Annotated in this window: 107 protein-coding genes, 1 tRNA gene and 5 pseudogenes (2 of these 113 only partly in view); 58 read left to right on the forward strand and 55 right to left on the reverse strand. The window is 52.9% G+C overall.

The genetic code is table 11. The features are described 5' to 3' along the window. Positions 1 to 729, forward strand: partial view of an inosine/guanosine kinase gene (gene gsk, locus C2U43_RS06330; protein ID WP_003021781.1) — the 3' portion only. 576 nt of this gene lie to the left of the window's left edge; only the last 729 of its 1,305 coding nucleotides appear in the window; the start codon falls outside the window, past its left edge; the stop codon is at positions 727 to 729. A 45-nt stretch (positions 730 to 774) separates the two neighbouring features. Here gsk and ybaL read toward each other — a convergent pair whose 3' ends face one another. Both ybaL and fsr read right to left on the reverse strand, forming a co-directional pair. Then, positions 775 to 2,454 (reverse strand): YbaL family putative K(+) efflux transporter, encoded by a 1,680-nt coding sequence (ybaL, locus tag C2U43_RS06335; protein ID WP_003021783.1) that lies wholly within the window; start codon positions 2,452 to 2,454, stop codon positions 775 to 777. Between the two features lie 225 nt (positions 2,455 to 2,679). Continuing rightward, positions 2,680 to 3,900 (reverse strand): fosmidomycin MFS transporter, encoded by a 1,221-nt coding sequence (fsr, locus tag C2U43_RS06340; RefSeq protein ID WP_003021788.1) that lies wholly within the window; start codon positions 3,898 to 3,900, stop codon positions 2,680 to 2,682. A gap of 174 nt (positions 3,901 to 4,074) precedes the next feature. Between fsr and ushA the strand changes: the two genes are divergently transcribed. After that, entirely contained in the window at positions 4,075 to 5,727 is a 1,653-nt protein-coding gene (gene ushA, locus C2U43_RS06345) for a bifunctional UDP-sugar hydrolase/5'-nucleotidase UshA (protein ID WP_103284819.1), read from the forward strand. A 107-nt stretch (positions 5,728 to 5,834) separates the two neighbouring features. On the opposite strand, the gene ybaK is transcribed toward ushA, so the two are convergent. The 10 genes from ybaK to C2U43_RS06395 form a co-directional block, all read right to left on the reverse strand. Beyond that, positions 5,835 to 6,314, reverse strand: a complete 480-nt coding sequence (gene ybaK / locus C2U43_RS06350; protein WP_003831056.1) for a Cys-tRNA(Pro)/Cys-tRNA(Cys) deacylase YbaK — start codon at positions 6,312 to 6,314, stop codon at positions 5,835 to 5,837. 200 nt (positions 6,315 to 6,514) lie between these two features. Continuing rightward, on the reverse strand, positions 6,515 to 7,309 hold the full coding sequence (locus tag C2U43_RS06355; RefSeq protein WP_060682642.1) for a TraB/GumN family protein: 795 nt from the start codon (positions 7,307 to 7,309) through the stop codon (positions 6,515 to 6,517). A gap of 153 nt (positions 7,310 to 7,462) precedes the next feature. Next, positions 7,463 to 9,964, reverse strand: a complete 2,502-nt coding sequence (copA, locus tag C2U43_RS06360) for a copper-exporting P-type ATPase CopA (RefSeq protein ID WP_032942557.1) — start codon at positions 9,962 to 9,964, stop codon at positions 7,463 to 7,465. 147 nt (positions 9,965 to 10,111) lie between these two features. Beyond that, positions 10,112 to 10,882: a heme ABC transporter ATP-binding protein gene (locus C2U43_RS06365; protein WP_032942558.1), complete on the reverse strand. Its 771-nt coding sequence runs from the start codon at positions 10,880 to 10,882 to the stop codon at positions 10,112 to 10,114. Then, complete coding sequence (locus C2U43_RS06370; RefSeq protein ID WP_103284820.1) at positions 10,879 to 11,871, reverse strand: FecCD family ABC transporter permease; 993 nt, start codon at positions 11,869 to 11,871, stop codon at positions 10,879 to 10,881. The genes C2U43_RS06365 and C2U43_RS06370 overlap by 4 nt, the downstream gene beginning before the upstream one ends. Before the next feature lie 51 nt (positions 11,872 to 11,922). After that, entirely contained in the window at positions 11,923 to 12,546 is a 624-nt protein-coding gene (chuY, locus tag C2U43_RS06375; RefSeq protein ID WP_100272828.1) for an anaerobilin reductase, read from the reverse strand. Then, complete coding sequence (hutX, locus tag C2U43_RS06380) at positions 12,546 to 13,040, reverse strand: heme utilization cystosolic carrier protein HutX (RefSeq protein ID WP_032942563.1); 495 nt, start codon at positions 13,038 to 13,040, stop codon at positions 12,546 to 12,548. The genes chuY and hutX overlap by 1 nt, the downstream gene beginning before the upstream one ends. 12 nt (positions 13,041 to 13,052) lie before the next feature. Further along, the gene (gene hutW / locus C2U43_RS06385) at positions 13,053 to 14,390 is read right to left on the reverse strand and encodes a heme anaerobic degradation radical SAM methyltransferase ChuW/HutW (protein WP_008783980.1); all 1,338 of its coding nucleotides are present in this window, start codon (positions 14,388 to 14,390) and stop codon (positions 13,053 to 13,055) included. An 18-nt stretch (positions 14,391 to 14,408) separates the two neighbouring features. Next, positions 14,409 to 15,233 (reverse strand): heme/hemin ABC transporter substrate-binding protein, encoded by an 825-nt coding sequence (locus tag C2U43_RS06390; RefSeq protein WP_103284821.1) that lies wholly within the window; start codon positions 15,231 to 15,233, stop codon positions 14,409 to 14,411. Between the two features lie 2 nt (positions 15,234 to 15,235). Next, entirely contained in the window at positions 15,236 to 17,380 is a 2,145-nt protein-coding gene (locus tag C2U43_RS06395) for a TonB-dependent receptor plug domain-containing protein (RefSeq protein ID WP_103284822.1), read from the reverse strand. A 290-nt stretch (positions 17,381 to 17,670) separates the two neighbouring features. Between C2U43_RS06395 and cueR the strand changes: the two genes are divergently transcribed. Then, positions 17,671 to 18,081: a Cu(I)-responsive transcriptional regulator gene (gene cueR / locus C2U43_RS06400; RefSeq protein ID WP_008783984.1), complete on the forward strand. Its 411-nt coding sequence runs from the start codon at positions 17,671 to 17,673 to the stop codon at positions 18,079 to 18,081. Here the strand turns inward: cueR and C2U43_RS06405 are convergent. Genes C2U43_RS06405 through C2U43_RS06420 form a run of 4 tightly spaced genes read right to left on the reverse strand, consistent with a single transcriptional unit; the run spans position 18,078 to position 22,300 of the window. Beyond that, a complete protein-coding gene (locus tag C2U43_RS06405; protein WP_103284823.1) occupies positions 18,078 to 18,794 on the reverse strand; it encodes a DUF3142 domain-containing protein in 717 nt (238 codons plus the stop codon). The genes cueR and C2U43_RS06405 overlap by 4 nt on opposite strands. Then, positions 18,764 to 20,908 (reverse strand): hypothetical protein, encoded by a 2,145-nt coding sequence (locus tag C2U43_RS06410; RefSeq protein ID WP_103284824.1) that lies wholly within the window; start codon positions 20,906 to 20,908, stop codon positions 18,764 to 18,766. The genes C2U43_RS06405 and C2U43_RS06410 overlap by 31 nt, the downstream gene beginning before the upstream one ends. Positions 20,909 to 20,927: 19 nt before the next feature. Beyond that, positions 20,928 to 21,386, reverse strand: coding sequence for an NfeD family protein (locus C2U43_RS06415; RefSeq protein WP_048235951.1), 459 nt, complete (start codon positions 21,384 to 21,386; stop codon positions 20,928 to 20,930). Next, positions 21,383 to 22,300, reverse strand: coding sequence for an SPFH domain-containing protein (locus C2U43_RS06420; protein ID WP_003831073.1), 918 nt, complete (start codon positions 22,298 to 22,300; stop codon positions 21,383 to 21,385). The genes C2U43_RS06415 and C2U43_RS06420 overlap by 4 nt, the downstream gene beginning before the upstream one ends. A 133-nt stretch (positions 22,301 to 22,433) precedes the next feature. On the opposite strand from C2U43_RS06420, the gene fetA reads away from it, so the two are divergent. Further along, entirely contained in the window at positions 22,434 to 23,111 is a 678-nt protein-coding gene (gene fetA / locus C2U43_RS06425) for an iron efflux ABC transporter ATP-binding subunit FetA (RefSeq protein WP_008783988.1), read from the forward strand. Then, entirely contained in the window at positions 23,098 to 23,877 is a 780-nt protein-coding gene (gene fetB, locus C2U43_RS06430) for an iron efflux ABC transporter permease subunit FetB (RefSeq protein ID WP_003831075.1), read from the forward strand. Before fetA ends, fetB begins: the two co-directional genes overlap by 14 nt. Positions 23,878 to 23,982: 105 nt before the next feature. Here fetB and C2U43_RS06435 read toward each other — a convergent pair whose 3' ends face one another. The 3 genes from C2U43_RS06435 to tesA form a co-directional block, all read right to left on the reverse strand. Beyond that, positions 23,983 to 24,837, reverse strand: a complete 855-nt coding sequence (locus C2U43_RS06435) for a co-chaperone YbbN (protein ID WP_032942575.1) — start codon at positions 24,835 to 24,837, stop codon at positions 23,983 to 23,985. A gap of 58 nt (positions 24,838 to 24,895) precedes the next feature. Next, complete coding sequence (locus C2U43_RS06440; RefSeq protein ID WP_003835790.1) at positions 24,896 to 25,666, reverse strand: SDR family oxidoreductase; 771 nt, start codon at positions 25,664 to 25,666, stop codon at positions 24,896 to 24,898. Between the two features lie 163 nt (positions 25,667 to 25,829). Continuing rightward, a complete protein-coding gene (gene tesA, locus C2U43_RS06445) occupies positions 25,830 to 26,447 on the reverse strand; it encodes a multifunctional acyl-CoA thioesterase I/protease I/lysophospholipase L1 (protein WP_087051704.1) in 618 nt (205 codons plus the stop codon). Here tesA and ybbA point away from each other — a divergent pair. The 6 genes from ybbA (at position 26,415) to C2U43_RS06475 (ending at position 33,656) form a co-directional block, all read left to right on the forward strand. After that, the gene (gene ybbA, locus C2U43_RS06450; protein WP_008783992.1) at positions 26,415 to 27,101 is read left to right on the forward strand and encodes a putative ABC transporter ATP-binding protein YbbA; all 687 of its coding nucleotides are present in this window, start codon (positions 26,415 to 26,417) and stop codon (positions 27,099 to 27,101) included. The genes tesA and ybbA overlap by 33 nt on opposite strands. Further along, positions 27,098 to 29,512 (forward strand): putative ABC transporter permease subunit YbbP, encoded by a 2,415-nt coding sequence (ybbP, locus tag C2U43_RS06455; RefSeq protein ID WP_103284825.1) that lies wholly within the window; start codon positions 27,098 to 27,100, stop codon positions 29,510 to 29,512. Before ybbA ends, ybbP begins: the two co-directional genes overlap by 4 nt. A 186-nt stretch (positions 29,513 to 29,698) precedes the next feature. Next, on the forward strand, positions 29,699 to 30,832 hold the full coding sequence (locus C2U43_RS06460; protein ID WP_048214766.1) for a porin: 1,134 nt from the start codon (positions 29,699 to 29,701) through the stop codon (positions 30,830 to 30,832). Between the two features lie 261 nt (positions 30,833 to 31,093). Further along, complete coding sequence (locus tag C2U43_RS06465) at positions 31,094 to 31,924, forward strand: MetQ/NlpA family ABC transporter substrate-binding protein (protein WP_103284826.1); 831 nt, start codon at positions 31,094 to 31,096, stop codon at positions 31,922 to 31,924. 63 nt (positions 31,925 to 31,987) lie between these two features. Beyond that, entirely contained in the window at positions 31,988 to 33,004 is a 1,017-nt protein-coding gene (gene sfbB, locus C2U43_RS06470) for a virulence-associated ABC transporter ATP-binding protein SfbB (protein ID WP_032942581.1), read from the forward strand. Then, positions 32,997 to 33,656 carry a methionine ABC transporter permease gene (locus C2U43_RS06475; RefSeq protein ID WP_003831085.1) on the forward strand — a complete coding sequence of 220 codons (660 nt, stop codon included), beginning with the start codon at positions 32,997 to 32,999 and terminating at the stop codon, positions 33,654 to 33,656. The genes sfbB and C2U43_RS06475 overlap by 8 nt, the downstream gene beginning before the upstream one ends. Here C2U43_RS06475 and mnmH read toward each other — a convergent pair whose 3' ends face one another. From mnmH to ppiB, 5 genes are all read right to left on the reverse strand, one after another. Beyond that, positions 33,657 to 34,742: a tRNA 2-selenouridine(34) synthase MnmH gene (gene mnmH / locus C2U43_RS06480; RefSeq protein ID WP_103284827.1), complete on the reverse strand. Its 1,086-nt coding sequence runs from the start codon at positions 34,740 to 34,742 to the stop codon at positions 33,657 to 33,659. Positions 34,743 to 34,838: 96 nt separating this feature from the next. Further along, positions 34,839 to 35,906 carry a 5-(carboxyamino)imidazole ribonucleotide synthase gene (purK, locus tag C2U43_RS06485; RefSeq protein WP_003831106.1) on the reverse strand — a complete coding sequence of 356 codons (1,068 nt, stop codon included), beginning with the start codon at positions 35,904 to 35,906 and terminating at the stop codon, positions 34,839 to 34,841. Then, on the reverse strand, positions 35,903 to 36,412 hold the full coding sequence (gene purE, locus C2U43_RS06490; protein ID WP_003831107.1) for a 5-(carboxyamino)imidazole ribonucleotide mutase: 510 nt from the start codon (positions 36,410 to 36,412) through the stop codon (positions 35,903 to 35,905). Before purE ends, purK begins: the two co-directional genes overlap by 4 nt. A gap of 237 nt (positions 36,413 to 36,649) precedes the next feature. Then, positions 36,650 to 37,372: a UDP-2,3-diacylglucosamine diphosphatase gene (gene lpxH, locus C2U43_RS06500; protein ID WP_060682629.1), complete on the reverse strand. Its 723-nt coding sequence runs from the start codon at positions 37,370 to 37,372 to the stop codon at positions 36,650 to 36,652. 2 nt (positions 37,373 to 37,374) lie between these two features. Next, positions 37,375 to 37,869: a peptidylprolyl isomerase B gene (gene ppiB, locus C2U43_RS06505; RefSeq protein WP_003021875.1), complete on the reverse strand. Its 495-nt coding sequence runs from the start codon at positions 37,867 to 37,869 to the stop codon at positions 37,375 to 37,377. A 173-nt stretch (positions 37,870 to 38,042) separates the two neighbouring features. Here ppiB and cysS point away from each other — a divergent pair, with 173 nt between their 5' ends. Next, positions 38,043 to 39,428: a cysteine--tRNA ligase gene (gene cysS, locus C2U43_RS06510; protein WP_103284828.1), complete on the forward strand. Its 1,386-nt coding sequence runs from the start codon at positions 38,043 to 38,045 to the stop codon at positions 39,426 to 39,428. A gap of 77 nt (positions 39,429 to 39,505) precedes the next feature. Here cysS and C2U43_RS06515 read toward each other — a convergent pair whose 3' ends face one another. From C2U43_RS06515 to C2U43_RS06535, 5 genes are all read right to left on the reverse strand, one after another. Beyond that, complete coding sequence (locus C2U43_RS06515) at positions 39,506 to 40,030, reverse strand: metal-dependent hydrolase (RefSeq protein ID WP_003831110.1); 525 nt, start codon at positions 40,028 to 40,030, stop codon at positions 39,506 to 39,508. A 125-nt stretch (positions 40,031 to 40,155) separates the two neighbouring features. Further along, a complete protein-coding gene (gene ybcJ, locus C2U43_RS06520) occupies positions 40,156 to 40,368 on the reverse strand; it encodes a ribosome-associated protein YbcJ (RefSeq protein WP_103284829.1) in 213 nt (70 codons plus the stop codon). Position 40,369: 1 nt separating this feature from the next. Next, complete coding sequence (folD, locus tag C2U43_RS06525; protein ID WP_003831112.1) at positions 40,370 to 41,236, reverse strand: bifunctional methylenetetrahydrofolate dehydrogenase/methenyltetrahydrofolate cyclohydrolase FolD; 867 nt, start codon at positions 41,234 to 41,236, stop codon at positions 40,370 to 40,372. 406 nt (positions 41,237 to 41,642) lie between these two features. After that, positions 41,643 to 41,828 (reverse strand): hypothetical protein, encoded by a 186-nt coding sequence (locus C2U43_RS30020; protein ID WP_327004145.1) that lies wholly within the window; start codon positions 41,826 to 41,828, stop codon positions 41,643 to 41,645. Continuing rightward, entirely contained in the window at positions 41,810 to 42,790 is a 981-nt protein-coding gene (locus C2U43_RS06535) for an IS5-like element ISKpn26 family transposase (RefSeq protein ID WP_000019450.1), read from the reverse strand. The genes C2U43_RS30020 and C2U43_RS06535 overlap by 19 nt, the downstream gene beginning before the upstream one ends. 65 nt (positions 42,791 to 42,855) lie before the next feature. Between C2U43_RS06535 and C2U43_RS06540 the strand changes: the two are divergent. The 3 genes and pseudogenes from C2U43_RS06540 to sfmF all read left to right on the forward strand — a co-directional run. Next, positions 42,856 to 43,239: pseudogene (locus C2U43_RS06540) on the forward strand (FimD/PapC C-terminal domain-containing protein); the annotation flags it as partial. A 4-nt stretch (positions 43,240 to 43,243) separates the two neighbouring features. Beyond that, on the forward strand, positions 43,244 to 44,251 hold the full coding sequence (fimH, locus tag C2U43_RS06545; RefSeq protein ID WP_103284831.1) for a type 1 fimbria D-mannose specific adhesin FimH: 1,008 nt from the start codon (positions 43,244 to 43,246) through the stop codon (positions 44,249 to 44,251). Positions 44,252 to 44,285: 34 nt separating this feature from the next. Next, on the forward strand, positions 44,286 to 44,780 hold the full coding sequence (gene sfmF / locus C2U43_RS06550; RefSeq protein ID WP_187392937.1) for a fimbria assembly protein: 495 nt from the start codon (positions 44,286 to 44,288) through the stop codon (positions 44,778 to 44,780). Between the two features lie 49 nt (positions 44,781 to 44,829). Here sfmF and fimZ read toward each other — a convergent pair whose 3' ends face one another. The 3 genes from fimZ to fimW all read right to left on the reverse strand — a co-directional run bounded on the left by fimZ (position 44,830) and on the right by fimW (position 47,751). Beyond that, positions 44,830 to 45,462 (reverse strand): fimbria biosynthesis transcriptional regulator FimZ, encoded by a 633-nt coding sequence (gene fimZ / locus C2U43_RS06555; protein ID WP_003831119.1) that lies wholly within the window; start codon positions 45,460 to 45,462, stop codon positions 44,830 to 44,832. A 586-nt stretch (positions 45,463 to 46,048) separates the two neighbouring features. Then, positions 46,049 to 46,771: a fimbria biosynthesis regulator FimY gene (gene fimY / locus C2U43_RS06560; protein ID WP_103284832.1), complete on the reverse strand. Its 723-nt coding sequence runs from the start codon at positions 46,769 to 46,771 to the stop codon at positions 46,049 to 46,051. A gap of 386 nt (positions 46,772 to 47,157) precedes the next feature. After that, positions 47,158 to 47,751: a fimbria biosynthesis transcriptional regulator FimW gene (gene fimW, locus C2U43_RS06565; protein WP_008784010.1), complete on the reverse strand. Its 594-nt coding sequence runs from the start codon at positions 47,749 to 47,751 to the stop codon at positions 47,158 to 47,160. 34 nt (positions 47,752 to 47,785) lie between these two features. Here fimW and C2U43_RS06570 point away from each other — a divergent pair, with 34 nt between their 5' ends. The 20 genes from C2U43_RS06570 (at position 47,786) to C2U43_RS06675 (ending at position 64,747) form a co-directional block, all read left to right on the forward strand. Continuing rightward, positions 47,786 to 47,965: a hypothetical protein gene (locus C2U43_RS06570; protein ID WP_048235938.1), complete on the forward strand. Its 180-nt coding sequence runs from the start codon at positions 47,786 to 47,788 to the stop codon at positions 47,963 to 47,965. A gap of 39 nt (positions 47,966 to 48,004) precedes the next feature. Further along, positions 48,005 to 48,081 (forward strand) — tRNA-Arg (locus C2U43_RS06575). A gap of 164 nt (positions 48,082 to 48,245) precedes the next feature. Then, entirely contained in the window at positions 48,246 to 49,460 is a 1,215-nt protein-coding gene (locus C2U43_RS06580) for a tyrosine-type recombinase/integrase (RefSeq protein WP_080090330.1), read from the forward strand. Between the two features lie 290 nt (positions 49,461 to 49,750). Beyond that, positions 49,751 to 50,731 (forward strand): IS5-like element ISKpn26 family transposase, encoded by a 981-nt coding sequence (locus C2U43_RS06590; protein WP_000019450.1) that lies wholly within the window; start codon positions 49,751 to 49,753, stop codon positions 50,729 to 50,731. 113 nt (positions 50,732 to 50,844) lie between these two features. Further along, a complete protein-coding gene (locus C2U43_RS06600; RefSeq protein WP_103284834.1) occupies positions 50,845 to 51,399 on the forward strand; it encodes a BRO-N domain-containing protein in 555 nt (184 codons plus the stop codon). After that, positions 51,392 to 52,177 carry an ash family protein gene (locus C2U43_RS30175; RefSeq protein WP_442861426.1) on the forward strand — a complete coding sequence of 262 codons (786 nt, stop codon included), beginning with the start codon at positions 51,392 to 51,394 and terminating at the stop codon, positions 52,175 to 52,177. The genes C2U43_RS06600 and C2U43_RS30175 overlap by 8 nt, the downstream gene beginning before the upstream one ends. Further along, entirely contained in the window at positions 52,174 to 52,437 is a 264-nt protein-coding gene (locus tag C2U43_RS06615; RefSeq protein WP_080090335.1) for a nicotinic acetylcholine receptor subunit beta, read from the forward strand. The genes C2U43_RS30175 and C2U43_RS06615 overlap by 4 nt, the downstream gene beginning before the upstream one ends. Then, entirely contained in the window at positions 52,434 to 52,655 is a 222-nt protein-coding gene (locus C2U43_RS06620; RefSeq protein ID WP_103284835.1) for a hypothetical protein, read from the forward strand. The genes C2U43_RS06615 and C2U43_RS06620 overlap by 4 nt, the downstream gene beginning before the upstream one ends. A gap of 89 nt (positions 52,656 to 52,744) precedes the next feature. After that, complete coding sequence (locus C2U43_RS06625) at positions 52,745 to 53,266, forward strand: hypothetical protein (RefSeq protein ID WP_080090352.1); 522 nt, start codon at positions 52,745 to 52,747, stop codon at positions 53,264 to 53,266. 10 nt (positions 53,267 to 53,276) lie between these two features. Further along, positions 53,277 to 53,669 carry a hypothetical protein gene (locus C2U43_RS06630; protein WP_080090337.1) on the forward strand — a complete coding sequence of 131 codons (393 nt, stop codon included), beginning with the start codon at positions 53,277 to 53,279 and terminating at the stop codon, positions 53,667 to 53,669. Next, positions 53,656 to 56,412: a DUF927 domain-containing protein gene (locus C2U43_RS06635; RefSeq protein WP_103284836.1), complete on the forward strand. Its 2,757-nt coding sequence runs from the start codon at positions 53,656 to 53,658 to the stop codon at positions 56,410 to 56,412. The genes C2U43_RS06630 and C2U43_RS06635 overlap by 14 nt, the downstream gene beginning before the upstream one ends. Before the next feature lie 190 nt (positions 56,413 to 56,602). Further along, positions 56,603 to 57,055 (forward strand): single-stranded DNA-binding protein, encoded by a 453-nt coding sequence (locus tag C2U43_RS06640; protein WP_103284837.1) that lies wholly within the window; start codon positions 56,603 to 56,605, stop codon positions 57,053 to 57,055. Positions 57,056 to 57,255: 200 nt separating this feature from the next. After that, the gene (locus C2U43_RS06645; protein ID WP_103284838.1) at positions 57,256 to 57,720 is read left to right on the forward strand and encodes a hypothetical protein; all 465 of its coding nucleotides are present in this window, start codon (positions 57,256 to 57,258) and stop codon (positions 57,718 to 57,720) included. Beyond that, entirely contained in the window at positions 57,717 to 58,184 is a 468-nt protein-coding gene (locus C2U43_RS06650; RefSeq protein WP_103284839.1) for a ProQ/FINO family protein, read from the forward strand. The genes C2U43_RS06645 and C2U43_RS06650 overlap by 4 nt, the downstream gene beginning before the upstream one ends. Beyond that, positions 58,168 to 59,157, forward strand: a complete 990-nt coding sequence (locus tag C2U43_RS06655) for a helix-turn-helix domain-containing protein (protein WP_103284840.1) — start codon at positions 58,168 to 58,170, stop codon at positions 59,155 to 59,157. The genes C2U43_RS06650 and C2U43_RS06655 overlap by 17 nt, the downstream gene beginning before the upstream one ends. Positions 59,158 to 59,418: 261 nt before the next feature. Beyond that, positions 59,419 to 59,580, forward strand: a complete 162-nt coding sequence (locus C2U43_RS29550) for a hypothetical protein (protein WP_049014588.1) — start codon at positions 59,419 to 59,421, stop codon at positions 59,578 to 59,580. A gap of 16 nt (positions 59,581 to 59,596) precedes the next feature. Then, on the forward strand, positions 59,597 to 60,058 hold the full coding sequence (locus C2U43_RS06660) for a DUF2824 family protein (protein WP_103284841.1): 462 nt from the start codon (positions 59,597 to 59,599) through the stop codon (positions 60,056 to 60,058). Next, positions 60,052 to 60,732 carry a DNA transfer protein gene (locus C2U43_RS06665; RefSeq protein ID WP_103284842.1) on the forward strand — a complete coding sequence of 227 codons (681 nt, stop codon included), beginning with the start codon at positions 60,052 to 60,054 and terminating at the stop codon, positions 60,730 to 60,732. The genes C2U43_RS06660 and C2U43_RS06665 overlap by 7 nt, the downstream gene beginning before the upstream one ends. Next, positions 60,732 to 62,051 (forward strand): phage DNA ejection protein, encoded by a 1,320-nt coding sequence (locus tag C2U43_RS06670; RefSeq protein ID WP_103284843.1) that lies wholly within the window; start codon positions 60,732 to 60,734, stop codon positions 62,049 to 62,051. Before C2U43_RS06665 ends, C2U43_RS06670 begins: the two co-directional genes overlap by 1 nt. Next, positions 62,048 to 64,747 (forward strand): lytic transglycosylase domain-containing protein, encoded by a 2,700-nt coding sequence (locus C2U43_RS06675; protein ID WP_103284844.1) that lies wholly within the window; start codon positions 62,048 to 62,050, stop codon positions 64,745 to 64,747. Before C2U43_RS06670 ends, C2U43_RS06675 begins: the two co-directional genes overlap by 4 nt. A gap of 45 nt (positions 64,748 to 64,792) precedes the next feature. On the opposite strand, the gene C2U43_RS06680 is transcribed toward C2U43_RS06675, so the two are convergent. Beyond that, entirely contained in the window at positions 64,793 to 65,017 is a 225-nt protein-coding gene (locus C2U43_RS06680; protein ID WP_075204953.1) for a hypothetical protein, read from the reverse strand. Further along, complete coding sequence (locus C2U43_RS06685; RefSeq protein WP_103284845.1) at positions 65,018 to 65,353, reverse strand: hypothetical protein; 336 nt, start codon at positions 65,351 to 65,353, stop codon at positions 65,018 to 65,020. 931 nt (positions 65,354 to 66,284) lie between these two features. On the opposite strand from C2U43_RS06685, the gene C2U43_RS06690 reads away from it, so the two are divergent. Next, the gene (locus C2U43_RS06690; RefSeq protein WP_103284846.1) at positions 66,285 to 66,854 is read left to right on the forward strand and encodes a hypothetical protein; all 570 of its coding nucleotides are present in this window, start codon (positions 66,285 to 66,287) and stop codon (positions 66,852 to 66,854) included. A 98-nt stretch (positions 66,855 to 66,952) separates the two neighbouring features. On the opposite strand, the gene C2U43_RS06695 is transcribed toward C2U43_RS06690, so the two are convergent. Then, a complete protein-coding gene (locus C2U43_RS06695) occupies positions 66,953 to 67,138 on the reverse strand; it encodes a helix-turn-helix transcriptional regulator (RefSeq protein ID WP_103284847.1) in 186 nt (61 codons plus the stop codon). Positions 67,139 to 67,248: 110 nt separating this feature from the next. On the opposite strand from C2U43_RS06695, the gene xisR reads away from it, so the two are divergent. Then, positions 67,249 to 67,494: an excisionase family protein gene (gene xisR / locus C2U43_RS06700; RefSeq protein ID WP_103284848.1), complete on the forward strand. Its 246-nt coding sequence runs from the start codon at positions 67,249 to 67,251 to the stop codon at positions 67,492 to 67,494. A 252-nt stretch (positions 67,495 to 67,746) separates the two neighbouring features. Here xisR and C2U43_RS06705 read toward each other — a convergent pair whose 3' ends face one another. The 6 genes and pseudogenes from C2U43_RS06705 to C2U43_RS06735 all read right to left on the reverse strand — a co-directional run bounded on the left by C2U43_RS06705 (position 67,747) and on the right by C2U43_RS06735 (position 73,440). Then, positions 67,747 to 68,232: a DUF3368 domain-containing protein gene (locus tag C2U43_RS06705; RefSeq protein WP_103284849.1), complete on the reverse strand. Its 486-nt coding sequence runs from the start codon at positions 68,230 to 68,232 to the stop codon at positions 67,747 to 67,749. Next, the gene (locus C2U43_RS06710; RefSeq protein ID WP_103284850.1) at positions 68,216 to 69,280 is read right to left on the reverse strand and encodes a helix-turn-helix domain-containing protein; all 1,065 of its coding nucleotides are present in this window, start codon (positions 69,278 to 69,280) and stop codon (positions 68,216 to 68,218) included. Before C2U43_RS06710 ends, C2U43_RS06705 begins: the two co-directional genes overlap by 17 nt. A gap of 427 nt (positions 69,281 to 69,707) precedes the next feature. Further along, the gene (locus tag C2U43_RS06715; protein ID WP_000019450.1) at positions 69,708 to 70,688 is read right to left on the reverse strand and encodes an IS5-like element ISKpn26 family transposase; all 981 of its coding nucleotides are present in this window, start codon (positions 70,686 to 70,688) and stop codon (positions 69,708 to 69,710) included. A gap of 69 nt (positions 70,689 to 70,757) precedes the next feature. Continuing rightward, a pseudogene (locus tag C2U43_RS06725) lies at positions 70,758 to 70,871 on the reverse strand (ESPR domain-containing protein); the annotation flags it as partial. A gap of 197 nt (positions 70,872 to 71,068) precedes the next feature. After that, positions 71,069 to 71,647, reverse strand: a complete 579-nt coding sequence (locus C2U43_RS06730; protein WP_008784033.1) for a helix-turn-helix transcriptional regulator — start codon at positions 71,645 to 71,647, stop codon at positions 71,069 to 71,071. 617 nt (positions 71,648 to 72,264) lie between these two features. Beyond that, complete coding sequence (locus C2U43_RS06735) at positions 72,265 to 73,440, reverse strand: DnaJ family molecular chaperone (protein WP_032942620.1); 1,176 nt, start codon at positions 73,438 to 73,440, stop codon at positions 72,265 to 72,267. Positions 73,441 to 73,739: 299 nt separating this feature from the next. Between C2U43_RS06735 and C2U43_RS06740 the strand changes: the two genes are divergently transcribed. The 6 genes from C2U43_RS06740 to C2U43_RS06765 all read left to right on the forward strand — a co-directional run bounded on the left by C2U43_RS06740 (position 73,740) and on the right by C2U43_RS06765 (position 81,038). Beyond that, the gene (locus C2U43_RS06740) at positions 73,740 to 74,825 is read left to right on the forward strand and encodes a YncE family protein (RefSeq protein WP_060682617.1); all 1,086 of its coding nucleotides are present in this window, start codon (positions 73,740 to 73,742) and stop codon (positions 74,823 to 74,825) included. A gap of 146 nt (positions 74,826 to 74,971) precedes the next feature. Then, on the forward strand, positions 74,972 to 76,366 hold the full coding sequence (gene pheP, locus C2U43_RS06745; protein ID WP_008784036.1) for a phenylalanine transporter: 1,395 nt from the start codon (positions 74,972 to 74,974) through the stop codon (positions 76,364 to 76,366). A 180-nt stretch (positions 76,367 to 76,546) separates the two neighbouring features. Continuing rightward, complete coding sequence (locus C2U43_RS06750) at positions 76,547 to 77,788, forward strand: MFS transporter (protein ID WP_003835691.1); 1,242 nt, start codon at positions 76,547 to 76,549, stop codon at positions 77,786 to 77,788. A gap of 15 nt (positions 77,789 to 77,803) precedes the next feature. Then, positions 77,804 to 78,832, forward strand: coding sequence for a sugar phosphate isomerase/epimerase family protein (locus C2U43_RS06755; RefSeq protein ID WP_103284851.1), 1,029 nt, complete (start codon positions 77,804 to 77,806; stop codon positions 78,830 to 78,832). Beyond that, on the forward strand, positions 78,829 to 79,980 hold the full coding sequence (locus C2U43_RS06760) for a Gfo/Idh/MocA family protein (protein ID WP_103284852.1): 1,152 nt from the start codon (positions 78,829 to 78,831) through the stop codon (positions 79,978 to 79,980). Before C2U43_RS06755 ends, C2U43_RS06760 begins: the two co-directional genes overlap by 4 nt. 77 nt (positions 79,981 to 80,057) lie before the next feature. Continuing rightward, positions 80,058 to 81,038 carry a LacI family DNA-binding transcriptional regulator gene (locus C2U43_RS06765; RefSeq protein ID WP_003831159.1) on the forward strand — a complete coding sequence of 327 codons (981 nt, stop codon included), beginning with the start codon at positions 80,058 to 80,060 and terminating at the stop codon, positions 81,036 to 81,038. Between the two features lie 3 nt (positions 81,039 to 81,041). Here C2U43_RS06765 and C2U43_RS06770 read toward each other — a convergent pair whose 3' ends face one another. From C2U43_RS06770 to C2U43_RS06785, 4 genes are all read right to left on the reverse strand, one after another. Continuing rightward, positions 81,042 to 82,286 (reverse strand): mechanosensitive ion channel family protein, encoded by a 1,245-nt coding sequence (locus C2U43_RS06770; RefSeq protein WP_048235920.1) that lies wholly within the window; start codon positions 82,284 to 82,286, stop codon positions 81,042 to 81,044. A gap of 65 nt (positions 82,287 to 82,351) precedes the next feature. Further along, positions 82,352 to 83,005, reverse strand: a complete 654-nt coding sequence (nfsB, locus tag C2U43_RS06775; protein WP_003831162.1) for an oxygen-insensitive NAD(P)H nitroreductase — start codon at positions 83,003 to 83,005, stop codon at positions 82,352 to 82,354. 119 nt (positions 83,006 to 83,124) lie between these two features. Continuing rightward, the gene (locus C2U43_RS06780) at positions 83,125 to 83,493 is read right to left on the reverse strand and encodes an MmcQ/YjbR family DNA-binding protein (RefSeq protein ID WP_008784040.1); all 369 of its coding nucleotides are present in this window, start codon (positions 83,491 to 83,493) and stop codon (positions 83,125 to 83,127) included. Beyond that, positions 83,493 to 84,074 carry a TetR/AcrR family transcriptional regulator gene (locus C2U43_RS06785; RefSeq protein WP_071445801.1) on the reverse strand — a complete coding sequence of 194 codons (582 nt, stop codon included), beginning with the start codon at positions 84,072 to 84,074 and terminating at the stop codon, positions 83,493 to 83,495. The genes C2U43_RS06780 and C2U43_RS06785 overlap by 1 nt, the downstream gene beginning before the upstream one ends. Before the next feature lie 190 nt (positions 84,075 to 84,264). On the opposite strand from C2U43_RS06785, the gene C2U43_RS06790 reads away from it, so the two are divergent. Both C2U43_RS06790 and C2U43_RS06795 read left to right on the forward strand, forming a co-directional pair. Then, positions 84,265 to 85,377: an MBL fold metallo-hydrolase gene (locus C2U43_RS06790; RefSeq protein WP_103284853.1), complete on the forward strand. Its 1,113-nt coding sequence runs from the start codon at positions 84,265 to 84,267 to the stop codon at positions 85,375 to 85,377. A 17-nt stretch (positions 85,378 to 85,394) separates the two neighbouring features. Beyond that, positions 85,395 to 85,736, forward strand: a complete 342-nt coding sequence (locus C2U43_RS06795) for a RamA family antibiotic efflux transcriptional regulator (protein WP_003021996.1) — start codon at positions 85,395 to 85,397, stop codon at positions 85,734 to 85,736. A gap of 21 nt (positions 85,737 to 85,757) precedes the next feature. Here C2U43_RS06795 and C2U43_RS06800 read toward each other — a convergent pair whose 3' ends face one another. Continuing rightward, the gene (locus C2U43_RS06800) at positions 85,758 to 86,006 is read right to left on the reverse strand and encodes a DUF1158 domain-containing protein (RefSeq protein ID WP_008784044.1); all 249 of its coding nucleotides are present in this window, start codon (positions 86,004 to 86,006) and stop codon (positions 85,758 to 85,760) included. 67 nt (positions 86,007 to 86,073) lie between these two features. Next, positions 86,074 to 87,192: a YbdK family carboxylate-amine ligase gene (locus C2U43_RS06805; protein WP_103284854.1), complete on the reverse strand. Its 1,119-nt coding sequence runs from the start codon at positions 87,190 to 87,192 to the stop codon at positions 86,074 to 86,076. A 142-nt stretch (positions 87,193 to 87,334) separates the two neighbouring features. Here C2U43_RS06805 and C2U43_RS29705 point away from each other — a divergent pair. Together C2U43_RS29705 and C2U43_RS29710 are read left to right on the forward strand one after the other, a co-directional pair. Beyond that, positions 87,335 to 88,024 (forward strand): annotated as a pseudogene (locus C2U43_RS29705) (GNAT family N-acetyltransferase); the annotation flags it as partial. 294 nt (positions 88,025 to 88,318) lie between these two features. After that, positions 88,319 to 89,032 (forward strand): annotated as a pseudogene (locus C2U43_RS29710) (alpha/beta hydrolase); the annotation flags it as partial. Here the strand turns inward: C2U43_RS29710 and entD are convergent. Together entD and C2U43_RS06820 are read right to left on the reverse strand one after the other, a co-directional pair. Beyond that, positions 89,022 to 89,675: an enterobactin synthase subunit EntD gene (gene entD, locus C2U43_RS06815; protein WP_103284855.1), complete on the reverse strand. Its 654-nt coding sequence runs from the start codon at positions 89,673 to 89,675 to the stop codon at positions 89,022 to 89,024. The pseudogene C2U43_RS29710 and the gene entD overlap by 11 nt on opposite strands. 48 nt (positions 89,676 to 89,723) lie before the next feature. Next, the gene (locus tag C2U43_RS06820; RefSeq protein ID WP_103284856.1) at positions 89,724 to 91,997 is read right to left on the reverse strand and encodes a TonB-dependent siderophore receptor; all 2,274 of its coding nucleotides are present in this window, start codon (positions 91,995 to 91,997) and stop codon (positions 89,724 to 89,726) included. A gap of 253 nt (positions 91,998 to 92,250) precedes the next feature. Here C2U43_RS06820 and fes point away from each other — a divergent pair, with 253 nt between their 5' ends. The 4 genes from fes (at position 92,251) to C2U43_RS06850 (ending at position 98,906) form a co-directional block, all read left to right on the forward strand. Further along, positions 92,251 to 93,468 (forward strand): enterochelin esterase, encoded by a 1,218-nt coding sequence (gene fes / locus C2U43_RS06830; protein WP_103284858.1) that lies wholly within the window; start codon positions 92,251 to 92,253, stop codon positions 93,466 to 93,468. Positions 93,469 to 93,498: 30 nt separating this feature from the next. Beyond that, complete coding sequence (locus C2U43_RS06835) at positions 93,499 to 93,717, forward strand: MbtH family protein (protein WP_032941816.1); 219 nt, start codon at positions 93,499 to 93,501, stop codon at positions 93,715 to 93,717. After that, positions 93,714 to 97,604, forward strand: a complete 3,891-nt coding sequence (entF, locus tag C2U43_RS06840) for an enterobactin non-ribosomal peptide synthetase EntF (RefSeq protein ID WP_103284859.1) — start codon at positions 93,714 to 93,716, stop codon at positions 97,602 to 97,604. Before C2U43_RS06835 ends, entF begins: the two co-directional genes overlap by 4 nt. 270 nt (positions 97,605 to 97,874) lie before the next feature. Next, the gene (locus tag C2U43_RS06850) at positions 97,875 to 98,906 is read left to right on the forward strand and encodes an IS630-like element ISEc33 family transposase (protein ID WP_001752311.1); all 1,032 of its coding nucleotides are present in this window, start codon (positions 97,875 to 97,877) and stop codon (positions 98,904 to 98,906) included. A 170-nt stretch (positions 98,907 to 99,076) separates the two neighbouring features. Here the strand turns inward: C2U43_RS06850 and C2U43_RS06860 are convergent, their stop codons facing one another. Further along, complete coding sequence (locus C2U43_RS06860; protein ID WP_000019450.1) at positions 99,077 to 100,057, reverse strand: IS5-like element ISKpn26 family transposase; 981 nt, start codon at positions 100,055 to 100,057, stop codon at positions 99,077 to 99,079. A 70-nt stretch (positions 100,058 to 100,127) separates the two neighbouring features. On the opposite strand from C2U43_RS06860, the pseudogene wzz(fepE) reads away from it, so the two are divergent. After that, a pseudogene (gene wzz(fepE), locus C2U43_RS06865) lies at positions 100,128 to 100,790 on the forward strand (LPS O-antigen length regulator Wzz(fepE)); the annotation flags it as partial. Positions 100,791 to 100,836: 46 nt separating this feature from the next. On the opposite strand, the gene fepC reads toward wzz(fepE), so the two are convergent. The 3 genes from fepC to fepD are packed head-to-tail and all read right to left on the reverse strand — an operon-like array spanning position 100,837 to position 103,627. Beyond that, positions 100,837 to 101,634: an iron-enterobactin ABC transporter ATP-binding protein gene (gene fepC / locus C2U43_RS06870; RefSeq protein WP_032941813.1), complete on the reverse strand. Its 798-nt coding sequence runs from the start codon at positions 101,632 to 101,634 to the stop codon at positions 100,837 to 100,839. Beyond that, the gene (fepG, locus tag C2U43_RS06875) at positions 101,631 to 102,623 is read right to left on the reverse strand and encodes an iron-enterobactin ABC transporter permease (RefSeq protein ID WP_008784056.1); all 993 of its coding nucleotides are present in this window, start codon (positions 102,621 to 102,623) and stop codon (positions 101,631 to 101,633) included. The genes fepC and fepG overlap by 4 nt, the downstream gene beginning before the upstream one ends. Continuing rightward, positions 102,620 to 103,627, reverse strand: a complete 1,008-nt coding sequence (fepD, locus tag C2U43_RS06880) for a Fe(3+)-siderophore ABC transporter permease (RefSeq protein ID WP_032942654.1) — start codon at positions 103,625 to 103,627, stop codon at positions 102,620 to 102,622. Before fepD ends, fepG begins: the two co-directional genes overlap by 4 nt. Before the next feature lie 109 nt (positions 103,628 to 103,736). Between fepD and entS the strand changes: the two genes are divergently transcribed. Next, positions 103,737 to 104,972, forward strand: a complete 1,236-nt coding sequence (entS, locus tag C2U43_RS06885) for an enterobactin transporter EntS (protein ID WP_003831193.1) — start codon at positions 103,737 to 103,739, stop codon at positions 104,970 to 104,972. Positions 104,973 to 105,032: 60 nt separating this feature from the next. Here entS and fepB read toward each other — a convergent pair whose 3' ends face one another. Then, on the reverse strand, positions 105,033 to 105,989 hold the full coding sequence (fepB, locus tag C2U43_RS06890) for a Fe2+-enterobactin ABC transporter substrate-binding protein (protein ID WP_079934792.1): 957 nt from the start codon (positions 105,987 to 105,989) through the stop codon (positions 105,033 to 105,035). Between the two features lie 187 nt (positions 105,990 to 106,176). Between fepB and entC the strand changes: the two genes are divergently transcribed. From entC to entH, 5 genes are read left to right on the forward strand one after another with little or no spacing between them, the layout of a single operon-like run. After that, positions 106,177 to 107,352 carry an isochorismate synthase EntC gene (entC, locus tag C2U43_RS06895; RefSeq protein WP_103284861.1) on the forward strand — a complete coding sequence of 392 codons (1,176 nt, stop codon included), beginning with the start codon at positions 106,177 to 106,179 and terminating at the stop codon, positions 107,350 to 107,352. A 31-nt stretch (positions 107,353 to 107,383) separates the two neighbouring features. Then, positions 107,384 to 108,994 (forward strand): (2,3-dihydroxybenzoyl)adenylate synthase EntE, encoded by a 1,611-nt coding sequence (entE, locus tag C2U43_RS06900; protein ID WP_103284862.1) that lies wholly within the window; start codon positions 107,384 to 107,386, stop codon positions 108,992 to 108,994. A 13-nt stretch (positions 108,995 to 109,007) separates the two neighbouring features. Beyond that, a complete protein-coding gene (locus C2U43_RS06905) occupies positions 109,008 to 109,865 on the forward strand; it encodes an isochorismatase (RefSeq protein ID WP_003831197.1) in 858 nt (285 codons plus the stop codon). Beyond that, on the forward strand, positions 109,865 to 110,620 hold the full coding sequence (gene entA, locus C2U43_RS06910; protein ID WP_060682597.1) for a 2,3-dihydro-2,3-dihydroxybenzoate dehydrogenase EntA: 756 nt from the start codon (positions 109,865 to 109,867) through the stop codon (positions 110,618 to 110,620). The genes C2U43_RS06905 and entA overlap by 1 nt, the downstream gene beginning before the upstream one ends. Positions 110,621 to 110,622: 2 nt before the next feature. Further along, a complete protein-coding gene (gene entH, locus C2U43_RS06915; RefSeq protein ID WP_003022055.1) occupies positions 110,623 to 111,036 on the forward strand; it encodes a proofreading thioesterase EntH in 414 nt (137 codons plus the stop codon). A 38-nt stretch (positions 111,037 to 111,074) separates the two neighbouring features. On the opposite strand, the gene C2U43_RS30025 is transcribed toward entH, so the two are convergent. Then, on the reverse strand, positions 111,075 to 115,343 hold the 3' portion of the coding sequence (locus C2U43_RS30025) for an autotransporter outer membrane beta-barrel domain-containing protein (protein WP_103284863.1). It continues 177 nt past the right edge of the window; 4,269 of the gene's 4,446 nt are visible here — the last part of the coding sequence; its start codon lies off the right edge, out of view — the gene reads right to left on this strand; its stop codon occupies positions 111,075 to 111,077.

Here is a 115,343-nt window from a genome sequence, read left to right on the forward strand (position 1 = left end):
ACGTCTTATCTGGTGCGCTGCGAACCGGGTGAGCCGATGCCGGAAGCGACCATGAAGGCGATTGAATACGCCAAAAAGCACAATGTGCCGGTGGTTCTGACCCTGGGCACCAAATTCGTCATTGCCGATAACCCGCAGTGGTGGCAGGCGTTCCTCAAAGAGCATGTCTCTATTCTGGCGATGAATGAAGAAGAGGCCGAAGCGCTGACCGGCGAGAACGATCCGCTGCTGGCGTCCGACAAAGCGCTGGATTGGGTGGATCTGGTGCTGTGCACGGCGGGGCCGGCGGGTCTGTATATGGCAGGCTTTACGGAAGAAGAAGTGAAACGTAAAACCCAGCATCCTCTGCTCCCTGGTGCTATTGCCGAATTTAATCAGTACGAATTCAGCCGCGCCATGCGCCATAAAGACTGTACCAATCCGCTGCGCGTGTATTCGCACATCGCACCGTATATGGGCGGACCTGAAAAGATAATGAACACCAACGGCGCGGGTGACGGCGCGCTGGCGGCATTGCTGCATGATATTACCGCCAACAGCTATCACCGCAGCAACGTGCCTAACTCCAGCAAGCACAAGTTCACCTGGCTGACCTATTCGTCGTTAGCCCAGGTGTGTAAGTATGCTAATCGCGTGAGTTATCAGGTGCTGAACCAGCATTCACCGCGCCTGACGCGCGGTTTGCCGGAACGTGAAGACAGTCTAGAAGAGTCGTACTGGGACCGTTAAATCTTACATAGGCCGGATAAGCGATAACGCTATCCGGCACGGACATTAACTGGCCGTAGCAACTTCACCTGCAGGCGGCGTTTCAATCAGCTCCAGCATGGTGCGGGCGATTTCACGCTCACCCATGACGACCTGGTTGGCGCCGCGTTCGGTAATATATTCCACCTCATCGTCATAATGCGCGCGGGCGATAATCTCAATCGACGGGCATTTCTCACGCGCGGAAGCGACAATTTCACCCGCTTCATAACCATTGGGGATGGTCAACAGCAGCCAGCGCGCGCAATCCAGATGCGCCAGATTCATAATCTCTTCGTTGGCGGCATTTCCCAGTACCGCGCGGATCCCACGCTCGCGCAGTTCATCCACCCGGGTACGCGAGGTTTCGATCACCACCAGCGGGATCCCTGCAGCCATCAATTTCTCACCCAGCAGGCTGCCGACGCGACCAAAGCCAACCAGCAAGGCATGATTGCAGATATCCACCGGAATTTGCTTTTCTTCTTCGATAGCCTCTTCCAGCGTCTGCTCCTCCAGCGTTTCTGTTTTGGCGAGGTATTTTTCTAACACCGCAAACAGCACCGGGTTGAGCATGATGGACAGGATTGCCCCGGCCAGCACCAGATTCTGTCCGGCCTGCGGCAGCAGGTTTAACGCCATTCCCAGACCCGCCAGGATAAAGGCAAATTCACCAATCTGCGCCAGGCTGGTGGCAATGGTGAGCGCCGTGCGTTGGGAGTGACCAAACAGGCGCACCAGGAAATAGGCGGCAAGGGATTTACCAAAGATGATAATCGCCAGCGTGCCCAGTACCGCCAACGGCTGCTGGATCAGAACTAACGGATCGAACAGCATCCCGACGGAAACGAAGAACAGCACGGCGAACGCATCGCGCAGCGGCAGAGTATCATGCGCCGCACGGTGGCTTAGTTCAGATTCATTCAGCACCATACCGGCGAAGAACGCGCCCAGCGCAAAGGAGACATCGAACAGCTCTACTGCGCCAAAGGCGATACCTAAGGCGAGGGCGAGGACTGAGAGGGTAAACAGTTCGCGTGAACCGGTTGCGGCGCTGCGGGCCATAATCCACGGTACCAGACGACGACCCACCAGCATCATAATCGCGATAAACGCCACCACCTTACCGATGGTAATGCCCATATCGACGGCCAGCGAGGCGAAGCCGACATCTTCTTTTTCCAGCATCCCGGCGACGGCTGGCAGGAGAACCAGCGTCAGCACCATCATCAGATCTTCGACAATCAACCAGCCAATGGCGATTTGCCCGCGCTGGCTGTCAATGAGCTGTCGTTCTTCAAGCGCGCGCAGTAGCACCACGGTACTGGCGGTTGAAAGACACAGACCAAACACGATCCCCACCATCAGCGACCAGCCTAATACGGCTGAAAGCGCCATACCCAGCAGCGTTGCCACTGCTATCTGGGCAATCGCGCCGGGAATGGCGATAGACTTTACCGCCATCAAATCCTTCAACGAAAAGTGCAGCCCCACGCCAAACATCAGCAGAATAACGCCAAGCTCGGCCAGCTCAGGCGCGAGCTTAGTATCAGCAACAAAACCAGGTGTAAATGGACCGGCCAGAACGCCCGCTAACAGATATCCCACCAGAGGAGAAATACGCAGTTTATTGGCAATCATGCCTAATATAAAAGCGAGCACAAGGCCGCCGACAATGGTGGTGATAAGCGGGGTGGCGTGATGCATTCCGTCTCCTTTGGTTGCTGTGATGATCCTGAAAACCCAAACTACGAGTAATAGTTTATGACAATTTTAATGTTTATGTTTATGAATAATTATTGAATTTTGAAGAAAACGGGATTTTAAGAGTAAAAAAGCACGGATCGGAAAAGTACGGTGATATGTGAGAGGTAAAGGCTGATGGCTACTGCAAGTAATGACGGCCAAAATTTACTTTTGGCCGTCAGAAAATCAGGCTTTGTGTCGGTTATCAGGTAAGAATATGGTCAGTATCCCCAGAAGTGGCAGGAAAGCACATATTTTGTAGACCAAATCGATGCTGGTATGGTCGGCTATTAGCCCTAGCACCGCGGCTCCCAAGCCGCCCATGCCGAAGGCAAACCCGAAAAATAGCCCAGAAACCATGCCGATACGCCCAGGAAGCAGCTCCTGCGCGTAGACCAAAATAGCAGAAAACGCCGATGCGAGGATAAAACCAATGATCACGGTTAAAATTCCGGTCCATTCCAGCGTTGCGTAGGGTAAAACGAGGGTAAATGGCGCAACGCCGAGGATAGACCCCCAAATAACATATTTTCTGCCAATTTTATCGCCTAATGGTCCGCCAATCACCGTCCCGGCCGCGACGGCAAACAGGAAGGCAAACAGGTGAAACTGGGCGTTTTGTACCGATAATCCGAATTTTTGCATCAGATAAAAGGTGTAATAGCTGCTGATACTCGCCATATAGAAGTATTTGGAGAAAATCAGCACCAGCAGGATGCTTACCGCTAGCACCACTTTATTGCGCGGTAACGGATTAACGATGGCGACTTTCGGTTTTCCTTTACTCATCCGATGCTGCGCGGCATACCAACGGCTGATTTGCGCCAGGACGACAATCGCTAATAACGCAGCCAGAACAAACCAGGCCACATTACCCTTACCATATGGCGCGATGATGACAGCTGCCAGCAAGGGTCCCAGAGAGCTGCCGAAGTTGCCGCCAACCTGGAAAATTGACTGCGCCAGGCCGTGACGACCGCCGGAGGCCATGCGCGCCACGCGGGACGATTCCGGATGAAATACCGAAGAGCCGGTGCCAACCAGCGCCGCGGCGAGCAGCACCATATGGAAACTACCGGCCATGGCCAGCAAAACAAGCCCACTCAGCGTGAAGCACATCCCAATGGGCAGCGACCACGGCATCGGGTATTTGTCCGTCCAGTAACCCACCACCGGTTGCAGCAGCGAGGAAGCAAGCTGGAAGGTTAGGGTGATCATCCCGATCTGCATGAACGTTAGCGAGAACTCTGACTGCAATAGCGGATAAATCGCCAGGATCAGCGACTGAATCATATCGTTTAGCAGATGGGAGAGGCTGATCGCTCCTAAAATGCCAAATGAGGTGCGTGCTTTAGCAACCGACGCTGACGCGCCAGCCACAGGCTGGGTTGGTTCACTTATTGCCATAGAAAGTCACTTCTGTTTGGGTTGCGATTATGAGGGTAATCTATTTTGTTATTATTACCTGACTAACATACCTGCGGAAGGTGTTTGAAGGAAGTCTCATTTCTGAAAACATTTTCGACTATTATTTCATATCATTGTAATTTCAGTCGTTGATTTTGGCTCAGGGAGAGAAATATGAAGTTTTTAAAACGGGGCGTGGCGCTGGCGTTATTAGCCGCATTTACGCTGGCAGGTCAGCCTGCACAAGCGTACGAAAAAGATAAAACCTACAAAATTACCATTTTGCATACCAACGATCATCACGGTCACTTCTGGCGCAGCGAATACGGAGAATACGGACTGGCGGCGCAAAAAACGCTGGTGGACGGTATTCGTAAAGAGGTGGCAGAGGAAGGGGGCAGCGTACTGCTGCTTTCCGGTGGCGACATTAATACCGGCGTACCGGAGTCCGATCTGCAGGATGCGGAACCTGATTTTCGTGGGATGAACCTGATTGGCTATGACGCGATGGCGGTCGGAAACCACGAGTTTGATAATCCCATGACCGTATTGCGTCAGCAGGAAAAATGGTCCAAATTTCCGTTTCTCTCGGCCAATATCTATCAGAAAAGCACCGGCGAGCGTTTATTTAAGCCGTGGGCCATCTTTAAGCGCCAGGATTTAAAAATTGCTGTACTCGGTTTAACCACCGACGATACGGCGAAAATAGGCAACCCCGAGTTCTTTACCGATATTGAGTTCCGTAAACCTGCTGATGAAGCCAAACTGGTTATCCAGGAACTGAATATGGGTGAAAAGCCAGACATCATTATCGCGACCACCCATATGGGACATTATGACAACGGCAACCACGGCTCGAATGCCCCTGGCGATGTCGAAATGGCGCGTAGCCTGCCGGCGGGATCGCTGGCGATGATTGTAGGTGGTCACTCGCAGGATCCGGTGTGTATGGCTTCAGAGAACAAGAAGCAGGTTGATTACGTACCAGGTACGCCGTGTGCGCCAGACAAGCAAAATGGGATCTGGATTGTGCAGGCGCACGAGTGGGGGAAATATGTGGGCCGGGCGGACTTTGAGTTCCGTAACGGCGAAATGAAAATGGTCAACTACCAGCTCATTCCCGTCAACCTGAAGAAAAAAGTGACCTGGGACAACGGTAAAAGTGAGCGCGTACTCTACACCCCGGAAATAGCTGAAAATCAGCAAATGCTTTCGTTGCTGACGCCGTTCCAGAATAAAGGTAAAGCGCAGCTCGACGTGAAAATCGGTAGCGTCAATGCGCGCCTCGAAGGCGACCGAAGCAAAGTCCGTTTCGTGCAGACCAACATGGGACATTTGCTGCTGGCTGCGCAAATGGCGCGAACCAGCGCTGATTTTGGCGTGATGAGCGGCGGTGGCATCCGTGATTCCATCGAAGGCGGCGATATCACTTATAAGAGCGTGCTGAAAGTACAGCCGTTCGGAAACATCGTGGTGTATGCTGACATGAGCGGGAAAGAGGTGATTGACTATCTGACCGCCGTGGCGCAAATGAAGCCGGACTCCGGGGCCTATCCACAGTTTGCCAACGTCAGCTTTGTGGCGAAAGACGGCAAGCTTAACGATTTGAAAATCAAAGGTGAACCCGTTGACCCAGCCAAAACCTATCGCATGGCAACGCTAAGCTTCAACGCGACCGGCGGCGATGGCTATCCGCGCATTGATAACAAGCCTGGCTATGTGAATACCGGGTTTATTGATGCAGAAGTGCTGAAAGAGTTCGTGCAGAAGAACTCACCGCTGGATGCCAGTGTGTATGAGCCGAAGGGGGAAGTTACCTGGCAGTAACAGGGCGGAGTGCCGGATGGCGGTGCGGGCACCTTATCCGGCCTACAGGTCAGTGCGATTTGTAGGCCTTAAAGCTGCGCGCCATCAGGCAATCATTCTATAACCGCTTAATCGCGGCGTGCGATGTCGGCGAATTTCGCATCCAGAATTTTCGCCAGATCGCCCGCTGCCAGTTCGATATCCAGCCCGCGTTTGCCGCCGGAAACATAAATGGTGTCAAACGTCTGGGCAGGGGCATCAATGAGCGTTGGCAATCTCTTTTTCTGTCCTAATGGGCTGATCCCCCCCACCAGATAACCGGTGGTTCGTTGCGCAACCATTGGATCGGCCATATCAACCTTTTTAGCCCCCAGAGCCTTAGCGACCTTTTTGAGATCCAATTGACCGGCTACAGGCGTGACCGCAACTGCCAGATGCTTCATATCGCCATTCACGGCAACCAGCAGCGTTTTGTAGACCTGGTCCGCATTCAGACCTAACTTGCGCACCACTTCATCACCAAAGTTCGTCTCGGACGGATCGTGATCGTAGGTGTGGATCTGGAAAGAAATTTTGTTTTTTTCGAGTAATTTAACGGCGGGTGTCATAGCAATTTTCCTGGACCAGACAAAATACGACTCAAGCATACGCCTGATGTCTGTCTAAAAAATAGTACCATCTTGCGCAATAGTATTGGCAGGATGATGACTTTGAGCGACAATCGAACTACACCGATGCTTTAAGCATTGGGATCATAATAATGATGAAATTCCTCTTTGACGGGCCAATAGAAATATTGGCCATTTTTTTACCGTAACATCTCCGGCAAATTTCCCTCTCCGTACAGATGTAGCGCGCCAACGGCCACGACGTAATGACCAGCAGGCATCGCCCTGAGCCGATCGCGCCAGGCTGTGTTGCGTTGATGCATCAATACGTCATACAACGACTGGCTAAAGGTATTGGGAAGCGCCAGTTCGCTATTGCGTGGCGGTGTTTTAAGCCACCAGCCCATCATCTGTTGCAACAATCTGGCATTGGTATGCCAGTGCGTCAGAGTATCGTCCAACAGAGCCAGTCCGTTATCAGGCAACTGACATAACAGCTCGATTTGACTGGATGCGCCCTCCAGCTCGATAACGGGTTTATGCGCTTGTTTTGCCGCTTTCAGCAATTGGTAATCAATTCCGTATTCCGCCCGTAGCCCCAACTGCTGTGCCTGTGTCGCCTGTAATACCATGGCGATTTGCCACAACGGCTGAGTAGATAACAGCGATGGGGAAATACCCAGTTCGTTGGTGACTTTACGCAGGTTTTCTAACTGCTCCGGGCTGATACGTTCTTCGAGTGCGGCAAATGTAGGAAGGTTAGCAAACGGCGCGTCGTCACCGGAAACATCCGCTTCGACAATCAGCGCGTCGGCATGGTTGAGTTTTTTGAGTAATTTGGCAGGCAGAGGTGCCATATCGCGACTGCCCATGTGAATACTGCCAATCAGATGAAAATGGCGGTTGCCGGGCAATGAAATGTCGATGGCAGGCCAGGTATAGTGGTTGCCGCGTAGCGCGGTGAAAAATGTTTTTACCCGGTATAACAGATCCATACGACCTCCCTAAGTAGACTTTCATGCTAGCGCGTGGTCCAGGAAGGTGCAATGCGCGAATTGCCGGATGGCGACGCGAAATCGTCTTATCCAGCCTACAATGTTACTTGCACTTTGTAGGCCGGATAAGCGTGAGCGCCATGCGGCAGGGGGTTACTCTTTCGGTTTGAAGCGCAGCAGTCGGTTAGCGTTGCTCACCACAGTAATGGAGGAGAGTGCCATCGCCGCTCCTGCAACGACCGGATTCAGCAGTGTTCCGGTGAACGGCCACAGGATCCCTGCGGCAACGGGAATACCGATGCTGTTATAAATAAACGCGCCGACCAGGTTCTGCTTCATATTACGCAAGGTTGCCCGGGAGATAGACAGCGCATCCGCGACGCCCATCAGGCTATGGCGCATCAGCGTAATCGCGGCGGTTTCAATCGCCACATCGCTGCCGCCACCCATGGCAATCCCTACATCGGCCTGAGCCAGCGCAGGTGCATCGTTGATACCGTCACCCACCATGGCAACCTGACGCCCCTGGCTTTGCAGACGTTTAATCGCCTCGGCTTTACCGTCCGGCAGAACACCGGCAATCACCTCATCAATACCGGCTTCTTTGGCAATAGCGTTAGCCGTGGTCGGGTTGTCACCGGTAAGCATCACCAGACGATATCCGTTGCGGTGCAGGCGCTGAAGTGCTGCCACGCTGTCGCTACGCAGCGGATCACGCACCGCTAACAGAGCAGCCGCTTTACCATCAATCGCCAACAGGACCGGGGTTGAACCCTGGGATGCCTGAGCGGTGATTTCAGCTTCCATTTCAGTGGTATCTACCTGTTGCTCATTGAGCAGCGCCTGGTTGCCCAGCAGCAGCGTATGACCTTCCGTTTCACCGCTTACGCCTAAACCGCGCAGCGTACGGAAACCATTGACCTGTGGCAGCGTAACATCACCGGCTTTGTCCAGTATCGCTCTGGCCAGCGGGTGGCTGGACCCCTGTTCAAGGGCTGCTGCCAGACGAATTGCCAGTGCTTCATCGGTGTTGCCAAACGTTTTGATGGCGACAACCTGCGGTTTACCTTCAGTCAATGTCCCGGTTTTATCAAATACGACGGTATCAAGCGTACTGGCGCGCTGAAGCGCATCGGCATCACGTACCAGAACCCCAAACTCAGCGGCACGACCCACACCGGAAATAATCGACATTGGTGTAGCCAGGCCCAGCGCACAAGGGCAGGCAATAATCAGTACGGTAGTGGCAATCACCAGCGTATAAACAATTTGTGGTGCCGGCCCGAAGAAATACCAGATTGCCGCACTCACCAGCGCAATGACGACGACGACCGGAACGAACACTGAGGAGATACGGTCGGCTAGTTTACCAATCTCCGGTTTACTGCTTTGCGCCTGGCGCACCATACGAATAATGCGTGACAGCGTGGTGTGGCTGCCAACGGCACTGGCGCGGAATAGCACGCTGCCATCCTGTACGACCGTACCGGCGTGGACGCTATCGCCTTCGCCTTTTTGTTGCGGAATAGGCTCTCCGGTCAGCATGGCTTCATCCAGCCAGGCTTCGCCCTGAGTGATTTCGCCATCTACCGGAACGCGGTCACCGGTGGTCAGGCGCAGCAACATTCCCGCCTGAACGTCTGCCAGCGGCACGTTCTTTTCACCTTCGTCAGTAACAACACGCGCGGTCGGCGGCGTCAGATCGAGTAATTTTTCCAGTGCTTTGGACGAACGCTGGCGAGCCCGCGCTTCCAGCATGTGCCCGAGGTTAATCAGACCGATAATCATCGCACTGGCTTCATAATAGAGGTGTCGCGCTTCCATCGGGAACCATTGCGGCCAGAGGTTGACGCTCATGGAATAAAGCCATGCCACCCCCGTACCCAGCGCCACCAGCGTATCCATAGTCGCGGTGCCGTTCATCAGGCTTTTCCACGCGTTGCGGTAAAAATGACCGCCCGCGAAAACCATCACGGCAAGCGTTGCCAGACCAATCGTCAGCCACAGGCTGCGGTTGTCGGCAGTGACCATCATGTTTTCGCCAATCATTCCCCATACCATGACAGGGATACCCAGCAGCAGCGCGACGGCCGCCTGCCAGCGAAAACGTTTCATGGTTGCTACGGCGGTTTCTTGCTGACGCTCGCGGCGCTTAACATCATCTTCAATGGCTTCTGCGCCGTAGCCCGCTTTTTCCACCGCTTTCACTAACTGGTCGGCGGACGCACTGCCCATTACCAGCGCAGTACGTTCCGCCAGGTTTACCCGTGCCTGCGTGACACCCGGTACGCTTTGCAGAGCATCTTGTACGCGGATAACACAGCTGGCGCAGCTCATGCCGTTTAACAGCAACTGTTGGCTGTCATCATCAGCCGTAGCTGCCGGAAGCTCGGAAGGGACCGCTGCCAGTGCTTCCGACGGGATTGATGACTCCGTCAGCGGTTTAGCCTTTGGGTGGCTTAACTCCGCGCCGTAACCGGCTTGTTTGATGGTTTCAATCAGCGCTTCAGCACTAGCGCTCCCGGTGATGTGCGCTTCAGTCACAGTGACATCCGCTTGCTCAACGTCCGGGCGTTGCTCCAGACTTTCTTTAACGCGTTTTACGCAGTGACCACAGGACAAGCCGTCCAGGGTTAGATCAATTGTTTGAGACATAACCAACTCCTTTATTGCAGGATTAACTGACTGTGATAAAGGTTAAACCTTCCATCTAGGGGAAGGTCAAGGGAGTTTTTAGAAAAGGTGCAAAAAGGGCGTAAAGGAAGAAAAACGGGAACGTCAGGTCAGCACGTTCCCGGTCTGTTATTGATTGAGAACGATAAGCGGCGTTCGATGCTGCGGTTCATTCATCACCGTGAGATCGGCGCCGTACAGTGCATTTAGTGACGATTGCTGCAGAACATCCTGCGGACGACCGTTATCAACTATCCTGCCGCGTTCCATCAATACAACGCGGTCAGCATAGCGCGCCGCAAGGTTGAGATCGTGCAGGACGCAGCAGACGCTGAACTGTCGTTCACCTACCAGACGACGCAGCAGACGAAAAAGATGCTGTTGGTGGTGAATATCCAGGGCGGAGGTGGGTTCATCGAGAAACAACCATTTTGGCCTGGGTTCGGGCTCCCAAAGTTGAACCAGCAGACGCGCCAGCTGTACCCGCTGTTGTTCTCCTCCCGACAGGTGCCGGTAATCGCGCGCGGCCAGCGCCTGGCAGTCACACAACGTCATGATGTGCTCCGTTTCATCGCCCGTGTTGCGCGTACGATACGGATGCCTGCCCATGCGGATGACCTCCTGCACGCTAAACGGGAAGGCCATATGACTGTTCTGGCGCATCACGGCACGGGTTTTTGCCAGCTCGGTGATTGACCACTCGTTCAGCGGCTTGCCAAACAAGCTACAACGCCCGCTGTGGGGCTGCAGATAGCCCGTAAGCTGGCGCAGCAGCGTCGATTTTCCGGCACCATTCGGGCCAAGAATCGCGATGATTTCTCCATCAGGTAGCGTCAGGGAAACGTCATCGGTCAGTCGTCTGCCCTGAATGTGGTAGACCAGATTTTCAGCGACGATCATGACATCCTCCGGCTACGCAGTATTAACCACAGGAAATACGGTCCACCGATCAGACTGGTTAACAGACCAACAGGCATTTCGGCAGGCTGAACAAGAGTGCGGGCCAGCGTGTCGGCAATCAGAAGTAAACAGGCGCCGGCCAGCGTAGAGCAGGGAATCAACCAGCGATGATCGGCGCCGGTAGTCATTCTGATCAGATGCGGGATCACCAGGCCAATAAAGCCAATCACGCCGCTGACGGAAACGGCAGCGCCAACCAGGAGCGAGCTGAGCAACAGTAACTGCTGGCGCTTACGTTTGACGTTTATGCCGAGGTAATGCGCCTCTTCATCACCCAACTGCAGCAAATTAAGCGTTCCCGCCATACAGACGGTGACTGCAATGGCTGGAAGAACAAACGTGCTGGCAACCAGCAGCGTTGGCCACTGGGCCTGGCCGAGATTCCCCATCATCCACAGCGTAAGTTGACGTAGCTGCTGTTCGTCGCCCACATAGCTCAGCACACCAATAGCCGAACCGCACAGAGCATTGATAGCGATACCTGCTAACAGTAGTTGCATCATTCCGCCGTGGTTATGACGCTGACTTATCAGGAAAATAATCGTGCAGACCACCATGCTGCCCGCGACGGCAAAAATCATCTGCTCATACAACACCAGCACTACGGGGAATGAAAATGGGATAACTATCGCGATGCCGACCATCAGCGCGGAGCCGCTGCTGACGCCAAGCAGGCCGGGATCGGCCATTGGATTGCGAAAAAGTCCCTGCATAATGACCCCTGCCGTAGCCAGCGCAGCACCGACCAAAACGGCCAGCAGTACGCGGGGCAGGCGGATGTTCAACCAGATATCTCGGTATTCGTCGTTGAACAGGGCGCTGAAGCTAATGTTCAACGCCCCCTGGCTGGCACCGAACAGCATCAGAGCGACCAGCAAGAGAGAAAGGCCCGTCAGAATGCTGACGGAAGAAAGCGAGTCCTTAAGCACGCAACGCTCCATAACGTCTTTGCGGCGCGAAGTTTCCGCGCCGCGAGGGGTTTACGCGGGTTTCAGTCCCGGCTCAACTAAACTGTAAATCTGGTTATTGAGTGTCGGCGCCGTGGCCAGTTCGTGAATGTGCCTGGCAACATCCGCGCGCATCACAAAGCCATGACACTCCTCGGCCTGTATGCGTTGCGCCAGACCTGTGGCTTCACCATTCAGCAAACCGCCGGGGCGGAGAATGGCGTAGTCCAGTAGACTGGTTTGTAGCCAGCTTTCAGCCAACGATTTTTCCCGTACGGCCTGGCCAAATGCGGCCCTGGCGCGTGGGGACAAAAAGGGCCAACTGTCGCCACAGCCCAGAGAGGTAACCAGAATCATGCGTTTGATCTCAGCTTTTTCTGCTTCATCAATGACGGTTCTGTGCGCCAGATAATCCTGGGCACCGCCCATGGAGGAGATCACCGTGGCATGCTGACCCGCTGCGCGACAGGCGCAGGCGGTGACCTGGCTGTCGCAGGCGTCGCCAATAAAGACCTGCACACCTTTTTCCTGCAGCCCGGCAGCAACCTGGGGATTGCGAACGACAGCAATCACCGGACGATGCTCCGCCAGTGCGAGCTCCAGCGTTTTCGCGCCGACGCCGCTTCCACCTGCACCAAAAATAAGCCATGGAGCCATCAGGCATGTTCCTTTAAAGATGAAGACAACGTGTGAAAGGCGCTGACCTGTTCGGCCAGCAGCTGTCGATGCTCATCGCGACCGAGGAAAATTTTGAACATAGCGCTACCCGCCTGGTTGAAGAAGAGAATGGACGCAGTGTCCATTCCCATAAATTTGCGTTCAATCAGGGCAATATGCGTGCAGTTTTCTGCCTTGATATGACCGGTCATGCCTTTTTTGCCGCGCAGGTTGAAGTAACCGTGGCGGTGGAATCCGGAAGGTAATTCACCGGTGAATTCCAGAATGACATCAGCAGTATGGACCAGGGTGGTGACTTTGCCCCATTCGCAGACGGTTTCCCAGACGGTATCAAATTGACTGCCGGAAACCAGCGTTGGGGAAGGGAGATTTTTCACCACCTCCAGCAATGTAGTGTTGTACTGGGCTGCGATAGCTTCCAGCGTACCGTCCGGCTCAGTTTTCAAAAAATCCTGTAAAGAGACATGGCTCATTATTCACTCCTTTTATGGTTGCTCTACCGCAATGCGCGGCGCGTTAAGTTCCTGAATCAGTTCATCAAGAGACTGCAAAATATTGCTCGCCCAAAAACGCCCTTCATTGGTCAGGCGTACACAGGTGCTGGCATCTCGCGTCAGTCCTGCGTGATGCCATTGGGTCAGTAGCGGGGCCAGTTTTTGTGCATGAGGCGTCAGCTCATCCAGCGGAATGCGGGCCGTCTCAATACCGGCCTGGAGAGTGTGTCGCCACTGGAAACCACGCTCGGCGGTGCGCATCATCATCATTAGCGGTTTTTTTCCGGCGGCGATAGATTCATGCCATGTATTCAGGTTGCGCTCGACCATCCAGGAATAGCCATTGACTGACCCTCCTGCGCCAGAGCCGAATGCCAGACAGTCTGCACCCTGTTTAATCAGCAGGTTGTACAGATTGCGTTCCCGTGTGGTACGCGCCCAGTGGCTGTTGCTGATGCAGCGCCAGCCCGCGCTGTCCATGAAATCGCAGCCCTGAAGATAGAGATCGCGGCGTTCGGCGGGAGAGGGAACGGTTGTGCGCCCGGTTTCAACCGCTTTGCCAAGCGGTGTATTAGGGATCAGATTCAGCGCATAAAGATCTACGCCGTCGAGGCCGATATCGCGGGCAATCGCCAGATCCTCGCCCCACAGTTTTGCGTCTTGTCCTGGCAGACCAAACAGCAGATCGCACACCACGGCGGCACGATCTCGTTTTACCAGTCCCTGCATAAAGGCCGTCGCGGTCGGGCCGTCCGAAGTACGCGCCATTTTCTTGCGGATTCGGCTGTTAAAAGACTGAATACCGATTGAAAATCTATTGGCGCCAGCGTCAAGGCAGGCATCAATTCGCGCATCGTCAAAATTGAGCACCCGTCCCTCAATGGTGATTTCGCAGTCCGGCGCCAACGGTAGCTTGTCACGCAGCGCGGTAATGATTCTGGCCAGGTCCTGTGCAGACAGCGCAGAAGGCGTACCGCCGCCAAAATAGACGGCGTGAATGGGGGCCGACTGATGTAATGCGCTATCAGCTTCCATCTCTATTTCGCGCAACAGCGCGTTGGTGTAGAGGGCGCAGTTGTCTTCTTCAAATCGGTTTTGATAAAAACCGCAGAAAGTACAATGTGTTGCACAAAAAGGAATATGCAAGTACACCAGCCGTTTACGCGGTGGGGTTGGCTGGTTGATGACCTCCTGCCAGGTCTGTGACAATAGCTCTTTGGCAACCGGGATCGCCCCACGCCAGGGCATCGTGGCGCGGCGATCCTTAAATGGCTGACTTCCCTCGAGCGCAAAATGCGCGGTGAGATCCAGCGAATGTTCAGTTTTCATTCTTCTTAATAAATCCAGTTAGTGAGGCCAGAATTGCTGGTGCAGGGCTTCAACCGCATCGGCGACGCGTGGTCCCATTCCCAGAATCAGCGCCTGGTCTACCGCCACAATGCGCTGGTTTTTCCAGGCCGCAGTGTGGGTAATACCGGCAATCGCGCTCAGGCGAGCCAGACCGCCATCGACCATTTGCGACGTCACCACGATCACCTCCGGGTTGGCGGCGATCAGTGACTCCGCGCTGTAGCTTTTATACTGCGCATGGGTGGCGACATTTTGTGCGCCTGCGAGGGTCATAATGGCATCGGCAACGCTGCCTTTTCCGGCGATCTGAGGTGCGCTGCCGCCAGCAGAGAGAATGAACATGGCTTTGACCGGCGCGTTTTTCGCCGCCACGCTGTGCTTAATACGCTCCAGACGTTGCTGCAGGCGATTGACTAGCGCCTCACCTTGGTCAGGAATGTGCAGTGTTGTAGCCAGTTCTTGAATGTTGGCGTACATCTGTTCGACGGTGGCCGGTACGCGCGGCAACGTCACGACGTTAACCTTTTGCGCCCGCAACTGATCCAACACGATTTGGGGACCTGCATCCTGCCAGGTGATAAAGCTGTCCGGATGGAGCGACAAAATGCCCTCGCTGCTTAACTGCTTCCAGTAGCCGATATGCGGGAGTGCGGCAGTTTCGGGCGGATACGAGGTGGTTTCATCAACGCCAACCACCAGGTTGCCGACGCCCATGGCGTATACCAGTTCACTAAGCGAGCCGCCCGCCACCACCAGGCGGTCGGCGGACTGGGCACTGAAAACGCAGGCGAGGCTCAGTAAGCCAATCATGAGCTTTTTCATCGTCAGAAATTCCACGCAAAGCCAACGGCGGCATTGAAACCAGCATCTGGAATAGATTCATGTGCGGTTCTGTAACGCTTATCGGTCAGGTTGTTGAGCGCGAGGTTGACCTGATACTGGTCCTGCGTACCGAACTCGGTGTTGAATGCGAGGTTAAGTGTGGCCCAGCCTGGGTAGTTGATTTCCGTGGTGCCGGTATTATCTTTAGCGCTGGACGCCGCGCGGATAAAGGCATCGGACGTCACGTTAGCGACATTCATCAACCAGGTATGTTTCAGGCCGACACGCCCGGTCAGCGTGGGTTCGCCGGTATCCCAGGTTTTTAGGGTATTGCCTTCGTACTGACGGCGAATGAGATTACCGCTCAGGTAAGGTGAAACCGCCCAGCCGTTGTATTCTGCGGTGAGTTCCATGCCCCAGGTTTTGGCCCGATCGATGTTTTCGTAGTAGTAATAGCCGCCCCGTGAAGAGGTGGTATTACCGCTGCAAACGGGTTGGCCTGAACAGGCCAGGCTGGCGATATAGTCTTTGGCTTCGGAGTAATAAATGGCGCCGTCAATCAGCCACATATTCCCTTTATACCGTGCGCCCAGCTCATAGTTATTCGAGTGTTCCGCCTTCAGGTTTGGGTTGCCGTAGGTCACGCTTCCGCCTGCGGACGTCTGCATAAACAGCTGAGTCAGCGTGGGGAAAACATAGCCCTGGGCATATGCTGCCCGGAGTTCAAGACCTTTAAAACCGGAATAGCGTAGGCTGGTTGAGGTCACCAGTTCATCATCGTGTACTGAAGTTCCCCCGGTGGAATGCCAGGTGCTGCCGCTGCTTTGCAGGGTTTGCGTATCGTTGCGATTGAGCTTCGAAGACAGCCAGTACTGGCGTGCGCCTACGGTCCAGGTCCAGTCATCGGCAAAGCGCCAGTCGTTTTGCGCGAACAATGAGGTGTTGCTTTGCTCCGCTTCGTTGTATGACAGGGTGCGGGTTTGCGTATCGAAGAAGCCGGTAGCTGCGGTCTGGCGCGTACTGCCGTCCGTGTCCTGTTTGATTTTGTCATGCTGATATTGAGTGCCAATCACCAGCTCGTTGTTCGCGGGAAGGGAGAAATTGCCCTGCAGCGTTACCCCCTGGGTATACTGTTTGTCGTTGGTATTGGTTTGATTGTTTATCGTCAGCGCTTTAATCGCCGGGCTGGGGATTACCTGAGTCGTTTTGACCCGGTTTTCAAATTTGCGCTCTATTGTCTGGGTGTATGCGTCAACATGGATTTTCTTCAGGTAATCCCCGCCAGCCGCGTAGTCGTAGAAAAGACCGATTTTCTCGCGTTCCAGCTTAGGTATTTTGACGCTAAAGTCGTCGAACTGGCCCTCTGGATCGTCAAACCAGGTTTGAGTAGACAGTTTGTAACGATCGATGGAGAGTCCGATTTTATGGCGATCGAAATTGTAGCCAAGCCACACGCCCTGGCCGTTATTACGGAAATTGGTGTCGGGCAATCTCCCGTCAGGCGTATCGCGGTCCCCCTGGTCGGAATAGCTGCCATTGATGCGGTAGTCAAAGTTTCCGATGCTGCCCCAGGCTGCTGCTGATTCTTCCCATCCTGCCGTTGCGGAGTTATAAACGGCCTTAACGCTGCCGCCGAGAGGCTTATCGCCGCCTTTTTTCGTAATAAAGTTTACGACACCGCCAATCGCCTGCGAACCGTAAAGGACAGAGTAGGGGCCTTTTACTACTTCAATCCGTTCCAGCGCGGATTCGTCAATCAGCAAACCGGCCCCGTAGTTTTGCCCGGCGCGCTGGTAGCTGACGACCTGGCCGTCGATCAAAATCAGCACCCGCGAAGAGGCTTCGCCACGGATACGAATTTGTTTCCGGCCAGCGAGGGCGTTATCGGTGACTTCGACGCCGGGAATATCTTGTAAATCATCAGCAATAGAAACGCTGGTGGAGTTTTGCAGCGTCTGGCGATCGATAACCTGAATAGTTGCCGGGCTATCCCAGAGACTACTTTCAGAGCGGTTAGCCGTGACGATCACCGTATCATCGTCGGGCGTTGAAGCGTGTGTTGTAGAGGTAGCTGCAGAAGCAGCGCCGGACATGCATAATGTCAGGGCTGAAAGAATAAATGGCCTTTGGTTAATCCGTGGCAACATAAGAGAACCTTTATTAAATGTAAATGATCATCATTATCATTCGCATTTGTATATAAAAATGTTTCCCTTTGTTCAATATGAAAGATGCATAACCAATATATCTTTTGATTTGAGTCAATTTTGTACGGTCAATAAATACTGAAATGTGATCTGTATCGGGTATAACAATGTGAATAGAAAGGATTTATTCATCTCTTTGTTGGCTTATAATGTGCAGAGTTCTCGGGTAAATGATTACGGCAATCTGGGCTATAATGTGGCTCAGCACCAACAAGCACCGCGGGGGAAATGTGAATATTAGCGATGTTGCGAAAAAAACCGGTTTAACCAGCAAAGCCATTCGCTTTTATGAAGAGAAAGGACTGGTGACGCCGCCGCTGCGTAGTGACAATGGCTATCGCACTTACAACCAACAGCATCTGAATGAACTGACGTTGCTGCGTCAGGCGCGGCAGGTTGGATTTAATCTGGAAGAGTGCGGCGAGCTGGTAAACCTGTTTAACGATCCGGCGCGTCATAGCGCGGATGTGAAAAAGCGCACCCTGGAAAAGGTGGCGGATATTGAGCGGCATATCAGTGAGCTGCAGGCCATGCGCTTGCATTTACTGGCGCTGGCGGACAGTTGCCCGGGTGATGACAGCGCTGAATGTCCGATTATGGATAATCTCTCCGGCTGCTGCCATCACAAAGCGAAGGCTTAACGGCGAGAAGGATTAAGCATAAACACCACCGTGCCGCGGTACCACGGAGATTTCTCAAGCTGCGCTTCAGCCAGTGGATCTCGGCTACCGTTTTGCACCAGTCCCAGCTTAAATGGAATGCGCAGGCGGCTCAGCGCGGGTAGATACGCCTGATAATTCGTCACCGTGTGACGCCCCTGATAGCTTTGCACCACCAGTTCATCGACCGCCAACGCGTTCAGCGTAGCGACGTCGCCCGTTTTTGCCCAATCCAGTAGTCCGGTTACGCCTAGCGCAAACTCGGCCGGGAGCTGTTGGCGCAGTTGCTGCAGAAAGCGGGCGTGGTCGGTCAGTTGATGGGTCGCTGCGTCAAAATCAACCTGCAGGCCGACGACGTGATTCCCGGCGGTCTGCCAGCGCTGCATCAACCGTATGATACGCGCCGGGATCTCTTCCGGTACGTCGAGGGTTGTAAAGCGTACGGTCAGCCAGATTGAGGGAAAAGACAGACGACTGATCGGCAGTCCGAGGCGCTGGAACACCACGTTACCGGAACGAACCAGTACCTCGCCCTGGTGCAGATAAACCGTTTGCGCGTCTTTCAGCTCGTTACTGGCCTTCACCCCAGACCACAGCCAGAAGGCTGAATGTTCACGGGCGGCGACGATATCCGCCGCCTGTGCCTGGCCGAGAAGCAGTGCGGTTACCAGTAATATTTGAGTTTTTGCGCCCACGGGCTTCCCGGATACTGCGTTTTCAGTTGGGTGAACCAGCCCTTACGCTGCATTTTGTCCACGTCTTCTCCGCCACATTCGTTAGCGCCTGATGGCGCATAGCACATGATGGCGCGATACAGCGCGAAGCTCTTATCTTCGACTTCCGCGGTGGGTGAGGAGATTACCTGCTGGTAGTAGCTCTGTCTGTCGAACTGGCCGAACGGTTTCTTACGCGAAATAGCTGATTCAAGCACGTCGTTGCCAGCGCTGTTTTTCCACAGATCGACATGTGTTTGCGTGGTGCGGAAGAATTCGCCAAGGCAGTTCAGCGCGTGAGCATCATCCGCTTTTTTGCTCAATACCGTTACCGTTTCATTGAGGCTGCGGCACGTATAACCCGCCTGCGCCGTGTCGCCATTCCAGTCGAATATGCTCAGGTTAACGTCAGCAAACGCTTCGCCAATGACCGGTGATGTAATCGCGCTGGCCAGTTTTCTGTCAGTAAGCCAGTCGCCAAAACGATTCTCTGTAAGATCCCGCACCAGCAGCGTATGCAACGCAATGGTACGCTCTTCGTTATTCGGGCCATGAACGGCCTGCTGGCGCAGCAGTTCTGGCGTGGCCTGCGTTTTCAGCACCTGCGAACGAAAGCGCAGGTTGTTCACCGCGCTATTCGGTGCGAAAACCGCTGCCACGTCGCCGCTATATACCAGCGTGGCGGCAAGCTTAGCCTGCACATATTGCTGCTGTTCGTTATCCTGGCTGAGTTTTAACAACTGCTGCCAGAAATTGCTCGCCGCGGTCCAATTCTTCTGGCCCATCAACGCTTCGCCGTACAGCACCTGTTCGCTGAAGGCGAGGGTATCGTGAGCGGCAAGTTTCTGCGCTGGCGTAACTGCCTGAATAATTGCCGCGTAGTTGCCCGTTGCCAGCCACAGATTCAGTTGCAGATCGCGCCATAGCGGCAGTTTTTGGCTTTGTTCAAACACCGGTTTGCTGGCGTCGAGCTGTGCCTGCGTCAGCGTCGGTTTGTTATTGTTATCCAGGCGCAGCGCGCGTAGTAGCTCGATATAGCTGACTCGCGGCGCGTCGGGGAAGGCCTCAACGACGGACTGGTCGTAGAACGCCATGCCATAGACATTATCGTATTCGATGACATTTTCGCGCAGTTGCTGTGCGTCAGCCGACTGCTTCAGCGTCTGTTCATACAACCCGGCCAGCTGCGGCCATGACTGTAAATACCAGTTGATGCGACGCAACATGCCTCGTGAAGAGTCAGCGTAGAGTCCTTGGGGAAAACGCTGTAGATAGGCCTGCGCCAACTCTTGAGCCTGAGTGGCATCCTCGCGGTTAATTTTCGCAATATCAAAATCGCCGTACTCGCCCACGCTGTTCTGACTGCTCTTGTTCAACGCCGTGCGCATCAGCATGTATTGCGCGGTCTCTGCTAACCACGGACGGTCGCTTGTAGCAAGCTGAGTGAAATCCCGTTCGGCACTGGCATAATCACCGGCATAGAAACTGGCGGCTGCTGCCAGATAGCTTTTATAGGGCAGAGCTTGAGAATCTGCCGGGAAGGTGGCAAGAGAAGACTCAATTTGCTCGCGGGTTGCCCCAGAAAGCAGTCCTGTACGCGCCTGGGCTAAAGCCTGACGCTGTTCCGCTGTTAATGTGGAATCGGCCAACAGCGCGGCAAAAAAGGCGCTAACGCTCCCGGTATTATTCGAAACATGACGGTTCTCTAGCTCAGCGTCATTGATGTTTATTTCGTCGGCGCTAATGTTCAGCTCGGCCATCTGTCGGGAGAGAGGACTGTCCGCGGCGGATGCCTGAGCTGCCGCTGTTTGCGGGGCAGCCTCATCCCATTGCGGGTGATAGGCAAAATAGAAATCGCGGGAGCGGGTGATGTCTGCGGGCATTGATTGCACCGGCAGAGCAAATGATTTTTCCTGGCTCAGCAGCCGCAGCAGATTGTCGCGGCTGTCGTTTTCAGGGTTAAAGGTCGGCGTTCCCTTTAGTAGACAGCTGTCGTCGCTCCATTTGCAGTCTTCCATATCGAACGAAGCGAATGCCTGCGGGGCGGCGGTCAGCAATGTGCAAAGGGCAAAGGCAAGGGATGTCTTCCTGACCATAGTCTTATTTCCTGTCTCTTTAGTGTGATACCGCTTTTATAATCAGGGTGATTCCCTCAACGGCAATGACTTCAACCTGCGTTCCGGCGCTCAAATCATCGCGGGCGCTAACGGGCCAGGAGCTGTCGCCGACGCGCATATGTCCCCGGCCATTGACCAGGTTAGTTTCCAGAGTAAATCGACGGCCAACTAACTGTTGTCCACGTTGGTTAAGATGGCTGTCGGCTGGCTGCTGCTCCTGAACGCGTCTTGCCAGCCACTTCCACCACAGCCAGGCCGCCAGCAGGGTGAGGGCGGCGAACATCGCCCCCTGCCACGCCCAGTCTAGTGGAACGAGCCAGATGACCAGACCGGTAATCACCGCTGCCACGCCACTCCACAGCAGATAGCCGTTGCCGCCCAGCATCTCGGCGGCCAGTAACAGACCACCGAGGCTGAGCCAGAAGATATGCGGGTGCACCAGAATCATCGCTATCATGATTTTTTCCGCTCGCTGGCGCTGTCCTTAACCAGTTCGGCGATCCCGGCAATGGAGCCCATCAGGCTGCTGGCATCCAGCGGCATCATCACCACTTTGCTGTTATTCGACGAGCCGATATGCTGCAGCGCTTCGGTGTATTTCTGTGCCACGAAGTAGTTCACGGCCTGAATATCTCCGGCGGCAATGGCCTCTGAAACCATCTGTGTTGCGCGGGCTTCTGCTTCTGCGGAACGTTCACGCGCTTCAGCCTGTAAAAATGCGGACTGACGTTCACCTTCCGCGATGAGGATTTTCGACTGCTTCTCACCTTCGGCCTTGACGATTTCCGCCTGGCGGATCCCTTCGGCTTCCAGAATGTAGGCGCGCTTGGTACGTTCGGCTTTCATCTGCGCGTTCATGGCGTCAATCAGTTCCGCCGGTGGACGCACGTCGCGGATCTCAATACGGGTGATTTTTATGCCCCAGGGATTCGTGGCCTCATCAACGATATGCAGCAGGCGCGTGTTGATGTTGTCGCGCTGGGAGAGCATTTCATCGAGCTCCATCGAGCCGAGAACAGTACGAATGTTGGTCATGGTCAGGTTGATGATCGCCAGTTCCAGGTTGCTGACTTCATACGCGGCTTTCGGCGCGTCGATCACCTGAATAAAGCACACAGCATCAATCGAGACGTTGGCGTTATCTTTGGAGATGACTTCCTGAGAGGGGATATCAAGCACCTGTTCCATCATATTGATCTTACGACCAATGCGGTCCATGAACGGTACAACAAGGCTTAAACCCGGTTGCAGGGTTTTGGTGTAACGGCCAAAACGCTCTACCGTCCACTGATATCCCTGCGGGACGATTTTGACGCCTGCGCCGACGATCACCAGCGCGACAAAAATAAGAATAGGAATAAAAATGAGCATTGATGAAACCTCCTGTTGTGCTGTCCTTTACTGCCTCATTAGTCAAATTATACCCGATTTATCAAGGTGGGCTCCCCTATAATAAATTACAGGGATAGACTATCTGCACGAAAGATGTAAAAAGGGATTGGTAATGGAAGAAAGCAGCATTCTGCTTCAGTTAAAAAATGTCGCATGGCAGGCAGGGGCGACGCAGGTTCTTAATAACATCTGTTTTGATCTCCGCGCCGGAGAATTTAAGCTGATTACCGGCCAGTCCGGCTGCGGTAAAAGTACGTTACTCAAGATAGTCGCGTCGTTAATTAGCCCGAGTTCTGGTGAAATCCTTTTTGAGGGTAAGGAGATATCAACGCTTAAGCCTGAAGCTTATCGCCAGCAGGTCTCTTATTGCGCGCAAACGCCCGCTTTGTTTGGTGACACCGTTTACGACAATCTCATTTTCCCCTGGCAAATTCGCGACAAACGTCCAGATCCGGATGTGTTTCTGGCCGATCTGGCCCGCTTTGAGTTACCCGAGACGATCCTCAAAAAAAATATCAATGAGCTATCCGGCGGCGAAAAGCAGCGCGTCTCGTTAATTCGTAATTTGCAGTTTCTGCCGAAAATTCTGCTGCTTGATGAAATCACCAGCGCGCTGGATGAATCCAACAAGCGTAATGTGAACGAATTAATTCACCACTATGTTCGCGATAAGAATATTGCTGTGCTGTGGGTGACGCATGACAAAGATGAAATTGATCATGCGGATAACGTCATAACCCTTCAACCGCACGCCGGTGAAATGCAGGAAGTAAGTAATGAACGAGCATAATATTACCAATGAATCCCTGGCGTTAGCGATGATGCTGGTGGTGGTCGCGATACTGATCAGCAACAAAGAAAAGCTGGCGTTGGAAAAAGATATTCTCTGGAGCGTTTGCCGGGCAGTGGTTCAGCTTATTATCGTGGGCTACGTGCTGAAATATATTTTCGGCGTCAACCATAGCATTCTGACCTTATTGATGGTGCTGTTTATCTGCTTTAACGCGGCCTATAACGCGCAAAAACGCAGTAAATATATTGATAAAGCTTTTCTCTCGTCGTTTATTGCTATTACGGTGGGTGCGGGGCTAACGCTTTCGGTGCTGGTTCTTTCAGGCTCTATCGAGTTCACGCCGATGCAGGTCATCCCGATCTCCGGCATGATTGCAGGCAATGCGATGGTGGCGGTGGGGCTGTGTTACAACAATTTGGGGCAGCGGTTTAACAGCGAGCAGCAGCAAATTCAGGAAAAACTCAGCCTCGGCGCAACGCCGAAGGTGGCTTCTGCACCGCTTATTCGCGACAGCATTCGCGCCTCGCTGATCCCGACGATTGATTCAGCGAAGACCGTAGGACTGGTGAGTTTACCGGGAATGATGTCAGGACTGATCTTTGCAGGTATTGACCCGGTAAAAGCAATTAAGTATCAGATTATGGTGACGTTTATGCTGCTATCAACCGCCAGTCTGTCGACCATTATCGCCTGCTACTTAACCTATCGAAAATTCTATAATTCGCGCCACCAATTAGTGGTAACGCATTTGAAGAAGACGTGATGTGATGCCGTATGGCGGCTACCGCCATATCCGGCCGACGGGAATGAGGTGTTGGTTGTGTTTGTAGGCCCGATAAGCGTAGCGCCATCGGGCATGATGAACCAATTAGTACAACAGCGCGTACAGCTGGCGGCGATATTTCGAGGCCAGCGCATCACCGGTACCCAGTGCGGCAAGGATCTCCTGGAAAGTCTTACGCGCCTGACCGTCGGCTGCCGTAAGATCTTTCTTCAGGTGACTAAACAGCAATTCCAGCGACTCTTCGTTGCGTCCGACCTGGTGTAACTGAATGGCCAACTGCGTTGCCAGCGCCGCATCCTGTGGATTGCTGGCGACCTGCTGCTGCAACTGTTGGATTTCCGGTGTATCAGCGGCCTGCTTCAGCAGTTCGATCTGTGCGATAAGCCCTTGATAGCGGGTGTCCTGATCCTGCAACGGAATGGTTTTCAGTACCGCTTCGGCTTCATCAGAACGGTTCAGGGCGATTTGCGTTTCCGCCAGCAGCAGACCGATTTCGCTGCTCTGGTTGGAGATCTGCCAGGCTTCTTTCAGCAGCGGCAGCGCATCCGCGTGATTACCGGCTTCGATGAATTCGATAGCCTGGCGTGCTTTCAGCTCTTCTTCGCTCGGCAGCACTTTCTCCAGCAGCGCGCGAATAACCTCTTCCGGTTGCGGACCCTGGAATCCATCTACCGGCTGGCCGTTCTGGAACAGATAAACCGTAGGGATCGCGCGCAGACCAAACTGGGAGGCGATCATCTGCTCGGCGTCGCAGTCCAGCTTAGCGAGAATAAACTGACCGTTATACTGGGCGGCAAGGTTCTCCAGTACCGGCGTTAATTGCAGACAATGCTGGCTGCGCTCAGACCAAAAATAGAACAGGACCGGCGTGGTCATCGACTGTTCGAGGGTCTGCTGTAGGTTCGATTCGTTAATGTTAACAATATTCTGTGTGGACATGGAGTTACTCTCTTTTGTCGATTTCTTGTTACATGGGGGCTGACGCGCGAGCTTCAACTCAACCCTGTAAAATTTTGTCCATTATGCGGCCTGGCAACAGGCGTTTAAGCAGCATCACTGCCCAGGTCACCAGCGTAACCGGATAACGTAGCTTTGGTTTATCGCTCTCAAACGCATGACGCACTTTGGCGACAACCGCTTCTGGTCCCAGCGTAAAACGCGCGGCAATGCCGGGATTTTCAACGGGAGCATCGCTCTGGGTCTGGTTGACGTTTTCGGTAAAGCGGGTACGGATGGGGCCGGGTTCAATCAGGCTGACCTTAATCCCGCTGTGGCGCAGTTCCATACGCAGTGCGTCGGACCAGGCTTCCAGTGCATATTTGCTGGCGGCATAGGCGCCGCGTCCCGGCGTTGAGATCAATCCCATCACCGATGAGGTCATCACAATGCGCCCTTCGCCGTGGGGTAACATGGCAGGTAACAGGCGCATGGTAAGCTGATGTGCGCCAAAGAAGTTGGCGGAAAACTGCTGTTCCATCTGTTCACGGCTGATGGTGGGCAGGGGACCATAGACACCGTATCCGGCGTTGTTAAAGATCCCATATAAACGATTATCGGTCAGGGCGATCACTTCATCGGCGGCACGATCCACGCTTTCGGGTGAATCCAGATCCAGCAACACGCCAGTGAATCCCATGCTGTTCATACGCGCGACATCGTCAGGTTTGCGACAGCCTGCCAGAATTTGAAAACCCTGGCGCTTTAGCTCAAGCGCACTTTCCAGGCCGATTCCGCTGGAACATCCTGTTATTAAGACCGATTTTTGCATAACTTTACCTGTCAGGATCTCCGTTGAATTACGAGTCGTGATTTACTATATCCGTCATACTTCAAGTTGTCTGCGCGTTGGCTACGCTCGCTCACCCCAGTCACATAGTTATCTATGCTCCTGGGGACTCTCTCACTTGCCGCCTTCATACAACTCGAATTATTTAGGATAGAAAAGGGGTGAGATGTTGCGCCATCCAGTCGGCGATAAACGGCTGGGCGTCACGGTTAGGATGAATACCATCATCCTGCATCCACTGGGGTTTCAGATAAACCTCTTCCATGAAAAATGGCAGCAGAGGGATATCAAACTCTTTGGCGAGCTTTGGATAAATCGCGCTAAAGGTTTCATTATAACGGCGACCGTAGTTTGCCGGCAGACGAATTTGCATCAGCAGTGGTTCGGCATTTGCCGCTTTTACGTCCTGCAGAATCGTGCGCAGGGTTTGTTCGGTTTGCGCAGGCGCGAAGCCGCGCAGGCCGTCGTTGCCGCCAAGTTCGACCAGCACCCAGCGCGGCTGGTGCTGCTTGAGTAATGCAGGCAGACGGGCCAGACCTTGCTGCGAGGTGTCGCCGCTAATGCTGGCATTCACCACCGGCGTTTTGGTTTGCCATTTATCATTAAGTAGCGCAGGCCACGCGGCGCTGGCGGACATTCGGTATCCGGCGCTCAGGCTGTCACCCAGAATTAATAACGTGTCCGCTGCGGCGGCGCGGAAAGTTAACAGGACCAGGAACAGGAAAGGCCAATGCCAGCGGAAAACATTGTTGAAGTTCATCATCTTAAGAAATCCGTCGGTCAGGGTGATCATGAGCTATCCATCCTTACCGGAGTTGAACTGGTTGTCAAACGCGCCGAGACCATTGCGTTGATTGGCGAGTCGGGATCGGGGAAATCTACGCTGCTGGCGATTCTCGCCGGGCTTGACGATGGCACCAGCGGTGAAGTCAGCCTGGTGGGGCAGGCGCTGCACACCATGGACGAAGAAGCCCGGGCGCAGCTGCGGGCGCGACACGTGGGTTTTGTCTTCCAGTCATTCATGTTAATTCCGACCCTCAACGCGCTGGAAAACGTCGAACTGCCCGCGCTGTTGCGCGGCGAAAATAGCGGAAAAAGCCGCGACGGGGCAAAAACGCTGCTCGAGCAACTTGGGCTGGGAAAACGTCTCGATCATCTTCCGGCCCAGCTTTCCGGCGGGGAGCAGCAGCGCGTGGCGCTGGCGCGAGCGTTTAACGGTCGCCCTGACGTGCTGTTTGCCGATGAACCAACGGGCAACCTCGATCGCCAGACCGGAGACAAAATAGCCGACCTGTTGTTTTCTCTGAACCGGGAACACGGCACCACCCTGATTCTGGTGACGCATGACCCGCAGTTGGCGGCGCGTTGCGACAGGCGCTTACGTCTGGTGAATGGACAGTTGCAGGAGGAGGCATGATTGCACGCTGGTTCTGGCGCGAATGGCGCTCGCCTTCACTACTGATTGTCTGGCTGGCGCTGAGCCTGGCGGTAGCCTGTGTGCTGGCGCTGGGCAATATCAGCGATCGTATGGAAAAAGGGCTGAGCCAGCAAAGCCGTGAGTTTATGGCGGGCGATCGGTCGCTACAAAGTTCGCGTACCGTGCCGAAAGCGTGGATTGACGAGGCGCGACAGCGTGGCCTGAAGGTGGGCGAACAGCTCACCTTTGCCACCATGACTTTTGCCCGGGATACGCCGCAGCTGGCGAACGTCAAAGCGGTAGATGATGTGTATCCGATGTACGGCACACTGCAAACCAACCCGCCGGGACTGAAACCGCAGCCGGGCTCGGTTCTGCTGGCCCCACGTCTGATGGCGCTACTCAACTTAAAAGTCGGTGATTCCATCGACGTTGGCGATGCCACGCTGCGTATTGCCGGGGAGGTGGTGCAGGAGCCGGATTCTGGTTTTAATCCGTTCCAGATAGCACCGCGTCTGATGATGAACATGGCGGATGTCGAAAAAACGGCGGCGGTCCAGCCGGGAAGCCGCGTGACCTGGCGCTATAAATTTGGCGGGACGCCATCGCAACTGGAAGCCTATGAAAAGTGGCTGCTGCCACAGTTAAAGCCTGAACAGCGCTGGTATGGGCTGGAGCAGGATGAAGGGGCGCTGGGGAAATCACTTGAGCGTTCGCAACAGTTCTTGCTGCTTTCGGCGCTGTTAACGCTGCTGCTGGCGGTCGCCGCGGTTGCCGTGGCTATGAGCCATTATTGCCGCAGCCGTTACGATCTGGTGGCTATTCTGAAAACCCTCGGTGCGGGCAGAGCGCAACTGCGCAGGCTGATTGTTGGTCAATGGCTGATGGTGCTGGCGCTGTCTGGCGTGACCGGCGGACTATTCGGACTGTTATTCGAGCGCGTGCTGGTGCTGCTGCTCAAGCCGGTTCTGCCTGGAGAACTACCGCCTGCCAGCCCCTGGCCGTGGTTATGGGCACTAGGCACCATGACGGTGATTTCGCTATTGGTGGGGTTACGCCCTTACCGCCTGCTGCTGGCAACGCAGCCGCTGCGGGTGCTGCGCCGTGACGTGGTGGCAAACGTCTGGCCCCTGAAGTTTTATTTGCCGGTGGTCGTGATAGTCGTGATTGCACTGCTTGCTGGACTGATGGGCGGAAGTCCACTGCTGTGGGCGGTACTGGCTGGTGCGGTGGTACTGGCGCTGTTGTGCGGGGTGCTCGGCTGGATGCTGCTCAACGTGCTGCGTGGTCTGACGCTCTCCTCACTGCCGCTGCGTTTGGCGGTCAGTCGACTGTTACGCCAGCCGTGGTCAACGCTCAGCCAGCTATCGGCATTTTCGCTTTCCTTTATGCTGCTGGCGTTGTTACTGGTGCTGCGCGGCGATCTGCTCGACCGCTGGCAGCAGCAAATGCCGCCGGAAAGTCCGAACTATTTCCTGATCAACATTGCCACCGAGCAGGTGGTTCCGCTGAAGGCTTTCCTGTCCGAACATCAGGTGATCCCGGAATCGTTCTATCCGATTGTGCGGGCGCGTCTGACGGCTATCAATGAGAAGCCGACCGAAGGCAATCAGGATGAGGCGCTGAACCGCGAGCTTAACCTGACCTGGCAGGATACCCGACCGGATCATAACCCGATAACCGCCGGAAGCTGGCCGCCAAAAGCGGGCGAGGTGTCGATGGAAGAGGGGTTAGCGAAACGGCTGAACGTCAAACTCGGCGATCGGGTGACTTTTATGGGCGATACCCAGGATTTCAGCGCCATGGTCAGCAGTCTGCGCAAAGTGGACTGGGAAAGCCTGCGGCCCAACTTCTTCTTTATCTTCCCCTCCGGCGCGCTGGATGCTCAGCCGCAAAGCTGGTTAACCAGCTTTAGCTGGGAGAACGGCAACGGCATGCTAACGCAGCTTAACCGCGAATTCCCGACCATCAGCCTGCTGGATATTGGCGCCATCCTCAAACAGGTGAGCCAGGTGCTGGATCAGGTGAGCCGCGCACTGGAGGTGATGGTGGTACTGGTCACCGCCTGTGGCATGCTGCTGCTATTGGCGCAGGTCCAGGTCGGGATGCGTCAGCGTCATCAGGAGTTGGTGGTCTGGCGCACGCTGGGAGCAGGTAAGAAGCTGCTGCGTACCACGCTGTGGTGCGAGTTCGCCATGCTCGGGATGGTTGCCGGACTGGTGGCGGCCATCGGTGCGGAAACAGCGTTGGCGGTACTGCAAACCAAAGTGTTTGATTTCCCGTGGGAGCCAGACTGGCGACTGTGGGTAGTATTACCATTTAGTGGAGCATTGCTGCTCTCTTTATGCGGCGGATGGCTCGGTTCACGTCTGCTAAAAGGTAAAGCGCTGTTCCGTCAGTTCAGTAGTTAATTCATATTCGTGATGATTACGCACCGGTTTTAAAATCGGTGCGTCTTTTTTTCTATGTAGCACAAATTGATAACTCCTTGATATTTAACAGCACAGAACAATAAAAACCCAACAACACGAGAGTATTAATAAACGTTAATATTTGTGTGCTGAATAATTTGCAGGCTATCTATCAAGGTATAAATAATGACTATAAAAAAAACAGCGCTGGCGGTATCGATCGGCGCAGCAGTGGCATTAACGACTTTCGCTTCACAGGCGGAAATCACGGTCCTGAAACAAGATCCGCAGGCGGGCAACCCGCTGAGCCGTCTTAACTTCACCGTCGGCGGCAGTATTCGTCCGCAGTTCCAGAATATGGCCGGTGACGATGGTAAGAATGGCTACAAACGTAATGGCTTCGATGGCGGTACACGTTTCCGCTTCGCCGCTGACTACTATCTGTTTGATGATATCAGTTGGGTGAGCTACTACGAGCTGGGCGTTAACTTCCCGGCGATGTTCAACTGGGATAACCACTACGCTGACGGTGCCAACGATACCACGCGTCGTATGTTGTACACCGGTCTGAAGAGTGCAACCTGGGGTACGCTGACCTTCGGTCAACAAAACAGCATTTACTATGATGTAGTTGGTGCGAAAACGGATATCTGGGACTATGACATGATCGGTCAGGCGCCTGGAAACGGTATCAATGGCGACTATGACGGTTCCTATCGTACGCGTAAATCACTGAAGTATAAGAAAACGGTTGGCGATGTCGATCTCTACGCCTCTTATCTGTTCAGTGATGATTACAACCCGAACAACGGTCTGCGCTACAAGCGTAAAGGCGGCGGCTCACTGGGTGTGGATTATCACATTACCGATGACCTGACCTGGGGTACGGCGTGGAACTACACTCGCGCGGAAATGCGTGGCAACACCAGCAAAACCTACGATCAAAACATCGTCGGTACCGCGCTGAGCTGGAAACCGGACAACTGGACCTTCTCGATGGGCGGCGGTTGGTATCAAAACTTCATGACCACCAAAAAAGTCTCTGTTAACGACTACTTTGCCGGTGACGCCTGGGGTCTGGAATACTTCGCCGGTTACACCTTCCCGGTGGGTCAATATGCGCTGAAATCCGTTCAGCCGTACTTTATGGGCGACCGTATTGAGTACGTGAATGGCCGTAACTATCTGCGTACCGACAACGGCGTGGGGATCAGCTTCCAGCTGGATTACGGTTTCCGTGTTGACTACGAACACGTCTTTACCTCCAGCACCGACAATCTGGGTGACATGAACCTGGTTCGTCTGCGTTACGACTTCTAATCGAACGCCTGCCGCCCGATACGCTTGCGCTTATCGGGCCTAAGAAAGCTGTTGTAGGCCGGATAAGGCACTTGTGCCGACATCCGGCTTTTTCATACCTTCTTTCATTTAAAAACATACTCTGCAACATCATGAAATAATTTCAAGGACAGCAGGTTGTGATCTGTGTCATGTTAACAATCAGCCTGTTAACGGGCCAACAAGAACAACGTCGCAAGAACGGCGTGAGACATGACACCACAACGTTAAAATGGAGAGAATATGGGATTGCGTCAGAGTTTACGCGTCGCGACCGGGGCGCTGTTACTGGCCTGTGGATTACAGTTTGCTCATGCGAACAGTGACCCGCAAACAATTGTGTTTGGCGTCGCGCCTGGGCCATACGGTGATATGGTGAAACAGGCCATTGCCCCCACGCTGAAAGAGAAAGGCTATAAGGTAGTGGTGCGCGAATTCAGCGATTACGTGCAGCCAAACATGGCGCTCTCCAACGGTAGCATTGATGCTAACCTGTTCCAGCATTCGCTCTATTTTGACAAATTCACCGCCGATAAAGGCCTGAAGCTGAGCAAGCTGATTGTGGTCCCGACGGCCGGGATGGGGTTTTACTCACATAAAATCAAAAGCCTGGATGAGTTGAAAAAAGGAGATGTGATCACGCTCTCCAACGATCCCACCAACCTGGCTCGCGGTCTGCGTTTCCTGCAGTCTATTGGCCTTATCACCATCAAAGACAATATTGATCCAACTAAAGCCTCCGAGCGCGATATCGCCAGCAATCCGAAAGGGCTGGTGTTTAAACCGCTGGAAGCGGCACAACTGCCGCGTACGCTGGACGGTGTGACCGGTGCGCTGGTCAACGGTAACTTTGCCGTGGCGGCAAAAATGGATCTCGCCAGCGCCATCAAGCAGGAACACCTGGACGAAAATCTGAAAAATATCATCGCGGTACGCAGTGAAGATGCGGATAAACCGTTCGCGAAAGATATTGTTGAGGCGGTGAAATCTCCGGCGTATCGCGCGGTGATCGACGATCCGCAAAATATCTACAGCGCCTTCCAGAAACCGGAATGGATGTCGTCAGCCCAATAATCGCTGCGCACAAGGGTTAACAGGGGCAGCGACGACTGCCCTTTTCGCATTTCTGAGGTGGCTATGATTGAGATTGAGAAAGTTTGCGTGGATTTTAGCGCAGGCCGTGGACCATCAACCCGGGCGGTTGATGACGTTAGCTTGCGCATTGGCGCAGGTGAGATATTTGGCATTGTCGGGACCAGCGGCGCGGGGAAAAGTACGCTGCTGCGTACCCTGAACGCCTTAACGCGTCCGAGCCAGGGAAGCGTGAAGGTGAACGGCGTAGAAATTTCTGCGCTGGAAGGGGGGCATCTACGTAAAGCCCGTCAGCGTATCGGGATGATTTTTCAACATTTTAACCTGATGCATACCCGTACCGTGGCGCAAAACGTCGCCTTTAGCCTGAAGGCTGCCGGATGGGAGCGAAGTAAAATTGGTCCGCGCGTGAGCGAAATCCTGGCGCTGGTGGGTCTGTCCGACAAGGCGAACCGCTTTCCGGTTCAGCTCAGCGGTGGGCAAAAGCAGCGTGTGGGTATTGCCCGCGCGATTGCCAATCATCCGGATGTGCTGCTGTGTGATGAACCTACCTCGGCGCTGGACCTCGAAACCTCAGCCACGATTCTGGCGTTGCTTAAGCAGATCAACCAACAGCTGGGGATCACGATCGTGCTGATCACTCACGAGATGAACGTGATCAAATCGATTTGCGATCGCGTGGCGGTAATGTCCGGCGGCAAGGTGGTGGAGTCTGGTGAAGTGTTTGACGTTTTTGCTCACCCGCAGCACGCGTTTACGCAGCAGCTGGTGTCGCATACCCTCAATTTGACGCTGCCCGAGCGTCTGCGCCAGCATCTGCCTGGTCAGTTGCTAAAAATTCTGTTCATCGGCGATTCGGCGGAACAGCCGGTGTTGTCAGAAGTCGCGGTTAAATTTGGCGTGGCGGTGAACATTCTGCACGGCAAAATTGAATATATTGGCGAACGTGCGCTGGGGATTCTGGTCGTGCAACTGACCGCGCCGCATAACCCTTCAGCGGTGGAAGTTGCCGTGGAACATATTCGTCAACGTACTGCACAGGTGGAGGTGATTCGTGGATGATTTATTGCCTGATTTGACGCTGGCGTTTAATGAAACTTTCCAGATGCTGAGCATCTCTACGGTGCTGGCAATTATTGGTGGTCTGCCGCTCGGTTTTCTGATTTTCGTCACCGATCGGCATTTATTCTGGCAAAACCGTTTTGTGTATCTGCTCAGCTCCGTGCTGGTGAATATCATTCGTTCGGTACCGTTTGTGATCCTGCTGGTTCTGCTGCTGCCGCTAACCCAGTTTTTGCTCGGGAATACCATTGGCCCTATTGCGGCGTCGGTCCCGCTCTCGGTGGCGGCAATCGCTTTCTATGCCCGTCTGGTTGATAGCGCGTTACGTGAAGTCGATAAAGGCATTATTGAAGCGGCGGAAGCGTTTGGTGCCAGCCCGATGCGTATCATCTGCACCGTTCTGTTACCTGAAGCGAGCGCGGGTCTGCTGCGTGGGTTGACGATAACGCTGGTGAGTCTGATCGGTTACTCCGCGATGGCCGGGATCGTTGGCGGCGGTGGAGTCGGCGACCTGGCGATTCGCTTTGGTTATTACCGCTACGAAACCCAGGTCATGATCGTCACCGTGGTGGCGCTGATTATTTTGGTGCAGGTCGTTCAGGTGCTGGGGGACTGGCTGGCAAAACGCGCAGATAAGCGCGACAGACACTGATCACTGTGCGTTAAGCCACTCGGCAACGTCCTGCCATGTGCCGCGAAAAACGATTTTCGCGGCTTTCTTTTCCAGCTGATAACGATACATCGGGTCGTAATACTCATTGAGCAACGGCACCAGCCAGCCCATATGGGCGTCGGTGCTGCCCGTTGCCTGCTGTTCGCGCAGAGCCTCGTCGAGCAGGGTGGTCAGCTCGGCAAAACGTTGTAAACCCAGACGACGGCGGATAGCGAACAGGCCGTGGTGCAGATACTCGCTGTACTCCTGCCAGCCCTGGCTCTCGCCATAAGCGTGGGTAAAATCGTGGTGCATCTTCACGAAATACTCTTCGCTTAGTCGCTCCAGACGACGCTCAAAAGGATCGTCCACCACCGCAATTGATGCCTGGGTCATGCGCTCGCGCAGGCATTCTGGCAGATGATTAGCCCCGATCATGCGGCCTTCATCTTCAAGTACCCACAGACGTAAATCCTGACGGCTATCGGTTTTGAGCATTTCAACCGCCAGCAGGTTTTCAAAACTCGCCTGACTCAATTGAGGTTCAACGGTGCGCCCAAACGAGGAGCCGCGATGGTGCGCCAGACCTTCGAGATCCACACCGTTTGGCTGTTGTTGCACCAGTTGGGTTTTACCGTTCCCGGTACAGCCGCCAATTAAGACAATCGGCTTTTGCACTAATTCTTCAGTCAGCTGTATCACTGCCTGGCGCAGGGCTTTGTAACCGCCTTTAATCAGCGGATAGTCAATACCGGACTCATGCAGCCACTGCTGCACAATATGCGAACGCTGACCGCCGCGCGCGCAGCATAAATAGCCCGCAGGATTTTGACGGCAGGCGTTCTGCCAGGCCCGCATTCTCTGTTGGCGGGTCTCACCCGAGACCAGTTGATGGCCGAGCGCGAGGGCGGCTTCGGGCCCCTGACGTTTATAACAGGTCCCGACGGCGGCACGTTCGTCATCGTTCATTAAGGGAAGGTTGATTGCGCCCGGCATTGCGCCTTGCTGAAATTCGACGGGGGCGCGTACATCGATTAAAGGCGTACCGGCGAGCAAAATTGCGCGGTAGTCCGTTCCATCGTTCATGTTTGATCCTGAAAATACAAAACAGCAATGGAGGGGATTTTACGCGCCAGAGGAGGGGCCGGGGAAGGATAAAATCAACTCCCCGGCATTATTGGCTTATTTCAGCTTTGACTGCGCCCAGATAATACCGCTGGCATATTCCGGCGGCAGCAGGGGGATAAGCGCTTCCAGCGTTGCGCTAAGGCGCGCGGTATCGCTGTCGCTCAGGTTCAGATGACCCACCTTACGCCCTTCACGCACCTCTTTGTCATACCAGTGCAGATGCACCAGCGGCAGCTTCAGCCAGTCGTAGTTCAGGTCGCTACCAATCAGGTTTACCATCACCGAAGGGTGGTTCACCACCGGCGTCGGTAACGGCAGGTCGGTAATGGCACGTAGATGCAGCTCAAACTGGCTGATGCTGGCGCCGTTTTGCGTCCAGTGGCCACTGTTGTGCACGCGCGGAGCCAGTTCGTTAATCAGCAGACCTTCCGGAGTGATGAAACACTCCATCGCCATCACGCCGACATAGCCCAGCTCCTGCATGATGGCAGAGAGCATTGCTTCAGCCTGTTCCTGCTGTCTGGCGTTAGCCTGCGGGAATACCACGCTGGTGCGCAGAATGCCGTCCTGATGGAGGTTATGGGTCAGCGGATAGAAAACGGTGCTGCCGTCGTGCGCACGAGCGCCAACCAGTGAGACTTCACCGGAGAAGTTGATTCCTCGCTCGACGATGCACTCGCCGTAGCAGTCGTCCGGCAGTTGCTCAGTTTCATTTGCGCGCAAGCGCCACTGTCCACGTCCATCGTAGCCGCCGACGCGACGTTTCACAATCGCCAGCTCGCCAAGTTTGTCGAATACCGCAGACCATTCGCTTTTATCTGCCAGCAGCTGCCACGGCGCGGTCGCCAGACCGAGCTTGTCAAAAAGCTGCTTTTGCGTCAGACGGTCGGCAATAATCGGGAAGACGTCGCGGTTAACAAACGCCGGGTGGCGTGCCAGTTCGCGGGTGAGTGCCGTTTCCGGCCAGCGCTCAATCTCAGCGGTGATCACGCTTTGCTGAAAAGGGACCGCAGCCGGTTCAGCGTCCAGCCCGACGGGCCAGACTGCTATGCCCAGTGGCTCACCGGCCTGGCGCAGCATGCGCCCTAGCTGTCCGTTGCCAAGTACGCAGACCTGCTTCATGCGACACCTCGCGGGTCCGGGTTCTCCAGCACCTCATCGGTTTGCGCTTTGCGCCAGTCGTTCAGACGCTGGTGTAATGCTTTGTCGTGTGTTGCCAGAATTTGTGCTGCCAGCAGGGCCGCATTTGCCGCGCCCGCTTTGCCGATAGCCAGCGTGCCGACCGGAATACCGCGCGGCATTTGAACGATAGAGTAGAGGCTATCTACGCCGCTCAGCGCTGCGCTTTGCACCGGAACACCGAGGACAGGCACCAGCGTTTTCGCCGCAATCATGCCAGGCAAATGCGCTGCGCCACCAGCCCCGGCAATAATCACCTGATAACCGTTCTCTTCAGCGCTTTCGGCGAAGCTAAACAGTTTGTCTGGGGTGCGGTGGGCGGAGACGACTTCAACATGATGCGGAACGTCCAGGATTTCGAAGATTTCGGCGGCGAACTGCATGGTAGCCCAGTCGCTTTTGGACCCCATCACGATGGCGACACGCGCCGGATTATTGCGGGAAGACATGCGTCTGAAAACTCCTGTGGTGCACTACACTCGACTTTTGAGGCCACAGAGAATAGCATAATTCACCGCCAAGGAAAACGATTGCGCGCTTTGCACTTCACTCTTCAAGCAGCCTCTTTGTTGGCTGCATCTGCTCACCCCAGTCACTTCTTTTGTAAGCTCCAGGGGACTCACAGATTTGCCACCTCGATGCAACTCGAATAGTTTTGTGTAAAGAGGAACTGGGTATCTGCAGAATTAAAACGGAAAGGCGATCAGTTCAACGTCGTCAGGGGTGACTTTGATCATCGAACCTTCGGTGTGCCATGCGCCTAATACCACGCGGAAAGCGGGTTGCTCATTGGCCGTAAGCTCGTGGACGGCAGGGCGGTGGGTATGGCCGTGAATTAACCACTGAACCTGATGTTTTTCCATCTCGCTAATCACGGCCTGCTGATTCACGTCCATGATTTCCAGCGATTTGGTGGTGTTGGCTGCTTTGCTGTTGGCACGCATTTTCGCAGCGATTCGCTGGCGAACGAACAGCGGCAGAGCGAGGAACAGCTTCTGTAACCAGGGTTGATGCACTTTGGCGCGAAATGCCTGATAGCCTGCGTCGTCGGTGCATAAGGTGTCGCCATGCATGATCAGCACCTTGCGGCCATACAGGTCGAGCACTTTTTCTTCGGGAAGCAAGGTCATGCCGCTCGCACGGGCAAAACGTTTACCGAGCAGAAAATCACGATTGCCGTGAATAAAAAAGCAGGGAACGCCGGAATCAGTCAGTGATTTTATCGCCGCGGCCATTTCACGATGCAGCGGATTAGGATCGTCGTCACCAATCCAGGCTTCAAACAGGTCGCCAAGAATATATAGCGCATCGGCCTTTCGCGCATCACCGGCTAAAAAACGCAGAAAACCGGCGGTGATCGCCGGTTCTTCTGTGCAGAGGTGAAGATCTGCAATAAACAGTGTCGCCACGATTACTCGCTGACGGTCACGTTTTCGATGATAACGTCTTCTTTTGGCACATCCTGATGCATACCGCTGCGACCAGTGGAAACGCCTTTGATTTTATCAACCACGTCCATGCCTTCAACAACTTCAGCGAACACGCAGTAACCCCAACCCTGCATGCTTTCGCCGGAGAAGTTCAGGAAGTCGTTGTCTGCAACGTTGATGAAGAACTGTGCGGTTGCGGAGTGCGGAGCCTGAGTACGCGCCATCGCCAGCGTACCACGGGTGTTTTTCAGACCGTTGTTCGCTTCGTTTTTGATCGCTTCTTTCGTGGCTTTTTGCTTCATGCCTGGCTCGAAACCGCCGCCCTGGATCATGAAACCGTTAATAACACGGTGGAAAATGGTGTTGTTGTAAAAACCTTCGCGGCAGTAGTCCAGGAAGTTTTTAACTGTTTCAGGCGCTTTATCATCAAACGTTTTGATTACGATATCGCCGTGATTAGTGTGGAAAGTAACCATTTTTGCATCCTGTTCCGATAGATTGGTGCTTCGACCCCGTCAAGGGTCAGAGTTAGGGGTGTGTTATAGCATAACCGCAAGCTGCGATCACCTCGCAAAGTGTGCTGCTTCCGGTCTAAATTATGGGTATTATACAGACTTTACTATCCACACACGTCTACACGGAATCTTCGATGTTAAAAATCTTTAATACACTGACGCGCCAAAAAGAGGAATTCAAACCTATTCATGCCGGGGAAGTCGGCATGTACGTGTGTGGTATTACCGTTTACGATCTCTGTCATATTGGCCACGGACGTACCTTCGTTTCTTTCGACGTCGTTGCGCGTTATCTGCGCTTCCTCGGCTATAAGCTGAAGTATGTGCGCAACATTACCGATATCGATGACAAAATCATCAAGCGCGCGAATGAAAACGGCGAAAGCTTTGTGGCGTTGGTCGACAGAATGATCGCGGAAATGCACAGCGATTTCGATGCGCTGAATATTCTGCGCCCGAATCTGGAGCCGCGTGCTACGCACCATATCGCTGAAATTATCGAAATCACTGAACAACTGATTGCCAAAGGTCACGCTTACGTTGCTGATAACGGCGACGTGATGTTCGACGTGCCGACTGACCCGAACTACGGCCAGCTGTCGCGCCAGGATCTGGATCAGCTGCAGGCAGGCGCACGCGTTGACGTGGTTGATGTGAAACGCAACCCGATGGACTTCGTGCTGTGGAAAATGTCCAAAGAAGGCGAGCCGAGCTGGCCGTCTCCGTGGGGCGCGGGCCGTCCGGGCTGGCACATCGAATGTTCGGCGATGAACTGCAAACAGCTGGGCAACCATTTCGATATTCACGGCGGCGGTTCGGACCTGATGTTCCCGCACCATGAAAACGAAATTGCTCAGTCCACCTGTGCGCATGACGGTGAGTACGTTAATTACTGGATGCATTCCGGGATGGTGATGGTTGACCGCGAGAAAATGTCCAAATCGCTGGGCAACTTCTTTACCGTTCGCGACGTGCTGAAATACTACGACGCCGAAACTATCCGTTACTTCCTGATGTCCGGTCATTACCGTAGCCAGTTAAACTACAGCGAAGAGAACCTCAAGCAGGCGCGTTCTGCGCTGGAGCGTCTGTATACCGCGCTGCGTGGCACCGACAAATCCGTTGCGCCAGCCGGTGGCGAAGCCTTTGAAGCGCGCTTTATTGAAGCGATGGACGATGACTTCAACACCCCGGAAGCCTACTCCGTACTGTTTGATATGGCACGTGAGGTTAACCGTCTGAAGGGTGAAGATATGGCGGCGGCTAACGGCATGGCTGCGCATCTGCGTAAGCTTTCCAGCGTACTGGGCCTGCTGGAACAGGATCCAGAAGCGTTCCTGCAAAGTGGTGCGCAGGCAGATGACGGTGAAGTTGCTGAAATTGAAGCGTTAATCCAACAACGTCTGGATGCACGTAAGGCGAAAGACTGGGCGGCAGCTGACGCCGCGCGTGACCGTCTCAACGAGATGGGCATCGTGCTGGAAGACGGTCCGCAGGGTACCACCTGGCGTCGTAAGTAACTCTGTAATGCCCGGTGGCGCTTACGCTTACCGGGCCGTGTAGGCCGGATAAGACGCAGCGCGTCGCATCCGGCAGATTAATGTTTCCGATACCACCACAGCACACCCATCATTACGATTCCCGGCAGCCATACCCACATTAACTCCGACATGATCACCTGGTGCCCGTACGGCGTGGCGTAGCGTGATAACGCAAACGGGGCGACTTTAATCACCTGCCATGGCGCGAAGAAGCGCTCATCCGACCACGGCCACAGCCAGCCGACGCCTTTACCGCCGGTGGTGACAGAATCCAGCAGACTGTGCGACAGCAGTGAAACCGTCAGGAATAGCCAGCAGCGAATCAATCCCGCCTTAAACCATCGTCGGCCAATCAAGACGCAGAGCAGCGGTACCACGAAGGCGAACAGCAGTGAGTGGGTAAAACCCCGGTGACCAAACACATTGCCGTAGGCGACGCCGAACTTAAATGACAACACGTCGGCATCTGGCAGCATGGCCAGAACGACGCCAGCAAACAGTAATCGTGGGGGGATGACTTTAAGTCCGAGACCTAACCCTAAACAGAGCGGAACGGCCGCGTGGGTAACGATAGTGGGCATGATGATCGCTTCGTATGGAAAAACAACATGCTATCAGTTCACTGTGAAGTGGGGATGAAGTCATTATCTGAAAACGAGAGGGGGAAGTGGCCGGATACGGTGTTAACCTCATCCGGCACTTAGGGTCACGCCACGACGTTAATGCTGTGGCCTTCAAAGCTGACGGTCTGTCCGGCAACGATTTTGCAGCGTTTACGCGTTTCAACAACGCCATCGACCTTCACTAACCCTTCGCCAATAGCAATTTTTGCCTGGGCGCCGCTTTCGCTCCAGCCTTCCAGCTTCAGCAAATCGCAGAGTTCAACGTATGGGTGTTTACCCAGTGAAAATGTGGCCATCTTAAACGTCCTTTACATCATGATATTCAACACACGCCTGCAGCGTGTTTTCGATAAGTGTGGCGACCGTCATTGGGCCTACGCCGCCGGGGACCGGCGTGATATATGACGCTCGTGCGGCCGCATCGTCAAAGACCACATCGCCAACAACCTTACCATTCTCCAGACGGTTGATGCCGACATCAATCACAATCGCACCTTCTTTGATCCACTCACCAGGAATAAAGCCCGGTTTACCGACGGCAACAATCAGCAGGTCAGCATTTTCTACGTGGCGGCGCAGATCTTTGGTGAATCGGTGGGTGACGGTGGTGGTGCACCCAGCCAGCAGTAGCTCCATACTCATTGGGCGACCGACAATATTCGAGGCACCAATGACCACGGCATTCAGACCGTAGGTATCGATGTTGTAACGCTCAAGCAGGGTAACGATACCGCGCGGAGTACATGGGCGCAGACGCGGTGCGCGCTGGCACAGGCGACCGACGTTATACGGGTGGAAACCGTCAACGTCTTTATCTGGCGCAATACGTTCCAGCACTTTCACGTTGTCGATACCCGCCGGCAAAGGCAGTTGTACCAGGATACCGTCGATGGTGGTATCTGCATTGAGCGTATCGATCAGCTCAAGAAGCTCCGCCTCGCTGGTGGTTTCAGGCAGGTCATAGGAGCGGGAGACAAACCCCACTTCGTCACAGGCTTTGCGTTTACTCGCAACATAAATCTGCGAAGCCGGGTTGCTACCTACCAGCACAACAGCCAGGCCTGGGGCGCGTAATCCAGCCGCTAAACGCGCCTGAACTTTTTGAGCAACCTCAGAGCGCACCTGCTGCGCAATCGTTTTACCGTCAATAATCTTTGCTGCCATCAGAGAGAGAATTCCGTCTGTTACGTTAAACCGAAGGGGATGTCACTATTTTGTCAGAAGCGGGGCGTGCTGTCAGTTTTCGTTTGCGTTTTTACGTGCGATAACGGGTGCCATGGTCAGAGCATGGGATCAGCACAGAGGCTGAAGTCCCCCGGATAATTAATGAGCATGCGAATTAAAATTAACGTGAATGAAACAATTCATCACCCTGGTGTTTTCAGGGGTAATGCGCCATAAACCAGTCTGTTACGTACCTTTATGGGAGCATTTAAGTAATATTCACCCAGATTTTTCTTAGGTCCCAATAAGAATTGGCCAGGGTCAATAAAAGGATTTGCAGGTATTTTTCATTAATTGAAATGTTTAATTTAACCCTGTGACGAATAGTCATATTCGCGAAGATTAATTAGTGAATCAAATACTCAGGGAAGGTGCGAATAAGCAGGTCATTTCTTCCCAAGCTGACTCGCTGATTAAAATTTCGCGGATCTGGGCCGATTTTTTTCCCGCAAACACATCGAATCAGCCTATTTAGGCTATTTTTTCCACCATTTCTGGCGTTATTTCCGGTTTTTACTGAGATCTCTCCCACTGACGTATCATTTGGTCCACCCGAAACAGGTTGGCCAGGGTGAATAACATCGCCAGTTGGTTATCGTTTTTCAGCAGCCCTTTGTATCTGGCTTTCACGAAGCCGAACTGCCGCTTGATGATGCGAAACGGGTGCTCCACCCTGGCACGGATGCTGGCTTTCATGTATTCGATGTTGATGGCCGTTTTGTTCTTGCGCGGATGCTGCTTCAAGGTTTTTACCCTGCCGGGACGCTCGGCGATCAGCCAGTCCACATCCACCTCGGCCAGCTCCTCGCGCTGTGGCGCTCCTTGGTAGCCGGCATCGGCTGAGACAAATTGCTCCTCTCCATGAAGCAGATTACCCAGCTGATTGAGGTCATGCTCGTTGGCCGCGGTGGTGACTAGGCTGTGGGTCAGGCCACTCTTGGCATCGACACCAATGTGGGCCTTCATGCCAAAGTGCCACTGATTGCCTTTCTTGGTCTGATGCATCTCCGGATCGCGTTGCTGCTCTTTGTTCTTGGTAGAGCTGGGTGCCTCAATGATGGTGGCATCCACCAAAGTGCCTTGGGTCATCATGACGCCTGCTTCGGCCAGCCAGCGATTGATGGTCTTGAACAATTGACGGGCCAGTTGATGCTGCTCGAGCAGGTGGCGGAAATTCATGATGGTGGTGCGATCCGGCAGGGCGCTATCCAGGGATAATCGGGCAAACAGGCGCATGGAGGCGATTTCGTACAGGGCATCTTCCATGGCACCGTCGCTCAGGTTGTACCAATGCTGCATGCAGTGAATACGCAGCATGGTCTCCAGCGGATAGGGCCGTCGGCCATTGCCCGCCTTGGGATAAAACGGCTCGATGACAGCGGTCATATTCTGCCATGGCAGAATCTGCTCCATGCGGGAGAGGAAAATCTCTTTTCGGGTCTGACGGCGCTTAGTGCTGAATTCACTATCGGCGAAGGTGAGTTGATGGCTCATGATGTCCCTCTGGGATGCGCTCCGGATGAATATGATGATCTCATATCAGGAACTTGTTCGCACCTTCCTTAGATACCAATTCAATGAACAACAATACCGATGTGGAAAATAACGTTAGCAGCGTCGTGCCAACGCAAGGAGCATTGGTGCGAGCCGCGTTTGATACACGTATCGGTGTGCGGGCGCTGATAACCGCGAAATATGCAGGTAAACCTGTGCCATTTGGATCCGTTGTGCGTGAAAACACCAGCGGCGTGACCAGTATGGTGGGCGAAGACGGGCAAATCTACCTAAGCGGCTTGCCGCTAAAAGGTGAATTGCTGATCCAATGGGGGGAAAGCGCTAACGCTCGCTGCGTGGCGCACTATGCCTTGCCTGAGGAGAGTCTGAAACAGGCGGTGACGCTCACGAACGTGACGTGCGAATCTCCAACGGCACGACAGGAATAATACGATGAAACGACAAACAGGTTTGTTACTGGGAAGCGCTTTACTGCTGATGGCTCATTCGTCCTGGGCAACGGTCTGCCAAAACTCGAATGGCACACCAACGGATGTTTTTTACGATCTGTCGAACGTCTTTAACAGCAGCAATAATCAGCCGGGGCAGGTGGTGACGTTACCGGAAAAATCGGGCTGGGTTGGCGTTAATGCCACCTGTCCGGCTGGGACAACGGTGAATTACACCTATCGAAGCTATGTCACTGAACTTCCGGTTCAAAGTACCGAGGGTGGTTTTCAGTATCTGAAGCTCAATGACTACCTGCTGGGGGCCATGAGCATCACCGACAGCTATGCCGGGTTGTTTTATCCTCCGCGTAATTATATCCGCATGGGGACTCACCCCAACGTATCGAAACAGCAGCCTTTTGGCGTAATGGATTCAAAGCTGGTGTTTAAACTCAAAGTGATTCGCTCGTTTATTAACATGGTGCCGATCCCGCGCCAGACCATGTTCAGAGTCTATGTCACGACCAGTACTGGAGATGCGCTAAGCACGCCGGTTTATACTATCAGCTACAGCGGTAAGGTGGAGGTTCCACAAAACTGTGAGGTGAACGCAGGGCAGATTGTCGAGTTTGATTTTGGCGATATTGGCGCATCGTTGTTCAGCAAGGCGGGGGCAGGAAACCGTCCCGAAGGCATTAATCCGCAGACCAAAACGGTGGCGATAAAATGCACCAACGTCGCTGCACAGGCCTACTTAACCATGCGGGTAGAGGCCGAGAAAGCCTCCGGGCAAATGATGGTATCAGACAATCCTGACTTAGGGTTCATTGTCGCCGACAAAACCGGTAGACCGCTGACGCCCAATAATCTGTCCAGCACGATCCCATTTCAACTGGATGATAACGCCGCGGCAAATGTGAGTATTCGGACATGGCCGGTCAGCGTGACGGGGAATAAACCTACCGAAGGGCCTTTTACTGCCCGTGGCTATCTGCGAGTAGATTATGACTAACAAGCAAACGCCAACTTCATGGGCGCTTCTGGTGATGCTGCCCATACTGACATTCAGCTCGTTGTGCCATGCGGCCTCATCGCTGGGCGAAATCAATATTGAACTGCGCGGAAACGTGGTGGACTTTACCTGTGCGGTGATTGCCAGCGACAGCAATAAGTCGGTTGAATTGGGCACCTGGCCAACAAAGCAGTTACAGACCAGCGGGGATACTACCCAACCAGTCGCGTTTACGCTGAAGCTGGAAGGCTGCCCGCCGGGATCCGCGTCAATAACGTTTTCTGGTACTCCGGCCCCGGGTACGACGTTGCTGGCGCTTGATGACGCGGTGATGGCGCAAAAGGTGGCGATCGAACTGCATGACAGTGACCGTACGCGATTACCGCTCGAGCAGGCCAGCCAAACCGTAGGGATTGATGAAAACGGCAATGCCACGCTGACCTTTTTCGCCAACTATATCGCGTTAGCAGACGGGGTTCAGCCAGGCCTCGCCAGGGCCGATGCCACATTTATGATTAACTATAACTAATCAATGCGCGGATAAAACGCTCCCGAACGAAGTCTCGCCGGGAGTGCTATTACATTAATTCATGCATTTTTGCGTAATCGATCAGCTCAACGATAGTGTGCAAGCCGAGTTTGGCGTAGATGTTAGCTTTGTGAGCACTAATCGTTTTATTGCTGAGTAACAGCTGCTCAGCAATTTCCTTATTAGAGAGGCCATTTGCCAGATAACGCAAAACCGTAACTTCGCGATTAGAGAGCGGCATGTCATTCAATACACCTTTTTTCATATTTATATTGTTAATGAAGTTAAGGGTGTCTGAAGGGAAAAAAGAATATCCCGATAAAATCATTTTTACCGCATTGTAGATATCATTCAAATCCTTTCGTTTACTGACAAAACCATTTGCACCGGCCCTGATAGCACGCCCGGCATAAAAAGACTCCGATTTGGAGGAGAGAAACAGCACCCGAGTATTCTCCTGCAGAGACTTTATTCTCTTGAGTAATGTAAATCCATCTGAACCAGGTAGTTCAATATCCAGAATGACAAGATCGACAGGGTAAGTGCGCAGGTGCTCTATTGCCGTACGGCTGTCATCGGTCTTCAACACAACCTGGATATTACTGTTTTTTTCAAGTAGTACTTCTATCGACATTCTGACAATAGGGTGTTCGTCCATAATGATAACGGATGCTGGTTTCATTGTTGTATGCCTCAAACTGTATGCGTATCTTGATAATTTTATAAAACATCAGGCGTTATAATATTGTCAAATAGCCAAGGGTTGTTCTGAGGGAGAGTCGAATAAATATTATTTCATCCTTGTTTATTCGGTTGCTCTTCTACAGAACAATGAATTTGTGGAAAATCCATTTCACACTGGGAAAACTAACAATTAATCAGAAAACTATGGGGATTATACCTGCTCTGTTCTTTCGGAAAAGGCTTACAACATTCAGGTTGTTAATGTCAGTTAGGATGTTCTAAAAGATCCAGATGTGTTAATGACTATTGGCATTATTTTACTGCTGTTTGAATTATGGCAGACTGAAAAAAATTTTTAAATGGTAAAAACAATACAATAAACTAATTGTTTAGGATTTGTTAAGGTGGGAATGACGCTATTTGTGCTGATATGCACAGAATCAGTATGGTTTACTGGGGTGGTGGAAGTTAGCATAATACCAGGAATAGTTGTAAATATTAAATAGTTGTGAAATTTAGATCTTTTATCTCATATAAAAATAAGTAATTTCCTAAAAAATCTTATGGCACATAGGGTTAGGGTGTTAAATTAAATGAGCAGAGGTAACGCTGAGGCGATGTATCAGGTGCAAAAAACGCTGCCGGTTTGCTAAGCCCAGACGCACAATCAGCTGGTTCAGGCGATAGATGATACGGTGGTAGGGGCGAGCTTGTAACAAAGCAATCTCTTTTAAGGAGTTACCTTGTAAAAGTAATTCCACCATCTCCCAATCGAGCTGGTTTATGTGCCTGGAGTGAATATAGTTAAGGACTGGCGACAATAAAGCGCGACGCATCTCCGGGAGGCGCAGGCTACGTGACAAGATATAAAATGGACCGGACAGAGAAATAAAAGGGATTAGGTCTTCATCGTGGCGGGAAAGCAATATGAAGATTTGGATGTTATTCCGCGGTTTAATTAGCTGGCGCAGATACTCCAGAACATCAAAATAAGAGATTGTTAAACCTTCCATATCAACCACTAACTGACTAATTACCGACTCTCGCAGGCTGACTTTGGCCGATTCAATGGTCTGGAAGATCGCGGTACGTGCTCCTGAAAATAAATGTCGACCCAGCGCATAGGCCAGATAGTAATCTGTCGTAATAATCGCCTGAGATATAGTGTCACTCGGTAATGTGTATTCGAGTTTTTGCGTCAGATACTCAAGTTGGTCAAATACCTGTGATGTGTAGTGAGGATATTGCCAGGTACAGTTAGTGTTTCGTATACGGCGATGTCGATCCCGGCGTTTTGCGCTGTGCATCCTTTTCCATTCCATTTCTGTTGCGGCAGGTCTGGATAAATTGCCGACTATAAACATCCCTGACCCAAATTTTCTCCAGCGTAAAGGCGAGTTTCCTTGTGCTGTTGGGTTTCAATGCTTCAGCAATCATCAGACTGGCAATTGCGTATCCCATCAGAATAATCTGCCGGAAGTTTTCTGATGTCTTACTCAATGCCCAAAAAGTCGTTTTATCCAGTTCAACCTCTCTATGGGATTAGATAAAATATTACCGGGTGTGTCTTTCTGTTACCCCGGAAATAGTAAGCCAGGATTATTCTGGCAGCATGGAGATAGGTACAGTAGGTGCCGATACTTAATTGGTGATGAGATTTTTCTCAATAAAAAACCAGGCAGAGAGATGCCACCTAATTTTGTAGAAAGTTCAGATGCGCCCGGATGTATCTTAAGAATTGCTGATCGTTTTTCACATGCAGCTTTTTCATAATGCTGCGACGGGTGGCTTTGGCCTGAATTTCGCTTACCGAGAGCAAGTGAGCTGTTTCGGCTAAGGTATAGCCGCTGGCGAGAAACATTAAGAACTGACGTTCTTCGATAGAAAAGTTGCGAGTGGTGCAGTAATGGCAGATAGTTGCGGGCACGTTGTTGCGTAGCGCACGTTTTTGCAGGATGAGGACTAATTTTTTAGTCATTTCCTCAACGTCATCTTCCCGATAGATCAGTGGCAACATGTACAGGCAGGGCCGGAACATCAGCTTATCTTTATCGTTTCTGTTACAGATGACAACCCGGTGTTGGCGGCGGGTATGGACCGGAATCTGATAGCAATCGGCGCTGAGCCAATCTTCATCCAGGGAAATAAACGCGATGTCAGCGCGATCGATATCCTCGACAGGCAAAAAGCAAATCTCCTGATGCCACTGGTTTGCCAAATGGGAGATGATAATTTTTAGTCCATGTTCGAAGTGACTGTTTTCTTCCTTGATGGCGATACTTAACATTAAAGAGTTCCTGAACCGCTGGAGGGGTAAGGGAATGTTAAGCAAAATCATAAATATTCTAAATACATGTATCCCTAAATCTGGCGTTTCGTGGGCTGAGTTGTTACCAGGCGATTTCCTGGATACCCTTGAACCAGCAGAAAAAATCAACATTCGTTCACTTCGCCAGCAACTGAAACAAAAGGCATTGACTCAGCAGGCGCTGACCGTATAATTCACGCGTTTCATCTGCATGAAGTAATCACTTCGCAATGCGCCCTTAGCTCAGTTGGATAGAGCAACGGCCTTCTAAGCCGTAGGTCGTAGGTTCGAATCCTACAGGGCGTACCATTCTTACTTATCTCAATGTCTATCGAAGTCCACAAAATCTAGACAATACGCCGCCTAGCAAGAAATCACAGTCTCCTAACGTTCACTATAGTCTATTGAAATCTACACCCAAATGGGGGCATTATTGGGGGCATTGTCAGGTTCAATAAAGTCGATGCCCCCAAATGAAGCTCACAGCAACAGAAATAAAGGCCTCAAAACCTAAAGATAAAGCCTACAAACTCTCTGATGGCGGGGGCATGTACCTTGAGATTTTCCCCAATGGTACTAAAAGCTGGCGCATGAAATACCGTGTTGGAGGAAAAGAGAAGCGGGTTGTCTTTGGCGTATATCCAACAGTCACCTTGGCTGAGGCTCGGACTAAACGTGACGAAGCAAAAAGAATTTTGGCGGCTGGTGGTGATCCTGGGCAGGAAAAGCAGGCAGAGAAACAAGCAAAGGTCATGGCTGTTGCTAATAGTTTCGAGCGTTTGGCGTTGGAATGGCATGAACACAAACGCCCTAACTGGTCAGCCGGCTATTCCAGCGATATCTTGGAGTATCTTAAAAAAGACATCTTTCCGTATATTGGCACCCGTTCGATTACCGACATTAAACCGGCTGAGATGTTGGCTGTGCTACGCAAAATGGAACAGCGAGGAGTTCTGGATAAACTCAAAAAGACTAGGCAAGCGTGTCGCCAGATATTCACCTATGCAGTTATCACCGGTAGGGCAGAGAATAATCCTGTTGTGGACCTCGCTAGTGCTTTAAAGGCACCAAAGCAGAAGCATTACCCTCACTTATTACTTGAGCAAATTCCTGAATTCCTTCGGGCACTAGATAACTACAGCGGCAGTCTGGTGACTCGCAATGCTACACGCCTGCTGATGCTTACCGGTTTACGTACTATTGAGTTGAGAGCTTCAGAGTGGACGGAGATCGATTTTAATAAGGGCATCTGGAATATCCCCGCAGAACGAATGAAGATGCGGCGACCGCACATAGTTCCGATCTCCAACCAAGTAAAAGAACTTCTGGAGGAGGTCCACCAGCTTACCGGACGTGGAAAATACGTATTCCCTGGCAGGAATGATGCAGGTAAGCCGATGAGCGAGGCCAGTATTAATCAGGTGATAAAGCGCATTGGCTACGATGGTAAGGCGACCGGCCACGGCTTCCGCCACACAATGAGCACCATCCTGCACGAGCAAGGCTACAATACCGCGTGGATTGAAACGCAACTGGCACATGTTGATAAAAACTCGATCCGTGGCACGTACAACCATGCCCAGTATCTGGACGGTCGCCGGGAAATGCTTCAGTGGTATGCCGACTATATGGAGGCGCTGGAGAATAGTGAAAATGTGGTGCACGGCTCGTTTGGGAAAAGTGCCTGACTGTATGAATAGACAGTATTAATTGACGGTAGTAGACTTCAGTAGACGAATAAAGAATAGGCTATGTCTAGGCTGATCCCCGAAAACCCGTACACCTCTGCGGGCTGGCATAGCCGCTAAAATTAGAGGGCGCGAGGTGGCGTATGGCACAAAGTAAAATATTAAAAGTAAAGAAATGGATTGATCTTAATGAAGCAGCAGAAAGATTATCCTTATCGCTAGGGAAGGTGCGAACAAGTTCCTGATATGAGATCATCATATTCATCCGGAGCGCATCCCAGAGGGACATCATGAGCCATCAACTCACCTTCGCCGATAGTGAATTCAGCACTAAGCGCCGTCAGACCCGAAAAGAGATTTTCCTCTCCCGCATGGAGCAGATTCTGCCATGGCAGAATATGACCGCTGTCATCGAGCCGTTTTATCCCAAGGCGGGCAATGGCCGACGGCCCTATCCGCTGGAGACCATGCTGCGTATTCACTGCATGCAGCATTGGTACAACCTGAGCGACGGTGCCATGGAAGATGCCCTGTACGAAATCGCCTCCATGCGCCTGTTTGCCCGATTATCCCTGGATAGCGCCCTGCCGGATCGCACCACCATCATGAATTTCCGCCACCTGCTCGAGCAGCATCAACTGGCCCGTCAATTGTTCAAGACCATCAATCGCTGGCTGGCCGAAGCAGGCGTCATGATGACCCAAGGCACTTTGGTGGATGCCACCATCATTGAGGCACCCAGCTCTACCAAGAACAAAGAGCAGCAACGCGATCCGGAGATGCATCAGACCAAGAAAGGCAATCAGTGGCACTTTGGCATGAAGGCCCACATTGGTGTCGATGCCAAGAGTGGCCTGACCCACAGCCTAGTCACCACCGCGGCCAACGAGCATGACCTCAATCAGCTGGGTAATCTGCTTCATGGAGAGGAGCAATTTGTCTCAGCCGATGCCGGCTACCAAGGAGCGCCACAGCGCGAGGAGCTGGCCGAGGTGGATGTGGACTGGCTGATCGCCGAGCGTCCCGGCAGGGTAAAAACCTTGAAGCAGCATCCGCGCAAGAACAAAACGGCCATCAACATCGAATACATGAAAGCCAGCATCCGTGCCAGGGTGGAGCACCCGTTTCGCATCATCAAGCGGCAGTTCGGCTTCGTGAAAGCCAGATACAAAGGGCTGCTGAAAAACGATAACCAACTGGCGATGTTATTCACCCTGGCCAACCTGTTTCGGGTGGACCAAATGATACGTCAGTGGGAGAGATCTCAGTAAAAACCGGAAATAACGCCAGAAATGGTGGAAAAAATAGCCTAAATAGGCTGATTCGATGTGTTTGCGGGAAAAAAATCGGCCCAGATCCGCGAAATTTTAATCAGCGAGTCAGCTTGGGAAGAAATGACCTGCTTATTCGCACCTTCCTTATCAAATTTGAGGGAGCGAAAGTGCGGATCGTTAAGGTGTCAGGCGAACCGTGGTTTGTTGCTTCCGATGTCTGCCGTGCGCTTGAAATCAGTAACACCACTGAAGCTGTATCTGCTCTCGATAGCGACGAAGTAATGACCCTAACTTTAACCGAGAGCCATTCTGGTAAGCGCGGCGGGGCACGCAGTTGGAACATGGTCGCAGAGTCTGGTTTTTACAAACTGATTGCCCGTAGCCGCAAGGCCACCACGGCGGGTACGTTCGCTCACCAGTTCACTAACTGGGTATTCCGCCAGGTGATTCCTTCCATCCGCAAAACCGGCTCATATGGCGTGCCGTTCGCGTTCCTGAACGACTTCACCCGCCGCAAGACACAGTACACCCACAAGGCCAGCAAGCGCGGACACGACCTGCAGGCGTGCCGTAAGGAGAAAGAACAGCTGAGCCGTGAAGAGGCCCAGCTCTGGCGTGATCACCAACCGCAGTTGCCGGAAGTAGAGGGCGCAGCAGATGAGTAATTCGTTTAATCACGTGATAGATATCACATTTTCCGCCATGAATGCGCAGGGAGAGTACATAAACGACTTGCCGCTTAATGCGTTGCAGGTGTATGGTTTTCTAGTACCTGCAAAATCAGGTATCGGGATTGGTCTCCCGGAAATCATAACGGCGACACATGACGCGCCTAGCGTCTTTTTTTGTGTCGTTCATTCAGTACACCCTTTTTTCTGTGATGCGGTTATAATCCGTGCCGCTTACAAAATTATGGTGGGCTGTGTGGGGGCTTCTTCGGAAGCGCCGGTTTCCGTTGTGTCCGGTAAGACCAACTCTGCACAGTCCACCACCAGTAAGATTGGTCTCTTCGGTGGTGGTTATTTGAATCACACGACGGAGGCTGCCTCATGGCTACTATCCCTACCCAAAATCCGCAATTTATCTGGATTATTGCCGCTGTTCGCCGCGATTGTCCGACAATCAAGCCTGTTCTCCATCATGTTGCTGCTGAGACTGAGCGTGATGCTCGTCGCTCTCTGGTGCGTGATCACGTCTGTTTCTTTGCTGGCCGCATCTCCGTGCAAGGGGTGCGCCATGATTAAGATTTACGATCTGCCCATTGACCCTAAAGAGCGTTCGGCCAACCTCATTTCACTGGCATTGCTGATGGATGAAGTGCTGAAAGGCAACGCTGACAACCGGGATGAATACCTGTCTGCCCTCATTTCTCTCTTCGAAGTGTACGCCCGCGACTTACATAGCCTGCTGGAAGGTCACGCCCTGCCGGAGGTGTCGCAATGATTTACGACATTGACTACCAACACCCAGCGGCATGCGAAGCAGAGGCCATGCTGAGCCGCCCACAGGCTTACCCGGAAGGTTTCACTGTTGCCGATCGCACAGCGGAACGTATGGCTCGCGCGCGCAATGGTCTGGCCCACGTCATGAGCAACTTACTGCCCGCTGTTGAAGGTGAGCAGAAAGAAGAGATTTATCACTGGCTGAGCGCCGTCTTAACGATTGTCGATGTCACCAAAACTGATGCGGAGAGCGGCGTATGAGCAAGCTTCAACTGATCGATGACACCTGCCAGGTAGAGCAGGCGCAGGCCGTTTTATCTATGTGGCTGGAAAGTACCACAAAGAACTCTCATCCCGATTTGCCTCGTCTTATCGGTTCCGTTCTCACGCTGTTGCATGGCGTGCCGCAGGCAATGGAAGAGGCAGAGAGCCAGCTGGCTGATTGCGTGATGCGTGAACACCAGGAGGGCAAGGCATGAGCAACGTTCTGTCATTTCCTGAAAAGTCGGGGAATCCCGGCTTTACCAGCATAGAGGCAACGCCGGATGGTATCCGGCTTGATAACCGGCTGGTGGGCTACACAACTGCGATACGCCAGCTTGATACCGGTCGCTTTGATGCCTCGCTGAGCGATGGCCTGCGCGTATCAGCAGAGATTCAGCTTGGTCATAACCGTGGCTGGTTCAGACCTACAGATGAACAAATGGCGCTTACCTGGCGCTGGATTGTGTCCTGCCTGTTTATCTGTGAGCAACGGCAGGAAAACGGCACCGTGGATGTGATGAACGAGGAGGGCGGAGTTGACCGGGCGGTGATCTATGCCGGAGAGCATGGCGGCTTAAGCGTTTACCCGGCAACGGAACGTTTCTCACTGGCGAACCACATCGAGGGGCTGGCAATTGAAAAATATGGCGTGGAAACAGGACTGCCGCTGGCCGTGAGGATGTATCAGGGCATGGCCGAGGTGGATCCCCACAGCGGGGCGCTGCGACTGTCACAAATGGGGCGTGAAGGGCTGGCAATGCTTCACGATGGGTTTATCGAAACACTGATGGAAGAAGGCATTCCACCAGCTCCAACGGCGCACTGAGGTACCGAAAATGAAAGAGCAAAACGAAGCGCTATCAAGCCACGCAGATTATGCGATCAGCTCACAGCTGGCAGAACGCATCGCAAGGCTTTGCGGTGCTGTGTGGGTCCACAATATGGCTTTATCTGGTACCGAGTCGATGACAATCACTACGCCAGAGGGGCGCACAGTGGATACGCCGCTTAAACCCTCAGATGTCGGCGATCTGATTGATGCCTATCTGTTGCCGGTTATGAAATTGGTACACAAAGAGTCGTGGAAGCTGACAACTCTGGCCGAACTCGAGCTATGGCAGAACGAGGACTGGACGCTCTCTGATTACGGCATTGCCAAATGGAACATGCTGGTGAATTACATCGCTACGCATATCGACAACGTGGGGTATGGCGATGCGAAACATTGATGTGATCCGCCAGGTATCAGAGGCAGCCCGTGATCGCTGGCCGGACGTACTTTCGCTGATGGGGATTGATGTCCCCGCTTCACCACGCGCGCAGGTGGCATGCCCGGCCTGTGGGGGTAAAGATCGCTTTCGCTTCGATGATGACGGACGCGGAGCTCACTTCTGTAACGCATGTGGTGCCGGTGATGGTCTGGAACTGGTGAAAAAAGTTAATCAGTGCGACACCACACGTGCGGCTCTGATGGTTGCTGATGTGTTGGGGATGGATATGCTGACTATGCATACGTCTACCAGCCAGGACAATACCCATCGCCAGCAGACGCAGGCGGATAGGCTGGCGAAGCAGGAGAAACAGAAGGCCGGGGAGAAAGAGGAACGCGCCGCCCGATTTACGGTACGGCTGGATAAGCTGAAGGCGCAGACACAGCCAGGGGAAGCGGCGTATCTGGCAGGTAAGGGGCTGCCGGGCTTTATATTCCCTGTTCTGTCTGACGGTTCACTGCTTCTTACGCTGGTGGATGAGTCCGGCGCAGCGGTGGCGGCGCAGACCATCAAGACAGATGGCGAGAAGCGTTTGCTCTACGGCTCGGCGAAGAAGGGGGCATATCACGTCATAAACAATACAGAATCGCCGCAGACAGTGATTATCGGCGAAGGGCTGGCAACCGTCCTTTCCGTTCACCTGATGCGTCCTGAGGCGCTGGCAGTGGTCGCTATTGATGCGGGTAATCTGCTGCCAGTGGCGCAGGTAATGCGCCGGAAATATCCGCAGGCGCAGATCATCATTGCTGCCGACAACGACATCAGGCCGGATGAACCCAACACAGGGAAGGATGCCGCAGAGAAAGCTGCGATTGCTGTATCGGGCTGGGTTGCGCTGCCACCTTGCGATGAAAAATCCGACTGGGACGACCTGCGTCAGCATGACGGCATCCATTCTACCAGCCTCCTATTCAATGAATCGTTATACCAGCCTCAGGGAAAAGAAGTGACCGGACAGACAGAAGTAACCGGGATCGCATCCCGAGAAGACCTTATAAAACCTAATGTGCAAAAGCCTTTTGTTAGCCTTCGACATGGAGGCCTTTACTGGGTGGAGCCCAAGCACAACAAGGACACCGGGGAGACTGACGAAAAGGAAACGTGGCTGTGCGATGAACTGGCAACTGTAGGGATCGGACAGGACGGGCGCGAAAGCTATCTGGTTATCAGACTCAGACCAGAGGGCAGCGCAGCCGTAATGTTTGAGGCGGTTCCGCGTCGTGAGGTTGGACAGCCTGCCGGATGGGCACGATTACGCTCGCGTGGTGTGAATATCACGACCCGCAAGTCTCTGCTCGATATTCTGGGCGATCACCTGCAGAGAAAGGGAGAGCGGACTCAATGGACCATAACGCAGACTGCGGGCTGGCACTGCGGGGCATACGTCATGCCTGACGGTGAAATCGTTGGCAAACCAGATATGCCGGTTGCGTTCAGTGGTGGTACATCTGCGGTAGCGGGTTATGTGGTACGTGGCAGCGCGAAGCAGTGGCGCGACAACGTGGCGGCGCTGATGCGGGGTAATCAGTCGATGATGCTGGGCGCGCTGGTAGCGTTTGCCGCACCGCTTAACTCACTGGCGGGTGGTTCCTGTTTCGGCATTCACCTGTTTGCGCAGTCATCGGCAGGCAAGACCACGACTGTTGAGGCGGCATCGAGTATCTACGGTGTACCCGACATGCTGAAACTATCATGGTTTACCACCGCCTACGGGATGACGGTCGAGGCAGCATCACGCAATGACGGTTTCCTGCCAATCGACGAGATCGGTCAGGGTGGTGACGCGCGGCAGGTATCCACCAGTGCGTACACGCTGTTTAACGGTGTGGGCAAGGTTCAGGGGGCCAAAGAAGGCGGTAACCGCGCGGTGTTGCGCTGGACAGTGGCTGCGCTGAGTACCGGTGAAGAAGATTTCGAAACTTTCATGCTGAAAAACGGGCTCAGTCCTAAAGCCGGGCAACTCGTGCGTCTGGTCAGTGTGCCGTTTGTGGATACTGTGGAGTTCAATGGCATGGATGATGGTGATCAGCATTCCCGGGCCATTAAACGGGAAGCTGCCCGCTATTGTGGTGCTGTCGGACGTGAGTGGATCGCGCTGCTGGCAGCAGATAAAGAATCGGCTATTCAGATGGTGAATGCGCGTGAAGAGGAGTGGATCAGTAACCTGCCGGATGGCGCATCGCCGCAGGTTAAGCGTGTGGCTTCCCGATTCGCGTTGCTCGATGCTGCTGCCACACTGTCAGCATCACTTACTGGGTGGATCTCCAGCGAGTGTAGTGCTGCTGTCCGCCAGAGCTTTAACGACTGGCTGGAAAGTTATGGTCTGGGTAATCGTGAGAAGCACCAGGTTGTCACGCGCGCACGTGACTTTATTCAGCGATATGGCCTTTCTCGCTTCCAGCCTTATACCACCAGCAAGGTAAACGGCAACATGGATGAAACCCACGCACAGCGCATCCTGAATCTTGCCGGATATCTGGTGGATGGTCGCCGGGAGGATGGGCGTAAGGAGTATCACATCATTCCGTCCGTGTTCGAGGTGGAGATCCTTTGCGGAATACAGAAAAAACTGGGTGGTGAAGCCCTGGAAGATGCCGGGATGTTGATTCGCAAAGAGAAAGGGAGGCTGGACAGTCGCACCATCAGCATTAACGGGACTCAGCAGAGGTTTGTGGTGCTGGTTGATGTGGAGGAAGACTAATCCAGCCAGTAATAAATTTCTTATACGCGAGTAAATGGCTGGGATAAGTGGGATAACGGGATAAACAGATATTGATTGCTTATATAACAGTAAGTTAATGCATATAGATTTATCCCAAAGTTATCCCAAGTTATCCCGCAAAATAGGTCTTTACGAGCCGATTTGTATCTACATCATGAGGATTTTACCCATGACAGCACAGATTTCAGCATACGGGCGGCTGGTGGCCGATGTGCAGAGCAAAACGACCAGCACAGGGAATCAGATGGCATTCACCCGCATGGCGGTGACGTTGCCGTGCCAGAAAGCAGAGAACGGAGAGGCCACCTTCTGGCTGGCGATAACAGCATTTGGCAAACAGGCTGAAGCGCTGGCAAAGCACCAGAAGGGCGACATGGTAAGCGTGGCGGGCAATATGCAGATGAGTCAGTGGACGGGTAGCGACGGTGGTACCCAGACCGGCTATCAGGTGATCGCCGACAGCGTGATCAGCGCCAGAACGGCTCGCCCGGGTGGTAAGAAAGGGCAGCAGGGGCAGGCAACCGACGCGCTGCGCCGTGCTCAGGAGCAGCAACGGCCACCAGCTCAGGGCTATGACGATTATGACCAGACGCCGCCATATGACGATCAGGTGCCATTCTGAGGATGATGATATGAATAAGAGTTCATGTTTGATGGGGCTGATGGTTTTTGGTGGAAGCGTTATTTACATAATTTGGGGCGCATTTCACTACACGGACAGAGGGCCTGGATATCTCATTGTTATGTGGATGGCTGCCAGTGCTGGCTGGTATGCGAAAAGTTTAGTCGGGGAGTTCAGGACGTTTAAGTTGCGGGGGAAAAATGAACGTAATTCAAAAAGCTGTTAATCGTTTTTTGGGAACAAGCAACACGCTGGAAAACGTTGCTCTCATTCGTATGCATGAGAAGAAACAGACCTTTTTTGAGGCGATAATTTTTCCGTATATCGATCTCTCAGACCCGATGAAAGCAACGCTTTTCAATAAAGCGATTAGCGACATGGAATACAGATTCATTGGGATATATGGCAGGGTTGATATCTGTACAATCAGAGATATCGTCGGGCTAGCCAAAATAATACTGACCGGAGAGTCAGCCCGTGCATACAGATGGCTCGATAAGCTCCACTGCGTGGAATTTGCAGATATGCACCCGGATATTGCCATGCAAGTGCCGCACAGGATCAATATGGTGTTTTCTGGTGGTGACTATCAATACCCCTGGGATAAGCCATTGTCGAGCAGCGGAACGGTAATAGAGCTACCTGCTGATGGGGAGAAACTATGAGTAACCATCAACGACAGATATTGAGCCTGAAACACGCCACAACAGGCGCAGCGGCAAAACTACCCCGTAACACGGACTCAGCAGAGAAAGCGGCTCATGCAGGCACTGGCGCAGCAGCAGGCACAAAGCGCAGCCGACATAACCGCAAAAAACTGGAACTACTGTTAACACACTGGCCTGAAGCATTCAGCCTGAACGCACCACGCCCAATGGCGGTGGGCACTGCCGAACTGATAGCTGCCGATATGTGCGCCCGTGGCATTACCGGTACGGGGAAGATCCGCTCTGCTGTTGCGATGTACACCCGCCGCGCATCGTATCTGAAAGCACTGGCCGAAGGAGGGGCTCGGTACAATCTTGCCGGGGAACCTGCCGGTGAGGTGACGGAAGAACAGCAGAAACTTGCACGTGAAACTCTGGCAGCTATGAAAAAAAAGGGAGGTCAGCATGCGCCTGACGCCTGAACAGAAAGCAGAGATATTCCGCCTTAAACGTAGTGGTCTGGGATATGGGCGTATTGCCAGCGCCACCGGCATTAAACACACCACTGTACGTGCTGTATGCAAGCGCTGCGGCCTGTTTGACGATAACCCGGCTCACGCAGCGCTGTTCACCATCCCGCAGCCGCAATACAGCACTGAACTGGCGACAGTAAAGCCGTTGCCGCCGCAGAAAGTGGTGACCGGGCATAAACAAACTGACGCCTATCTATGGGTGCTGGAGGTGATTCAACTGAACGAACCAGCGCACTTGGCCGCCGCCGAGGAAGCCCTGCAGAAGCTGACCATCAAACCGAAGGACGCAGAGAAGCGGTACCGTGACTGGCTGGTGCTCAACGGCACTGACCTGCTCAACGTGGCGTTCGGCACACTGTTTATGGATAACCCGCAGCACTTCCTCAGCCGGGCCAGAAGCAACATCGACAGCGCCCGCCAGGTAAGGGCGCATTACGGCAGCTATGATGCCGCGATGGAGCCGGTGGCCGCCGAGCTGCTGATTGACCAGTCAGTGCTGTTGGTGGGCGATGACTTCGGTATGACAGAAGAGGAGTCAGCCGAAGGCGCTACCTATGGCATTGATCGTCATCTTGAGGTCGAAAGTGCCCGCATGGTTGCGCAAGATGGATTTAGCGACGTCCTGCCAGATCCGCACACCCTTTCTGATGTGGTGCGAGAGTTTGAATACTGGAACTGGCTGTATGAGATGCGCCACACCGCCAGCAAGGAGCTGGGCTGGCATTACGGTGCGGATCAGCGCCAAGAGATAAGTGACCGGGAGGACTGGCTCGATGGCAAGCTGGCAGCCCTACGCCCACGCCACCAGCGCGAAGCAGTGGACGTGTTGAAATGGCTGTTACAGAGCGAGCGGCACGACGGCAGGGACGAGCTGGATAAAATCCTGATTAACCTCGTCAGTGGGCACGGAGCAATTGAGTGAGGCGCTGATCTGGAAGAAAGAGTAATGCGACACCAGAAAGGCTTGTTCCCGAGTTTTCGGAGTCCATAAAAAAGGGCAGTATCCAGCGTTTTTAGAGTCCATAAAAAATGGTTCGCAAGCCAGCGATAACTCCTGATAGCAAGCCACCTGAAAGGGTGGCTTTTTTATGCTCAATTCATTTCGTATTTTGCAATATAATTAATGATCATTGCGTTTTATGAAACTATAATGACTGTATTGTTATACAGTGATGGAGGTCATATGGCTGTTTCAGTAAAACCGGTTCTGCTCAGTGAAAAACAGATGCAAGCCATCAAAAAGATTCAGGATGAACAGCGCAAAAAGTCAGGGATTGGTGTGGCACCTACTCTGCATGAAATTGCGCGTGGGCTGATGGATAAGGCGCTGGCGGGTTGTATGTAGAAACGGAAGGTGGCGCATGGAACTAAAAATTATTGATGACCCAATGCGATTACAGGCTTTTCTCAACGATCCCCAAAATACAGGAAATATTGTTGATTCAGGCGATAGCTATCACATTAAAGCCGACGCGCTCTACCTCGGCATCTACGAAGGATTAATGCTGGTTGGTGTGCATGAGGTGCGCAATTTCTGGCACTGCATAGTGGAGGCGCACGCCGTATATGACACCGGTTTCCGTGGTGAGTATGCGCTAAACGGTCACCGCTTATTCTGCAAATGGCTTCTCCAGAACTCCCCCTTCCTGAACAGCGTCACGATGGTTCCAGACACAACTAAATACGGCCGCGCGATTATCCGCCTGCTGGGCGCAACGCGCGTTGGCCATCTCGATGATGCGTATATCTGCAATGAAAAACCAGTCGGCGTGACTCTGTACCAGCTTACGCGCCAGCAATATAAGGAATTTATCGAATGCTAATTTTCCAGATCGCAAACAAACATCTTTCCCGCGCGGTTTATGCCAAAGGCGGGGGAGATGGTGGAGCCTCCAAAGCTCAGGCCAAGACCCAGCAACAGGCAATTGATTTGCAGCGTGAGCAGTGGAATACGGTGATGAATAACCTCAAGCCGTATGCTGAGGTTGGCCTTCCCGCGTTGCAGGGATTGCAGGGATTAATGACCCTCGAAGGACAGAACAAGGCTGCAAATGACTTCTTCGGTTCAGGGTTATACAAGGCTCAGGCTGATCAGGCTCGCTATCAAAATCTCAATGCGGCAGAAGCAACAGGAGGCCTGGGTTCAACGGCAACAGCGAACCAGCTAAGTGCGATCTCCCCACAGCTATTCAACAACTGGCTGGGCGGGCAAATGCAAAATTACGGAAATCTTCTCAATATCGGCATGAATGCGGCGTCAGGGCAGGCTACAGCAGGCCAGAACTTCGCAAACAATACCGGGCAACTTTTACAGGGACTTGGTTCCATTAATGCTGGTCAGGCGCAGCAGCCATCTTCCCTGTCTCGAGGGATTAGTGGCGCAGCTACCGGAGCAATGACGGGTGCCGCAATAGGTAGCGTTGTTCCCGTCATCGGAACGGCTGCGGGAGCCATCGGCGGTGGACTGGTAGGGTTGCTTGGGGGGATGAGTTACTAATGGCTACATGGCAACTTGGTGGGCTTCAGAGCTTGGCCCCTCAAAATACAAATGCTCCAGGAGCTGACGTCCCTCAACCTATGCAGTATCAACAACAGCCAAATGTGGGTCTGATGGCTCTTCAGGGGTTACGCGGCGTTGCTGAGATCAACCAGCAGGCGGAGGCCGCTAAGCAACTTAAGGATTATCAGACGCAACTAGGGGATAAGGTATCCAAAAACGACCGCGCTGGCGTCCAGCAGTTAATGGCCCAGTACCCGCAGTTTATGGCTGACTCACAAAAACAAATGGGCTTCATCGACGCTGAGCAGAACCGGCAAACCGCTGACGCAGCAATGAATCTCCGGCTTGCTTCGCAGACCGGTGATCCCATGGTCATGCAGAAAGCCATCATGCAGGCGAATCCTGTGTTACAGCGATTTGGCCTGCCTGCTGAAGAGGTTTATCAGTCCTGGCAGAACGACCCGCAGGGATTCAACAGAATCACTGACCTGATTCACCTTCACGCCGACCCGAATAGTTACTTTGCGGTACAGGATAAACAACAGGGGCAGGGCATTGCGCAGCAGAACGCAAACACCTCTGAATATAACGCTAAAGTTAATGCCGACCAGGGTGATCGGCGTCTTGATCTCGAACAGTTCAAAGCCCAGTCAGATAACCAGCTGCGCACGCGGGAAATGGCTTTGCAAGCGCGGCTTGGGCGTGCTCGAAATGATATCGAGCGCGAAAAGCTCACCGCTGAACTTGGCACGGTACAGCAGGCGAAAATGGAGAAGCAGAACGACAAAATCAATACCGTCGCAGGTAACATCGACTCCCTGAACTCTGCGCTTGGAGTGGGTCATGAACTGGCGGGAATTGTCGGGCAGCACCCTTCCGCAGTCACCCGCTCGCAAAATTACAACCCCCTTACTGGCGGGCTTGGGTTCCTTCCTGACATGGCAGAGGACACGCGAAGCCTACGCGCCAAAGCTGATGAATACAGCCTCAAGGTTATTCTGCCGAGTCTGAAAGGGACTTTTGGCGGTAACCCAACTGAGGGCGAGAGGGCTGCGCTTGTGCAGTCTCAAAATGGCATTAAGTCAGCTACCAGTAACGAGGCGTTCTTGCGGGAGCTGAACAAAGCTCAGGATGTCATTGTTCGTATGCAGAAGCGCCAGATTTCCGGGCTCGGCATTCCTGTAACCAAATCGCAGGATGAAGCCACAGACACAAAAATGCTTCTGCAGGATCCCTCTCTGGTTAAGGATTACGTAACCGCACATGGCTACCTGCCGGAAAGTTACTATCAGGCAAAGCTTAAGGGCGGGCAATGATGGCGCAGATGACAGAACGACAGGCAGCATATTCCCGCCGTCTTGATGAAAAATACGGGTTCCCATCCGGCACGATGGAAACGTTAGTGGGCAATGAATCCAGCGGCAATGGGAACGCTGAGTCACCGAAAGGTGCCCGGGGTTACGCTCAACTAATGCCGTCGGCAATGAGTGACGCGGGTTATCGCGGGACGGATCCCCGCTCACTGCCATTTGAAAAGCAAATGGACATAGCGGCAAACCACCTCAACAGAGGGGTGAAACGGTTTGGTGATATCGGTATGGCGCTGGCCGGGTACAACTCCGGTAACGCGCGTGTTAATGCGGTCAGGAACGGCAAAGCCACGCTTCCAGCCGAAACAGCTGATTACGTCAGCAAATTTGCCGATGCTGGAATTATTCCTGATGACAGTGAAGTCCTGCAGTATGCACAGGCAGGCCAGCGGCGTACCCCCCAGCAGCCTGATTACTCAGACCTCGATAAGGCAATCTCACAGGTTGGTGATACCTCTGCCTGGGATGCAAAACGTCAACAGTTTAAGAATCAGGAGACAGGGCAGCCAACAGCCAGCTCATGGGAGCAGAAGCGAGCCCAGTTTCTCGCCAATGAGGGAGCCGGAGACCCGCAACAGCAGGTAGCCCAGTCGAACCTCAACCCTGACATGGAGTATCTTTCTCCTGGCCTGAAAGCAGCGCCTGAGCAGGCGGCGAGAGGGATTGCGAATATCCCGTTTGATGTAATGGACGCCGGGGTTGGCGTAATCAATGCGGCCCAGTCAGCAGGGGCATGGGCGGGGCAGAAGCTTGGCATGGGAGATGGCACGTACAACCCGCTGTCACCAGTCTATCGCCCCGTGGATCATCCTACCGATCCATACGCGCAAGCTGGTGAACAACTGGCACCTTACCTCATTCCAGGAGTGGGCGCGGAAAGGACAGCCGCAGCGGCCGCTTCTGTTGCCAATGCTCCACGCGCTGAGCGTGCGGCCACTCAGGTGGCTGGCATGCTGGCGGAAAACCTGCCGGGCACACTGGTGAACGCCCAAAAGAACGGGCAGATCAGCCCGGAGGACTTAGCAAAAGAGACCGGTATTGGTCTGGCTGGATCGCTGGGAGCCCGTGCTTTGATAAAGGGCGGGCAAGCGGCCACTGGCGTGTTGCGCAGAAATGCGGGCCCTGCTGGTGGGGCTGGTAATGCGCTGGAAACGTCTAATGATGTATCAAAGGCGGCGCGTTCTGCTGCCGGCCGTGAAAACATTTCCACCCAGGCGGCAGTAATTAGCGATGATGTAGCAAAGGCTGCGGATGATACTGGTGTTGATATTAATACTCTGACACCCGGGATGCGGTCAGGTAGTCGTGGTATTGCTCAGGCTGAAGGTGTTCTCGCATCAACGCCCGGTACCGTACAGGATGCGCACCTGGTTGCCTTCAATGAAATATCCTCAAAGTTGAATAAGCAGCTGTCTGATTTCGGTGCTGAGTCTGGTAGCGCATCGGAAAAAAGCGCAGCGATTAAAGATCGTATCAGCGCCAGCCTGGCCGACATGAAAACCGCCGAGAATACGGCATGGGCAGATCTGCGCAGCACGATGCCACGCGACAGGATGAAGATGAATAACGGAATGGCGGTCATCCAGTCTGAGAAATCGGCTGGCGTGCCGCTTAGCTCTGAAATGAAGCAGTTTCAGGCAGCCAATGGTCAGGGTAGCGGTATCACCTTTGAAGGCATGAAAGCATGGCGTGCGAAGTTTGCCGATGCTGAACAGGCAAACATCCGCGCAGGTAAGGCAAATGCTGCCCGTATTGCCGGGGAGATGCGCCGTGCTATCACTGATGATATGCGCGTCATGGCTGAAAAAGGCAATTTCCTCCCTGAGTGGCAAAAAGCTAATGACCTTTCGAAGGGGTACATTACGGCTAAAAAAAATGCCGAGTCTGTTTTTGGACGGGATCTGGCATCAGACTCCATGGTCAGAAAAGGCGTCGATATGCTTAAGGCATCTGCAGATAGCGGGCCCGGAGCATTCCACCGTCTTATCACCTCACTGCCGGAAGTTGAGCGCCAGCCAGCAATAGCTTCCATTCTCCAACATGCTGCGGCGCAGGGAGAAAAGGGTGGCGTTGGTGAAGGCGCAGGCCTCCAGTATTTTGCCAAAATCATGACTCCGCAGAATGTAAAAGCCATCAGCCGCCATGCGCCGGATCTGGGGAAAATTATGAAGGAATTCGGCGTGCTCGCTAAAGCTGGCACCAGACCGCAACGATACATAGAGCGCACAGGCAGAACGACAGAGGCCATCAAAACGCTTGATACTGGGCTTCCGAAAATTGTCGGCGTGATTATGAATGGCATTCAGCAGTCTGGAGCAATCGCGGGTGGTTTCGGCGGTGGCGTAATGGGCTCGATTGGTGGCATGGTCGCAGGTGGTGCGCTGAGGAATACAGTAGCGAAGATTGGCGCAACGAGGAGTGGTCGGTATGCCATCGAGAAGGCGGTTCAGGAGGCCACAAAGGCAGTAAACGCGGGAGCCTCACCAGCAGCGATAGCCGCAGCTGAGAAACGATTTGCAGCCAATAAGATTGCCATGAAGGCGATCCGGGATGCTGTAGGGGCTGAGGGATTCACGCAGCTGACAAGGGCCGGGATTGTCGCTACGCTCAGCGGCATGAAAGATGATGGTGAAGAAGAATAGCCAGCCTGCCCGGTTGGCTATCGGAGTCACAGGGGCCATGGAAGGCTATTTGCATTCAATTGTCATTTCTTTCCTGTTAAACCCAGATGATTTTGATACATCGTTATATCCTGACGGGCAAACATTGTTAGCTTCCTCATAGCAGACAGACCAGGCAGATCCAGCTCCGCACTCAATGAGATATTGTTTCTTGCCATCACCGCGGTTGATTTGGGTTGATTGCGCGCAAGCTGCTAAAAGCAAGGGAAGTAAAATAATCAGTTTCTTCATTTAATCCTCGGCATTGTTATTTTTTATTGGCTGCATGTCATATACATGATCACCGATTACAGCCTTGATAGCATATCCCGCTCCTATATCTTTGCTCAGGATAGCCACTGCAGGCGAGTAGGAATATGAGTAGTTGAAAGTGTTACAGGTCAGCGTCCAGCCATTCATTAAAATTATCTTCTTATCAAAATCGCACCCCTCAAAATCACCATCAACTTGGGTGATCTTAGCGATGGTATAACCTTGTAACTTCGAGAAATCACCAGCATCCAACGCAAAAACCTTTGGGACAAATATAAACAAACAACCCGTTAAAACAGCGCTTATGGCTTTCATTATCACACCTTTGTTTTGGCAAACTTTATCATGCGCCATAGGAGAAACGATTTAAAAGTAGCGAAAATTTGTCATTGCACAAAAATGCCAACGTAAATAGGCGAAGTACACCTAAGCCCTAAGATCACCCTAAGCATTCCGTTGATGAATGACGCTTAATTGCGCACCAGTGCTATTCACGCCTCAAGTCTTGCCGAACGGGGTTTCGCGGCAAGTACGCACCCATGCGCACACATGCGAAGATTTATCTGATGTCACTACGCGAGCACAAGCGATTTTGCGCCCAGTACGCACACGAGAAGGTTTTTCGGTGATCACTACGCGAAGCGGGGGGAGTTTCGTGACCAGTACGCGCGCGAAGATTTTAATTACCTCACTATGCGGGCTGGGAAGGTTTTTGCGGAGTCATTACGCGAGGCGGGAAGATTAATTGGGGGTCACTACGCGAGGGAAAGCGACTTTATGCAACAGTACGCGCGCGCGAGGTTGACCGGCTGATAAGTCAGTCGATTAAAGATTAATCGTACACCGCTGAGGTCGCAGAATGGCGGAGAGACCCGCTGTATGGAATTTCGCGACAAGTACGAGGCAGGATAATGGGAAGAAAGATTTTTTAGATATCATTGTATGGGTGGAATATTTTTCTAACGTAGGTACGTTAGAGGAAACGGAGCAAGGTTTTTCGAACATCAATACGTAACGAAGATTTTTCCACCATCACAACACAAGAGGAACGTTGGGAAGATTTATCTGACATCACCTTATATTAGAATTTTCGGACATCATAGAGCAAAGGAAGAGGGGTTTTCGGAGTCCATAAAAAGGACGACAAGCCCTGTAATTGGATCGAGGTTTCCACACTGGTATCCAGTAAAATACGCATATTATTTCGTATTCAATTTTTCACAGCAGCGCGCAGGAGTGTTAATCAGTGAGAAGCAGAACGCGCAACTACACGGAGGATTTGCCCCGCATAGGTCTGCCATTTCTGGCAAATATGCGCCGCCGCTTGGAGAGCGCCGCACCCGGCACACAGCTTTATACTCAGACCGAGTCTGGAACCCTCTATACCTTCCTGCAGGCTGGTGGGTATGCGGGAACCATCAACGGCGTAACGCGTGCTATCGGTATCACCACCACGCAGGCGGGCTACGGAGTGCGGCAATGGTACGTTTGCCCTCACTGCGGCACTAGGGCGGCCAAGCTGTATATCGGAAAGAAAGACATCGCCTGCAGGAAATGCTGGAAGCTTCACTTTGCCAGCCAGAGTGAGGATCAATTAACCCGAATGCATAGGGATATTCGCCGCCAGCGGTACGCCATATGGGGAAATACAGAGCGCACCCGTAACCTTGCTTATTCTCCTCACCTGTTTCCCAAACCGAAGGGTATGAGGTGGGAGACATTCGACAGAAAGGTAGCCAGACTAATGCGGTGTGAGCTTGCTTACTGGCAGGCATTTACGTCGGTGGTGGACAGGATCACAGGAAGATACCGGTAAGCCTCTGAATAATTCTCTCAACCTCATTTTGGTCAAGGTAATCATCACACCACCAGCGGGTTGAAAGACGTTGGTCCACGACTCGATATAAAGTCCATTTATTGGTTGTCAGCTCTCGAATCAAGTTTGTTCTGGATCCAAGCCTCTACCTCCTCGAGCGACCATCTGGCTGAAGAGCCTATTTTAACAGGCAGTGGGAACGTACCATCTTTAACCCATGAGTAAATTGCCGTTTTTTTGAAGCCAGTTCTAAGCATAACTTCGCTTAAGTTGATAAGACGCATAGGAACTCCATTACATTGGGTTAAGCTTTGCGAGAGTATGATCAGCCAATAATATTAAATGCTGCTATCCGCTTTTCTATGAATCCAGTATTTCCGTATGGAGAAAATGAATGTCCGAGAGTCAGGCTATTAACCTCCAACCCAATAAATGGGTTACAGAAGCCGTGCTGGTGGCTGTAACTAGTTTGCGTTCAGGAACTATCGAGAGGGCAAGGGCACAGTCATGGATGGTTGGCCGAGAGTACCTGCATATTTCCCCAGAAGGTACCCCTCACAAAACTAGTGAGTGTATGTACAACCTCGAGGCCATCAACCGGTGGATCGAAGGGCAAGCCAAACGGCAACCTCAAAAATAGCCGTGTCAGTGAGTTTGGTGCCCGATGATTCTGGCAGTGAAGTGAAGGCGCACAGCGTGAGGGATATCGCCGCTGGCTGGAGGAAAAGCGCCGGCTGATGCTGGTACGCAGGATGACGGTACGCGGTGAGGTACGCACCTTAAGCAGCATTAATATTTATACTGCACTATACGACTTTTATCCGTAACAAATACGGGGGCGAAGCTTAAATCGCCAGCCCCAATACAGTTTCTGGAGCTGGCTGTTATAAATTCACAAATCTAATTCATCAAGCCGGCGAAAGGCAATATCCCAAGGCAAACGACGACCAGCGTCCCGCATTTGCGCATACGCTTGTCTAGCCATATCAATAGTTAATAACCCATGATGAATCATTTCTTCAACAATCCACAATGTACCTTTAACTTCAATACCTTCAGATTGAGCTAACACGCGGAGAGCTCTATCACCAGTTAACAGAGCACATTGCTCTTGTTTAGCTAAACATAAAGCGAAGCAGTCGTTTCGGCTTGGGCCATGGGCAACCTCTGCAATTTCCATGGCATAAGTTAGGGTTCCAGGTGTTAACTCTTCAATCACCAGGCCTCTTTGAATCAAAGTTCCATGTTGCTCTTCAAGTTCATCGTAATACAAAATATCAGGTACTTTGAAGCAATGTGGTAGCGAAAACAGGGGTTCCAATAATCCCCCTTCTTCCATGTCGATTATGATGTTTGCATCACTAATTAAAATGATCATCTGATGGTTCCAGCTTCCGAGCCTGATGGAAATTCATTAAAGACATCCCTAAAAGCTCTGCCGCTTTGGATTCAGACAAAATACTCTCACCCAGCCCACGGAAAACAAGTTGTTTAAACATACTGGTCTGTTCCGCGGGGAAAGCCTGTCCAGGTTCTTTACTACGCCATTTGCGCATAGAAAAAAACATGAATAATTCTTTGCACTTAGCCTCGGTAATGATGCCAAGGTTCTTAGCGCGATAAATGCAAGCCATCATGCTCAATCCGTAGTCCATTTTTAATAGATACAATTCTTGAACCTCTAGACGGCTACGCTTGTTGCCTAAATACTGACGAACAGCCACCTCAGGAAACAGAAACGCTCCAGAAAAACGATTGCACGCCATTTCCTCATCAAGACACTCTGCAAGCATGTCTTGTAAAATTAAATGTCCTAATTCATGAGCCAATGTAAATCGTTGCCGATCCCCTGGCCACTGAGATGAGATGACGACTACAGGCTTATCATTTACTGATGCCTGTAAGCCGTCAAATTTTTCGCTCGAATCAACGTCGGTCACTATAACCAAGACACCATGACATTCCAGTACATCAATCATACTGGTTATTGGCTGGCTTCCTAGATCCCAAAGCTCTCGCAGTTCATTGGCTATAATTTCAACTTTATGATAATCATCAACTAAAGAAATAGAAAAATTTGGTTTAGAAAATGCAGGTAAAGGGAAGTTTGGCCATAAATTACATAGTTCCATCCAGCGCTCGGCTTGATCGAGTACATCCGCCTTAATACGATTTAGTACTTTTTCGGGGGCGGAGCTCCGTTTACGATATTCGATCCCTTTTAATTCAAACTTTGCAGGACGGAAAAAATATTCATTTCGTACTCCCAGCGCACGCGACATCTTCACTAGCACACCAGAGCTAGGCATGCTTTCGTTGTGCTCGTACTTTTTGATCATGTTGGCGCTGACGCCTGCCTGCAAAGATAGCTCTTTCATAGACAGGCCAGCGGCAGAGCGAGCGCGTTTTAAACGTTCTCCGAACATGCTGACCTCCAGTTGGTTTATAAAAAAAAGGAAAATTCACATTTTGTAAACCAGAGTATGCTGGTAACACGCAATCTTATCAAGTTCATTAATGCTCATTAGCACTCAATACTTACCTTTTTGAGGCTGGTCTTTCTGTCTGTTTACAGGAATGGTTGAATTACCTTCAGTCAATTTTCTTCTCGGCCGAACTGCGCGGAATTTTCCTGTTTGGCAATGAATAATATAGTTAGCATTGAGCTGCGAAAGACCAAAAAAATCCATTGTGTCTACCAACTAGGGAAGGTGCGAATAAGCAGGTCATTTCTTCCCAAGCTGACTCGCTGATTAAAATTTCGCGGATCTGGGCCGATTTTTTTCCCGCAAACACATCGAATCAGCCTATTTAGGCTATTTTTTCCACCATTTCTGGCGTTATTTCCGGTTTTTACTGAGATCTCTCCCACTGACGTATCATTTGGTCCACCCGAAACAGGTTGGCCAGGGTGAATAACATCGCCAGTTGGTTATCGTTTTTCAGCAGCCCTTTGTATCTGGCTTTCACGAAGCCGAACTGCCGCTTGATGATGCGAAACGGGTGCTCCACCCTGGCACGGATGCTGGCTTTCATGTATTCGATGTTGATGGCCGTTTTGTTCTTGCGCGGATGCTGCTTCAAGGTTTTTACCCTGCCGGGACGCTCGGCGATCAGCCAGTCCACATCCACCTCGGCCAGCTCCTCGCGCTGTGGCGCTCCTTGGTAGCCGGCATCGGCTGAGACAAATTGCTCCTCTCCATGAAGCAGATTACCCAGCTGATTGAGGTCATGCTCGTTGGCCGCGGTGGTGACTAGGCTGTGGGTCAGGCCACTCTTGGCATCGACACCAATGTGGGCCTTCATGCCAAAGTGCCACTGATTGCCTTTCTTGGTCTGATGCATCTCCGGATCGCGTTGCTGCTCTTTGTTCTTGGTAGAGCTGGGTGCCTCAATGATGGTGGCATCCACCAAAGTGCCTTGGGTCATCATGACGCCTGCTTCGGCCAGCCAGCGATTGATGGTCTTGAACAATTGACGGGCCAGTTGATGCTGCTCGAGCAGGTGGCGGAAATTCATGATGGTGGTGCGATCCGGCAGGGCGCTATCCAGGGATAATCGGGCAAACAGGCGCATGGAGGCGATTTCGTACAGGGCATCTTCCATGGCACCGTCGCTCAGGTTGTACCAATGCTGCATGCAGTGAATACGCAGCATGGTCTCCAGCGGATAGGGCCGTCGGCCATTGCCCGCCTTGGGATAAAACGGCTCGATGACAGCGGTCATATTCTGCCATGGCAGAATCTGCTCCATGCGGGAGAGGAAAATCTCTTTTCGGGTCTGACGGCGCTTAGTGCTGAATTCACTATCGGCGAAGGTGAGTTGATGGCTCATGATGTCCCTCTGGGATGCGCTCCGGATGAATATGATGATCTCATATCAGGAACTTGTTCGCACCTTCCCTAATACCGCAACAGTTTTGCGCGAGCTGCTTTTTTTCTTTCCTTTGGTTAATTCAGAAACGACCACCCAGATACCGAGCGCCGCGTTCCAAATAATGCTGTAAACTTTGTTCATATATAACCCTCGTCTACATTCCTGTTATGCATGTGTTAATACATTGAGTTGTTGGCTATGGTTGGCACGCGGATGTGCTACCCGGTAATAGATTTTTGGGAATAGGGTTTCCTTCCGTGCGATGCGGAATTAAAAAGCGAGTCGAAAGAAAACTTTTTTTAAATAATAACCGTGATAATTGTCCTTAAATAAGTCAGTTACGGCTGGCTATAGTGAGAAATGGTGTACTTGAGCCGGGTGTTATTTTTGCCGAGTTTTCTGGCAATATTGCTTTTGTACGCCCCGATGGTTTTTTCACTTTTTTGTGATGCCCCGGCGATTTGTGTCAGTGACCATCCTCGTGCAAGCATCATCATTACGTTGAATTCGTTTGCTGTGATCTTGTTGTGTAATGCTTTGATATTTTGTTGGTTATTGTTTTTTGTGATACGTGTAACGGCATGGTGTAGCCGATCAAGACTGGCATCTTGATCAAGAAACAGCATGTTCTTCCCACAAACGGTTTGAAAAAGAGTAAAAGTAGCTTCATCTGCCAAAACAATAATTTTGGTGACAGGTCGTAAAGCCATGTTGCGGATAATCCTGGCATATTTTAAAAAATCTGATTTGTCAGGATTAATGATGATGCAATCCGTTTCATAAGGAAGCATTTTGACAGCAGAGAGCGTCTGGGAGGAGTAATACGCGATATCAATATATAATGATGAGCCACGTAGGATTTCTCGCATGCCTAGCCAAGGGTAAATTGAGTCACCCAAAAAAATAGCCTTTGACATAACGATCTCCTTGAAATTTTGGTGCAAGCAGCCGCCTCTTTTTGTAGGTTAAAAAAGAGTTTCTTGCGACGCGTGAAATGTTAATTAAATCTCGTATTACGTTCTGTGCTGTGAACGTATCCTTATTAATTCCAGATTAAACAGATATTCTCTGTATTTATTAGAATCATTAACTATTCTTAAAGTAGATATTACACTTTGTTAAAATTTAAGATAAATCGTTTATTTCAGCTCTGCGTAAATGATTGATAGATTTCGCTTATGAATCGCATGAATAATGATTGAGTGGTTTCTATAAAGACAGGGTATTCCTATCTGTTTTGGAGGGGATTTATATGAAAAACATTATATTTCAGATGGATACCCGTTTTTCTTAATGGGCTTACTGGTTGGTAGGAGAATTCTTAATCAAGACCAGGACAAAGAGAAGGGGCGTCGAGGGGAAGAGAGAAATATCGCTAAATTTGCAGTTATCGACCTGAAACTCGAGTATTCAGGTTGATAATTCTTAGTGTTGTGAATTTTTTAGGGAATTATCCTATTTTTGGCTTTTTGTGCTTAATTTTAAAAACTCACTTGAAGAGGTTATTTTTTCTGATTGCTATTGCTGATAGGGCTTAGCCCGCCAACAGTTCCTGTTCAACCTGATGCACCTGCTGTTCCAGCGTATTGCGGATTTCCGTAAGCGCCCGTTGTTGATCGGAGAAGTAGGCTTCTTTATCAGTCACAGAGGTGGCAAGCCGCCAGGCGTTCTCGGCTTCCAGTTCGGTAATCTCTTTGAGCAGCGCGTTAATTTGTTCTCTGAGCTGCTGTATTTTGCTGCGTAAATGCTGCAAATCGTTCAATCGGTCACTCGCCATCATCGGTTCGAGGCCGCTTTGCAATTGAGTCAGTAGCGCCCGGACGGCAGCAAGATCGGCATTTTGGCGCGCCTGGTTAAGCTGCACCATCATCTGATGCGCTTTCTCTTTCAGATCATCGGCTACCACGTCCGGGTGGCAAAGACGGCTTGCCTGACGCCACAGGCGTTTTAACTCATTACGTTCATCAGAGGAAAGCCGCTGGTCACGGCTAAAACGATGCTGCGCATCCTGCTGCTGCTCCTGATATTCATCATATTCATGGCTGGCCTCTTCCTGTGCCTGACGGGTTGCGCTGTCGTCCTGGCGAGAAAAGTCGTTTTCCAGCTCACGAATCTCCGCCAGCAGGGCGGTAATCAGTTCAGTTTGCTGCTGAATACGTTGGCGTGTTTCCACCGATTCGCGCGAATCTGAATTCTGGTTCATCCAGTGCTGCTTGAGCCTGGCCAGTTGATCAACAGCCTGGGAAATATAGTGCTGACAGGATTGATAGTCTTTTTCCCGGCGTTTTCGCTCCGCTTCCTGTTTGCGCTGGGCACTGGCGGCGAGCTGTTTACGCAGTTCGAGAATGCGGCTCATCAGCGGTCCAAGACGAAGGTGATACAGATCGTTGAAATCATCGAGGATTTGAATGCGCGTGTTGCGCTTATCTATCAGGTCACGCAGCTGTGTTTCGAGTGCTTTGAGTTCCAGCTTACTGGCGGCAATGGCGGGATCCTGCCACGTAGAGACTGCCCGTTGAGATTGCAGCCAGGCCGAGATTTCACGCAGGGCATCACCAAAGCGTCGTTCTTCGATCGCCTGCACAATGGTGCCTGGTACGACTGACAAAGGCTCATTTTTAAGATGCGCCACCTGCTGGAAAATAATCTCCTCATCTTCCAGTTCAATAGCGCTTTTGACGATTTCCAGTCGTTTGATGATCTTATTCATGACAGTCGTTGCCTGGCCTGGCTAAAAAACGAGTGGCTGAAGTACAACAGGTTCACCCGTTTGAAAATGTTAGAAAAACAGTAAAGCGCATTCTGTGGCCTGCGATGCCTTTTCGTCCAGAATAATTCACTGTAATTATGAAAAACCGGAAGTCGCGCGCACCTGTCTGCATCTTCAAACCTCTGTTTCATGTTTTTTACTCTCGGGTAATTATTCTTGATTCAGTAAAGATAATGCGTATAGTTCTCATTCTCTTTTGTTATTAACTCCCTGTATTACTTCTGGTAAGGATCCCGACAATGAAAAAAACAACATCCGCGCTGGCATTGCTGATTGCTGCGGCGTTAAGCGGTTGTGCGGCGCATACCACGCCAGCCAGCAACGCCAGCGTTACGGAAAAAACAGCGCAACCTGCCGTCAGTGATGTGCAACAACGCGCGCTGGCGGATGGGTTATATGAAATGGCGCTTAGCCCGGCAGGGGATGCGTTGTACGTTGCCAGCGCCGAAGGATTTAAAGATGTGCAGGGCGGCGTGGTTTACAAGCTGGATCCAAAAACGCTTAAAACGCTCGGCTTGAGTCATACCGATATGAAAAACTTTGGTATGGCTATCTCGCCGGACGGTAAAACAGTGTATGTCACCAACTCACTGGATGGTGGCCTGAGCGCGCTGAATACCGCTGACGGCAAAGTGAAAAATCGCGTACTGTTCCCGGAACGTAACCCAGAAGGTTTCCCGTATGGTGCGCGCCAGGTGCTGCTGCATAACGGTTTGCTCTATATTGGTGCCGTGGCGGATCCGGCGGTGATTTGGGTGGTTGACGCTGAAACCCTGAAGCTAAAAACCCGCATTAAAAATACGGGTAAATGGATGACCGGACTGCATTATTCAGAAGTGACGCAGCGAATTTATGCAGCTAACGGCGGCGGTGAAATTCTTGTTATCAACCCGCGTAATCAGCGCGTAGAAAAACGCTGGCAACCGCTGGGAGAACAACCTGCGCTGTTGCTGAATATGACGGAGGACGCACAAACGGGTCGCCTGTTTGTCACCGACAACTCGAAAGCGAAGACTACCCTGGTGCTGGATATCCATACTGGTAAGCTGCTGAAAAAATTGGATGTGGGTGATTCGCTGGCGGTGAAATTTAACGCAAAACGCAACGAAATCTATATTACCCAGCGTGATTCAGGGAAATTGCTCAGCCTGAATGCGACCGATTACAGCGTGAAGAAAAGCTGGGATTTACCACCAAACCCTAACAGCTTGCTGCTCTCGGCGGATGGGCAAACCCTGTTTGTCACCGTGAAACAGAAATTTAATAAAGACCACTCTACGTCTGCGCCAGATAACGTGGTACGTATTGACCTGAATAAACAATAACAACTCGCCTTCTTTCTATTGTTTTTCTCCCGAGCCTCGGTGCGTTGGGCAAGGAAGCCCGGCGTATCCAATCGATTGCGCCTTGCGACAACCAGGTTGAAATGTTAAAAGAAGCCCCTTCAATAAAAACCACACAGGGGAAGGGCGTGAAAAACGCGTCAACTGCATCTGACACCAGCGTGTCTGATGCCGCGTCGACGAACGAGCCGACGCTTCAACGAGGGTTGCAAAACCGCCATATTCAGTTAATTGCGCTGGGCGGCGCAATTGGTACCGGCCTGTTTTTGGGCATTGGCCCGGCTATTCAGATGGCGGGACCTGCGGTGTTACTGGGTTACGGCGTTGCCGGGATCATCGCTTTTTTGATTATGCGTCAACTGGGCGAAATGGTGGTCGAAGAACCCGTTTCCGGATCGTTTGCCCATTTTGCCTATAAATACTGGGGACCGTTCGCGGGTTTTCTGTCCGGCTGGAACTACTGGGTGATGTTTGTGCTGGTCGGCATGGCAGAACTGACAGCGGCAGGGATCTACATGCAGTACTGGTTGCCCGATGTTCCAACCTGGATTTGGGCCGCGGCATTCTTCGTGATCATCAACGCCGTCAATCTGGTCAACGTACGTCTGTATGGCGAAACGGAATTCTGGTTTGCGCTGATTAAAGTACTGGCCATTATCGGCATGATTGGTTTTGGCGTGTGGATGCTGTTTTCCGGTAACGGCGGGGAACATGCAAGCATCGATAACTTGTGGCGTTACAACGGCTTTTTTGCTACCGGCTGGAACGGATTAATTCTGTCGCTGGCAGTGATTATGTTCTCCTTTGGCGGGCTGGAGCTTATCGGGATTACTGCCGCGGAAGCGCAGGATCCACAGAAAAGCATTCCAAAGGCGGTAAACCAGGTGGTGTACCGTATTCTGCTGTTTTATATCGGTTCTCTGGTGGTGCTGTTGGCGCTGTACCCGTGGGTGGAAGTGAAATCCAATAGCAGCCCGTTTGTGATGATTTTCCATAATCTCGACAGCAACGTAGTGGCTTCTGCACTGAACTTTGTCATCCTGGTGGCTTCACTGTCGGTGTATAACAGTGGCGTCTACTCTAACAGCCGCATGCTGTTTGGTCTTTCGGTTCAGGGTAACGCGCCGAAGTTCTTAACCCGCGTCAGCCGTCGCGGCGTACCGGTGAACTCACTGATCCTTTCCGGTGCTATTACGTCGCTGGTGGTACTCATCAACTATGTGCTGCCGCAAAAGGCCTTTAGCCTGCTGATGGCGCTGGTGGTGGCGACGCTGCTGCTGAACTGGATTATGATCTGCCTGGCACATCTGCGATTCCGGGCGGCGATGCGTCGTAAGGGACGTGACACGCAGTTTAAAGCGCTGCTGTATCCGGCAGGGAACTACCTATGTATTGCTTTCCTTGGCATGATTCTGGTGCTGATGTGTACGATGGATGAGATGCGCCTGTCAGCTATCCTGCTACCGGTGTGGATCCTGTTCCTGTTTGTTGCCTTCAAACTGCTGCGTCGTAAGTCCCGCTAAGTTTCTACCGATCTTGTTATTACCGATCCCATCGTCAGGATGGGATCGGATCCTCACTCAACGTTTATCGTGACCGTTCTCGCAATTTTGCTGCTGCTGACAGGATCTTTATTTTGTAATCGATTACTTTTCTATTGAATCTAATTTGTAATCGATTACTTTTTAAGGGTGGGGCAAAAAATGGTGTCAACAACCGAAAGTAGTGGAAAACAGAGCGTACAGTACCGGCTGCTGGTGCCCCGGCTGTCGCTAATGATGTTCTTACAGTTCTTTATCTGGGGAAGTTGGTCCGTCACGCTGGGGCTGGTGATGAGCCAGCACAACATGTCGCTGTTGATTGGCGATGCGTTTTCAGCCGGGCCCATTGCCTCTATTCTGTCGCCATTCGTCTTAGGGATGCTGGTAGACCGCTTTTTTGCCTCGCAAAAGGTGATGGCGGTGATGCACCTTGCTGGCGCGGCAATCCTGTGGTTTGTTCCGCAGGCATTGGTGGCGCAAAACGGTGCACTGTTGATTGGTCTGCTGTTTGGCTACACGCTGTGCTACATGCCAACGCTGGCGCTTACCAACAATATTGCTTTTCATAGCCTGTCGGATAAGGACAAAACCTTCCCGGTGGTGCGGGTGTTTGGCACCATTGGCTGGATTGTCGCGGGGATCTTTATCGGTGTAACCGGAATTTCGGACACCACCGGTATCTTTACGCTGGCGGCGATTATCTCTGTGATTCTGGCGCTCTACAGCCTGACGCTGCCCAACACGCCTGCACCGGCGAAAGGACTGCCGGTAAAAGTTCGCGATCTGTTTTGTGCGGATGCTTTTGCCTTACTCAAGGTCCGTCACTTTTTTGTCTTCTCGCTCTGCGCGACGCTTATCTCTGTACCGTTGGGAACCTATTACGCGTATACCGCGTCGTTTCTTGCTGATGCGGGCGTCGGCGACGTCAGTACGGCGATGTCGTTTGGTCAGATGTCTGAAATATTCTTCATGCTGGTGATCCCGTTCCTGTTCAGACGTTTGGGCGTGAAATACATGCTGTTAATCGGGATGTGCGCCTGGTTCGTGCGTTATGCCTTCTTTGCCCTCGGCATCAGCGAAGAGGGCCGATTCCTGCTGTATCTCGGCATTCTGCTGCACGGCGTGTGCTACGACTTCTTCTTCGTAGTCGGCTTTATTTACACCGATCGTATCGCCGGGGAAAAAGTAAAAGGTCAGGCGCAAAGCATGATCGTCATGTTTACCTATGGGATCGGTATGCTGCTGGGCTCGCAAATTTCAGGCGCACTTTACAACCGGCTGGTGGCAGGGCAAACCGTGCCTCAGGCGTGGACCACATTCTGGTGGATCCCGGCAGTCGCTGCCGCAGTGATTGCCGTGATTTTCCTTTTCTCTTTCAAGTATGACGATAAAGAGCAGGCGTAATTTTCAGGAGGGGTTATGAAAACCATCAAGGGGCCTGGCATTTTTCTGGCGCAATTTATCGGGGATCGCCCGCCATTTAACACCCTGGAAGGCGTGGCAAAATGGGCGGCGGAGCTGGGCTATAAGGCATTACAAATCCCGTGTAATCACAAGTCGCTGTTTGATGTCGAACAAGCTGCTGTAAGTCAGGCCTATTGTGATGATATTCGCGGGATGCTGGCCGGATATGGGTTAGTGATTAGCGAATTATCTACCCATCTTGAAGGTCAACTGGTTGCCGTCCATCCGGCTTACGATGACGCTTTTGACGGATTTGCTCCGCCGTCTGTACGCGCTAATCCGCAGGCCAGACAGGCATGGGCCATCGAAACCTTACACCAGGCCGCTGCGGCTTCGCAAAGACTGGGGCTGACGGCACATGCCACGTTTTCAGGTTCGCTTGCCTGGCCTTTCTTTTATCCGTGGCCACCGCATAATCGTCAGCGCTTTGAAGAGGCTTTTCTGGAGCTGGCGCGCCGCTGGAGACCGATTCTCGATCGCTTTGATCACCATGGGGTGGATGTTTGCTTTGAGATCCATCCCGGCGAAGATCTGCACGATGGCGTGACGTTCGAGCGTTTTCTTGCGCTGGTTGATAATCATCCTCGCTGCAACATTCTCTATGACCCGAGCCATCTGTTATTGCAGCAGATGGATTATCTTGGGTTTATCGATGTCTATCACTCGCGTATTAAAGCGTTCCACGTCAAGGACGCTGAGTACCACGCCAGTAGCCGCAGCGGTGTCTATGGCGGTTATCAGCCGTGGCTCGATCGCGCCGGGCGCTTCCGTTCTTTGGGGGACGGGCAGGTCGATTTCAAAACGATCTTCAGCAAGCTCACACAATATGATTTCCCTGGCTGGGCGGTGCTGGAATGGGAGTGTTGCCTGAAAGACGCGCAAACCGGGGCGCGTGAGGGGAGTGATTTTATACGCCGCCATGTTATTCCGGTTTCTGCACGTGCATTTGATGATTTCGCCGCTGGCGATGAGGTACGCAAATGATACAGGTTGGCATTATTGGCAGCGGATTTATTGGGCCTGCACATATTGAGGCGTTGCGTCGACTCGGCGGTGTGAACGTGGTGGCGCTCTGTGATAGCTCGCTGGCGGTTGCCCAGGAACGCGCAGATGCTCTTCATATTCCTCATGCGTACGGTAGCGTTGAAGCGCTGCTGGCGCATCCCGGACTACAGGTAGTGCATAACTGTACACCGAATCATCTGCATGCCGACATCAATCGGCAGATTTTACGCGCGGGTATGCACGTGTTTTCAGAAAAGCCGCTGTGTTTGACGCCGGATGAGGCTCGTGAACTGGAAACGCTGGCGCAGCAGGCTGGAGTGGTGCACGGCGTGAGCTTTGTCTATCGCCAGTTTGCAATGGTGCAGCAGGCGGCCAGTATGGTCAGAAGCGGCAGCGTGGGCAGTCTGTTTGCCGTACAGGGGAGCTACCTGCAGGACTGGATGCTGCTGGAGACTGACTACAACTGGCGGGTCGATGCCGCACAGGGTGGAGATTCGCGGGCGGTTGCGGATATCGGTTCGCACTGGTGTGATACGGTGCAATTCGTGACTGGAAAACGTATTGTCGAGGTGATGGCCGATTTGGCTATCGTCTGGCCGGTTCGTAAAGCCAGCATTGCCAGTAACGCCACGTTTGGCCAGCAAACGGCTGATGTGCAATTTGAGGATAAAGCGGTTACGACGGAAGATCGTGGATCGGTGCTGGTACGTTTTGATGATGGCAGCAAAGGCTGCTTTAGCGTTTCGCAGGTGAGTGCCGGGCGCAAGAATCACCTGAGCTTTGAAATTAACGGTAGCCACTGTTCACTGCACTGGGATCAGGAAACGCCGCAACAGCTTTGGGTCGGGCACCGTCAGCAGGCGAACCAGATCCTGACGGACGACCCTGGATTGATGAATGCTGATGTAGCTGCCAGTGCGCACTTTCCGGGTGGGCATATTGAAGGCTGGCCGGATGCGTTCAAGAATATGATGCAGCAGTTTTATCAGGCTGTGTTGGCAGGCAAAATGCCCGCAACGGCGGAGCGTCGATTTGCGTCTTTTTCTGATGGTGCGGATGTGATGTATATTATTGATGCAATTATAAAAAGCCATCAGCAGCAGCGTTGGATATCAGTACAGCGCTAAACACACATCCGGTTCGCCAGTCGGTGATTTTATGGTAGCCTCAACGCAAAGCGTAAACCGCAGGATGTGTCGTCGTTATGTCTATTCAAAAAATCGCCCAGCTTGCCGGTGTGTCGGTGGCGACGGTATCGCGTGTACTGAATCACAGTGATACCGTCAAAGCCAAAAATCGTGAGCGCGTGCTACAGGCTATTAAAGAAAGCAATTATCAGCCCAACCTGCTGGCGCGTCAGCTGCGTACGGCACGTAGTTCGATGATTCTGGTGATGGTTTCCAACATCGCCAATCCTTTTTGTGCAGAGGTTGTTAAAGGCATTGAAGAGGAGGCGGAGAAGAATGGCTATCGCATTTTACTGTGTAATTCCGGCTCGGATACAGCCCGCTCAAAATCAGCGTTGAAGCTCCTGTCGGGGAAAATCGTCGATGGCATTATCACCATGGATGCATTTTCCAAATTACCGGAACTGACTACGCTGATTGGCGATGCGCCCTGGGTTCAGTGCGCGGAATATGCTGACAAAGGCGCGGTTTCCTGCGTGGGGATTAACGATGTTGACGCCGCACAGTCGGTAATATCTCACCTGGTGGATAAGGGCTACCGACGAATTGCCTTAATCAATCATGACCTGAGTTATAAATATGCTCGTTTGCGCGAACGCGGCTATAAAGCGGCGCTGCATGCGCTGTCGCTTGAATATCAGGCTGTGGAATATGCCAGTGAATTAAGTTCCAGTGCAGGAATTGCGGCGATGAAAACACTACTTGCCGCAGAGGTGAAACCCGACGCGGTGTTTGCCGTATCGGACACGCTAGCCGCTGGTGCGATGCGCGCTATTTTCGATGCCGGATTACAGATCCCGCAGGATATCGCCGTTGTTGGTTTCGACGGTACGGAACTGGCAGAAATGGTTTCTCCACAGCTTTCGACCATTGAGCAGCCCTCACGGGATATAGGCCGCAAAGCGGTAGGATTATTGCTGAATAAAATAGAAAATCCTGACGCGCAGACGGAAAGGGTGATGATGGACTGGCGCTATATTTCACGCGCCAGTACCTGAGCTTTATCGCTGAAACGCGCCAGACAGCGCACGAATATCGTTTCCGGTAGGCGACTGATGAATGCGCAAGCCAAACTCTTCGACTACGGCAAATATATGGTCGAAGATATCAGCCTGAATACTTTCATATTCCAGCCAGACCACCGTATTGGTAAAGGCATAAATTTCGATCGGTAAACCATGATCGTCCGGCGCAAGCTGGCGCACCATTAACGTCATATCTTTGCGAATACGCGGATGATGACGCAAATACTCGTTCAGATAAGCGCGGAAGGTGCCAATATTGGTCATCCTGCGGTGATTCAACACCGATTCAGGCGCATCTAACTGCTGATTCCACTCGTCAATTTCCTGGTGACGTGTTGTTAAATACGGTTTCAGCAGGTGGGCTTTATGCAGACGCTGGCGCTCATCCTCATCAAGAAAATGGATGCTGGTGGCATCGATGCTGATGCTGCGTTTTATTCTCCGCCCACCGGAAGCCGACATTCCACTCCAGTTTTTAAAAGAGTCTGAGACCAGTGACCAGGTTGGGATAGTGGTGATGGTGTTATCCCAGTTGCGCACTTTCACGGTGGTTAAGCCAATATCGATAACCGCGCCATCTGCACCATATTTCGGCATTTCCAGCCAGTCACCCAACTTCAACATATCGTTGGCTGAAAGTTGTATTCCGGCAACCAGTCCGAGGATTGGATCTTTAAACACCAGCATTAACACGGCGGCCATGGCGCCCAGACCGCTTATCAGTATTGCCGGTGACTGACCAATCAGCAGGGAAATCATCAATATTCCGACGAGAATTGCGCTGATGAGTTTGATGCCCTGGAATATGCCTTTTAGCGGTAATTGCGATGCGGCAGGGAGTTTTTGCGACAGATTGAGAATAACGTCCAGCAGGGAAAACAGGGACAGCAGGGCGTACATCATGATCCACAACTGAGCGCAGGTCACTAATATTTCTGCTGCTTCGCTGCCTTTCTGTAGCCAGAGTGCGGCCTGTATATTGACAATGATACCCTGCAGGGTGAATGCCAGCCGGTGAAATAACTTGTTCTGCGTGATGATTTGTAGCCACAGGCGGGAGCTGGCGCTGGCACGCTTTTCAAATGCGCGTAATACCACCCAGTGCAAAATAACGTGAACAATAATGGCGGTGATAAAAATAATGCCAAAAATCATCACCAATGAGGTGGTGTGATTTATTTCAATGCCGAGTTCTTCTACCTGAGATATCAATTCCTGCATAACGTCTCCTTAATAAACAGCGGTCTATGATGACCGCTGCGCGGAGCTTATGCAAATGCGGAGGATTAGACTTCCGTCAGCGTCGTTTCCAACGGCAGACGAGATTTCGGCAGCGCGGCGTTGAAATCTTCTACGCTGTGATGACCCACAGGAACCACCACTACGCTGGTGAAACCTTTTTCTTTCAGGCCAAATTCTGCATCCATGACAGCTGAATCAAAGCCTTCGATCGGCACAGCATCCAGGCCCATCGCCGCAACGCCCAGCAGGAAGTTACCGACGTTCAGGTACACCTGTTTTGCCATCCAGTGGTTGTCATCTTTCAGTTCTTTGCGATGCATGTCGGCAAAGAAGGTGCGGCCTTTGTGGTTTGCGGCTTTCGCTTCAGGCGTGGCGAAACGACCATCGCTTTCTTCTTGATCCACCACGCGTTCCAGCCATGCATCATCCATCGCCGTTTTGGCGCAGAACACCACAACGTGGGAAGCATCCAGCATTTTACGTTCGTTGAATACAAAGCCGCCGGCTGCGGATTTAGCCACACGCGCCTTACCTTCGTCAGTGCTGGCGACAATAAAGTGCCATGGCTGAGAGTTGGTGCTGGACGGGCTAAACTGCAGCAGCGTTTTTAATTTTTCGGCCTGCTCAGCGGTCAGTTTTTTATTCGGATCGAATGCCTTAGTGGAGTAACGTTTTAAGGCGACAGAAACAATATCCATAACTACTCCTGGTGATTTTCCATACCCTGCGGGTGCGTTTTGTTTCAGCAGGGTACAGGGTTAGCAGGAAAAAGATAAGACAGGAAAATGCAAAAACACTTATCGGGGTTAGCGATAAATCAACCTGGACGCAGGCGTTTTTGATCCCGTTTCGGCAAGCCGTCGACGACGCGGTGCCAGGAATCATTCACCAGCTCTGCCAGTAATGACTCGGTAATATCGTCACCAGGATAGACCGAGATCCAGTGCTTTTTATTCATGTGATAGCCGGGCTTAATGCTGGGGTAGATCTGCTGGTTTAACAGTGATTTTTGCGGATCGGATTTCAGGTTAATAAGTGGCCGTCCGCGAAGCTCCGTGACCAGCATAAAAATTTTACCGCCAACCTTGAAGACATCGTATTCCGGGCCGAAAGGCCAGCAGTGTTCGGTAAAAGGTAGTTCGAGCGCAAGGCGTTTCGCACAGGCAGGAAGGGTCTGGCCGTCCATTATTGTTCCTCGCGGGTCAGGGCGCGCCACATGGCTTCAAACCCCATCGAAATATATTCATTTGCGCGGGCAGCGTCGCGGGCGGCGAACTCCATGGTGGTTTCTGCCAGAGAAAGGAATAGCCCGTCGCCAAAGGCGCGATATTCGTCAGACATAAACTCGGGTCGTACGGAACGATGACAAAGATCGCGCAGTTCCGGGAACATATCGTCAGCCTGTTGTTCGGTTTCCTTGCTTATTTTCTCGCTGACGGCCAACTGACGAATCGTGCGATGCCCGCAGGTGTGGTTCAGGCCCCAGCTAATGTAGCTGTTCCAGATGTAGTGAGTCATGGTTTTGGCATCAGTCACTGAACGATCCAGGTTTGCCATCATCGACTGACAAAGGTCTTGCTTCAAAAAGAGGTAAAGCTCGTTGATCAAATCATCTTTGGTCGCGAAATAGCGAAACAACGTTCCCTCCGCAACCCCTGCATTACGGGCTATCACGGCGGTCGAAGCCGCAACACCTGATTGTGCAAATGCTGTGGTTGCAGCTTCCAGTAATGCCAGTTTTTTGTCTTCACTCTTCGGACGAGCCACTACACTTTACCCTTTAGTCTGTAAAAAACATGATTGAATCACGGCGTTTGCTGCGCCGCAACGGCGAATGTCAAAGATTGAAAATCATCTTGACGGAGAACTTTCGATTTCTATAATGAGTGCTTACTCACTCATAATCAAGAGTCAGTCGCGCAAACCAGCGGAAAGGGGGCGCGTTTAAGGTCAGGATATGAAGCGTCTCACAGTTTGTGTGGTTGTTATTATGCTTATTGCTGCAGCTGCAAGTTTACCGTTTGTACTCAATGCCGGGTTTGGTCAGGCGCCGCAAGGGGCACAACTGAGTCAGGTTGAACAGTCACCGCACTATCGTGATGGACAGTTTCATAACCAGGTGCCGACACTGGGCTATACCGGCAACAAAGGCATGCTGGCGGCCTGGTGGGAGTTTCTGGTCGCTAAGCGTGAAAATGCACGACCAGCACAACCGTTACCTATGGTCGCGACCGATCTCGCCGGGCTTTCGCCGCAGCAGGATACCCTGGTCTGGCTGGGCCATTCTTCGTGGTATTTACAGCTGGCGGGTCAACGTATCCTGATTGATCCGGTTTTCAGCAATTATGCCGCACCGTTCTCGTTCCTGAACAAGGCCTTTGCCGGTGATTATCCGTGGACCGCACAGACGATGCCGGAGATAGACCTGCTCATCATCTCGCACGATCACTATGACCATCTGGATCTCGCCACTATCAAGGCGCTAATGCCGAAAATTAAGCGGGTGATTACGCCACTCGGCGTCGGGTCGCATCTGCGTTACTGGGGGATGCGCAGCGAGACAATCGAAGAACGGGACTGGAATCAGTCCGTCAGAGTGACGGATTCGCTGATCGTTCATGTGCTGCCTGCTCGTCATTTCTCGGGACGCGGTATCAAACGCAACCAAACGCTATGGGCGAGCTTCATGTTCGAAACGCCGGAGCAGAACGTTTATTACAGTGGCGATTCCGGCTATGGACCGCATTTTAAAGCCATCGGCGAGCAGTTTGGCTCTGTCGATTTGGCGATTATGGAGAACGGTCAGTATGACCAGGATTGGAAGTTTATTCACATGATGCCGGAAGAGACGGCGCAGGCTGCGGCAGATCTGCATGCGAAAGCTGTGTTGCCAGGGCATGCCGGCCGTTTCGTTCTGGCGAAACATACCTGGGATGATCCTTACAAACGACTGGCGCTTGCCAGTCGTCATCAGGATTACCGACTGCTGACGCCAATGCTGGGTGAACCGGTAATACTGTCCGAACCGGACCAACCGTTTACGGCCTGGTGGCAACAGGTGACTCAATGAATACAGGGGAGAGCATGATGACGATTTCTGCTCAGGTAATTGATACGATTGTTGAATGGATTGATGATAATTTGAATCAACCATTGCGCATTGATGATATTGCACGCCATGCGGGATATTCCAAATGGCACCTGCAGCGTCTTTTTATGCAGTACAAAGGCGAAAGTCTTGGGCGTTACATCCGCGAGCGCAAGCTGCTGTTGGCGGCGCGCGATCTACGCGATACCGACCAGAAAGTGTACGACATCTGTTTGAAATACGGATTCGATTCGCAGCAGACCTTTACGCGTATTTTCACCCGTACGTTCAGCCAGCCGCCGGGAGCTTATCGCAAAGAAAATCATAGCCGAACGCATTAACAGCAGAGGGTTCTCGCGGGCCTAATCCGCCAGCGAGAACCAGCGCCGCCAGATGAAGCGCAGCACCAAATATTCAATCACGCCCAGCAGTAAAAACCACAGGCAAAACAGCAAAGTATAAAACTGATTGAGATCCATCAGATGAAAAATGGCGACGAGTTTTTGCGCCAGCACCAGGCCAAGCGAGGGGGCGGGTAGCAGCAGGCAAGACAAAAAAGCCAGTAGCAGGATCCCTGCGACAGTCATCAGTGATTCAAGCGGGTGTTTCATGACATTGTTAAACTTGAGTTAAAAAGCTATTGTCCGGGATCTCAGCGGGCAACGCAAATACCCACGCTTACAACCCCGCCCAAATCTCACAATGTTTTTTCACCAGTCCACTCAGTGACCCGCCTTCGGCGACAAAGTCACGCATGTTTTGTGCTTCATCATGACCATTTTTAACCTGCAGATGTATAGCTTCAATCGCGCTGGTTGCGCCTACTTTATCTGCAGAGGTAGCGATATTCTCCAGGAGTCGCAATGTGTCTTCTGACAGGCGGCAACCGTCGCCGGTATTGACGTCGGTGACGATTCCCGCCATACCAAAGCGACAGGCCTGAAAACGATTGAATTTATACAACAGGTAATCACGCTCCTGGTGCTTGAATGGACGTTTGGTGAGTAACCAGTGGGCGGTAGCCTGAATAAGTCCTGCCATATTGACCGCATGATCAAGGGTCAGCGGCGTATCCATTACCCGAACCTCTACCGTGCCAAAGTGCGGGCTGGGGCGGATATCCCAGTGTAAATCTTTAATGCTATCAATCATGCTGGTGTAAGCCAGTCGACGGAATAGCCCCTCGAATTCCTGCCAGTTATTCACCCATGGCATCGGACCATTATCGGGAAATCCGGAGAAAATATTCAGGCGCGCGCAGGCAAACCGCGTGTCGGACGTCTGCATATAAGGTGAGGTGGCCGAGAGCGCAATAAAATGGGGAACAAATCGCGACAGGCCGTGTAGCAGGTAAATGGCATCATCGCCGTTTGCGCAGCCGATATGCACATGCTGGCCAAACACCGTCGCCTGCTGGATAAGATAGCCAAAATTTTCCAGGTTGCGCCGATAGCGTTCGTCATCGCAGACTTCCTGACGTTGCCATTTTTGAAATGGATGTGTGCCACCGCCACAAATGGCGAGGTGATGCTCTGCAGCAACTCGCATAATTATCTGCTGCATAGCGGACAATTCAGCATCAGCCTGGTCGATATTGCGGCAAACTCCGGTCGCCATCTCCAGCATACTTTCGGTGATATCGTGCTTCACTTCTCCGGCGGTGAGCTGCGGTTTTACGGTATCAATCAGCCGGGAAGAATCCTGACTCAGGTCGTAGCCTGGCGGATTGACCACCTGCATTTCCAGTTCAATGCCTAACGTAAAAGGGTCGGAAACATGAAAATCGGGTAGTGGCATAAGGCTCTCTTCCGCGTTGATTTTTAATCAGTATAGAAGGACTGATGATTTTCTGTTCGTCGTCAAAATCACCCTTGCGACGCTTTGAAGGCGTAATGGCCAGTGTTATAACTATTTTTTACTTCGCTACTGGGGTTGAATCGTGCCGGAAATAAATCTTTATGGGCAAACCGTCGGCGATGTCGTGCCGGACTGGAATGGCGCTGACGTACTGCCACGGGAAACGCTGATAGGGCAATATTGTCGACTGGTTCCCCTGGATGCCGGCAGCCATGCCGCCGATCTGTTTGATGCCTACGCGCAGGCGCCGGACGATCGCGACTGGACCTGGCTTGCAAGCTCTCGCCCCACAAGCGTCGAGGCCGCAGTTTGCTGGGTGCAGGGGAAAGTTACTGATGCATCTCTGGTTCCCTATGCCGTCATTGAACAGCGTTCAGGACGAGCTGTCGGACTGGTGTGCTTTATGGCGATTGAACGAGAGCACGGTTCGGTCGAAATTGGTCATGTGACCTGGTCACCGCGTATGAAAAATACGGTTCTCGGCACCGAAAGCATCTGGCTGCTGTTACGCCAGGCATTTGCGTTGGGCTATCGTCGCGTGGAGTGGAAATGCGATTCTCTGAACACCGCTTCTCGACGGGCAGCGGAACGCCTTGGGTTTATCTTCGAAGGTCGCTTTCGCCAGAAGATTGTGCGCAAGGGGCGTAATCGCGACAGCGACTGGTTATCAATGATTGATAGCGAATGGCCCCAGTGTGACACCGTGTTACAGCGCTGGTTGGCCGCAGAGAACTTTGATGAAAACGGACGGCAACGCCAGTCGATGGCAGAGTGCTTTTCCTGTGAGACTGCCAACGTTGAGACTGTGCAGACGCAACAGCAAGGTTATCAACAGCGCTGGCAACAGGAACATGGCTCGCTGACGCAAACACCGCCCGCGCTTCTGGCTGATTTACTCGCAGCACAACCTCGCAATCCCAACCTTTGCTACGACACGCTCAGCTCAAGAGCAGGGTTAGCAGCACTGACAAAAGCAAATGTGTCCACCTCAGAACCGATGGCGGCAATTATCAATACGGAAGTGGATACCGGAGAGCGTCGCATCCCGGTACGGATTTATCGCCCGGCACTGACCGGAGAGCCGAAGGTGGTGGTGTTTATCCATGGCGGTGGGCATCTGAGCGGTTCGGTGGAAGTGTATGACCCGGTTGCCCGTCATCTGGCGATGGCGACAGGGAATATCGTTGTGTCGGTTGATTATCGACTTGCGCCAGAAAACCCGTATCCGGCTGGTCTTTCTGATGCTAAAGCCGTAATAGAAAACGTCTGGTCGCTGCTCGACAGTCAGCATATTCCTTACACTCGCCAACTCACGCTTATCGGCGACAGCGGTGGCGGCGCATTTAGCGCGACGCTGGCGGCCTACTTTTCCCGCGAGCAGCCAGGATTTATTCATCGCCTGGTGCTGATTTATCCGAGCCTGGACTACACGCTGAACTGGCCATCGGTGCAGGAGAACGGTACCGGAAAGCTACTGGATGAAAGCAAAGTACGCTGGTATTTTCAGCAATATTTCCGCAATGAAGAAGATCGTAAACAGACGTCTCCGCTTTACCTGCCGTTGAGCCAGGATTTTCCACCCACTCTTGTAGTCAGTGGTGGGTTGGATCCTTTACGGGATGAGAATTTTGCTTTTGTCGCCAGACTGCAAGCTGAGGGGATACCCGTACAGCATGTTCACTTTCCTGGGATGACGCATGCTTATCTGATGCTGGAGGACAAAGTCCCGCAGGAAGCAAAAGCCACCTATCTGGCGATTGGTGACTTTGTTAAAAAGTAACGTCGCACAGAGTAATGACATGGTAATCGCGTTGAAACCAATGCACGTTAATTTCCTGATTGGCGAGGTTAGGCGAAAATGATGGCATGATTTGCAATATTAATTGCTGATTCGTGAGTGCGGTAATTTTGGCGCTGGTGAAACCTGGTAACCCGGATGCCTGAGTGGAAAACGCCTTATACAGGCTCTCCTTGGCGCTGAATGCCAGAGTTAAGGCGAGTGGAAAGGGCAATTCAGAATGATGCAAAATCGGTCGTTCGTGGTTATCGATAATACCGTCAGCCAGCTCAACTGCGGTTTGTGGCATAAAAATAGCTTCTATATCCAGCCCAACGGGATGCGTCGATACTACCGCCAGCGCAGTTGATGCACTATGGCTGATGCTGCCAAACAACTTTTGTGGCCACAGCGGTTGTCGCTGCCCGCCGATGCCAGGTACAGTTTTGATACCGTATTCACGTAATGCATGTACTGCGGCAATACGCCCTGCTAAGTGCTCAGCTTTACGCTTACGTCCACAGGATTGAAGCTGAGAGTGGTGGGGGAGCCAGAGCAGGTCGTGCTCATGGAAGCTGTCGGGATCGAACTCGACCATGTGCAGCGTGTGGTCTGCGAAAGTGAGCGGTGTGTGCGTGGTGTGCATGATAGTTATAATTTCCCTCTCCCCGCAGCGAGGAGAGGGAAAGCGTTATCAGAAGTGGGTGTTTACGCTCATGAACCACGTCCGGCCCGGTTCGTTATAGGTATTCGCGCCAGCGCCCGCCATATAGTTCCCGGTTACAATATCGCCCGTGGTCTGGGCATTACCTTCACGCCACAGACGTTTGTCGAAGACGTTATCCACGCCGCCGGTCAGGCTGACGTTTTTCGTCACATCCCAGGTCGCGCTCAGGCCGACGATGCTGTACGGGCTGACTTCACTCGCCGAACTACCGGTTACTGGTTTACCCTGGTAATCGTATTTCTTCGGCTGCTGTTTGCCGTACCAGGTGAAGGTGGACTGCAGCGACAAATCTTCGCGTGCCTGCCAGCTCAGCGTTGAGTTCAGGGTATATTCAGGAATAATCGACAGGCGCTCGCCGGTCTCTTTATTCTTACTTTGCAGCATGTAGGTAATGTTGTTGGTCCAGTTAACGGTTTCGCTAACCGGCACGTTCAACGTACCTTCCAGGCCCTCAACCACCGCTTTAGGAATGTTTTCCCACTGATAGATATCGGTGTAAGTCGTCTTCCCTTTGTTGGTGATAGATGTTCTATCAAACGGTACCGTACCCGCTTCAATCTTGTTGCGGTAATCGTTACGGAACCAGGTTACCCCAGCCAGCCAACCGTCACGCTTGAACTCAAGACCAATCTCTTTGTTGATACTGGTTTCAGCCTTCAGGTCATCGTTGCCCATCATGTAGCAACCAATTCCGGTCGCGGAACCGGTGGCGTAGCAACCCTGGCCTTTACTGTACAGAATGTAGTTCGGGTTGAGCTGGTACAGGCTTGGTGCTTTATAGGCGCGCGCAATCCCCATCTTCAGCGTGAAGTCATCACCCAGACCCTGTGACAGGTTCAGAGATGGGCTCCAGTTGTCGCCAACGATGCTGTGGTGGTCGAAACGCAGACCCGGCGTCAGCATGGTGCTGTCGGTCAGTTCCATGTTGTTTTCAGCAAACAGGGAGAAAATCTCTGCGTCTGAGTACGGGCTACGGTTGGTGCTGCTGGACCCTGGAATATCGCCGCCCATAAAGGTCTGCGAATTGGACAACATGTCCTTCATGCGTTGCTGGTTCCATTCAGTACCCAGCGTCAGGTTTTGGTTCACCAGCAGATCAAACGGAATGCTGATTTCACTGTGCAGCATGACGTCATTCAGGTCGGCATCGACATATTTTTGTGACGCATTCGGGTCGAAGATCCCTTCCGTACCACCTGCCAGGCCTTCTGGTGTACGGGAGTTACGCGTATGTTCATACTGCACCCAGTTGCTGGTGGTGACGCCGTTATCCCAACCGCCGTTCCAGGTCAAAGAGTAATTCTGGCGGTAAAGACGGTTGGTCTCTTTCCCGTAGTTATCTTTCACCAGCTGGTTGGTATTGGTGTTTTGGGTGTCACCTGCATACAGGTTGCCCTGACGGCTATAACCGGCTTCCAGTTCCAGTGACTGGAGCGGGGCGAAATCCCAGCGCACCACGCCGTTAATGTCTTTGTTGATCACCCCTTCACGACCGGCCGGTAAGGTGTTGGCGTAAGTGCCGGTACGTTCTGACTGATGGCCCTGGTTGATGTCCCATGCGTCGGCCTGGGTTTTATCAAGATTACCGTACAGGCGGAAGCTGAAATCCCCGCCCATTGGACCATTCAGGCTAAAGTTGGTGCGCTTGGTCGATCCTTCGTCTTTGTGTTCCGGGGCGTTGAAATAGGTATCCCAGGAGCCGTGCCATTCATTGCCGCCCTTTTTGGTGATGATATTCACCACACCGCCAGCTGCACCGTTGCCATAGCGTGCCGCGGCAGGACCGCGCAGCACTTCAATACGTTCGATCATTTCCGGTGGAACCCAGGCGGTATCGCCACGAGTATCACGCTCGCCGCGCCAGCCCTGACGCACGGAGTTACGGCTGGTAACCGGTTTACCGTCGATCAAAATCAGGGTGTTTTCTGGCCCCATGCCGCGAATATCGATCTGGCGGTTGTTGCCGCGCTGACCGCTGGTTGAGTTACCGGTCAGGTTAACGCCAGGCATGGTACGGATGATTTCCGACACATCGCGAGCGGGAGGGTTCTTACGAATTTCATCAGCGGTAATGGTTGAAACGCCCGGCGCCTGCAGGTTCTGCTGGGCGGCGGTAACGACGATGGTGTCTTCATGAGAGACAGCGACGCTATCGGTTTGATCTTCTGCCATTGCTGGCAGGGCTACCCCGTAAATCCCTAAATTGACCAATAAGGCCAGTGAATGAATCTTGTTGTTCATTGTATGTCCTGCTGTTCTTTTAGCCACGAGTACCAATGTGCCGTGGTACGGCATTTGGCCTGATGTCGCCCGCATCTGCGTAAACTATCCATTCCAGAAAAAGTACGCAGCGCCAGGTCGGTTTATAAGTGGTGAAAAACTGTACGCGCTTCCCACAGCGCGACAATACGCTATTGCAAATGCAAATAGTTATCAATAATATTATCAATATATTTCACGCTAGATCATAAAATTTCACAATAAACATGGGGTTATGGCTGTGACGACGTTAAAGATGGGAAGCGAGGCGTGGTGGCAGTCGAAAAAAGGCCCGGAGTGGGAGCGTGAAGACAACGGAAATTATCGGGTAACCTTCTGGTGGCGTGACCCGCAGGGAACGGAAAATGAGTCAGCCATTCATCGCGTTTGGGTTTATATCACCGGCGTCACCGACCACCATCAAAATGCCACCCCTCAGTCGATGCGACGTATTGATGGAACAAATGTTTGGTGCTGGAGTGTTTCCCTCAGCGCCAACTGGCGTGGCAGCTACTGTTTTATCCCAACAGAGCGCAACAATATCTTCTCCTCGCTGGCGGCGGATGCTGCGCCTGACCGAAGCATACTGCGTGAAGGCTGGCGGCAATTGCTGCCACAGGCCATTGCTGATCCCCTTAATCCGCAGAGCTGGCGGGGCGGTCGTGGCCACGCGGTGTCTGCGCTGGAAATGCCGGAGGCACCAGTACAGCCAGGATGGGATCGACCTGAAAACCCAGATTCACCCGCAGTTTGCCTGCAATGGCATAGCGCCAGGCTCGGCAATACGCGTCGCGTATGGGTGTTTACCACCGGTGATGCTCAACCCGAAACGCGTCCGTTGGCTATCCTGCTGGACGGACAGTTTTGGGCACAGAGTATGCCGGTCTGGCCTGCGTTGACTTCACTCACGCATCGCGGACACCTTCCTTCTGCCGTTTATCTCCTGATTGATGCCATTGATACGGCTCACCGCAGCCATGAGCTACCGTGTAATGCGGATTTTTGGTTGGCGGTGCAGGAGGAGTTATTACCACAGGTGAAGACAACGACCGCGTTTAGTGACGATCCGCAGCGCACCGTGGTGGCTGGGCAAAGTTTTGGCGGGTTGTCATCGCTGTATGCTGGACTGAACTGGCCCGCGCGCTTTGGCTGTGTGCTTAGCCAGTCGGGCTCTTACTGGTGGCCGCATCGTGGTGGTCATCAGGACGGGGCGATCGTCGAGCAACTGAAGACCGGGACCGTCAGTGCTCAGGGGCTGCGTATTGTCCTGGAAGCGGGGATCCGCGAGCCCATTATTTATCGCGCTAATCAGGCGCTATATGCCCAGTTACCTTCTGCACCACAGTCTATTTTCTGGCGTCAGGTTGATGGCGGACACGATGCGCTTTGCTGGCGCGGCGGTCTGATGCAAGGGCTAATGACGCTCTGGCAACCGCTTACCGACACGATTTAACCGGACGATGTTCCACGACAGGAGTTGAGTATGGAATTCAGTAACCCCTTCGATAATCCGCAGGGCCAGTTTTACATTCTGCAAAATCCCCAACGTCAGTTTAGCCTTTGGCCGCAGCAGTGCTCGCTTCCTGCTGGCTGGCAAATTGCTTGCGAACCCCAATCCCAGGAAGCCTGCCAACAATGGCTGGAAGCAAACTGGACCACGCTTACGACCGCGAACTACGTCGATGTGCAGGAGGCTCCATGACTCAGCGTTTACCGTTAGTGGCGGCTCAGCCGGGGATCTGGATGGCGGAAAAACTCTCCACATTGCCCTCGGCGTGGAGCGTGGCGCACTACGTAGAGTTAACTGGCGAACTGGACGCGTCGTTGCTGGCGAAAGCCGTTGTGGCGGGCCTGGAGCAGGCCGATACACTGCGGATGCGGTTTAGCGAAGATAACGGTGAGATCTGGCAATGGGTGGATTCTGCGCTCGCCTTTGCGCAACCTGAAATTATCGACCTGCGCGCAAAATCCAATCCACATGAGACGGCGCGTGCGTTGATGCAGGCAGACCTGCAGCAGGACATACGTGCTGATGGCAATAAGCCGCTGGTTTTTCACCTGCTTATACAGGTGGGAGAAAAGCGTTGGTATTGGTATCAGCGTTACCATCATTTGCTGGTCGATGGCTTCAGTTTTCCGGCCATTACCCGCCAGATAGCCGCAATTTATCGCGCATGGCTACACGGCGAGCCTACGCCAGACTCGCCTTTTACGCCGTTCGCCGAGGTGGTGGAAGAGTATCAACAGTACCGTCAAAGCGATGCCTGGCAACGCGACGGCGCTTTCTGGAGCGAGCAGCGAAAGCAACTCCCGCCTCCTGCTTCGCTGTCGAACAATCCGTTGCCGGGACGATCGGCCAGCGCGGATATTATTCGTATGAAGTTAACCGCGCCTGAAGGGGCGTTTCGTCGGCTTGCGGCACGTATGCCTGACGTTCAGCGTGCGGATCTGGCCCTCGCACTGGTGGCATTGTGGCTGGGACGTTTATGCAGCCGAATGGATTATGCCGCCGGGTTTATCTTTATGCGGCGCATGGGGTCGGCGGCGTTGACCTCCACAGGACCGGTTTTAAACGTACTGCCATTTGGTGTGAGGCTGGATGCGGCAGAAAGCTTGCCTGCGCTTGCACAACGACTGGCCGGACAGTTGAAGAAAATGCGTCGGCATCAACGTTATGATGCCGAACAAATCGTTCGCGACAGCGGGCGTGCAGCCGGTGCCGAGCCGCTGTTTGGCCCGGTGCTGAACGTGAAAATATTCGACTATCAGCTGAATATTCCCGGCGTTCAGGCGCAAACCCACACGTTGGCGACAGGGCCGGTGAACGATCTTGAACTGGCGTTATTCCCGGATGAAAACGGTGGGCTGAGTATTGAAATTCTGGCCAATAAACAGCGCTACGATGCAGAAACGCTGGCGCAGCATGCCTCGCGTTTAATCGGGCTTATCGAGCAGTTTGCCGACAATCCGGCGCTATGCTGCGGCGACGCCGGGATGCTGTTGCCAACAGAACATGAGCGGCTGGCGAAGATTAATGACACCACAGTCGAGATCCCGTCCACTACGCTGAGCGCGCTGGTGGTACAGCAGGCCGATAAAACGCCGGATGCCCCGGCGTTGGCCGATGCCCGCTATCAGTTTAGCTATCGCGAAATGCGCCAGCAGGTCGTGGCGCTGGCGAGCCTTTTGCGTGCACGCGGCGTCAAGCCTGGCGACAGCGTCGCCGTGGCATTACCGCGTTCCGTGTTCCTGACGCTGGCGCTGCACGGTATCGTTGAAGCCGGTGCAGCCTGGCTGCCGTTGGATACCGGATACCCGGACGATCGCCTGCGGATGATGCTCGAAGACGCGAAGCCAAAATTGTTGATCGCGACCAATGAGCAACTGGCGCGCTTTAGCGATATTCCTGGGCTGGAAAGTCTGTGCTATGACTCGCCCCTGCCAGCAGAAGATGCTGCTCCGCTGGCGCTATCTCAGCCCAATCATACTGCCTATATCATTTTTACTTCCGGTTCTACCGGTAGACCAAAAGGGGTGATGGTTGGGCAAACCGCCATCGTTAACCGTCTGCTGTGGATGCAAAATCACTATCCGCTGACCGCGGATGATGTGGTGGCGCAGAAAACACCGTGCAGTTTTGACGTCTCGGTATGGGAGTTTTTCTGGCCGTTTATTGCCGGGGCAAAGCTGGTAATGGCAGAGCCTGAGGCGCACCGCGATCCGCTGGCGATGCAGCAGTTCTTTGCCCAATATGGGGTGACGACCACGCACTTTGTTCCCTCTATGTTGGCCGCTTTTGTCGCTTCACTGACGCCGGAAACCGCGCGGGAGAGTTGTGCCTCGCTGAAACGGGTATTTTGCAGCGGCGAAGCCTTGCCTGCAGATTTATGCCGTGAGTGGGAACAGTTAACTCATGCGCCACTGCACAATTTGTACGGACCAACGGAAGCAGCGGTTGATGTGAGCTGGTATCCGGCCTGGGGGGAAGACCTTGCTGCTGTAACCGGCAACAGCGTGCCGATTGGCTATCCGGTATGGAATACCGGTTTACGTATCCTGGATGCCATGATGCGCCCTGTGCCTTTCGGCGTGGCTGGTGACTTATATCTGACGGGGATCCAACTGGCGCAAGGTTATCTGGGCCGTCCGGATCTGACCGTAAGCCGCTTTATCGCCGATCCGTTTAACGTTGGTGAACGCATGTACCGTACCGGGGATGTGGCTCGCTGGCTGGAAAATGGCGCGGTGGAATACCTCGGGCGCAGCGATGACCAGCTTAAAATTCGCGGACAACGCATTGAGCTCGGCGAGATTGACCGGGTGATGCAGCAGTTGCCTGATGTCGAGCATGCCGTTGCCCACGCCTGCGTATTCAACCAGGCGGCGGCGACAGGCGGCGATGCGCGTCAACTGGTGGGGTATCTGGTGTCACAATCGGGTTTACCGCTGGATACGTCCGCGTTGCGGGAAAAGCTGCGTGAAAAACTGCCTGCGCATATGGTGCCGACGGTTTTGTTGCAGCTGGCGGAGCTACCGCTTAGCGCGAACGGTAAACTGGATCGTAAAGCGCTGCCGATGCCGCAGTTGACGTCGCGTACTTCCGGGCGCGCACCGCGAGCAGGGACTGAAACCACCATCGCGCAGTCTTTTGCGGCTTTGCTGGGTTGCGAGGTTAATGACGTGGCGGCAGACTTCTTTGCGCTTGGCGGACATTCGTTGCTGGCGATGAAGCTGGCGGCACAGTTGAGCCGGGTTTTTGAGCGTCAGGTGACGCCGGGGCAGATTATGGTGGCCTCTACCGTTGAACAACTGAGTGCTCTACTGGAGAGCACTGATGATGAGCAGTCGCAACATATGGGATTTGAGGCACTGCTGCCGCTTCGTGAAAGTCACGGCCCAACGCTGTTCTGTTTCCATCCGGCGTCGGGTTTTGCCTGGCAGTTTAGCGTGCTGTCGCGATATCTCAGCCCGCAGTGGTCGATTGTAGGTCTTCAGTCGCCACGACCGGATGGGCCTATGCAGACGGCGGAAAATCTTGATGCGGTATGCGAACATCACCTGGCAACGTTGCTCAGTCAACAACCTCACGGACCTTACTATTTATTAGGTTATTCGCTGGGCGGCACGCTGGCACAAGGGATCGCCGCGCGCTTACATGCCAGAGGAGAGACGGTTGCATTCCTCGGGCTGTTGGATACCTGGCCGCCAGAAACGCAAAACTGGCAAGAAAAAGAGGCTAATGGGTTGGATCCAGCGGTACTGGCAGAGATCGAGCGTGAACGCGAAGCGTTTCTGGCGGCGCAGCAGGGGAATGCGTCAGAGGCTTTATTTAACGCAATCGAAGGCAACTATGCCGATGCGGTTCGCCTGCTCACCACGGCACACAGCGTGCCGTTTGCAGGTCACGCTACGCTGTTCGTTGCTGAGCGCACGTTAGTACCGGGTGTCAGTCCTGAACGCAGCTGGTCGCCGTGGATATCCAGTCTGGATGTTTACCGCCAGGATTGCGCGCATGTTGACATTATTTCCCCTGCCTCATTTGAGGCGATAGGGCCTGTAATAAATGCACTGATTAATAAATCTGTGTAACAAGACGAATATTGCTATCGCGGTGATCGAACAATTCCATAATGTAAATAATATGTTATGGAATTGTTCTTTTTTATGCAATGCAAGGTGATGAAAGGGGTGAATAAATTCCGAATATAATTTTTGGTAGGGCGACAAGCACAAAGATTGTTTCGGATAATTCTGACTAAATAGCTGCGCGGAATAGTAGATCACTGAAAGGGAACTCAGCCCGGATTGTGCGATCTGATCAATCGCCAAACCAACCAAAATCACCAACCGGACTGAGCGATGCCGATCATAGTACCAATACCCCGTGGCGAACGACGCCTGATGCAGAAAGCTATTCATAAAACGCGTGATAAAAATCATGCCCGCAGACTCACGGCCATGCTGATGCTTCATCGGGGTGAACGGGTCAGCGATGTTGCCAGAACTCTCTGTTGTGCCCGTTCATCCGTTGGTCGCTGGATTAACTGGTTTACGCACTCAGGTATTGAAGGCCTGAAATCCTTACCCGCAGGGCGCTCCCGACGCTGGCCTTTTGAACATATCTGCACCCTGTTACGTGAGCTGATAAAGCATTCTCCCGGCGATTTTGGTTATCAACGTTCACGCTGGAGCACCGAATTACTGGCAATAAAAATCAATGAGATAACCGGTTGCCAGTTACATGCAGGAACCGTTCGCCGCTGGTTGCCATCTGCGGGGCTTGTATGGCGCAGGGCCGCGCCAACTCTGCGTATCCGTGACCCACATAAAGATGAAAAGATGGCGGTAATCCACAAAGCGCTGGATGAATGCAGCGCAGAGCATCCGGTATTTTATGAAGATGAAGTGGATATCCACCTTAATCCTAAAATCGGTGCGGACTGGCAGTTGCGCGGACAGCAGAAACGGGTAGTGACGCCGGGGCAGAACGAAAAATACTATCTGGCCGGCGCACTGCACAGTGGCACGGGTAAAGTCAGCTACGTGGGCGGCAACAGCAAAAGTTCAGCGCTGTTTATCGCTCTGCTGAAGCACCTGAAAGCCACTTACCGGCGGGCGAAAACAATCACGCTGATCGTTGATAACTACATTATCCATAAAAGCCGCGAAACACAGCGCTGGTTGAAAGCAAATCCCAAGTTCAGGGTAATTTACCAGCCGGTTTACTCGCCGTGGGTGAATCATGTGGAACAGCTATGGCAGGCACTTCATGACACGATAACCCGTAATCATCAGTGCCGCTCAATGTGGCAGTTACTGAAAAAGGTCCGCCATTTTATGGAAACCGCCAGCCCATTCCCCGGAGGAAAACATGGTCAGGCAAAAGTGTAGCGGTATTAGGCGCAGCTATTTAGGGAAGGTGCGAATAAGCAGGTCATTTCTTCCCAAGCTGACTCGCTGATTAAAATTTCGCGGATCTGGGCCGATTTTTTTCCCGCAAACACATCGAATCAGCCTATTTAGGCTATTTTTTCCACCATTTCTGGCGTTATTTCCGGTTTTTACTGAGATCTCTCCCACTGACGTATCATTTGGTCCACCCGAAACAGGTTGGCCAGGGTGAATAACATCGCCAGTTGGTTATCGTTTTTCAGCAGCCCTTTGTATCTGGCTTTCACGAAGCCGAACTGCCGCTTGATGATGCGAAACGGGTGCTCCACCCTGGCACGGATGCTGGCTTTCATGTATTCGATGTTGATGGCCGTTTTGTTCTTGCGCGGATGCTGCTTCAAGGTTTTTACCCTGCCGGGACGCTCGGCGATCAGCCAGTCCACATCCACCTCGGCCAGCTCCTCGCGCTGTGGCGCTCCTTGGTAGCCGGCATCGGCTGAGACAAATTGCTCCTCTCCATGAAGCAGATTACCCAGCTGATTGAGGTCATGCTCGTTGGCCGCGGTGGTGACTAGGCTGTGGGTCAGGCCACTCTTGGCATCGACACCAATGTGGGCCTTCATGCCAAAGTGCCACTGATTGCCTTTCTTGGTCTGATGCATCTCCGGATCGCGTTGCTGCTCTTTGTTCTTGGTAGAGCTGGGTGCCTCAATGATGGTGGCATCCACCAAAGTGCCTTGGGTCATCATGACGCCTGCTTCGGCCAGCCAGCGATTGATGGTCTTGAACAATTGACGGGCCAGTTGATGCTGCTCGAGCAGGTGGCGGAAATTCATGATGGTGGTGCGATCCGGCAGGGCGCTATCCAGGGATAATCGGGCAAACAGGCGCATGGAGGCGATTTCGTACAGGGCATCTTCCATGGCACCGTCGCTCAGGTTGTACCAATGCTGCATGCAGTGAATACGCAGCATGGTCTCCAGCGGATAGGGCCGTCGGCCATTGCCCGCCTTGGGATAAAACGGCTCGATGACAGCGGTCATATTCTGCCATGGCAGAATCTGCTCCATGCGGGAGAGGAAAATCTCTTTTCGGGTCTGACGGCGCTTAGTGCTGAATTCACTATCGGCGAAGGTGAGTTGATGGCTCATGATGTCCCTCTGGGATGCGCTCCGGATGAATATGATGATCTCATATCAGGAACTTGTTCGCACCTTCCCTAACCTGGGTAAGAAGAACGAAACTTCGCTGTATACCTCATGGACACTGAGTTTTACCGCACCTCAGGCCGAAGAAGCCCAGTCAGTGCTGAAGGGATATATCCAGTATATTTCTGCCCTTGTGGTGAAAGAAACGCTGGAAGATATTCGCAATAAATTGTCCATCAAAACCAGTTATGAAAAAGAAAGACTGGAGATGGATCGCGTCAGGCTCAAAAACCAGTTGGAAGCAAATATCCAGCGACTGAACTACTCGCTGGAGATCGCCAATGCCGCCGGGATTAAAAAGCCGGTCTACAGTAATGGCCAGGCGGTGAAGGATGACCCCGATTTCTCTATTTCACTGGGTGCTGACGGCATCGAACGTAAATTAGAAATAGAAAAATCAGTAACAGATGTTGCTGAAATTAACGGTGAATTACGTAATCGCCAGTACCACGTTGAGCAACTGTTAGCGATGAATGTGGGTGACGTAACATTTACGCCGTTTAAATATCAACTTTCACCTTCGCTGCCGGTGAAAAAAGACGGTCCGGCTAAATCAATGATCGTTATTCTGGCCGCATTACTGGGGGGAATGGTGGCGTGTGGTGGTGTTCTGTTGAACCATGCCATGATGTCGCGTAAGCAAAAAATGACGTTTATTGATCAGCAACTGGTGTGATGAATTGTCGTATGGCGGCAAGCTGGCCGCCATACTGTAACGCGTGTTATTTGTTGCGTCCAAGCGGCACCACTAACGGCGTTCCGGCAACCGGATCGTCGATAATCATACAGCGCAGTCCATAGATTTTTTCAATAAGCTGCGCGGTGACGATCTCCTTCGGTGCACCCTCGGCAATAATTTTTCCGTCACGCAGCGCGATCAGGTGTGTTGCATAGCGACAGGCCTGATTCAGGTCGTGCAAAACGGCGGCCAGCGTGTAACCTTTTTCCCGGTTTAGCTCACTCAGCAGTTCCAGCAGATCGATCTGATGACTGATATCCAGCCAGGTGGTGGGTTCATCGAGCAGCATAATCGACGTTTCCTGCGCCAGCACCATCGCAATCCATGCACGCTGACGTTGTCCGCCGGAAAGGGTATCCACACTTTGTGATGCCAGGTGGGTGATACCCGTCGCCTGCATGGCGTTTGAGACCGCAATTTCATCCTCTTGCCGCCAGCGGGTAAACAGCGGCTGGTGTGGGTAGCGTCCGCGGGCAACCAGCTCCTGTACCGTAATATCTCCCGGCGTGGTGGCGTTTTGCGCCAGCAAACCTATTCTGCGGGCGACTTCTTTGCTGGCATAGTGCTGAATATGCTCGCCATCGAGCCAGACCTTGCCGTGCGCGGGCGTCATCAGACGACTCAGCGTGCGCAGTAATGTCGATTTCCCGCAGCCGTTTGGCCCGATAATCGCGGTGAAATGGCCGTCGGGAATCGACACATTGAGGTTTTCCGCCACGGTAAACTTGCCATAACCCAGCGTTAACTGGTCGCCACGCAAACGGGCTACTGATTCGATCATTTTTTGCGGGACTCCTGAATTAACAAGACGATAAGATAAATACCGCCGAGGCTTACGGTGACAACGCCCACCGGAAGCTGATAAGGCATAAACAGCTGTTGGGCGCATAAATCCGCCATCAGCAACAGCAACGCGCCGCACAGCGCCGACAGGGTTAATCCCCAGCGCGATGTACCGCTTATACGTCGCGCGATATGCGGCGCGACAAGAGCAATAAACGAGATAGGACCGGCCAGCGCGGTGGCGGCAGCGGTCAGTACCACCGCAACCAGCATCATCATCAGACGTGAGCGCTCAACGCTGACGCCAAGCGCACAGGCGCTGTCATCACCCATTTCCAGTAAGCGCATCCGGCGTACCAGCAGCGCGGCGCACACCAGCATGATGATAATCAGCGGGGCAGAAGGCCAGGTTTTGGCCCAGGTCAGGCCATTGAGCGATCCGGCGTTCCACAGCCCGGCCGTCAGCGCGGTTTCTAATGATGCTTTCAGCAGTAGCCAGGTGTTGAACGCCACCAGCATGGCGCGAATGCCGATACCGATAATAATAAGCCGGAAGGTGTCGATCCCATTGCGCCAAGCGAGCGCCCAGACCACCAGAGAAGTCAGAATCCCACCCAGCATGGCCGCCAGCGCGATAGCGGTGAGATGCTGTCCGAACAGCACCATTGCCACCAGCACACCGCTCCAGGCTCCGGTATTGAAACCCATCACATCCGGGCTGCCCAGCGGGTTACGCATCAGTGACTGAAATATTGCGCCGCTCACGCCGAGCGCCGCGCCAATTAATAGCGCCATGAGCACGCGTGGCAAACGCCATTCGGTCACCACCAGCGTAATACTGCGCGGCGCATCGCCGAGCAGGGCGGCAATAATTTGCTGGGTTTCCAGCGTAACAACGCCGCTACGCAGGCTCCACAAACCAATGACGAGACAACCTGCAACCAGCAGCAGGCTGCTGATTATCAGGCGGCGGGAGAGGTGCATCATGCGCCACCCCCGCGCGATTTACGGCGTACCAGAAAGATAAGCACCGGTGCACCGATAAACGCACTGACTACCGACACGCGCAGCTCGCCGGGGACAATCAGGCGACCGATTATATCGGCAATCAGTAACAGAGTAGGCGTTGCCAGTAGGGTTACGGGCAGTGACCAGCGGTGATCCGCCCCCACCAGCCAGCGCGCCATGTGCGGCATCATCAGGCCGATAAAGGCGATAGGACCAACAATCGCGGTCGCACTGCCGCATAGTACGGTAATAACCAGCAGGCCAATAAACTGCGTGCGAGCGACTTTACTGCCAAGCGCGGTAGCGGTGTCGCTGCCGAGGCTCAGGCTATTCAGAGCGCGACTGAGGAACAGTGCGACAGCCGCGGCAATCAGTACTGGTACCAGCACAACTTTCAGCGTTTGCAGGCTGCGGATATCCAGTGAGCCGGCTTGCCAGAAACGCAGCTGATCGTAAACGTCCGGGTTGAGCAGGGCGATGCCGGTGGATAATCCTTCCAGCACCGCGCCCAGCGCGACGCCCGCCAGGGTCAGACGTACCGGGCTTAACTGCCCGCCGCCCTGACTACCGGTAAAAGCTACAATCAGCGATGCAGCCAGCGCACCGCAAAAGGCCATCAGCAGTTGTTCTTGCGCAGAGGAAAAGCCGAACAGCGCGGCCCCCAGCACAATAGCGAAGCTGGCGCCGGAGTTGACACCCAGAATGCCGGGATCGGCGAGAGGGTTCCGCGTGAGCGTTTGCATTAGTGCGCCAGCCAGGCCCAGCGCACCACCGGCGAGCAGCCCCGCCAGAGTGCGCGGCAAGCGCGCGTCCAGCACGATGGTGCAATCAGCACTTTGACAACTGCCGGTGAGCGCATCCAGCACCACGGAGGCAGGTAGCGACTTGGCGCCAATAACCAGACTTAATACCGTGGTGAGAACAAGTAATAACAATAGTCCGGGCACGGCGAAGGCGCGTGTCGCGGAAACAGAGCATGACATATCAACTTCCCTGATAATGATAGTAATTATCGTTATCGATCTTATTTGGATATGTTAGCATGTGCAGCCATCGAATGGATATTGAAAAAGTACCTGGTAAGGCTCTGTAATGAATCGACAATCCTGGCTGCTCAATCTCAGCCTGTTAAAGACCCACCCAGCATTTCGCGCTGTCTTCCTCGCCCGTTTTATTTCCATTGTCTCTCTGGGGCTACTCGGCGTGGCGGTTCCGGTACAGATCCAGATGATGACCCAGTCGACCTGGCAGGTGGGTTTGTCGGTGACGTTGACCGGTAGCGCAATGTTTATTGGCCTGATGGTGGGCGGAGTGCTGGCCGACCGCTATGAGCGTAAAAAAGTGATCCTGCTGGCGCGTGGAACCTGTGGTATTGGCTTTATTGGCCTGTGTCTGAATGCGCTGCTGCCCGAACCGTCGTTGCTGGCGATTTATCTGCTTGGCTTATGGGATGGTTTCTTTGCCTCTCTGGGCGTGACCGCATTGCTGGCTGCGACGCCAGCGCTGGTTGGGCGCGAGAATTTGATGCAGGCCGGGGCGATTACCATGCTGACGGTGCGTCTGGGATCGGTAATTTCACCGATGCTTGGCGGGGTGCTGCTCGCGACTGGCGGCGTGGCCTGGAACTACGGACTGGCGGCGGCGGGAACCTTCATTACCTTACTACCGCTGCTGAGCCTTCCTGCGTTGCCGCCTCCGCCGCAGCCGCGCGAGCATCCGCTGAAATCGCTGCTGGCAGCATTTCGCTTTCTGCTTGCCAGCCCGCTGATTGGCGGCATTGCGCTGCTCGGTGGTCTGTTAACCATGGCGAGCGCCGTGCGTGTGCTGTATCCGGCATTGGCGATTAACTGGCACATGTCGAGTGCGCAAATTGGCCTGCTGTATGCGGCTATTCCGCTGGGGGCAGCCGTGGGCGCATTGACCAGCGGACAACTGGCGCACAGCGTTCGTCCGGGACTGATTATGCTGGCATCGACCGTGGCTTCATTTCTGGCTATCGGCCTGTTTGGCTTGATGCCCGTCTGGCAGCTTGGTGTGGTTTGTCTGGCGCTGTTTGGCTGGTTGAGTGCGGTCAGCTCTTTGTTGCAGTACACCCTGTTACAGACGCAGACGCCGGAAGCGATGCTCGGACGAATTAACGGTTTGTGGACGGCGCAAAACGTCACCGGCGATGCGATTGGCGCGGCGTTGTTAGGTGGTCTGGGCGCGATGATGACGCCGGTTGCTTCGGCAAGCGTGAGTGGATTTGGACTGGTGATTGTCGGTCTGTTACTGCTGCTGCTGTTGGGAGAAGTGCGCCGATTCCGGCAGGTCCCCGTGAATGTCTGATCGCGTTGTGCTCTACGGTTGTAGGCCGGATAAGGCGTTAGCCGCATCCGGCGCTGAACATTAAAACAGAGCCGACAGACGTTGCAGCAGCAGCGTGGCGCTGTAGTAGTCGAGACGGAAGGTTTCCGTACCCAGGGCGTAAACGCGTTTATTCTGCACGGCTGGCAGATGCGCCAGAAGCGGATTGGCGTAAATAGCGTCGGCATCTTTGCTGTCGCCAGCAAACAGGAACAGCGCTTCGCCGTTCAGGCCTGCTGCCAGGTTCTCACCGCCAAGCTGGATGATATCGTGGCGTTTGCCCTGACTCTGGCTGGTGTGCAAGTTGGCAGGCAGCGTTGCCAGCGTGAACCCTAACTGCTCCATCAGCTTGCCTTGCGCTGACTCAGGCGTCCACAGGTTGGCGCTGTGCGCCGCGGCGGTATATACCAGCGCGCTGACCGGCTGTGGTGGCAGGGTAATATGTTGCTTAACCGCCTGAAGTTGCTTATCAAACTCGGCAATTCGCGCTGCTGCCTGTTGCTCCTGACCGGTAATTTCACCTAACTGGGTCAGCAGCGACTGCCAGCTTTTATCGTCGTAATTAATGATGAGCGTTGGCGCAATGGTGGACAGCTGATCGTATAGCGCGAGGGCAGAATCTCCCCCAGTAGCGCTTACCAGAATCAGATCCGGCATTTGAGCTGCGACGGCTTCGGCGCTCGGTTCGCCGATATACAGGCGGCTCAGTTTGCGTTCTTTTGCTACTTCGCTCCACTGACGTAAAAAGCCCTGCGCATCGCCGATGCGATTGTTCGGCGTAGTGGCACCGCTGGCAATGACCGGGGCATCAATCGCCAGCAGCGAGCCGGTGAGGGTCACGCTGGTGGAGACAATTCGCTGCGGCTTATGCTCAAGCGTATGCGTGCCGCGGCTGTCAGTAACCTGACGCGGCCAGTCTGCGGCGTGACCTGAAGAAATTCCTGAAAGAGATAAACCTGCCAGTAAGAGCACGGTGCGGCAAAAAGAGGGGAGACTCACGAATCGGCTTCCTGTTATCAGTATGAGTAATGCTTCTCATTTTCATTGTTAGCGAGCAAGGATGCAAGCCAAAGTCGCACATTGTGCTACCACAAGAGTTGACATACCGCCGCTTTACTTTTAGGTTAGCGACCGAAAATATAAATGATAATCATTATTAGAGCCTTTATCATTTTTGGAGGATGATATGGATACGTCACTGGCCGAGGAAAAAACGCAGACTATGCCGACGCTCGCTCCCGACAGTTTTTTCTTTATGTCGCCGTACCGTAGTTTTACGACGTCAGGATGCTTCGCCCGCTATGCGGAACCGGCAATTGATGGCGATTCGCCAGACAGCCCTTTCCAACAGAAAATGAACGCACTGTTTGCTGATGCCAAATCGCAGGGCATCGCGAACCCTATCATGGTCGGGGCGATTCCCTTTGATACCCGCCAGCCATCATCGCTGTTTATTCCCCAATCATGGCAGAGCTTCTCTCGTACGGCGAAGCAGCAATCATCACGTTACTTTACCGCGCATCAGTCTCTGAACGTCGTTGAACGTAAATCGATCCCGGAACAGGACTTTTTTGAAGATATGGTCGCCCGGGCGGCTGCGCTGACGTCCACTCCGGAAGTCGACAAAGTGGTGTTGTCACGCCTGATCGATATCACCGCCGATGCCAACATTGACAGCGGTGCGCTGCTGGAGCGTCTGGTGGCGCAAAATCCAGCGAGCTACAACTTCCATGTACCGATTGAAGACGGCGGCGTATTGATTGGTGCCAGCCCGGAACTGCTACTGCGCAAAGAAGGCGATCGTTTCAGTTCTCTGCCGCTGGCGGGCTCTGCACGTCGTCAGCCTGATGATGTGCTGGATCGCGAAGCAGGGATCCGCCTGCTGGCGTCTGAGAAGGACCGCCATGAGCACGAACTGGTGACGCAGGCGATGAAAATGGTATTGCGCGATCGCAGCCGTGAATTGCAACTGCCTTCTTCTCCGCAGCTGGTTACCACGCCGACGCTCTGGCACCTCGGCACGCCGTTTGAAGGTAAAGCCAACCCGCAGGAAAACGCCCTGACGCTGGCGTGCCTGCTGCATCCGACGCCTGCGCTAAGCGGCTTCCCACATCAGGTTGCGCGCAAGCTTATCGCCGAGCTGGAGCCGTTCGATCGTGAATTGTTCGGCGGTATTGTCGGCTGGTGTGATGCCGAAGGTAACGGTGAGTGGGTGGTGACGATCCGCTGTGCGAAGCTGCTGCGCAATCAGGTGCGTTTCTTTGCCGGAGCAGGAATTGTTCCAGCCTCTTCCCCGGTTGCGGAATGGCGTGAAACGGGGGCCAAGCTCTCCACGATGTTGAATGTTTTTGGACTGCATTAAGAGCCTTGTGGACTGGCTTTAAGGAGCAATAATGAGTATTCCTTTCACCCGCTGGCCGGAAGAGTTTGCCCGCAGGTATCGTGAAAAAGGTTACTGGCAGGATTTGCCGCTGACCGACATTCTGACCCGTCACGCAGAAAGCGATCATACGGCGGTAATTGATGGTGAACGCCATCTGAGCTATCGCCAGCTAAATCAGGCCGCTGACAATCTCGCCTGCAGTTTGCGTTGCCAGGGGATCAAACCCGGCGAAACCGCGCTGGTGCAACTGGGCAATGTGGCTGAGCTGTATATCACCTTCTTTGCGCTGCTCAAGCTGGGCGTAGCTCCAGTGCTGGCGCTGTTCAGCCATCAGCGTAACGAACTCAACGCCTACGCCAAACAGATTGAGCCGGCACTGCTGATTGCCGATCGCCAGCATACGCTGTTTAGCGGCGACGATTTTCTTAACGCTTTTGTGGCCGAACACAATTCAGTGCGCGTGGTGTTACTGCGCAACGCTGAAGGTGAACACAATCTGCAAACGGCGATAAACCAGCCTGCGACAGATTTTTCCGCCACGCCATCGCCTGCTGATGAGGTGGCGTACTTCCAGCTTTCTGGCGGGACGACCGGGACGCCAAAGCTGATTCCTCGCACTCATAACGATTACTACTACAGCGTGCGTCGCAGCAATGAGATTTGCCGCTTCACCGGGGAAACGCGTTATTTATGCGCAATCCCGGCGGCGCATAACTACGCCATGAGTTCGCCAGGTGCGCTGGGCGTATTCCTGGCTGGCGGCACCGTGGTGCTGGCGGCTGACCCGAGTGCCACTCTGTGTTTCCCGCTGATTGAACAGCATCAGGTTAACGTCACGGCGCTGGTGCCACCTGCGGTGAGCCTGTGGTTGCAGGCGATTGCGGAGTGGGGCAGTAATGCGCAACTGGCTTCGCTGAAACTGCTTCAGGTCGGTGGCGCGAGACTTTCTGCCACGCTTGCGGCACGTATTCCGGCTGAGATTGGCTGCCAGTTGCAGCAGGTCTTCGGCATGGCGGAAGGGCTGGTGAACTATACCCGTCTGGACGACAGTCCTGAGCGCATCATCAATACCCAGGGGCGCCCGATGTGTCCCGATGATGAAGTCTGGGTAGCAGACGCTGACGGCAACCCTTTAGCCCAGGGAGAGACCGGACGCCTGATGACGCGTGGTCCGTACACCTTCCGCGGTTATTTCAAAAGTCCTGAGCATAATGCCAGCGCCTTTGACGCCAACGGCTTTTACTGTTCCGGCGATCTGATCGCTATCGATCCGGATGGTTACATCACCGTTCAGGGGCGTGAAAAGGATCAGATCAATCGCGGCGGGGAGAAGATCGCCGCTGAAGAGATTGAAAACCTGCTGCTGCGCCATCCAATGGTTATCCATGCCGCGCTGGTCAGTATGGAAGACGAACTGATGGGTGAGAAAAGCTGTGCCTGGCTGGTGGTGAAAGAGCCGCTGCGCGCGGTGCAGGTGCGCCGTTTTCTACGCGAACAGGGCATAGCGGAATTCAAATTACCCGATCGTGTTGAGTGCGTTGAGTCATTACCGCTGACTCCAGTGGGGAAGGTAGATAAAAAACAATTACGTCAGTGGCTGGCATCACGTTCACTGGCCTGAAGGAGAAATAGAAATGGCAATTCCTAAACTGCAGGCTTATGCGCTACCAACGGCGCTCGATGTTCCGGTGAACAAAGTCGACTGGGCATTTGACCCTGAACGTGCCGCGCTGTTGATCCACGACATGCAGGATTATTTTATCGGCTTTTGGGGCGATAACTGCCCGATGATGGAGCAGGTCGTCGCGAACATCGCCGCGCTGCGCCAGTACTGCAAAGAGCATAACATTCCGGTGTATTACACCGCTCAGCCGAAAGAACAGAGTGATGAAGACCGCGCTCTGCTCAATGATATGTGGGGACCGGGCCTGACGCGTTCCCCGGAACAACAAAAGATCGTTGAGGCGCTGGCGCCGGATGAAGCGGATACCATTCTGGTGAAATGGCGTTATAGCGCATTTCATCGTTCCCCTTTGGAACAGATGCTCAAGGAAACCGGGCGTAATCAACTGATCATTACCGGGGTGTATGCGCATATCGGCTGTATGACCACCGCAACGGACGCCTTCATGCGTGACATCAAGCCGTTTATGGTTGCCGATGCGCTGGCGGACTTTAGCCGTGACGAACACCTGATGTCGCTGAAATACGTGGCGGGACGTTCCGGGCGTGTGGTAATGACCCAGGAATTATTGCCGACACCGGTCCCGACCAGTAAAGATGCGTTGCGCAGCGTTATTCTGCCGTTGCTGGATGAGTCCGAAGAGCCGATGGATGACGAAAACCTGATCGACTACGGGCTGGATTCCGTGCGCATGATGGCGCTGGCGGCGCGCTGGCGTAAGGTTCATGGTGACATTGATTTCGTGATGCTGGCGAAAAAACCGACCATTGACGCATGGTGGGCACTGCTCTCCCGTGAGGTGAAGTAATGGCTGGATTTGATTTTGCCGGGAAAACCGTCTGGGTAACCGGCGCGGGTAAAGGGATTGGCTACACCACGGCGTTGGCATTTGCGAATGCTGGCGCTGAGGTGACAGGATTCGATCGCGAATTTCCTCAGGATAACTACCCGTTTGCGACCGAAGTACTGGATGTGGCAAATGCCGGACAGGTAGCTGAGGTGTGCCAGCGCGTCCTCAAAGCGCGCGAGCGTTTGGATATTTTGGTCAATGCCGCAGGTATTTTGCGTATGGGGGCCACCGATGCGCTGAGCGCTGAGGAGTGGCAGCAGACGTTTGCGGTTAACGTTGGTGGGGCGTTCAATCTGTTTCAGCAGACGATGGCGCAGTTTCGTCGCCAGCAGGGCGGGGCGATCGTGACCGTCGCGTCGGATGCGGCGCACACGCCGCGTATCGGCATGAGTGCTTACGGCGCGTCAAAAGCCGCGTTGAAAAGTCTGGCGCTGACCGTCGGACTTGAACTGGCGGGCAGCGGTGTGCGCTGTAATGTGGTGTCGCCAGGCTCGACCGACACCGATATGCAGCGCACGCTGTGGGTTAGCGATGACGCGGAGCAACAGCGCATTCGTGGATTTGGCGAGCAGTTTAAACTCGGGATTCCGCTGGGGAAAATCGCCCGGCCGCAAGAGATCACCAACACTATTTTATTCCTCGCTTCCGATCTGGCCAGCCACATTACGTTACAGGATATCGTGGTGGACGGCGGTTCCACGCTGGGGGCATGACGATGATCTGGAAGCGTCATTTAACGCTGGATGAACTCAATGCCACCAGTCAGAACACGATGGTGGCGCATTTAGGCATGGTCTATACCCGGCTGGGTGATGATGTGCTGGAAGCCGAAATGCCAGTGGATAGCCGTACGCATCAGCCATTTGGCCTGCTGCACGGCGGCGCATCCGCGGCCCTGGCGGAAACGCTGGGTTCAATGGCGGGTTATCTGATGACCCGCGACGGGCAATGCGTAGTGGGGACGGAACTCAACGCCACGCATCATCGGGCGGTATCGCAAGGGAAAGTGCGCGGCGTTTGCCAGCCGTTGCACCTTGGGCGTCAAAATCAAAGCTGGGAAATCGTCATCTTTGATGAGCAGGGACGACGCTGCTGCACCTGCCGTTTAGGCACTGCGGTGATGGGGTGAAGATAAGCGCGTCGTTTAGACGCGCTTCGTGACACCAGTTACCAGCTATAGCGCAGATTAAAACTCCCGTTGAGATCGCGGTAGTCGTTATTACCTTTCTGACCCGCCGCCTGGACGCTGACGTTCCACTGGCTATTGAGATTCGCCTGAATTCCCACTTTTAGCTCGCTGCGATCGGCAGGAAGATCCTGTTTTACCGTTGCGTTATCAAATGATACGGCCAGATCGTCGGTGGAGTGTAGCCAGTTAATCTCTGCGAATGGCCGGACGGTAGCATCGACGAATGAAAGCTGGCTATCAATTCGCAGACCAAGACGTGTAGTCCAGCTATCGCCATTTTGCCCGTCTATGCGTGTACCATTTGTCTCAACGCTATCTGCCTCGTAGCGTTGCCAGATAACCTGCGCCTGTGGCGTCAGGCTTACTGTGTTAGCGCTGCTCAAGTTAATGTTGTAGCGGTAACCGCTTTCCAGCGAAATCGCGTGAGCCAGGGAGTCGTAATGCGTTGAACCGGTATTGCCATTCTCGACGCTGTTATTGTAGAAGCCATACTGATACCACGTATCAACATACCAGCCGCGATGTTGCCGGGCATCAGAGAACCAGGTGGCATACGCGCCAAGATTGTAACCGTCGATATCGCCTGTGGCTGTAAACTGACTGCCATCCGCGCCGCGATTTCCGGTGCTGTCGGTACTGCCGTCAAGGTAACTGGCCATCAGGCCAAACGTGATGCTTTGTTGATCATCGCGCCAGGTTGCAAGGTCGCTGCCAATCTGAAACTGGGTGTAATCGCTGTCCATGTCGATATTGCCATTTACAGCCGATGTGTCCGTTTTTCCGCCTTTCATTCGCGCCCAGACGCTTCCTTCGGCCGAGCGGTACTGGCTCCCTTCACGATCGAACAACGTTTGCATCTGCAGGCTACGCGCCAGCCACTGGTTGCCCAGATAAGCGCCTATATCGGCGCGATATTGTGGATTCGATGGGATTACGTCGCTGCCGCTGTCGTCAGGGTCGACAGGTGTCACGTCGCTGCCGCCGTCATCAGGATCAACCGGTGTCACGTCGCTGCCGCCATCGTCAGGATCAACTGGCGTCACGTCGCTACCGCCGTCGTCAGGGTCGACAGGTGTCACGTCGCTGCCGCCGTCGTCAGGATCAACTGGCGTGACGTCGCTGTCGTCGTCATCAGGATCAACTGGTGTCACGTCGCTGTCGTCAGGATCGATCGGGGTGATGTCATCATCCGGGTCATCAGGCGTTTCTGCTTTAGATCGCAGATACCAGCTTTCGTTATCTTCATACAGACGATACTCATACAGCCCGATTTGAATTTGATTGCCAAGAGAAAATGCGTCATCCGATGATATCCCTCCGACGTCGACAATCTCGATACCTTGATCGGTATATGCACCCACGCCATCCACATTATTGATGTAGAGCGTGGTGCTGCCGTTAACATTACCCGAGACAATGAGCTGGTCGGTTGGTGAATTATCATCGCCTAAACTGGCGTTAAGTGAGAGCTGACCGCCGTTGCCCGTGTAGTCGCCGTTGATGATTAACGCATTCCCGGGAGTCGTGCTACTGCTGCGGATTACACCTTGATTGGTTACGTTACCATTAACGATAAACTGGCTATCTGGCGTTGTACGATCACCAAAGCTTAGCAGGCCGACGTTGTTCACAGCACCGTTGATTACCCCGTTACCGCCAAGAGTGGCTCCAGCTTCAACATCGATGCTCTGCTTGCTCCCTTCAGAGCCAATAGCGCCAGAACTAGTCAACCACAGCGTTCCCTGCTGAATGTCTGTAATTCCGCTCCAGGTATTCTTTGCGGTAAGGGTGAGCGTGCCGTCTCCTTTTTTGGTCAGACTTTTACCGTCCCATCCCGTGGTGGCGTTGGGTGAGGTATCTGCCAGCAACCCATTGACGGTAAATGCCTGGCCCGCGTTCAGGGTGAACGTACCGTGTGCAGGCGTAGAGACCGCGGCGGAGTCTCCGGCGTACCAACTGAGCCCCACGCCCAATTCATATTGGGTATTATCAAGGGCATTAACCTGACCAGAAATCGCGATATAGTCGGGCAGGGTATCCGGATCGGTTGAGATCGAAGCGAAATCGCTCACGATTGCGGAGTTGGCATCAATTAGCGTAACCGTGTCGATGTCTGCCAGTTGATTGTCTGAGGTCAGCGCGTTGAGATCCAGCGCATTACCCGAATTGCTGATGTGTAGATCGCCGCCTGGATTAACCTGTCCGCCGGTAATTAGCGGGTTAGCGGAGCGACTGGCCAGCGCCGCGGCGCTTAAATCGACGCTGAGAATACTGCTTTCTTTCAGCGTGACCTCGTCAGCATGCACGGTGCTGTAAGTTCCGGCTGCGTGGTCTGCCGCCAGCTCAAGGGTTCCTGCGTTAGTCAGCGTCGTGAGCGTGGAATCATCGGTAACCCGCCACAGGCTCTGGTCGGCAAGGTTAAGGTTGAGGATTGAATCAATACCCTGGTCGTTGAAGCTTTCATTAACCGAGGTTGCCCCAGCGAAATAAGAATCCGCGTCCATATTGAGGTTGATATATCCCCAGCCGCTGTTAATGATGTCGCCGGTTATGGTCATTTTCCCTGAGCCATTTACCGTCCCGCCAGGTAGAACATTCCCGCCCGAAGAAACTTTCGGATTCCAGATGGCAACGCCGCCGTCGGCGATAATGGTGGTATCGCCCGTCAGATTCACGATACCGCCTTCTTGCATCACCACGCCGTAACCACTGCCGTTAGCGCCGGTCATATCAATGGTCAGATTCTCACCATTGATGATGCCTGCATGGGTAAAATCCCCATCGCCGATGGCCCAAAGACCGTAAGGATTTTTACCGCTCATGATGATATCCGTATTGGATATATTGATCGTCGCGCCACTGTATTGGGCTGATGCGCCATAGCCGTTAACCGCGTAGATAGTGTTTCGCTGCTCTGCGGAACCGTTGAAATTTATGGTTGTCGGTGCGCTGTAAGGGGTGTTGGCCACAATACCGTTGTTCGTGTGGCCTGTGGAATTTCTTCCATCAATGCTGCTGCCTTCACCAATGTTGGCGACGGCGGCATGCATGCTGCTCATTAGTGTAAGAGCGGTGGACTGCGCGGTCGTGACGGTCAGATTTCTGGCATTGAATTCACTGTATCCTCGGCCGGTCAGGTAAATTGTTGATGCAGTCCCGTTTGCGCTAATGGCGCTGTCTGACCCTAAATCAACCACGCCGCCTTCTATTCGAAGCCCTTCCGTCTTCTGGCCGGTGACGTCAATGGTGAGGTGGTTGGCTTTTACTGTTCCGATGGCATCATCTTTACTGGTTGCCGAATAATCCTCAACAATCATCCCGTATCCTTCGGAGAAACCGTGCACGGTGATGGTGGAATCATTGCCAAAATCCACGTTGCCGCTGATGTCCGCGCCTGTACCGTTTGCGCGCTCGTTAGAGGTTGTGGAGAGGGTGATATCAAGGTTATCTGCCGTAAAATAACTTTGTGAACCAGAAACAAGTCCATATGCCGTACCTCCAGGCGTTGAGAGCGTAATTGCGCTGTTCTTGCCCAGATTAATTTGGCTGTATTGCCCCTCCTGGATACCATAAATCGTGGTGCCTGTTCCTGTCTCTGATACGGTGAAATCAATGTTCAGCCCGTTCGCGTTAACCTGGGTGTTTTTTCCAAGATAGAGCGCGCTGCCGCCGGCTGTGCCGCTGGTTAATTCTATGCGGCTGTCATCCCCAAAATTGAGCGTGGTACCATTTGCCCAGTATGTGTCGATACCTACAGCCTTACCGGTTGCATCGGTGTTAACCTGGATTAATCCAGCGTTCATGGTTAACGTATTATTGTCGTCATAGAAATAGACACCCGTCGCATTACCATTTGGGGATTCGGTGATAATTTTACTCTTGTTGCCGAAGTTCAGCGTGGTGTTTTCTGTATGAACGTTAATTCCGTAAGCATCTTTTTTACTAATAGTGTTAATTGATATATTCTCGGCGTCTATATTTGTGCCTGGACTGGTGTTGTTAATATAAAGACCTGTGGTTGATGCTGCTTTCTCCGTTCCTGTGTCTGTAACGTTAATCTGTGTACCGGTACCTAAATTATTATTGGCGCTGTTATCAAGTTTTACCCCAATAGAACCACTATCACCGGTAACGTTAATGGTGGTTTTACCATTAATCTGTACGCCTTGCCCCCCTGAGGACAGACTTTCGATACCCGTGGTTCCATCGACAGATGTCACGGTATCGCCATCATTTAAGTTGATGGT

Source organism: Citrobacter freundii complex sp. CFNIH9, from assembly GCF_002903305.1.
GTDB lineage: Bacteria > Pseudomonadota > Gammaproteobacteria > Enterobacterales > Enterobacteriaceae > Citrobacter > Citrobacter portucalensis.

Coding starts and splice junctions, on each gene's coding strand:
- entF (WP_103284859.1), top strand. CDS start 93,714: ATGACTCAGCGTTTACCGTTAGTGGCGGCTCAGCCGGGGATCTGGATG.
- C2U43_RS06710 (WP_103284850.1), bottom strand. CDS start 69,280: ATGTTCGGAGAACGTTTAAAACGCGCTCGCTCTGCCGCTGGCCTGTCT.
- C2U43_RS06685 (WP_103284845.1), bottom strand. CDS start 65,353: ATGAAAGCCATAAGCGCTGTTTTAACGGGTTGTTTGTTTATATTTGTC.
- C2U43_RS06645 (WP_103284838.1), top strand. CDS start 57,256: ATGAACGTAATTCAAAAAGCTGTTAATCGTTTTTTGGGAACAAGCAAC.
- fepG (WP_008784056.1), bottom strand. CDS start 102,623: ATGATGCACCTCTCCCGCCGCCTGATAATCAGCAGCCTGCTGCTGGTT.
- C2U43_RS06835 (WP_032941816.1), top strand. CDS start 93,499: ATGGAATTCAGTAACCCCTTCGATAATCCGCAGGGCCAGTTTTACATT.
- mnmH (WP_103284827.1), bottom strand. CDS start 34,742: ATGAACGATGGAACGGACTACCGCGCAATTTTGCTCGCCGGTACGCCT.
- C2U43_RS06515 (WP_003831110.1), bottom strand. CDS start 40,030: ATGCCCACTATCGTTACCCACGCGGCCGTTCCGCTCTGTTTAGGGTTA.
- C2U43_RS06760 (WP_103284852.1), top strand. CDS start 78,829: ATGATACAGGTTGGCATTATTGGCAGCGGATTTATTGGGCCTGCACAT.
- entC (WP_103284861.1), top strand. CDS start 106,177: ATGGATACGTCACTGGCCGAGGAAAAAACGCAGACTATGCCGACGCTC.
- C2U43_RS06905 (WP_003831197.1), top strand. CDS start 109,008: ATGGCAATTCCTAAACTGCAGGCTTATGCGCTACCAACGGCGCTCGAT.
- C2U43_RS06675 (WP_103284844.1), top strand. CDS start 62,048: ATGATGGCGCAGATGACAGAACGACAGGCAGCATATTCCCGCCGTCTT.
- C2U43_RS06630 (WP_080090337.1), top strand. CDS start 53,277: ATGAAAGAGCAAAACGAAGCGCTATCAAGCCACGCAGATTATGCGATC.
- fimW (WP_008784010.1), bottom strand. CDS start 47,751: ATGTTAAGTATCGCCATCAAGGAAGAAAACAGTCACTTCGAACATGGA.
- C2U43_RS06590 (WP_000019450.1), top strand. CDS start 49,751: ATGAGCCATCAACTCACCTTCGCCGATAGTGAATTCAGCACTAAGCGC.
- C2U43_RS06355 (WP_060682642.1), bottom strand. CDS start 7,309: ATGGATCTGTTATACCGGGTAAAAACATTTTTCACCGCGCTACGCGGC.
- xisR (WP_103284848.1), top strand. CDS start 67,249: ATGTCCGAGAGTCAGGCTATTAACCTCCAACCCAATAAATGGGTTACA.
- C2U43_RS06705 (WP_103284849.1), bottom strand. CDS start 68,232: ATGATCATTTTAATTAGTGATGCAAACATCATAATCGACATGGAAGAA.
- hutX (WP_032942563.1), bottom strand. CDS start 13,040: ATGAGCCATGTCTCTTTACAGGATTTTTTGAAAACTGAGCCGGACGGT.
- C2U43_RS06805 (WP_103284854.1), bottom strand. CDS start 87,192: ATGCCACTACCCGATTTTCATGTTTCCGACCCTTTTACGTTAGGCATT.
- C2U43_RS06655 (WP_103284840.1), top strand. CDS start 58,168: ATGCGCCTGACGCCTGAACAGAAAGCAGAGATATTCCGCCTTAAACGT.
- fimZ (WP_003831119.1), bottom strand. CDS start 45,462: ATGAAACCAGCATCCGTTATCATTATGGACGAACACCCTATTGTCAGA.
- fes (WP_103284858.1), top strand. CDS start 92,251: ATGGCTGTGACGACGTTAAAGATGGGAAGCGAGGCGTGGTGGCAGTCG.
- fetA (WP_008783988.1), top strand. CDS start 22,434: ATGGAAGAAAGCAGCATTCTGCTTCAGTTAAAAAATGTCGCATGGCAG.
- entS (WP_003831193.1), top strand. CDS start 103,737: ATGAATCGACAATCCTGGCTGCTCAATCTCAGCCTGTTAAAGACCCAC.
- C2U43_RS06410 (WP_103284824.1), bottom strand. CDS start 20,908: ATGGTCAGGAAGACATCCCTTGCCTTTGCCCTTTGCACATTGCTGACC.
- C2U43_RS06770 (WP_048235920.1), bottom strand. CDS start 82,286: ATGCAGGAATTGATATCTCAGGTAGAAGAACTCGGCATTGAAATAAAT.
- C2U43_RS06695 (WP_103284847.1), bottom strand. CDS start 67,138: ATGCGTCTTATCAACTTAAGCGAAGTTATGCTTAGAACTGGCTTCAAA.
- C2U43_RS06795 (WP_003021996.1), top strand. CDS start 85,395: ATGACGATTTCTGCTCAGGTAATTGATACGATTGTTGAATGGATTGAT.
- fetB (WP_003831075.1), top strand. CDS start 23,098: ATGAACGAGCATAATATTACCAATGAATCCCTGGCGTTAGCGATGATG.
- ybaL (WP_003021783.1), bottom strand. CDS start 2,454: ATGCATCACGCCACCCCGCTTATCACCACCATTGTCGGCGGCCTTGTG.
- C2U43_RS06800 (WP_008784044.1), bottom strand. CDS start 86,006: ATGAAACACCCGCTTGAATCACTGATGACTGTCGCAGGGATCCTGCTA.
- C2U43_RS06735 (WP_032942620.1), bottom strand. CDS start 73,440: ATGAATAAGATCATCAAACGACTGGAAATCGTCAAAAGCGCTATTGAA.
- ppiB (WP_003021875.1), bottom strand. CDS start 37,869: ATGGTTACTTTCCACACTAATCACGGCGATATCGTAATCAAAACGTTT.
- C2U43_RS06620 (WP_103284835.1), top strand. CDS start 52,434: ATGAGCAAGCTTCAACTGATCGATGACACCTGCCAGGTAGAGCAGGCG.
- C2U43_RS06755 (WP_103284851.1), top strand. CDS start 77,804: ATGAAAACCATCAAGGGGCCTGGCATTTTTCTGGCGCAATTTATCGGG.
- C2U43_RS06615 (WP_080090335.1), top strand. CDS start 52,174: ATGATTTACGACATTGACTACCAACACCCAGCGGCATGCGAAGCAGAG.
- C2U43_RS06535 (WP_000019450.1), bottom strand. CDS start 42,790: ATGAGCCATCAACTCACCTTCGCCGATAGTGAATTCAGCACTAAGCGC.
- fepC (WP_032941813.1), bottom strand. CDS start 101,634: ATGATCGAATCAGTAGCCCGTTTGCGTGGCGACCAGTTAACGCTGGGT.
- C2U43_RS06390 (WP_103284821.1), bottom strand. CDS start 15,233: ATGAAAAAGCTCATGATTGGCTTACTGAGCCTCGCCTGCGTTTTCAGT.
- fimH (WP_103284831.1), top strand. CDS start 43,244: ATGAAACGACAAACAGGTTTGTTACTGGGAAGCGCTTTACTGCTGATG.
- C2U43_RS06440 (WP_003835790.1), bottom strand. CDS start 25,666: ATGCAAAAATCGGTCTTAATAACAGGATGTTCCAGCGGAATCGGCCTG.
- tesA (WP_087051704.1), bottom strand. CDS start 26,447: ATGATGAACTTCAACAATGTTTTCCGCTGGCATTGGCCTTTCCTGTTC.
- C2U43_RS29550 (WP_049014588.1), top strand. CDS start 59,419: ATGGCTGTTTCAGTAAAACCGGTTCTGCTCAGTGAAAAACAGATGCAA.
- ybaK (WP_003831056.1), bottom strand. CDS start 6,314: ATGACACCCGCCGTTAAATTACTCGAAAAAAACAAAATTTCTTTCCAG.
- C2U43_RS06635 (WP_103284836.1), top strand. CDS start 53,656: ATGCGAAACATTGATGTGATCCGCCAGGTATCAGAGGCAGCCCGTGAT.
- folD (WP_003831112.1), bottom strand. CDS start 41,236: ATGGCAGCAAAGATTATTGACGGTAAAACGATTGCGCAGCAGGTGCGC.
- C2U43_RS06680 (WP_075204953.1), bottom strand. CDS start 65,017: ATGAAGAAACTGATTATTTTACTTCCCTTGCTTTTAGCAGCTTGCGCG.
- entE (WP_103284862.1), top strand. CDS start 107,384: ATGAGTATTCCTTTCACCCGCTGGCCGGAAGAGTTTGCCCGCAGGTAT.
- fsr (WP_003021788.1), bottom strand. CDS start 3,900: ATGGCAATAAGTGAACCAACCCAGCCTGTGGCTGGCGCGTCAGCGTCG.
- ybbA (WP_008783992.1), top strand. CDS start 26,415: ATGCCAGCGGAAAACATTGTTGAAGTTCATCATCTTAAGAAATCCGTC.
- sfmF (WP_187392937.1), top strand. CDS start 44,286: ATGCTGCCCATACTGACATTCAGCTCGTTGTGCCATGCGGCCTCATCG.
- fimY (WP_103284832.1), bottom strand. CDS start 46,771: ATGCACAGCGCAAAACGCCGGGATCGACATCGCCGTATACGAAACACT.
- ushA (WP_103284819.1), top strand. CDS start 4,075: ATGAAGTTTTTAAAACGGGGCGTGGCGCTGGCGTTATTAGCCGCATTT.
- C2U43_RS06750 (WP_003835691.1), top strand. CDS start 76,547: ATGGTGTCAACAACCGAAAGTAGTGGAAAACAGAGCGTACAGTACCGG.
- C2U43_RS06395 (WP_103284822.1), bottom strand. CDS start 17,380: ATGTTGCCACGGATTAACCAAAGGCCATTTATTCTTTCAGCCCTGACA.
- C2U43_RS06790 (WP_103284853.1), top strand. CDS start 84,265: ATGAAGCGTCTCACAGTTTGTGTGGTTGTTATTATGCTTATTGCTGCA.
- ybbP (WP_103284825.1), top strand. CDS start 27,098: ATGATTGCACGCTGGTTCTGGCGCGAATGGCGCTCGCCTTCACTACTG.
- hutW (WP_008783980.1), bottom strand. CDS start 14,390: ATGAAAACTGAACATTCGCTGGATCTCACCGCGCATTTTGCGCTCGAG.
- entH (WP_003022055.1), top strand. CDS start 110,623: ATGATCTGGAAGCGTCATTTAACGCTGGATGAACTCAATGCCACCAGT.
- C2U43_RS06420 (WP_003831073.1), bottom strand. CDS start 22,300: ATGCTCATTTTTATTCCTATTCTTATTTTTGTCGCGCTGGTGATCGTC.
- C2U43_RS06465 (WP_103284826.1), top strand. CDS start 31,094: ATGGGATTGCGTCAGAGTTTACGCGTCGCGACCGGGGCGCTGTTACTG.
- entD (WP_103284855.1), bottom strand. CDS start 89,675: ATGCACACCACGCACACACCGCTCACTTTCGCAGACCACACGCTGCAC.
- C2U43_RS06580 (WP_080090330.1), top strand. CDS start 48,246: ATGAAGCTCACAGCAACAGAAATAAAGGCCTCAAAACCTAAAGATAAA.
- cysS (WP_103284828.1), top strand. CDS start 38,043: ATGTTAAAAATCTTTAATACACTGACGCGCCAAAAAGAGGAATTCAAA.
- C2U43_RS06820 (WP_103284856.1), bottom strand. CDS start 91,997: ATGAACAACAAGATTCATTCACTGGCCTTATTGGTCAATTTAGGGATT.
- C2U43_RS06670 (WP_103284843.1), top strand. CDS start 60,732: ATGGCTACATGGCAACTTGGTGGGCTTCAGAGCTTGGCCCCTCAAAAT.
- nfsB (WP_003831162.1), bottom strand. CDS start 83,005: ATGGATATTGTTTCTGTCGCCTTAAAACGTTACTCCACTAAGGCATTC.
- C2U43_RS06730 (WP_008784033.1), bottom strand. CDS start 71,647: ATGTCAAAGGCTATTTTTTTGGGTGACTCAATTTACCCTTGGCTAGGC.
- entA (WP_060682597.1), top strand. CDS start 109,865: ATGGCTGGATTTGATTTTGCCGGGAAAACCGTCTGGGTAACCGGCGCG.
- C2U43_RS06650 (WP_103284839.1), top strand. CDS start 57,717: ATGAGTAACCATCAACGACAGATATTGAGCCTGAAACACGCCACAACA.
- fepD (WP_032942654.1), bottom strand. CDS start 103,627: ATGTCATGCTCTGTTTCCGCGACACGCGCCTTCGCCGTGCCCGGACTA.
- C2U43_RS06640 (WP_103284837.1), top strand. CDS start 56,603: ATGACAGCACAGATTTCAGCATACGGGCGGCTGGTGGCCGATGTGCAG.
- C2U43_RS06715 (WP_000019450.1), bottom strand. CDS start 70,688: ATGAGCCATCAACTCACCTTCGCCGATAGTGAATTCAGCACTAAGCGC.
- C2U43_RS06365 (WP_032942558.1), bottom strand. CDS start 10,882: ATGATCGTCGCTGAAAATCTGGTCTACCACATTCAGGGCAGACGACTG.
- C2U43_RS06435 (WP_032942575.1), bottom strand. CDS start 24,837: ATGTCCACACAGAATATTGTTAACATTAACGAATCGAACCTACAGCAG.
- C2U43_RS06740 (WP_060682617.1), top strand. CDS start 73,740: ATGAAAAAAACAACATCCGCGCTGGCATTGCTGATTGCTGCGGCGTTA.
- copA (WP_032942557.1), bottom strand. CDS start 9,964: ATGTCTCAAACAATTGATCTAACCCTGGACGGCTTGTCCTGTGGTCAC.
- purK (WP_003831106.1), bottom strand. CDS start 35,906: ATGAAGCAGGTCTGCGTACTTGGCAACGGACAGCTAGGGCGCATGCTG.
- C2U43_RS06570 (WP_048235938.1), top strand. CDS start 47,786: ATGTTAAGCAAAATCATAAATATTCTAAATACATGTATCCCTAAATCT.
- C2U43_RS06860 (WP_000019450.1), bottom strand. CDS start 100,057: ATGAGCCATCAACTCACCTTCGCCGATAGTGAATTCAGCACTAAGCGC.
- ybcJ (WP_103284829.1), bottom strand. CDS start 40,368: ATGGCCACATTTTCACTGGGTAAACACCCATACGTTGAACTCTGCGAT.
- chuY (WP_100272828.1), bottom strand. CDS start 12,546: ATGGCTCCATGGCTTATTTTTGGTGCAGGTGGAAGCGGCGTCGGCGCG.
- sfbB (WP_032942581.1), top strand. CDS start 31,988: ATGATTGAGATTGAGAAAGTTTGCGTGGATTTTAGCGCAGGCCGTGGA.
- C2U43_RS06460 (WP_048214766.1), top strand. CDS start 29,699: ATGACTATAAAAAAAACAGCGCTGGCGGTATCGATCGGCGCAGCAGTG.
- C2U43_RS30175 (WP_442861426.1), top strand. CDS start 51,392: ATGAGTAATTCGTTTAATCACGTGATAGATATCACATTTTCCGCCATG.
- purE (WP_003831107.1), bottom strand. CDS start 36,412: ATGTCTTCCCGCAATAATCCGGCGCGTGTCGCCATCGTGATGGGGTCC.
- C2U43_RS06780 (WP_008784040.1), bottom strand. CDS start 83,493: ATGGACGGCCAGACCCTTCCTGCCTGTGCGAAACGCCTTGCGCTCGAA.
- C2U43_RS06665 (WP_103284842.1), top strand. CDS start 60,052: ATGCTAATTTTCCAGATCGCAAACAAACATCTTTCCCGCGCGGTTTAT.
- C2U43_RS06850 (WP_001752311.1), top strand. CDS start 97,875: ATGCCGATCATAGTACCAATACCCCGTGGCGAACGACGCCTGATGCAG.
- C2U43_RS06415 (WP_048235951.1), bottom strand. CDS start 21,386: ATGATAGCGATGATTCTGGTGCACCCGCATATCTTCTGGCTCAGCCTC.
- C2U43_RS06765 (WP_003831159.1), top strand. CDS start 80,058: ATGTCTATTCAAAAAATCGCCCAGCTTGCCGGTGTGTCGGTGGCGACG.
- C2U43_RS06660 (WP_103284841.1), top strand. CDS start 59,597: ATGGAACTAAAAATTATTGATGACCCAATGCGATTACAGGCTTTTCTC.